This is a genomic window from Sphingomonas sp. Leaf9, from assembly GCF_001421355.1.
Taxonomy (GTDB): Bacteria; Pseudomonadota; Alphaproteobacteria; order Sphingomonadales; family Sphingomonadaceae; genus Sphingomonas.
In genome coordinates this window covers 1-109,880 of sequence record NZ_LMKC01000005.1, presented here as the reverse complement: position 1 = coordinate 109,880, position 109,880 = coordinate 1, and the positions used below count along the sequence as shown (strand labels likewise).

Annotated in this window: 114 protein-coding genes and 3 tRNA genes (1 of these 117 running past the window's edge); 59 read left to right on the top strand and 58 right to left on the bottom strand. The window is 67.5% G+C overall.

From position 1 onward, the window contains the following. Positions 1–419 carry the 3' portion of a DUF3800 domain-containing protein gene (locus tag ASE58_RS14245; protein ID WP_055822706.1) on the top strand. Its footprint begins 325 nt before the window's first position, so 419 of the gene's 744 nt are visible here — the last part of the coding sequence; its start codon lies beyond the left edge, outside the window; the stop codon is at positions 417–419. 11 nt (positions 420–430) lie between these two features. On the opposite strand, the gene ASE58_RS14240 is transcribed toward ASE58_RS14245, so the two are convergent. Further along, on the bottom strand, positions 431–1,084 hold the full coding sequence (locus tag ASE58_RS14240; RefSeq protein WP_055822703.1) for a hypothetical protein: 654 nt from the start codon (positions 1,082–1,084) through the stop codon (positions 431–433). 4 nt (positions 1,085–1,088) lie between these two features. Beyond that, positions 1,089–2,360 (bottom strand): phosphoribosylamine--glycine ligase, encoded by a 1,272-nt coding sequence (gene purD / locus ASE58_RS14235; RefSeq protein ID WP_055822701.1) that lies wholly within the window; start codon positions 2,358–2,360, stop codon positions 1,089–1,091. On the opposite strand from purD, the gene xseA reads away from it, so the two are divergent. From xseA to ASE58_RS14210, 5 genes are read left to right on the top strand one after another with little or no spacing between them, the layout of a single operon-like run. Continuing rightward, positions 2,359–3,732: an exodeoxyribonuclease VII large subunit gene (gene xseA / locus ASE58_RS14230; protein WP_055822698.1), complete on the top strand. Its 1,374-nt coding sequence runs from the start codon at positions 2,359–2,361 to the stop codon at positions 3,730–3,732. The genes purD and xseA overlap by 2 nt on opposite strands. Before the next feature lie 13 nt (positions 3,733–3,745). Further along, positions 3,746–3,943 (top strand): DUF2093 domain-containing protein, encoded by a 198-nt coding sequence (locus ASE58_RS14225; RefSeq protein WP_055822695.1) that lies wholly within the window; start codon positions 3,746–3,748, stop codon positions 3,941–3,943. Next, positions 3,940–4,731 carry a M23 family metallopeptidase gene (locus ASE58_RS14220; RefSeq protein ID WP_082468074.1) on the top strand — a complete coding sequence of 264 codons (792 nt, stop codon included), beginning with the start codon at positions 3,940–3,942 and terminating at the stop codon, positions 4,729–4,731. The genes ASE58_RS14225 and ASE58_RS14220 overlap by 4 nt, the downstream gene beginning before the upstream one ends. Before the next feature lie 56 nt (positions 4,732–4,787). Then, positions 4,788–5,312, top strand: a complete 525-nt coding sequence (locus tag ASE58_RS14215; RefSeq protein WP_082468072.1) for a superoxide dismutase family protein — start codon at positions 4,788–4,790, stop codon at positions 5,310–5,312. Between the two features lie 35 nt (positions 5,313–5,347). Continuing rightward, the gene (locus ASE58_RS14210) at positions 5,348–6,424 is read left to right on the top strand and encodes a lactonase family protein (RefSeq protein ID WP_055822689.1); all 1,077 of its coding nucleotides are present in this window, start codon (positions 5,348–5,350) and stop codon (positions 6,422–6,424) included. Here ASE58_RS14210 and ASE58_RS14205 read toward each other — a convergent pair whose 3' ends face one another. Next, positions 6,425–7,021: a 5'-methylthioadenosine/S-adenosylhomocysteine nucleosidase gene (locus ASE58_RS14205; RefSeq protein WP_055822684.1), complete on the bottom strand. Its 597-nt coding sequence runs from the start codon at positions 7,019–7,021 to the stop codon at positions 6,425–6,427. Then, on the bottom strand, positions 6,936–7,244 hold the full coding sequence (locus ASE58_RS17980) for a hypothetical protein (protein ID WP_156347751.1): 309 nt from the start codon (positions 7,242–7,244) through the stop codon (positions 6,936–6,938). Before ASE58_RS17980 ends, ASE58_RS14205 begins: the two co-directional genes overlap by 86 nt. A 413-nt stretch (positions 7,245–7,657) precedes the next feature. Between ASE58_RS17980 and acnA the strand changes: the two genes are divergently transcribed. Beyond that, positions 7,658–10,333 (top strand): aconitate hydratase AcnA, encoded by a 2,676-nt coding sequence (gene acnA / locus ASE58_RS14200; RefSeq protein ID WP_055822681.1) that lies wholly within the window; start codon positions 7,658–7,660, stop codon positions 10,331–10,333. 344 nt (positions 10,334–10,677) lie between these two features. On the opposite strand, the gene ASE58_RS14195 is transcribed toward acnA, so the two are convergent. From ASE58_RS14195 to ASE58_RS14175, 5 genes are all read right to left on the bottom strand, one after another. Beyond that, entirely contained in the window at positions 10,678–11,757 is a 1,080-nt protein-coding gene (locus tag ASE58_RS14195) for an acyltransferase family protein (protein ID WP_268795082.1), read from the bottom strand. A gap of 192 nt (positions 11,758–11,949) precedes the next feature. After that, positions 11,950–12,696 carry an HAD-IIB family hydrolase gene (locus ASE58_RS14190; RefSeq protein WP_055761987.1) on the bottom strand — a complete coding sequence of 249 codons (747 nt, stop codon included), beginning with the start codon at positions 12,694–12,696 and terminating at the stop codon, positions 11,950–11,952. 47 nt (positions 12,697–12,743) lie between these two features. Beyond that, complete coding sequence (locus ASE58_RS14185) at positions 12,744–13,784, bottom strand: mannose-1-phosphate guanylyltransferase/mannose-6-phosphate isomerase (RefSeq protein ID WP_082468068.1); 1,041 nt, start codon at positions 13,782–13,784, stop codon at positions 12,744–12,746. A gap of 130 nt (positions 13,785–13,914) precedes the next feature. Next, complete coding sequence (locus tag ASE58_RS14180) at positions 13,915–14,292, bottom strand: hypothetical protein (protein WP_055822672.1); 378 nt, start codon at positions 14,290–14,292, stop codon at positions 13,915–13,917. Further along, positions 14,285–14,983 carry an EI24 domain-containing protein gene (locus ASE58_RS14175; RefSeq protein ID WP_055822669.1) on the bottom strand — a complete coding sequence of 233 codons (699 nt, stop codon included), beginning with the start codon at positions 14,981–14,983 and terminating at the stop codon, positions 14,285–14,287. Before ASE58_RS14175 ends, ASE58_RS14180 begins: the two co-directional genes overlap by 8 nt. Before the next feature lie 137 nt (positions 14,984–15,120). Between ASE58_RS14175 and ASE58_RS14170 the strand changes: the two genes are divergently transcribed. Next, positions 15,121–16,119, top strand: a complete 999-nt coding sequence (locus tag ASE58_RS14170) for an adenosine kinase (protein ID WP_055761974.1) — start codon at positions 15,121–15,123, stop codon at positions 16,117–16,119. Between the two features lie 80 nt (positions 16,120–16,199). Here the strand turns inward: ASE58_RS14170 and ASE58_RS14165 are convergent, their stop codons facing one another. The 9 genes from ASE58_RS14165 to hisB all read right to left on the bottom strand — a co-directional run bounded on the left by ASE58_RS14165 (position 16,200) and on the right by hisB (position 21,827). Continuing rightward, complete coding sequence (locus ASE58_RS14165; protein ID WP_055761971.1) at positions 16,200–17,726, bottom strand: amino acid permease; 1,527 nt, start codon at positions 17,724–17,726, stop codon at positions 16,200–16,202. A gap of 107 nt (positions 17,727–17,833) precedes the next feature. Then, positions 17,834–18,211: a histidine triad nucleotide-binding protein gene (locus ASE58_RS14160; protein ID WP_055822666.1), complete on the bottom strand. Its 378-nt coding sequence runs from the start codon at positions 18,209–18,211 to the stop codon at positions 17,834–17,836. 4 nt (positions 18,212–18,215) lie between these two features. After that, positions 18,216–18,533 carry a phosphoribosyl-ATP diphosphatase gene (locus tag ASE58_RS14155; RefSeq protein ID WP_055822663.1) on the bottom strand — a complete coding sequence of 106 codons (318 nt, stop codon included), beginning with the start codon at positions 18,531–18,533 and terminating at the stop codon, positions 18,216–18,218. A gap of 1 nt (position 18,534) precedes the next feature. Continuing rightward, complete coding sequence (locus tag ASE58_RS17975; RefSeq protein WP_156347750.1) at positions 18,535–18,690, bottom strand: hypothetical protein; 156 nt, start codon at positions 18,688–18,690, stop codon at positions 18,535–18,537. A 172-nt stretch (positions 18,691–18,862) separates the two neighbouring features. Continuing rightward, on the bottom strand, positions 18,863–19,624 hold the full coding sequence (gene hisF, locus ASE58_RS14150) for an imidazole glycerol phosphate synthase subunit HisF (protein WP_055761961.1): 762 nt from the start codon (positions 19,622–19,624) through the stop codon (positions 18,863–18,865). Beyond that, positions 19,621–20,349 (bottom strand): 1-(5-phosphoribosyl)-5-[(5-phosphoribosylamino)methylideneamino]imidazole-4-carboxamide isomerase, encoded by a 729-nt coding sequence (gene hisA, locus ASE58_RS14145; protein WP_055822660.1) that lies wholly within the window; start codon positions 20,347–20,349, stop codon positions 19,621–19,623. The genes hisF and hisA overlap by 4 nt, the downstream gene beginning before the upstream one ends. After that, complete coding sequence (gene hisH / locus ASE58_RS14140; protein ID WP_055822656.1) at positions 20,337–20,936, bottom strand: imidazole glycerol phosphate synthase subunit HisH; 600 nt, start codon at positions 20,934–20,936, stop codon at positions 20,337–20,339. Before hisH ends, hisA begins: the two co-directional genes overlap by 13 nt. Then, complete coding sequence (locus ASE58_RS14135) at positions 20,933–21,238, bottom strand: YciI family protein (protein ID WP_055822652.1); 306 nt, start codon at positions 21,236–21,238, stop codon at positions 20,933–20,935. Before ASE58_RS14135 ends, hisH begins: the two co-directional genes overlap by 4 nt. Before the next feature lies 1 nt (position 21,239). After that, positions 21,240–21,827: an imidazoleglycerol-phosphate dehydratase HisB gene (gene hisB / locus ASE58_RS14130; RefSeq protein ID WP_055823518.1), complete on the bottom strand. Its 588-nt coding sequence runs from the start codon at positions 21,825–21,827 to the stop codon at positions 21,240–21,242. A gap of 81 nt (positions 21,828–21,908) precedes the next feature. Here hisB and ASE58_RS14125 point away from each other — a divergent pair, with 81 nt between their 5' ends. The 6 genes from ASE58_RS14125 (at position 21,909) to gmk (ending at position 25,703) form a co-directional block, all read left to right on the top strand. Beyond that, a complete protein-coding gene (locus ASE58_RS14125; RefSeq protein WP_055761952.1) occupies positions 21,909–22,391 on the top strand; it encodes an SspB family protein in 483 nt (160 codons plus the stop codon). Beyond that, positions 22,388–22,804, top strand: coding sequence for a GNAT family N-acetyltransferase (locus tag ASE58_RS14120; RefSeq protein ID WP_055761949.1), 417 nt, complete (start codon positions 22,388–22,390; stop codon positions 22,802–22,804). The genes ASE58_RS14125 and ASE58_RS14120 overlap by 4 nt, the downstream gene beginning before the upstream one ends. Before the next feature lie 23 nt (positions 22,805–22,827). Beyond that, positions 22,828–24,213 carry a class II fumarate hydratase gene (gene fumC / locus ASE58_RS14115; protein WP_055761946.1) on the top strand — a complete coding sequence of 462 codons (1,386 nt, stop codon included), beginning with the start codon at positions 22,828–22,830 and terminating at the stop codon, positions 24,211–24,213. A 246-nt stretch (positions 24,214–24,459) separates the two neighbouring features. Beyond that, positions 24,460–24,678: a hypothetical protein gene (locus ASE58_RS14110; protein WP_055761943.1), complete on the top strand. Its 219-nt coding sequence runs from the start codon at positions 24,460–24,462 to the stop codon at positions 24,676–24,678. Beyond that, a complete protein-coding gene (locus ASE58_RS14105; RefSeq protein ID WP_055761940.1) occupies positions 24,675–24,881 on the top strand; it encodes a hypothetical protein in 207 nt (68 codons plus the stop codon). Before ASE58_RS14110 ends, ASE58_RS14105 begins: the two co-directional genes overlap by 4 nt. A 159-nt stretch (positions 24,882–25,040) precedes the next feature. Next, a complete protein-coding gene (gene gmk / locus ASE58_RS14100) occupies positions 25,041–25,703 on the top strand; it encodes a guanylate kinase (RefSeq protein WP_055761937.1) in 663 nt (220 codons plus the stop codon). Between the two features lie 78 nt (positions 25,704–25,781). Here gmk and ASE58_RS14095 read toward each other — a convergent pair whose 3' ends face one another. The 4 genes from ASE58_RS14095 to ASE58_RS14080 form a co-directional block, all read right to left on the bottom strand. After that, entirely contained in the window at positions 25,782–26,993 is a 1,212-nt protein-coding gene (locus ASE58_RS14095; protein WP_055822646.1) for an SDR family oxidoreductase, read from the bottom strand. A gap of 65 nt (positions 26,994–27,058) precedes the next feature. Next, on the bottom strand, positions 27,059–27,289 hold the full coding sequence (locus ASE58_RS14090) for a DUF1289 domain-containing protein (protein WP_200909372.1): 231 nt from the start codon (positions 27,287–27,289) through the stop codon (positions 27,059–27,061). Beyond that, a complete protein-coding gene (locus tag ASE58_RS14085; protein ID WP_055822641.1) occupies positions 27,270–28,748 on the bottom strand; it encodes a DEAD/DEAH box helicase in 1,479 nt (492 codons plus the stop codon). The genes ASE58_RS14090 and ASE58_RS14085 overlap by 20 nt, the downstream gene beginning before the upstream one ends. Positions 28,749–28,889: 141 nt before the next feature. Further along, positions 28,890–29,339 (bottom strand): hypothetical protein, encoded by a 450-nt coding sequence (locus ASE58_RS14080; RefSeq protein ID WP_156347749.1) that lies wholly within the window; start codon positions 29,337–29,339, stop codon positions 28,890–28,892. A gap of 106 nt (positions 29,340–29,445) precedes the next feature. On the opposite strand from ASE58_RS14080, the gene ASE58_RS14075 reads away from it, so the two are divergent. From ASE58_RS14075 to ASE58_RS14065, 3 genes are all read left to right on the top strand, one after another. Then, complete coding sequence (locus tag ASE58_RS14075) at positions 29,446–30,888, top strand: FAD-binding oxidoreductase (RefSeq protein WP_055822635.1); 1,443 nt, start codon at positions 29,446–29,448, stop codon at positions 30,886–30,888. 84 nt (positions 30,889–30,972) lie between these two features. Then, positions 30,973–31,758, top strand: coding sequence for a SapC family protein (locus ASE58_RS14070; RefSeq protein WP_055761920.1), 786 nt, complete (start codon positions 30,973–30,975; stop codon positions 31,756–31,758). Next, a complete protein-coding gene (locus tag ASE58_RS14065) occupies positions 31,758–32,291 on the top strand; it encodes a cytochrome b (protein WP_055822632.1) in 534 nt (177 codons plus the stop codon). Before ASE58_RS14070 ends, ASE58_RS14065 begins: the two co-directional genes overlap by 1 nt. Before the next feature lie 187 nt (positions 32,292–32,478). Here ASE58_RS14065 and ASE58_RS14060 read toward each other — a convergent pair whose 3' ends face one another. Further along, entirely contained in the window at positions 32,479–33,345 is an 867-nt protein-coding gene (locus tag ASE58_RS14060) for an N-formylglutamate amidohydrolase (RefSeq protein WP_055822629.1), read from the bottom strand. Between the two features lie 100 nt (positions 33,346–33,445). Here ASE58_RS14060 and cpdR point away from each other — a divergent pair, with 100 nt between their 5' ends. The 3 genes from cpdR to ASE58_RS14045 all read left to right on the top strand — a co-directional run bounded on the left by cpdR (position 33,446) and on the right by ASE58_RS14045 (position 35,682). After that, positions 33,446–33,823, top strand: coding sequence for a cell cycle two-component system response regulator CpdR (gene cpdR, locus ASE58_RS14055; protein ID WP_055761907.1), 378 nt, complete (start codon positions 33,446–33,448; stop codon positions 33,821–33,823). A 74-nt stretch (positions 33,824–33,897) separates the two neighbouring features. After that, positions 33,898–33,972: transfer RNA gene (locus ASE58_RS14050), tRNA-Val, on the top strand. A 120-nt stretch (positions 33,973–34,092) separates the two neighbouring features. Then, positions 34,093–35,682, top strand: coding sequence for an amidase (locus tag ASE58_RS14045; RefSeq protein ID WP_055822626.1), 1,590 nt, complete (start codon positions 34,093–34,095; stop codon positions 35,680–35,682). A 49-nt stretch (positions 35,683–35,731) separates the two neighbouring features. Here ASE58_RS14045 and ASE58_RS14040 read toward each other — a convergent pair whose 3' ends face one another. Both ASE58_RS14040 and ASE58_RS14035 read right to left on the bottom strand, forming a co-directional pair. After that, complete coding sequence (locus ASE58_RS14040) at positions 35,732–37,075, bottom strand: glycoside hydrolase 5 family protein (protein ID WP_055822624.1); 1,344 nt, start codon at positions 37,073–37,075, stop codon at positions 35,732–35,734. 205 nt (positions 37,076–37,280) lie between these two features. Then, complete coding sequence (locus ASE58_RS14035) at positions 37,281–40,562, bottom strand: TonB-dependent receptor (protein ID WP_055822621.1); 3,282 nt, start codon at positions 40,560–40,562, stop codon at positions 37,281–37,283. A gap of 204 nt (positions 40,563–40,766) precedes the next feature. On the opposite strand from ASE58_RS14035, the gene ASE58_RS14030 reads away from it, so the two are divergent. The 3 genes from ASE58_RS14030 to ASE58_RS14020 are packed head-to-tail and all read left to right on the top strand — an operon-like array spanning position 40,767 to position 45,012. Then, entirely contained in the window at positions 40,767–42,260 is a 1,494-nt protein-coding gene (locus tag ASE58_RS14030) for a tryptophan halogenase family protein (RefSeq protein ID WP_055822616.1), read from the top strand. Next, positions 42,257–43,522, top strand: coding sequence for a tryptophan 7-halogenase (locus ASE58_RS14025; protein ID WP_055822613.1), 1,266 nt, complete (start codon positions 42,257–42,259; stop codon positions 43,520–43,522). Before ASE58_RS14030 ends, ASE58_RS14025 begins: the two co-directional genes overlap by 4 nt. After that, the gene (locus tag ASE58_RS14020) at positions 43,519–45,012 is read left to right on the top strand and encodes a tryptophan halogenase family protein (protein ID WP_055822609.1); all 1,494 of its coding nucleotides are present in this window, start codon (positions 43,519–43,521) and stop codon (positions 45,010–45,012) included. Before ASE58_RS14025 ends, ASE58_RS14020 begins: the two co-directional genes overlap by 4 nt. A gap of 11 nt (positions 45,013–45,023) precedes the next feature. On the opposite strand, the gene ASE58_RS14015 is transcribed toward ASE58_RS14020, so the two are convergent. Then, entirely contained in the window at positions 45,024–46,043 is a 1,020-nt protein-coding gene (locus ASE58_RS14015; protein ID WP_082468145.1) for a cupin-like domain-containing protein, read from the bottom strand. 113 nt (positions 46,044–46,156) lie between these two features. On the opposite strand from ASE58_RS14015, the gene ASE58_RS14010 reads away from it, so the two are divergent. Then, complete coding sequence (locus ASE58_RS14010) at positions 46,157–47,287, top strand: SGNH/GDSL hydrolase family protein (RefSeq protein WP_082468062.1); 1,131 nt, start codon at positions 46,157–46,159, stop codon at positions 47,285–47,287. A gap of 54 nt (positions 47,288–47,341) precedes the next feature. Here ASE58_RS14010 and ASE58_RS14005 read toward each other — a convergent pair whose 3' ends face one another. Together ASE58_RS14005 and ASE58_RS14000 are read right to left on the bottom strand one after the other, a co-directional pair. After that, the gene (locus tag ASE58_RS14005; RefSeq protein WP_082468060.1) at positions 47,342–48,574 is read right to left on the bottom strand and encodes a glycoside hydrolase family 27 protein; all 1,233 of its coding nucleotides are present in this window, start codon (positions 48,572–48,574) and stop codon (positions 47,342–47,344) included. Positions 48,575–48,668: 94 nt separating this feature from the next. Next, positions 48,669–48,947 (bottom strand): DUF2798 domain-containing protein, encoded by a 279-nt coding sequence (locus tag ASE58_RS14000; RefSeq protein WP_055822606.1) that lies wholly within the window; start codon positions 48,945–48,947, stop codon positions 48,669–48,671. A gap of 141 nt (positions 48,948–49,088) precedes the next feature. Here ASE58_RS14000 and ASE58_RS13995 point away from each other — a divergent pair, with 141 nt between their 5' ends. The 9 genes from ASE58_RS13995 to ASE58_RS13955 all read left to right on the top strand — a co-directional run bounded on the left by ASE58_RS13995 (position 49,089) and on the right by ASE58_RS13955 (position 57,735). Continuing rightward, positions 49,089–50,618, top strand: a complete 1,530-nt coding sequence (locus ASE58_RS13995; RefSeq protein WP_055822602.1) for a CoA-acylating methylmalonate-semialdehyde dehydrogenase — start codon at positions 49,089–49,091, stop codon at positions 50,616–50,618. 153 nt (positions 50,619–50,771) lie between these two features. Next, positions 50,772–51,704, top strand: a complete 933-nt coding sequence (locus ASE58_RS13990) for a polysaccharide deacetylase family protein (protein WP_055822599.1) — start codon at positions 50,772–50,774, stop codon at positions 51,702–51,704. Between the two features lie 67 nt (positions 51,705–51,771). Further along, complete coding sequence (locus tag ASE58_RS13985) at positions 51,772–52,911, top strand: acyl-CoA dehydrogenase family protein (protein WP_055822595.1); 1,140 nt, start codon at positions 51,772–51,774, stop codon at positions 52,909–52,911. Between the two features lie 139 nt (positions 52,912–53,050). Then, the gene (locus tag ASE58_RS13980; RefSeq protein ID WP_055822592.1) at positions 53,051–54,085 is read left to right on the top strand and encodes an enoyl-CoA hydratase/isomerase family protein; all 1,035 of its coding nucleotides are present in this window, start codon (positions 53,051–53,053) and stop codon (positions 54,083–54,085) included. A 15-nt stretch (positions 54,086–54,100) separates the two neighbouring features. After that, complete coding sequence (locus ASE58_RS13975; RefSeq protein ID WP_055822589.1) at positions 54,101–54,877, top strand: enoyl-CoA hydratase; 777 nt, start codon at positions 54,101–54,103, stop codon at positions 54,875–54,877. An 11-nt stretch (positions 54,878–54,888) separates the two neighbouring features. Beyond that, a complete protein-coding gene (mmsB, locus tag ASE58_RS13970; RefSeq protein ID WP_055822586.1) occupies positions 54,889–55,776 on the top strand; it encodes a 3-hydroxyisobutyrate dehydrogenase in 888 nt (295 codons plus the stop codon). A gap of 37 nt (positions 55,777–55,813) precedes the next feature. Further along, positions 55,814–55,899 (top strand) — tRNA-Leu (locus ASE58_RS13965). 16 nt (positions 55,900–55,915) lie between these two features. Then, positions 55,916–57,304 carry an ABC transporter substrate-binding protein gene (locus ASE58_RS13960; protein WP_235513630.1) on the top strand — a complete coding sequence of 463 codons (1,389 nt, stop codon included), beginning with the start codon at positions 55,916–55,918 and terminating at the stop codon, positions 57,302–57,304. A gap of 5 nt (positions 57,305–57,309) precedes the next feature. Next, a complete protein-coding gene (locus ASE58_RS13955) occupies positions 57,310–57,735 on the top strand; it encodes a DUF4112 domain-containing protein (protein ID WP_082468058.1) in 426 nt (141 codons plus the stop codon). On the opposite strand, the gene ASE58_RS13950 is transcribed toward ASE58_RS13955, so the two are convergent. The 3 genes from ASE58_RS13950 to nadC are packed head-to-tail and all read right to left on the bottom strand — an operon-like array spanning position 57,736 to position 59,753. Continuing rightward, positions 57,736–58,455: a ribonuclease T2 family protein gene (locus tag ASE58_RS13950; protein ID WP_055822583.1), complete on the bottom strand. Its 720-nt coding sequence runs from the start codon at positions 58,453–58,455 to the stop codon at positions 57,736–57,738. It abuts the gene before it with no gap. Next, the gene (locus tag ASE58_RS13945) at positions 58,452–58,883 is read right to left on the bottom strand and encodes a hypothetical protein (protein ID WP_055822580.1); all 432 of its coding nucleotides are present in this window, start codon (positions 58,881–58,883) and stop codon (positions 58,452–58,454) included. Before ASE58_RS13945 ends, ASE58_RS13950 begins: the two co-directional genes overlap by 4 nt. Positions 58,884–58,910: 27 nt before the next feature. Then, a complete protein-coding gene (gene nadC / locus ASE58_RS13940) occupies positions 58,911–59,753 on the bottom strand; it encodes a carboxylating nicotinate-nucleotide diphosphorylase (protein ID WP_055822577.1) in 843 nt (280 codons plus the stop codon). A gap of 141 nt (positions 59,754–59,894) precedes the next feature. On the opposite strand from nadC, the gene ASE58_RS13935 reads away from it, so the two are divergent. Next, a complete protein-coding gene (locus ASE58_RS13935) occupies positions 59,895–60,221 on the top strand; it encodes a hypothetical protein (RefSeq protein ID WP_055822576.1) in 327 nt (108 codons plus the stop codon). A 9-nt stretch (positions 60,222–60,230) separates the two neighbouring features. On the opposite strand, the gene cmk is transcribed toward ASE58_RS13935, so the two are convergent. Both cmk and aroA read right to left on the bottom strand, forming a co-directional pair. Further along, positions 60,231–60,854 (bottom strand): (d)CMP kinase, encoded by a 624-nt coding sequence (cmk, locus tag ASE58_RS13930; RefSeq protein ID WP_055822573.1) that lies wholly within the window; start codon positions 60,852–60,854, stop codon positions 60,231–60,233. After that, complete coding sequence (gene aroA, locus ASE58_RS13925; RefSeq protein WP_055822568.1) at positions 60,851–62,182, bottom strand: 3-phosphoshikimate 1-carboxyvinyltransferase; 1,332 nt, start codon at positions 62,180–62,182, stop codon at positions 60,851–60,853. The genes cmk and aroA overlap by 4 nt, the downstream gene beginning before the upstream one ends. A gap of 101 nt (positions 62,183–62,283) precedes the next feature. Here aroA and ASE58_RS13920 point away from each other — a divergent pair, with 101 nt between their 5' ends. From ASE58_RS13920 to ASE58_RS18215, 4 genes are all read left to right on the top strand, one after another. Next, entirely contained in the window at positions 62,284–62,601 is a 318-nt protein-coding gene (locus ASE58_RS13920; RefSeq protein WP_055822565.1) for a TIGR02300 family protein, read from the top strand. Positions 62,602–62,721: 120 nt separating this feature from the next. Then, a tRNA-Ala gene (locus ASE58_RS13915) sits at positions 62,722–62,797 on the top strand. 146 nt (positions 62,798–62,943) lie between these two features. After that, positions 62,944–63,684: a Crp/Fnr family transcriptional regulator gene (locus ASE58_RS13910; protein ID WP_055822561.1), complete on the top strand. Its 741-nt coding sequence runs from the start codon at positions 62,944–62,946 to the stop codon at positions 63,682–63,684. A gap of 93 nt (positions 63,685–63,777) precedes the next feature. Beyond that, positions 63,778–63,933, top strand: coding sequence for a hypothetical protein (locus tag ASE58_RS18215; protein WP_200909371.1), 156 nt, complete (start codon positions 63,778–63,780; stop codon positions 63,931–63,933). Positions 63,934–63,937: 4 nt separating this feature from the next. Here the strand turns inward: ASE58_RS18215 and ASE58_RS13905 are convergent, their stop codons facing one another. Beyond that, the gene (locus tag ASE58_RS13905) at positions 63,938–65,242 is read right to left on the bottom strand and encodes an MFS transporter (protein ID WP_055822558.1); all 1,305 of its coding nucleotides are present in this window, start codon (positions 65,240–65,242) and stop codon (positions 63,938–63,940) included. 125 nt (positions 65,243–65,367) lie between these two features. On the opposite strand from ASE58_RS13905, the gene pgsA reads away from it, so the two are divergent. The 3 genes from pgsA to ASE58_RS13890 are packed head-to-tail and all read left to right on the top strand — an operon-like array spanning position 65,368 to position 66,625. Further along, a complete protein-coding gene (gene pgsA / locus ASE58_RS13900) occupies positions 65,368–65,934 on the top strand; it encodes a CDP-diacylglycerol--glycerol-3-phosphate 3-phosphatidyltransferase (protein ID WP_055761838.1) in 567 nt (188 codons plus the stop codon). Continuing rightward, complete coding sequence (moaD, locus tag ASE58_RS13895) at positions 65,934–66,191, top strand: molybdopterin converting factor subunit 1 (protein ID WP_055822556.1); 258 nt, start codon at positions 65,934–65,936, stop codon at positions 66,189–66,191. The genes pgsA and moaD overlap by 1 nt, the downstream gene beginning before the upstream one ends. Beyond that, positions 66,188–66,625 carry a molybdenum cofactor biosynthesis protein MoaE gene (locus ASE58_RS13890; protein ID WP_055822549.1) on the top strand — a complete coding sequence of 146 codons (438 nt, stop codon included), beginning with the start codon at positions 66,188–66,190 and terminating at the stop codon, positions 66,623–66,625. The genes moaD and ASE58_RS13890 overlap by 4 nt, the downstream gene beginning before the upstream one ends. Positions 66,626–66,962: 337 nt before the next feature. On the opposite strand, the gene ASE58_RS13885 is transcribed toward ASE58_RS13890, so the two are convergent. Together ASE58_RS13885 and ASE58_RS13880 are read right to left on the bottom strand one after the other, a co-directional pair. Further along, complete coding sequence (locus ASE58_RS13885; RefSeq protein ID WP_055822547.1) at positions 66,963–67,634, bottom strand: fasciclin domain-containing protein; 672 nt, start codon at positions 67,632–67,634, stop codon at positions 66,963–66,965. A 106-nt stretch (positions 67,635–67,740) separates the two neighbouring features. Then, positions 67,741–68,640, bottom strand: a complete 900-nt coding sequence (locus tag ASE58_RS13880; RefSeq protein ID WP_055761827.1) for a hydrogen peroxide-inducible genes activator — start codon at positions 68,638–68,640, stop codon at positions 67,741–67,743. 129 nt (positions 68,641–68,769) lie between these two features. Between ASE58_RS13880 and ASE58_RS13875 the strand changes: the two genes are divergently transcribed. Continuing rightward, complete coding sequence (locus tag ASE58_RS13875; protein WP_055761824.1) at positions 68,770–69,312, top strand: peroxiredoxin; 543 nt, start codon at positions 68,770–68,772, stop codon at positions 69,310–69,312. Positions 69,313–69,424: 112 nt separating this feature from the next. Further along, a complete protein-coding gene (locus tag ASE58_RS13870) occupies positions 69,425–69,946 on the top strand; it encodes a carboxymuconolactone decarboxylase family protein (protein ID WP_055822545.1) in 522 nt (173 codons plus the stop codon). 31 nt (positions 69,947–69,977) lie between these two features. Here the strand turns inward: ASE58_RS13870 and ASE58_RS13865 are convergent, their stop codons facing one another. Continuing rightward, a complete protein-coding gene (locus ASE58_RS13865; RefSeq protein WP_055761818.1) occupies positions 69,978–70,739 on the bottom strand; it encodes a sulfite exporter TauE/SafE family protein in 762 nt (253 codons plus the stop codon). A 149-nt stretch (positions 70,740–70,888) separates the two neighbouring features. Between ASE58_RS13865 and epsC the strand changes: the two genes are divergently transcribed. Next, positions 70,889–71,572: a serine O-acetyltransferase EpsC gene (gene epsC, locus ASE58_RS13860; protein WP_055822542.1), complete on the top strand. Its 684-nt coding sequence runs from the start codon at positions 70,889–70,891 to the stop codon at positions 71,570–71,572. Continuing rightward, positions 71,572–71,913, top strand: coding sequence for a DUF2794 domain-containing protein (locus tag ASE58_RS13855; protein WP_055761813.1), 342 nt, complete (start codon positions 71,572–71,574; stop codon positions 71,911–71,913). Before epsC ends, ASE58_RS13855 begins: the two co-directional genes overlap by 1 nt. A 55-nt stretch (positions 71,914–71,968) precedes the next feature. Here the strand turns inward: ASE58_RS13855 and ASE58_RS13850 are convergent, their stop codons facing one another. From ASE58_RS13850 to ASE58_RS13805, 10 genes are all read right to left on the bottom strand, one after another. Next, the gene (locus ASE58_RS13850; protein ID WP_055761809.1) at positions 71,969–72,994 is read right to left on the bottom strand and encodes a hypothetical protein; all 1,026 of its coding nucleotides are present in this window, start codon (positions 72,992–72,994) and stop codon (positions 71,969–71,971) included. A 68-nt stretch (positions 72,995–73,062) separates the two neighbouring features. Further along, positions 73,063–73,482 carry a VOC family protein gene (locus ASE58_RS13845; protein WP_082457117.1) on the bottom strand — a complete coding sequence of 140 codons (420 nt, stop codon included), beginning with the start codon at positions 73,480–73,482 and terminating at the stop codon, positions 73,063–73,065. A 114-nt stretch (positions 73,483–73,596) separates the two neighbouring features. Next, positions 73,597–74,013 (bottom strand): hypothetical protein, encoded by a 417-nt coding sequence (locus ASE58_RS13840; protein WP_055822539.1) that lies wholly within the window; start codon positions 74,011–74,013, stop codon positions 73,597–73,599. 78 nt (positions 74,014–74,091) lie between these two features. Next, positions 74,092–74,784 carry a phosphate regulon transcriptional regulator PhoB gene (gene phoB / locus ASE58_RS13835; protein WP_055761798.1) on the bottom strand — a complete coding sequence of 231 codons (693 nt, stop codon included), beginning with the start codon at positions 74,782–74,784 and terminating at the stop codon, positions 74,092–74,094. Between the two features lie 2 nt (positions 74,785–74,786). Then, positions 74,787–75,488 carry a phosphate signaling complex protein PhoU gene (phoU, locus tag ASE58_RS13830; RefSeq protein WP_055761795.1) on the bottom strand — a complete coding sequence of 234 codons (702 nt, stop codon included), beginning with the start codon at positions 75,486–75,488 and terminating at the stop codon, positions 74,787–74,789. Positions 75,489–75,498: 10 nt separating this feature from the next. Continuing rightward, on the bottom strand, positions 75,499–76,281 hold the full coding sequence (gene pstB, locus ASE58_RS13825; protein ID WP_055761792.1) for a phosphate ABC transporter ATP-binding protein PstB: 783 nt from the start codon (positions 76,279–76,281) through the stop codon (positions 75,499–75,501). After that, on the bottom strand, positions 76,281–77,579 hold the full coding sequence (gene pstA, locus ASE58_RS13820; RefSeq protein WP_055822535.1) for a phosphate ABC transporter permease PstA: 1,299 nt from the start codon (positions 77,577–77,579) through the stop codon (positions 76,281–76,283). The genes pstB and pstA overlap by 1 nt, the downstream gene beginning before the upstream one ends. Beyond that, complete coding sequence (gene pstC / locus ASE58_RS13815) at positions 77,572–78,954, bottom strand: phosphate ABC transporter permease subunit PstC (RefSeq protein ID WP_055822532.1); 1,383 nt, start codon at positions 78,952–78,954, stop codon at positions 77,572–77,574. The genes pstA and pstC overlap by 8 nt, the downstream gene beginning before the upstream one ends. Next, positions 78,954–79,985, bottom strand: a complete 1,032-nt coding sequence (locus tag ASE58_RS13810) for a substrate-binding domain-containing protein (protein ID WP_055761784.1) — start codon at positions 79,983–79,985, stop codon at positions 78,954–78,956. The genes pstC and ASE58_RS13810 overlap by 1 nt, the downstream gene beginning before the upstream one ends. A 67-nt stretch (positions 79,986–80,052) precedes the next feature. After that, a complete protein-coding gene (locus ASE58_RS13805) occupies positions 80,053–81,255 on the bottom strand; it encodes an ATP-binding protein (RefSeq protein WP_055822528.1) in 1,203 nt (400 codons plus the stop codon). A gap of 256 nt (positions 81,256–81,511) precedes the next feature. On the opposite strand from ASE58_RS13805, the gene ASE58_RS13800 reads away from it, so the two are divergent. The 5 genes from ASE58_RS13800 to ASE58_RS17585 all read left to right on the top strand — a co-directional run bounded on the left by ASE58_RS13800 (position 81,512) and on the right by ASE58_RS17585 (position 84,540). Continuing rightward, positions 81,512–81,907: a hypothetical protein gene (locus ASE58_RS13800; RefSeq protein ID WP_055822525.1), complete on the top strand. Its 396-nt coding sequence runs from the start codon at positions 81,512–81,514 to the stop codon at positions 81,905–81,907. 7 nt (positions 81,908–81,914) lie between these two features. Beyond that, positions 81,915–82,199 carry an HPr-rel-A system PqqD family peptide chaperone gene (locus tag ASE58_RS13795; RefSeq protein WP_055822522.1) on the top strand — a complete coding sequence of 95 codons (285 nt, stop codon included), beginning with the start codon at positions 81,915–81,917 and terminating at the stop codon, positions 82,197–82,199. Next, positions 82,196–83,059, top strand: a complete 864-nt coding sequence (locus ASE58_RS13790; RefSeq protein WP_055822519.1) for an HprK-related kinase A — start codon at positions 82,196–82,198, stop codon at positions 83,057–83,059. Before ASE58_RS13795 ends, ASE58_RS13790 begins: the two co-directional genes overlap by 4 nt. Continuing rightward, positions 83,056–84,060 carry a nucleotidyltransferase domain-containing protein gene (locus tag ASE58_RS13785; protein ID WP_055822516.1) on the top strand — a complete coding sequence of 335 codons (1,005 nt, stop codon included), beginning with the start codon at positions 83,056–83,058 and terminating at the stop codon, positions 84,058–84,060. The genes ASE58_RS13790 and ASE58_RS13785 overlap by 4 nt, the downstream gene beginning before the upstream one ends. A 111-nt stretch (positions 84,061–84,171) precedes the next feature. Further along, a complete protein-coding gene (locus tag ASE58_RS17585; protein WP_082468054.1) occupies positions 84,172–84,540 on the top strand; it encodes an ankyrin repeat domain-containing protein in 369 nt (122 codons plus the stop codon). A 67-nt stretch (positions 84,541–84,607) separates the two neighbouring features. Here ASE58_RS17585 and wecC read toward each other — a convergent pair whose 3' ends face one another. The 4 genes from wecC to ASE58_RS13765 form a co-directional block, all read right to left on the bottom strand. Then, entirely contained in the window at positions 84,608–85,861 is a 1,254-nt protein-coding gene (wecC, locus tag ASE58_RS13780) for a UDP-N-acetyl-D-mannosamine dehydrogenase (protein ID WP_055822513.1), read from the bottom strand. Continuing rightward, on the bottom strand, positions 85,854–86,978 hold the full coding sequence (wecB, locus tag ASE58_RS13775) for a non-hydrolyzing UDP-N-acetylglucosamine 2-epimerase (protein WP_055761763.1): 1,125 nt from the start codon (positions 86,976–86,978) through the stop codon (positions 85,854–85,856). Before wecB ends, wecC begins: the two co-directional genes overlap by 8 nt. Positions 86,979–87,196: 218 nt before the next feature. Continuing rightward, positions 87,197–87,982, bottom strand: a complete 786-nt coding sequence (locus tag ASE58_RS13770; protein ID WP_055822510.1) for an SDR family NAD(P)-dependent oxidoreductase — start codon at positions 87,980–87,982, stop codon at positions 87,197–87,199. 99 nt (positions 87,983–88,081) lie between these two features. After that, positions 88,082–88,750 carry an HAD-IA family hydrolase gene (locus ASE58_RS13765; protein WP_055823499.1) on the bottom strand — a complete coding sequence of 223 codons (669 nt, stop codon included), beginning with the start codon at positions 88,748–88,750 and terminating at the stop codon, positions 88,082–88,084. A gap of 62 nt (positions 88,751–88,812) precedes the next feature. Between ASE58_RS13765 and glmU the strand changes: the two genes are divergently transcribed. Further along, positions 88,813–90,171: a bifunctional UDP-N-acetylglucosamine diphosphorylase/glucosamine-1-phosphate N-acetyltransferase GlmU gene (glmU, locus tag ASE58_RS13760; RefSeq protein ID WP_055822507.1), complete on the top strand. Its 1,359-nt coding sequence runs from the start codon at positions 88,813–88,815 to the stop codon at positions 90,169–90,171. A 31-nt stretch (positions 90,172–90,202) separates the two neighbouring features. Next, positions 90,203–92,026, top strand: coding sequence for a glutamine--fructose-6-phosphate transaminase (isomerizing) (gene glmS, locus ASE58_RS13755; RefSeq protein ID WP_055822501.1), 1,824 nt, complete (start codon positions 90,203–90,205; stop codon positions 92,024–92,026). Between the two features lie 189 nt (positions 92,027–92,215). Here glmS and ASE58_RS13750 read toward each other — a convergent pair whose 3' ends face one another. Both ASE58_RS13750 and ASE58_RS13745 read right to left on the bottom strand, forming a co-directional pair. Next, the gene (locus ASE58_RS13750) at positions 92,216–93,028 is read right to left on the bottom strand and encodes an endonuclease/exonuclease/phosphatase family protein (protein ID WP_055823496.1); all 813 of its coding nucleotides are present in this window, start codon (positions 93,026–93,028) and stop codon (positions 92,216–92,218) included. After that, on the bottom strand, positions 93,025–93,780 hold the full coding sequence (locus tag ASE58_RS13745) for a DeoR/GlpR family DNA-binding transcription regulator (protein ID WP_055761749.1): 756 nt from the start codon (positions 93,778–93,780) through the stop codon (positions 93,025–93,027). Before ASE58_RS13745 ends, ASE58_RS13750 begins: the two co-directional genes overlap by 4 nt. Positions 93,781–93,995: 215 nt before the next feature. Between ASE58_RS13745 and ASE58_RS13740 the strand changes: the two genes are divergently transcribed. From ASE58_RS13740 to ASE58_RS13730, 3 genes are all read left to right on the top strand, one after another. Further along, on the top strand, positions 93,996–96,770 hold the full coding sequence (locus ASE58_RS13740) for a TonB-dependent receptor (RefSeq protein WP_055822498.1): 2,775 nt from the start codon (positions 93,996–93,998) through the stop codon (positions 96,768–96,770). Between the two features lie 215 nt (positions 96,771–96,985). Beyond that, positions 96,986–98,146 carry a histidine-type phosphatase gene (locus tag ASE58_RS13735; protein WP_055822495.1) on the top strand — a complete coding sequence of 387 codons (1,161 nt, stop codon included), beginning with the start codon at positions 96,986–96,988 and terminating at the stop codon, positions 98,144–98,146. 13 nt (positions 98,147–98,159) lie between these two features. Beyond that, on the top strand, positions 98,160–98,684 hold the full coding sequence (locus ASE58_RS13730) for a gamma carbonic anhydrase family protein (RefSeq protein WP_055822492.1): 525 nt from the start codon (positions 98,160–98,162) through the stop codon (positions 98,682–98,684). Between the two features lie 277 nt (positions 98,685–98,961). Here ASE58_RS13730 and ASE58_RS13725 read toward each other — a convergent pair whose 3' ends face one another. Next, positions 98,962–100,455: a UxaA family hydrolase gene (locus tag ASE58_RS13725; protein ID WP_055822490.1), complete on the bottom strand. Its 1,494-nt coding sequence runs from the start codon at positions 100,453–100,455 to the stop codon at positions 98,962–98,964. Between the two features lie 65 nt (positions 100,456–100,520). Here ASE58_RS13725 and uxaC point away from each other — a divergent pair, with 65 nt between their 5' ends. Beyond that, a complete protein-coding gene (uxaC, locus tag ASE58_RS13720) occupies positions 100,521–101,930 on the top strand; it encodes a glucuronate isomerase (RefSeq protein WP_055822487.1) in 1,410 nt (469 codons plus the stop codon). Continuing rightward, positions 101,927–103,342 carry a mannitol dehydrogenase family protein gene (locus ASE58_RS13715; RefSeq protein WP_055822484.1) on the top strand — a complete coding sequence of 472 codons (1,416 nt, stop codon included), beginning with the start codon at positions 101,927–101,929 and terminating at the stop codon, positions 103,340–103,342. Before uxaC ends, ASE58_RS13715 begins: the two co-directional genes overlap by 4 nt. A gap of 33 nt (positions 103,343–103,375) precedes the next feature. Here the strand turns inward: ASE58_RS13715 and ASE58_RS18455 are convergent, their stop codons facing one another. Beyond that, complete coding sequence (locus ASE58_RS18455; protein ID WP_055822481.1) at positions 103,376–103,900, bottom strand: methylated-DNA--[protein]-cysteine S-methyltransferase; 525 nt, start codon at positions 103,898–103,900, stop codon at positions 103,376–103,378. Positions 103,901–104,011: 111 nt separating this feature from the next. Here ASE58_RS18455 and ASE58_RS13705 point away from each other — a divergent pair, with 111 nt between their 5' ends. Next, positions 104,012–104,782: a bifunctional transcriptional activator/DNA repair enzyme AdaA gene (locus tag ASE58_RS13705; RefSeq protein ID WP_082468050.1), complete on the top strand. Its 771-nt coding sequence runs from the start codon at positions 104,012–104,014 to the stop codon at positions 104,780–104,782. Positions 104,783–104,932: 150 nt separating this feature from the next. Here the strand turns inward: ASE58_RS13705 and ASE58_RS13700 are convergent, their stop codons facing one another. Genes ASE58_RS13700 through ASE58_RS13690 form a run of 3 tightly spaced genes read right to left on the bottom strand, consistent with a single transcriptional unit; the run spans position 104,933 to position 109,364 of the window. Beyond that, positions 104,933–106,918 carry a M3 family metallopeptidase gene (locus tag ASE58_RS13700; protein WP_235513628.1) on the bottom strand — a complete coding sequence of 662 codons (1,986 nt, stop codon included), beginning with the start codon at positions 106,916–106,918 and terminating at the stop codon, positions 104,933–104,935. A gap of 11 nt (positions 106,919–106,929) precedes the next feature. Beyond that, on the bottom strand, positions 106,930–108,282 hold the full coding sequence (locus ASE58_RS13695; protein ID WP_055822475.1) for an L-serine ammonia-lyase: 1,353 nt from the start codon (positions 108,280–108,282) through the stop codon (positions 106,930–106,932). After that, the gene (locus ASE58_RS13690; RefSeq protein WP_235513627.1) at positions 108,279–109,364 is read right to left on the bottom strand and encodes a PLP-dependent cysteine synthase family protein; all 1,086 of its coding nucleotides are present in this window, start codon (positions 109,362–109,364) and stop codon (positions 108,279–108,281) included. The genes ASE58_RS13695 and ASE58_RS13690 overlap by 4 nt, the downstream gene beginning before the upstream one ends. A gap of 325 nt (positions 109,365–109,689) precedes the next feature. Here ASE58_RS13690 and ASE58_RS18355 point away from each other — a divergent pair. After that, the coding region (locus ASE58_RS18355; RefSeq protein WP_235515924.1) for a hypothetical protein at positions 109,690–109,880 on the top strand (191 nt) is incomplete at its 3' end.

The window sequence follows — 109,880 nt, the reverse complement described above, 5'->3', positions numbered from 1 at the left end:
ATTACGGCCGTGAGAAATATAAATCGCCAGAAGAGTCAAACTCTGGAGGGCTTTACAATACGGTGATGGGGCACTCGATCCGGGCAATCGATCGGTACTGCGGTCTCAGTAATTCCCCGTTTTTGATGATCCTGGATCAGCATTCCAGCCGGATCAAATTGCTTGAAGCTGCCAGCAAAACAATGTTCGGCTCGGAGCCGGCGCGCTACTTGCTGGAGCCTCCTTTCGAGGTCGAAAGCCACCTGTATCAGACGGTTCAAGCAGCGGATTGGATCGCTACGCTCGTCGGTCGCATCGAGGCACGTCGAGCGAAACCCGACGAATATGAAGCGTGGGAATGGGCGGAAAGGCTCTTCGGGAATAAAATTGATGCCCTTGCCACACATTCCCGTATGTGGCGGCCGAGCCGAGCGATCTAAGTAACACCTCCCTACAGCTTCCCGAACGTCGCCTCGAACCCCGCCACATCGCCCGCCGCCAGGAATCGCGCCTGTTCGACCCAGCGGTCCTTGGCCATACGTGGCGCGAACATGGCCAGTTGCGCGGCGACCGCTTCGGCCCGTGCCGCATCCAGCGTCGCCAGCGTTGCGATATCCGGCACGCCCTGTTCGACCAGCATCGCCGCGACCTTCGGCCCCAGCCCCTTCAGGCGGGTGAGATCGGTCGCGCCCGCCGCCGGGGCAGCGGGGGCAGGGGGCGTCGTTACCGCGACCGGAACCGGCGCCACGATCGGCTCCGCCACCGGTTCGACCGGCGCGGCAGGGGCGGGGGCGGGACTCGCGACCGGCTCGACCCGTGCAGGCGGCGGTGCCGCCACCCGTTCGACGGGGGCGGGCGTGGGCGCTGCCGGCGCCACCGGACGGGGGCTTTCGACCGCCGCCGGTTCCTCGACCGGGGTGTCACCCCGCTCCAGATGCCCGGCATCCTCCAGCTCCCGCACCCCCTGCCGCCGGGCGCGAGCGAGCTTCATGCCATAGGCGATGCCGATGATCGTCACCACCGCCAGCACGGCGATGATGACGAGATTCACCGTCGTCAGCGCGCCCAGGAAACCGGGCGATTGCAGGGGGGAGGTGCTGTCCATCGTCTCAATCCTTCATCGCCGCTTCGCGCGCGACTTCGCGCCAGCCGATGTCGCGGCGGCAGAAGCCCGGAAAGTCGAGCGCATCGACCGCCCGGTACGCCGTGCCTTGCGCAGCGGTCACATCGGCCCCGCGCCCGGTCACGGCCAGCACCCGGCCACCGGCGGTCACAACGCCTGCACCCGCCGATCGGGTTCCCGCATGAAACACGGTCGCGCCGGTCGCCTCCGCCGCGTCGATCCCGCCGATCGGACGCCCGGTCTCCGGCGTGCCCGGATAGCCCGGTGCCGCCATTACCACCGTCAGCGCGGTATCGTCGCTGAACACCGGTGGCTCGACCGTGCTCAGCGTCCCTTGCGCCACCGCCAGCAGCATCGGCAGCAGGTCGCTGTCCAGCCGTGCCATCAGCACCTGACATTCGGGATCGCCGAACCGGGCGTTGTATTCGATCAGCTTCGGCCCGCGATCGGTCAGCATCAGCCCGGCATAGAGCACCCCCGAATAGGGCGTGCCGCGTGCCGCCATCGCCGCCACGGTCGGTGCGACGATCGTGTCGATCGCCAGTTTTTCGAGCGCCGGGGTCAGGACGGGCGCGGGGGAATAGGCCCCCATGCCGCCGGTGTTCGGCCCGGTATCGCCATCGCCGACCCGCTTGTGGTCCTGCGCCGATCCGAACGGCAGCAGCGTGACGCCATCGGTCAGCACGAACAGGCTGGCCTCCTCGCCCGCCAGGAATTCCTCGATCACCGCCTCACCACCGGGCTGTTCGAAGATCGCGGCCAGCGCGCCTTCGGCCTCGGCGCGGTCCATCGCGACCGTCACGCCCTTGCCCGCCGCCAGCCCGTCGGCCTTGATGACCACCGGCAGCGAGAAGGGGGCAAGCGCGGCAATGGCGCTGTCGAGGTCGGTCACGCGGACATAGCCGGCGGTCGGGATATCCGCCTCGCGGCACAGATCCTTGGTATAGCCCTTCGACCCCTCCAGCTGCGCCGCCGCAGCCGACGGGCCGAACGTCGCGATTCCCGCGGCGCGCAGGTCATCGGCCAATCCTGCGACCAGCGGGGCTTCCGGCCCGACCACCACCAGCTTGACCGCGTGTTCGGCGCAGAAGCGCACCACTGCGGCGTGATCGGTCACCTCCAGCGGCACCAGCGTCGCGTGATGGGCGATGCCGGGGTTGCCGGGCGCGGCATAAAGCGTATCGAGGAGCGGCGAGCGCGCCAGCTTCCACGCCAGCGCATGTTCGCGCCCACCCGATCCGATCAACAGGACATTCATGGACGATCGTTTCCCCGATTTTACCTCGAGCCGGCTCGTAGCCGAGCCGCGCGCGAACGACAACGCCGCGCCCGAAAGCGTGAGCGAACTCGCCGGCCGGCTGAAGCGCATGGTCGAGGGGGAGTTCGGCCGCGTCCGCCTGCGCGGCGAGATTTCGGGCTACAAGCGCGCCTCGTCGGGCCATGTCTATCTGGCGCTGAAGGACGATGCCGCGCTGATCGACGGCGTCATGTGGCGCGGATCGGCCGGGCGGCTGGCCTTCACCCCGCAGGACGGCGTCGAGGTGATCGCGACCGGCAAGCTCACCACCTATCCCGGCCGCTCGCGCTACCAGATCGTGATCGACCATCTGGAGCTGGCCGGCGAAGGTGCGCTGATGGCGTTGTTGGAGAAGCTGAAAGCAAGGCTGGCTGGCGAGGGACTGTTCGACGCGGCGAAAAAACGCCCGCTCCCGTTCCTGCCGCGCACCATCGGCATCGTCACTTCGCCGACCGGCGCGGTCATCCGCGACATCCTCCACCGCCTCGCCGATCGCTGCCCGAGCCATGTGCTGGTCTGGCCGGTCAAGGTGCAGGGCGAAGGCGCAGCGGCCGAGATCGCGGCGGCGGTGCGGGGGTTCGGCGCGTTGCCGCAGGACGGGCCGGTGCGTCGCCCCGACCTGCTGATCGTCGCGCGCGGCGGCGGGTCGATCGAGGATTTGTGGTGCTTCAACGAGGAAGTCGTGGTCCGCGCGGTCGCCGCCTCGCCGATCCCGGTCATCTCCGCGGTGGGCCACGAAACCGACACGACGCTCTGCGACCACGCTGCCGATCTCCGCGCGCCGACGCCGACCGCCGCCGCCGAACTGGCCGTGCCGGTGCGCGCCGACCTTGCCCACAGCATCGCCACGCTGGCGCTGCGGACGGAGCGGTGCGCGCGGCGCTATCACGATCGCGGGCGCGAGCAGCTGGCCGCACTGGTCCGCGTCATGCCCCGCCGCGACGCGCTGCTGGGGCCGCAGCGTCAGCGGCTGGACGATGCCGCCGGCCGCCTGTCGCTGGCGCTCGAACGCCGCGTCGCCACTGCCCGGCGCAATCTCGACCGCCACGGCCATGCGCTGCGCCCCGCGATGCTGACCCAGCGGCTGGCGCAGGCCCGCGCCCGCTTCGACGGCACCGCCCGCATGCTGGAACAGGTCAACCCCGACAACCTGCTGCAAAAGGGGTATGTCCGCGTCGTCGCCAAGACCAACGGCAAGACGGTGGCGACCGCCGCCGATGCCCGTGCCGCCGGCGCGCTCCAGCTCCACTTCCGCGACGGCGTGCTGGACGCGAAGGTTGAGCGTGCCGGGGGCCGCGCCTATGTCGAGCCCACGCAACCCACCCTGCTCTGATCCGGACACCCCCATGCTGAAGCCTGAAAGCCGCCCCGCCAAGCTCCATTACCTCACCAACAACTTCCGGGTGCTGGCCGATGGCGACTTCGTGACCTGCGCGGTCACCGGCGCCCGTATCCCGCTCGAAGAACTGCGCTACTGGAATGCGGAGCGGCAGGAGGCCTATGTCGATGCCGAAGCGTCGACCAAGGCGCTGGCACCGGAGTGATCGTTGCCGCCGCCCTGATCGTGGCGGCCCCCGCCGCGATCCTGCTCGACGGCACGCCGGGGCAGGGCGCGGTGCTGACCGGCAGCGTGGCCCCCGGCGCGACGCTGCAACTGGACGGGCAACCGGTCGCGGTCGCTGCCGACGGCCGTTTCCTGATCGCGTTCGACCGCGACGCCGGGCCTGCCGCGACGCTGATCGCGACGCTCCCCGATGGGCAGCGCATCGTTCGTCCACTCAGCGTCGCGGCCCGCAGCTGGCGGATCGAGCGGTTGCCGACCTTGCCGCGCGAGTCGCAACCCTCTGCCGAATTTCAGCGCCGCCGAGCCCCCGAACTGGCGCAGATCAACGCCGCGCGCGACCGGGCGACCGACGCGCAAGGGTGGCGGCAACGCTTCGCCTGGCCGGTGAAGGGCCGTATCTCCGGCCTGTTCGGGTCGCAGCGCATCTATGCCGGCGAACCCGGTGCCTATCATTCCGGCGTCGATGTCGCCCGCCCGACCGGCACGCCGGTCGCCGCGCCCGCCGATGGCGTCGTCATCCTCGCCGCATCCGCGCCGTTCACGCTGGAGGGCAACCTGCTGATGATCGACCATGGCATGGGGCTGAACAGCGCGTTCCTGCACCTGTCGCGGATCGACGTGAAGCCGGGTGACCACGTACGGCAGGGGCAGGTCGTCGGCGCGATCGGTGCGACCGGCCGCGCGACGGGGCCGCACCTGCACTGGGGCATGAAATGGCATGACGCGCGGATCGATCCGCTGCTGCTCGCCGGGCCGATGACGCCCTGACGGAACCGCCCGTGACCCCAAAACATTCCGCATCTGAATCAAAGGGGATTTCGACCATGCTGCGTGCCGCCTTGCTCACCGCCATCGCCGCCACCGCCCTTGCCGGCTGCACCACCACCACCGCGACGGGGCCGAGCGCGGGTCGCACCGCCACTGCCGCGCTGCGTACCGCCGCCGGGGCCGATGTCGGCACCGTGACCGCGACCGAAATGGCGGGCGGTATCCAGATGAGGATCGACGCGCGCGGCATGCCCGCCGGGATGCACGGCGCGCACGTCCATGCCGTCGGCCGCTGCGACGCGCCCGACTTCACCACCGCCGGCGGCCACTGGAACCCGACCGGCAAGCAGCACGGCACCAGCAATCCCGCCGGCCCGCACGCTGGCGACGCGCCCAACCTGACCATCGGTGCCGATGGGTCGGGATCGGTCACGATCATGCTGCCCGCCGGCACGATGGACGGGCTGCTCGACGCCGATGGATCGGCGTTCGTGATCCATGCCGGTGCCGACGACTATAAGACCGATCCGTCGGGCAATTCGGGCGGTCGCATCGCCTGCGGCGTGTTCGCCGCCGCCTGATTGCATGGCCGGCCCGGGCGGCGCATAGCGGGGCCATGACCTCGCGACGCTCCGTTCTGGCCGGCATGGCCGCCACCGCCACCCTGTCCGCCCTGCCCGTCCGGGCGCAGGGGTGGCGGCAGGCGCTGATCGCCGGCACCTATGCCGCAAAGGGTGGGGCGGGCGTGTATCGCCTGCCCGCATCGGGCCGCAGCTGGAGCGTCGGCGCGGCCGACCCCGCGCTCAAGGACGCCTCGTTCGGGGTGTCGCGCGGCGACATGCGCTATTTCGTCCGGGAATTCGCGCGGGGGCGGATGGTCGCCACCGACCGCGACGGCAAGATCCTCGCCGACCTGCCGAGCGGCGGCGACGATCCCTGCCACATCGCTATCGCCCCCAACGGCGCGCTGCTGGCGGTCGCCAATTATTCCTCGGGTACCGTCGCGCTCTATCCGCTCGCCGCGGGCATGCCGCAGCCGCCGATCATCCGCCAGCACAAGGGCACCGGCCCGCGCACCGATCGACAGGCCGGGCCGCACGCCCACTGGGTCGGCTTCACCCCCGACAACCGCTTCCTCCACGCGGTCGATCTGGGCGCCGATGCCGTCTTCGCCTATGCGCTGTCGACCGGGGAGATTGGCGATCCGGCGATCGCATGGCGCGCACCTGCCGGATCGGGGCCACGCCATCTCGCCTATCACCCAACGCTGCCGATCGGCTATGTCGTCACCGAATTCGCCAACACGCTGACCACGCTCGACGCGCAGGCCGATGGTACGTTGACGACGCGCGCCACCAACTCGCTGCTCCCGCCCGACTGGCAGGGCACGTCCTATGGCGCGCATATCGCGATCGATAGCGCCGGCCGTCGCCTCTATGCCTCCAACCGCGGCCACAACAGCATCGCGGTGTTCGACCTGGCCGAAGACGGCAGCGCGACGCTGGCCCAGCATATCCCGTGCGGCGGCGACTGGCCGCGCTTCTTCTTGCTGCTGGAGGATAGCGGGCAGCTGCTGGTCGCCAACGAACGCAGCGGCAACGTGGCGATCTTCGACCTTACCTATGACGGCCGCCTGCGCGCGACCCCCGCGCGCATCGCGGTGCCGGGCGTGGTGTTCCTCGACCGGGCGTAATTACCCCAGCCGGTCGACCACCCCCGCCAGCTTCTCGTCCAGCACGCCCAGCATCGCGGTCCACCCGCCGATCGCCTCCAGCTCGCCCGGCCCGTCCGAAATGCCGCGCAGCCCCATCACCGGCACGCCGAACCGCGCGCAGGCCCGCACCACGGCATAGGTTTCCATGTCGACCATATCGGCATCGATATCGGCATAGTCGTCGCCCCCGACGATATCCGCGCCCGTCGACAACCGCGCCACCGGCCAGTCGAGCGGGGTGTTGAGCGGCAGCACCGCCCCAAAGTCGGCGAACGGCACCACACCCTTCGCAAAGCCGATCCGCGACGCATCCATGTCGCGCCACGACACGCTGGCGACCTGCCACACCGACCCCAGCGGCAGCGTACGCGACCCCGCCGACCCGATCGACACGATCAGGTCGGGCAGGGCATCCATCCCGGCCAGCGCCTGCGCCGTCCCCACCGCCGCCTCGACCGGGCCTACCCCGGTAATCACCGGTACGAACCGTTCAGCCAGGCAGGGTCCATATTCGTGGCCCGTCGCCATGATGAACAGCACTCGCCGCCCCCCGATCCGCGTCGCCTGCATCGCCATTCCCCTGTTGCAATGGCGCCGTGGTGGCGACAGGGGCGGGCGCGGGCAAGGCCTTGCGCGCCTCTTCCTCTGCCAATCGCCGCCTGAACGCCTTCAGATTGGCCATCAGCAGCGCATCGGTTTCCACCTCCGTCGCCCGATCCCACCCCTTGCTCGCCGGGAACCGCTCGGCTTCCGTTTCCGGCGCTGCCGTCACATCGCGCGTCAGCAACAGCCGCAGCACCCCGTCTCACCCAGCGCCCGCAGAAACGCCCGCCGCCGCTACGGCGTCCACCCGTCATGCCGCACCCGATACGTCGTCATCATCCGCCCTCCTGTGCTGAAAGGGGAGCGGTACGCAAACATGGACCTTGTAGGAAAATGGGCAGTCATTCGGAACCGCCCGCTTGTCCGTGCCAGGCGCACACCCTCATACTCCGACAAATTCCCTCGATATCGCTATTGCAAATCGAAATCATTTATGATGGACTAAAAGTCGGGTTTACTGCGCCCATCAGGCGGATTCACCCACTTCCCCCCGCCGGACACGGTTGCTAAGGGCCACGGGTACAGCTCGATAACCTACCCGCGGCGGCCATTCCGTCGACGGCCCTCGGCCCGTCGAATCCCGCCCGCGACCAACTGGGAAGGATCCGCATGACCGCCATTGGCCAGGACACGCTCGGCACCCGCGACACGCTCGATGTCGGCGGCAAGACCTATTCTTATTATTCGCTGGCCAAGGCGTCGGCCAAGCTCGGCGACGTATCGCGGCTGCCCTTCTCGATGAAGGTGCTGCTGGAGAACATGCTGCGCTTCGAGGACGGCACGACCGTCACGCCCGAGGACGCGCAGGCGATCGTCGACTGGCAGAAGGACGCCCGGTCGGATCGCGAAATCCAGTATCGCCCGGCGCGCGTGCTGATGCAGGACTTCACCGGCGTTCCCTGCGTGGTCGATCTGGCTGCGATGCGCGACGCGATCACCACGCTCGGCGGTGACGCGGGCAAGATCAATCCGCAGGTTCCCGTCCACCTCGTGATCGATCACTCGGTCATGGTCGACGAATTCGGCACGCCCAAGGCCGCCGAACAGAATGTCGAGCTGGAATATCAGCGCAACATCGAACGCTATGAGTTCCTGAAGTGGGGATCGAAGGCGCTCGACAATTTCTCGGTCGTGCCCCCGGGCACCGGCATCTGCCACCAGGTGAACCTGGAATATGTGGCGCAGGCGGTCTGGTCGTCGGAATCGACCGACGGTTCGGGCACCATCGCCTATCCCGACACGCTGGTCGGCACCGACAGCCACACGACGATGGTCAACGGCCTCGGCGTGCTCGGCTGGGGCGTGGGCGGTATCGAGGCAGAGGCCGCGATGCTCGGCCAGCCGGTGTCGATGCTGATTCCGGAAGTCGTCGGCTTCAAGCTGACCGGCAAGCTCGGCGAAGGCATCACCGCCACCGACCTCGTGCTGACCGTCACGCAGATGCTGCGCGCCAAGGGCGTGGTCGGCCGCTTCGTCGAGTTCTATGGTCCGGGCCTGTCGTCGATGACGCTCGCCGACCGTGCGACGATCGCCAACATGGCACCGGAATATGGCGCGACCTGCGGCTTCTTCCCGGTCGATGACAAGACGATCGACTATATGCGCCTGACCGCGCGGCCTGAGGAAGTCATCGCGCTGACCGAAGCCTATGCGAAGGCCAACGGCTTCTGGCGTGACGAAAACGCCGTCGACCCGATCTTCACCGACACGCTCGAACTCGACATGTCGACCGTCGTGCCGTCGCTTGCGGGTCCGAAGCGTCCGCAGGACCGGGTCGAGCTGCCGAACGTCGACGACGTGTTCAACGCCGATCTGGAAAAGGTCTACAAGAAGGCCGCCGCCGTTCGCACCCCGGTCGAGGGTGCGGCCCACGACATCGGCGACGGCGACGTCGTGATTGCCGCGATCACCAGCTGCACCAACACGTCGAACCCGTCGGTGCTGGTCGCCGCCGGCCTCGTCGCGCGCAAGGCGAACAAGCTGGGCCTCAAGCCCAAGCCGTGGGTCAAGACCTCGCTGGCCCCCGGTAGCCAGGTCGTCACCGACTATCTCGACAAGGCGGGCCTGACCGCCGACCTGAACGCGGTCGGCTTCAACCTCGTCGGCTATGGCTGCACCACCTGCATCGGCAATTCGGGTCCGCTCGCGGCCCCGATCTCGGCGGCGATCAATGGCAACGATATCGTCGCCGCGTCGGTCCTGTCGGGCAACCGCAACTTCGAAGGCCGCGTGTCGGCCGATGTTCGCGCCAACTTCCTCGCCTCGCCGCCGCTCGTCGTGGCGTACGCGCTGAAGGGCACCGTGACCGAGGACATGGTGTCGACCCCGATCGGGCAGGGTTCGGACGGGCAGGACGTGTTCCTGAAGGACATCTGGCCGTCGAACGAAGAGGTCGCCGACCTGATGGCCGCCAACATCGACGACGGCATGTTCCGTTCGCGCTATGGCAACGTCTATGCCGGCGACAAGCACTGGGCCGGCATCTCGGTCGAGGGGTCGGACACCTACAACTGGCCGACGTCGAGCACCTACATCGCCAACCCGCCCTATTTCGACGGGCTGGGTATGACGCCGAACCCGATCGCCGACATCGTCGAGGCGAAGCCGCTGGCGATCCTCGGCGACTCGATCACCACCGACCACATCTCGCCGGCCGGTTCGATCAAGGCCGACAGCCCGGCGGGCAAGTGGCTGATGGAGCGGCAGGTCGCACGCAGCGACTTCAACTCCTACGGCGCGCGTCGCGGCAACGACAATGTGATGGTCCGCGGCACGTTCGCAAATATCCGCATCAAGAACGAAATGGTCCCCGGCGTCGAAGGCGGCATGAGCCGCTATGAAGGCGAAGTCATGCCGATCTACGACGCGGCGATGCGCCACAAGGCCGACGGCACCCCGCTGGTCGTGATCGCGGGCAAGGAATATGGCACCGGCTCGTCGCGCGACTGGGCGGCGAAGGGCACCAACCTGCTGGGCGTCCGCGCGGTCATCACCGAAAGCTTCGAGCGTATCCACCGTTCGAACCTGGTCGGCATGGGCGTGCTGCCGCTCCAGTTCGCCGAAGGCGTGACGCGCCAGACGCTGGGCCTGACTGGTGACGAAACCTTCACGATCACCGGCGTCGCCAATCTGCGCCCGCGTCAGGACGTCGAAGTCGTCATGACCCGCGCCGACGGCACGACCGAAACCTTCGTGACCAAGTGCCGGATCGATACCGTCAACGAGCTGGAATATTTCCTGAACGGCGGCATCCTCCAGTACGTGCTGCGCAAGCTGGCCGCGTAAGCGATTCAGCCTGACGGCGACAAAAGGCCGCGTCTCCTGATCGGAGGCGCGGCCTTTTTCGTCTGGCGAGCCGGCGGTCGATCGATCCCCCGGCGGACCAGCCGTGATCCCGGCGAAGGCTGGGATTTCCCGGTTATAGGCAGGGCAGGACATTCCGGTAGGCGCTTTCGCCCCCTCGGCCCTGTCCTACAGCAGCGCGATCCGCGTATAGCCGCAGCAGCTCTTTCTCACCGTCGACCCGTCGGGCATCGATCTCCCGAACCGCAAGCGGCACGAACTGCGCACGAGTGTGAACTTAGTGAACTTTGGCCGCGCCTTGCGCCCCGCACCGACGGGAGGCGGGGCTACGCCATCGCGAGCGGTGCTGCCGGAACCGCCGGGCGGCTGCGGTGGAACACCCGCTCGACATAGGTCCACAGCAGCGTGGCGATCACCGTCGAAATCCCCAGGATGAACGCGAAATACGACAGCCGCTCGACCGCAAAGTTCAGCACGCCGATCCCCAGATTGGCTTCGAACCAATAGGGTTTGAGCTGGTCGGCGAGGATGCCGTGGCACAGATACAGGCTGTACGAGATCGCGCCGTAGAATTTGAGGATGCGATGGTCGAGGAACCGCACCACCGCCGAGGACTGGTGCGTGACGATATGGCCGAGGATGACGCACACCGCGATCAGCTGCACGATCGGCTGCGCGAACAGCGTGACCGGATTGCCGCTCAGCCACTGTGCAGGCATCGGTGCCAGCACGGCGCAGATGGCAACGGAAACCAGGAAGGCCGGAAAGCCGAGCAGTCCCTTGAACGACCGCCCCTCACGCCACGACAGCGCCAGCCATCCGCCCGCCGACGCCATCGAAAAGCCGACTAGCGGCAACCGGTCGACGCTGAACGCCGAAATCAGCCCCGGCATCTGTCCCAGCGCCAGCGCCAGGACCAGCAACACGACCGCCGCCGCGCCCAGCAGCGGGCGATGCCGTGCCGACGGGGTCAGCAACAGCAGCGCCGCCGACAGGACATAGAATTGCTGCTCGACCGCCAGCGTCCAGGTATAGCCGAACGCGCCCCAGTCCCCGGTCCACAGGATCAGGTAATTCTGGACATAGGCGATATAGGCCGGGGTGTGCTCCAACGGCATCTGGCCGGTCAGCACCAGCCACGGCAGCGCGAAGGCCAGCACGACATAATAGACCGGGCAGATGCGCGCGAACCGGCGCGTCCAGAAATTGCCGAGCGCGGTCCCGGCGGCGATCTCCCGCCGCTCGATTGCCCGGCGCGTATCGAACAGGATCGACAGGATCAGGAAGCCGCTGAGCGCGAAGAACAGGTTGACGGCATAGCCACCGATCTGGGTCCGGCCAGCGACCGTGTGACAGAACACGACCGCGATCGACGCGATCGCGCGGAGCCCGTCGAAACCTGCAATACGCTTGCTCAGCGGACGTCCTTCCCGAAATGCCAGACCGCCGACCTAGGCCGACTCATCACGGCTTGGCAATCGGGCATTTCGCCGCATCCGTACCGATCCGGGCGCGCCGCGGCGCGTCGACCCCTGAATCTGGTATGATAGTTGCGGCGTGGAGATCCCGCCGCCGTACAGGGCGACGGGATCGACGGGTCACTTCTGGCAGGCGACGATCGCCTCGATCACGGCCAGCGTTTCCTGCGGATCGCGGATCTTCACCGTGTCCATGCCGGCGGCCTTCGGCGCATAATCATTGCCGCCGGGGAAGATCGCGTCGCCGATGAACAGCATGTCGTCGGTGGCGATCCCGCTGATGTCGGCCAGCTTGGCAAGGCCGGTCGCCTTGTCGACGCCTTCCTTGGTGATGTCGATCGAGGTCGCACCACCCATGTTGATCGACAGGCCGGGCAGCCGCTGTTTCAGGTCGGCCTGGATGATCTTGCGCTTCTCGAACTTGGGGTCCCAATGTTCCTTGGCGTCGATCGGCGCCTGCTGGCCCAGCGCCGAGAAAGTAATCTGGCTGCCGCGATCCTCGATCCGTTCGCCCCAGGTCTGTTCGGGGACGAAGCCGGTCGCCTCCAGCGCGGCATCGAACGCTTCGAGGATCTTGGCCTTGGTCGCATCGTCGAACAGGTCGGCATAGACCGTGTTCCAGCGGCCATCGCCCCAGGTGTAGAGCTTCGTGCCACTGGTCGGCATCATCCACAGCCGCGACAGGTCGGCGCGCGCGGGCAGGCGGGTGGCGACCTGCTTCTCGAACTGCGGCCAGTCGCCGCCCGAAATGATCGCGACATGCGCAACACCGAGCAGGTCGGCGAGCGCTTCGCCCATCGCCTCGGTCAATTGCTGCTTGCTCTCGGCCAGCGTGCCGTCGAGGTCGAAGGCTACCAGTTGCTTCATGGGATACTCCGGCAGGATCGGCGGGCGCACGGCCCGCCGGACAAGGATTATTTCAGGGCTTCGACCAGCTTCTTGACGTCCTGGCTGCGCCCGCGCGGCAGGATCAGCAGGTCGTTGCCGCTAGCCACGACGATCAGGTCCGACACGCCGACCATGCGAATCCGCACGCCATCGGTGCGCACCAGACAGTCGCGCGTGTCGATCGCCAGCACTTCGCCGCGATGCGCGTTGCCGGTCTCGTCCCGCTCGCTGATCGCATGCAGCGCATCCCAGCTGCCCAGGTCGTTCCAGCCCATCGCGACCGGCACGACGACCACGCGGTCGGCCTTTTCCATGATGGCATAGTCGATCGACTGCGACGGGGCGGCGGCAAAGGCCGCTGCATCGGGGGCGATGCGGTTACCGGTGCGGTCGGCCTGATCCATCGCACTCTGGCACGCGGCGAGCATGTCGGGTTCGTGCTGGCCCAGTTCGGCGAGATAGCGATCGGCGCGAAACAGGAAGATGCCGCCGTTCCAGACGTGATCGCCGGCCGCCAGCATCGCCTGTGCCGCGTCGAGCGGCGGCTTTTCGACGAAGCGGGCGACGCGGTGCACGCCATCGGCAATCTCTTCGCCGGCCTGGATCCAGCCATAGCCGGTTTCCGGTGCATCGGGCGAAATCCCGAAGGTCGCCAGCCAACCGTCCTGCACCTTGGGCAGTGCGCGCTGTACCGCAGCGTGGAACGCCGCGACGTCGGCGATCACATGGTCCGATGGCATCACCAGCAGCACCGCATCGGGCGTCTCCGCCGCCAGTGCCGCCAGCGCGATCGCGGGCGCGGTATTACGTCCTGCCGGTTCGAGGATCAGCGCGCGCGGCGCAGCGCCGACCGCGCCCAACTGGCGGTCGATCATGTCGGCATGGCGGGCGTTGGCGACCACGATCGGGGCGGCGAAGCCATCCCCGACAGCGCGGGTCGCCGTCAGCTGCAGCATGGTCGCTTCCGCCGTCAGCGCCAGCATCTGCTTGGGCGTTTCCGGGGTCGACATCGGCCATAGGCGTGTGCCCGATCCGCCGGAAAGAATGACGGGTACGATCATGGGCATGGTCAAGCAGATTCCTGTCTGTCGCACTGGAAAAGACGCCTGTCGACCGGCGTTGGGGCAGGATGCCCCGTGATTTGGGTATTCGGCGCGTAGATAGTTTTTCGTATATCATCTATCGCATGTTGAGAGGCTATCGTCCGCCTTCCCGCCGGGTCAGCGCGGCGACGCAACTGGCGCGGTCGATCGGCGCGCCGGTGCGCTGGCGCGCATCGACATGGCGGACGACGGGCACCCCGCCTTGCTGCGGCGCATAAAGATAGGCGTCGAGGACGCAGATGTTCGATCCGAATTGCAGCTTGCGCCCGGCCCCTTCGCTCAGGTCGAGCAGCGGCTGGCCGAACAACTGGGTAAGGGCACTGGCATTCTGCCCCATCACCCGCTCTAGGCCGATCGTGCCATAGCTGGGTGCGGGCGGGGTCGGCAGGGCGTTCTGGCGTACGACGGGACCGGGCGTGGCGCAGGCGGAGACAGCCAGCGCCAATCCCACGCTGATCCCAACGCTACGCATTCCCACCCCCTTTGCCCCGGCGCCGATGAAAGCCATGCGTCGCCATCGCCGCGCCGATCAGCGGCGCAACGAAATTCACAAACGGTATCAACAGCAATCCGGTTCCCACCAGCCCGAGAAGAAACCGCCGGCCGCCGCTTGCCCGTCGTTCGGCGGGCATCGCGGCGGGAGGCAGGTGGCGTGCCGCAACCATGTCCGACAGGTCCCGGCCGAGCAGCCAGCCATTGACGACGAAGAACACCGCCGCCGTCCCGATCCCGGTGGCGAGCAGCAGCAGGTAGAGCGGCACGAAGAACAGGTTCACCGCCACCGCCCGCAGCACCGACTTGCCGCTCATGCCAAGCGACCGGCCGAGCGGCACCGGACGGGCGGTCGCCAGTGCGGCGGGATAATGTTTCGCCTCGACCGCCTCGACCACTTCGTCGGCGAACAGGCCGATGACGGCGATGGCGACGATGCGGAAGAGGAGCCAGGCAAGGCCGATCGCGACGATGACGGTGGCGATGACCGCCAGCGTGCCGGCATCGTCACCCAGCACGAAGACGTCGGTGGTCACCCAGCGTGCGCCCCATGCCAGCCCGGCACCGACCAGCGCCAGCAATACAAGCGTCAGCGCCAGCGACTTGGCCAGCACCCGCAGGAACGCACGGTCGCCCAGCTGGGCGAGCGACAGGAAAAAGCTTTCGATCATGCATCGGACGATGGTGAGCCGGGAAGGGCGCGTCAACGCCCGGCGGGGGCATCCGCTTGCTACCGCGTGCGCCGCTGGCTAACGCGCAGGGCAATGCCCGCGCATCGTCGCCGGGCGCCATGTTTCGGAGACCTTGATTGACCCAGCCCACGCTCGACGTCGTTGCGATCGGCAACGCCATCGTCGATATTCTCGCCCAGTCGGACGACGCCTTCCTCGCCGCGGAGGGCATGACCAAGGGGTCGATGCAGCTCGTCTTCTCGCCCGCCGATGCCGATGCTCTCTATGCCAAGATGGGTCCGGGCCGCGAAGTGTCGGGCGGGTCGGCCGCCAATACCGTCGCTGGCATCGCGGCGCTGGGCGGCAAGACCGGCTTCATCGGCCAGGTCGCCGATGACCAGCTGGGCGCGGTGTTCGCGCACGACATCCGCGCCGCCGGCGTCCGCTTCGACACCGCCGTCCGCGCCGGCGAGCCGACCACCGCCCGCTGCCTGATCTTCGTGACCCCCGACGGGCAGCGGACGATGAACACCTTCCTCGGTGCATCGCAGTTCCTGCCCGAAGCGGCGCTGGATGCCGACCTGATCGCCAGCGGCGCGATCCTGTATCTCGAAGGCTATCTGTGGGACCCGGAAGAACCGCGCGCCGCGATGCGTGCCGGCATCCGCATCGCGCGCGACGCGGGGCGCAAGGTCGCCTTCACCCTGTCCGACACCTTCTGCATCTCGCGCCATGGCGACGATTTCCGTAAGCTGATCGCCGAGGGACAGGTCGACATCCTGTTCGCGAACGAGAACGAACTGGTCGCGCTGGCGCAGGTCGAGGATTTCGACGCGGCGGTGGAGCGGATCGCGGGCCAGGTCCCGGTGCTGGTCGTCACGCGCGGCGAACAGGGCGCGATCGCGGTGACCGGGGGGCAGCGGACCAGCGTGCCCGCGCAGCCGATCGAGCGGGTGGTCGACACGACCGGTGCGGGCGACCTGTTTGCCGCCGGGTTCCTGCACGGACAGGCGCAGGGCTATGATATCGAACGCTCGCTGAAGCTGGGGGCGCTGTGCGCCGCCGAGATCATCTCGCACTATGGCGCGCGGCCGGAAGTCGACCTGACCCGGCTGATGCAGGAAAAGATCGGCTGAGCCCGCCGATCCTGTCCTGAAACGAAAAGGGGGGAGGCCGAACCGATCGGCCTCCCCCCTTTTTTTGACCTTGGCGGGGATCAGTGACCGCCGTCCAGATCCGCCACCTCGACGATCCCGCGACCCAGATGGCTGCGGCGATAGCCATAGAGGAAATAGATCACGAGGCCGACCGCGCCCCACACCGGCAGCACCAGCTTGGCATCGGGCGGCAGCGCCACGAACAGGCCGATGCAGCCGATCATCGTCGCCGGCGCCACCAGCCAGACGGCGGGCGTGCGGAACGGACGATGGCGATGCGGATCGCGCTTGCGCAGCACCAGCACCCCGACCGCCACCATGAAGAATGCGAACAGCGTGCCGGCATTGGCGATATCGGCCAGCTTGCCGACCGGCAGGAATGCGGCGGCAAAGGTCACGCCGATGCCGGTGATCGCGGTGATGACGTGCGGCGTCTTCCACTTCGGGTGGATCGACGACAGCTTTTCCGGCAGCAGGCCGTCGCGCGACATGGTGAAGAAGATGCGCGTCTGGCCGAACAGCATGACCAGGATGACCGAGGGGAGGGCGAGGAACGCCGCCAGGCCGATCAGGTTGCCGATGTTCAGATAGCCGATCTCGCGCAGGACGTGCGCCAGCGCTTCCTTCGAACAGGCTAGCGGTTCGGTGCCCATGCCGGCCAGTTCGGTGCAGCGTGCGCCCAGCGCCTGCGACCCCGGTGCCAGCCATTCGCCCAGCGCACTGGTCACCGGCTGCGACCCGAGCGGCGAACCGATCGCGCCGGCGGCCACTAGCATGTAGAAGACGGTGCAGATGGCAAGGCTGCCGATCAGCCCCAGCGGCACGTTGCGCTGCGGGTTCTTCGTCTCCTCCGCCGCGGTCGATACCGCGTCGAACCCGACATAGGCGAAGAAGATCGACGCCGCGGCACCGACGACGCCCTGTCCTTCGTTGCCGAACCAGCCATTGGGGGCGAAGGGTTCGAAATTGTCCATCCGCATGACCGGCAGCGCGAGGATGATGAACGCGGTCAGCGCCGTCACCTTGATCGCGACCAGCACCGCGTTCACCTTCGCGCTCTCGCTGGTGCCGAGCATCAGCAGGCCGGTGATGAGCAGCGCGATGATGACGGCAGGCAGGTTGACGATGCCACCGGGCACATAGGGGCCGGAGATGATCGCGGTCGGCAGGGTGATACCGAACCATCCCTGCAACTGCCCGACGAAATAGCCGGACCAGCCGACCGACACCGCCGATGCAGCGACCGCATATTCGAGGACCAGCGCCCAGCCGACCATCCAGGCGAGCAGTTCGCCCAGCACGGCATAGGTATAGGTATAGGCCGATCCCGACACCGGGACCATCGACGCGAATTCGGAATAGCACAACGCCGCGACCGCGCAGACCAGCGCGGCGATGACGAACGCCACCATCATGCCAGGCCCGGCCTTTTGCGCGGCTTCGGAGGTGAGGACGAAGATGCCGGTGCCGATGATGGCCCCGACGCCCAGCATCGTCAGCTGGAACGCACCCAGGGTGCGCGTAAGCGATTTCTTCTCTGCGGTCGCAAGGATCGCATCGAGTGGCTTGATACGGCCAAAAATCATGCAGGCCCCCCAAACGCGGCGCCTTCTTGCGGGGCCGCGAAGTTACAAAGGCGTAAACCTACCCGCAAATCCGCCCCGCGCAATTCCTTTCGTGCAATAAAGCTGTCCTATCGCGCCAGCATCGGCCCCAGCGGCGCCCCGCCGAACAGGTGGACGTGGAGGTGCGGCACCTCCTGCCCGCCATGCCCGCCGATATTGGCGAGCAGGCGATAGCCCGGTTCGACCAGCCCGTGGTCGCGCGCGACATGGCCGACCGCCCGCACGAAGCCGGCGATCTCCGCGTCGGGAGCGTTCGCGGCAAAATCGTCCCACGACACATAGCGGCCCTTGGGGATCACCAGCACATGGACGGGTGCCTGCGGGGCGATATCGTGGAAGGCGAGGGCGAAGTCGTCCTCGTAGATCCGCTTGGCCGGGATCTCGCCACGCAGGATGCGGGCAAAGATGTTGTCGTCGTCATAGGGCTTCGTGGCGTCGATCGGCATGGGATCACTCCTGGGGGCGGGAGGCTTTTTCGGCGATGCCCGACTGGCCCTCGCGGCGGGTCAGTTCGGCGCGGACATCGTCGAGCGCGATGCCCTGGGCTTGCAGCAGCAGCGTCAGGTGGAACATCAAATCGGCGGCCTCGCCGATCAGCCCGGCGCGGTCGTCGGCCATCGCCGCGATCACGCACTCGACCGCTTCCTCGCCGACCTTCTGCGCGATCTTGGCCGTGCCGCGCGCGTGCAGCTTTGCGACATAGGATTGTGTGGGATCGCCGCCGATCCGGCTGGCGATCACCGATTCAAGCCGGTCGAAGGCGTCCATGTCAGTCCCTGTTCTTGCGTTGCCGATTGCGGATCGCCCGTCGCGCCAGCACCACCATGAACGCGAACGCCACGAAGGTCGCGACGTCCGAAAAGGCAAAGCCTTCGCGGGGTGGAGCGATGCCGGAATGGGCGGCGGCAAGGGCGGTCGTGGCCATGGAGCGGCTGTAGGGGGTTTTCGTTCGCGAGAAAATCCTCCCCGGCACGGAGAGGGGGACCGTCGCGAAGCGATGGTGGAGGGGGGTGTCCGCATACGGGACCGTTGCGTTGCGCCGCGATCCCCCTCCACCATGCTACGCATGGTCCCCCTCCCCGCGAGCGGGGAGGATTTTAGTGGCTGCGGACCGGCACCCCCGCCGCGGCCAGCGCCGCGTGCGCGTCCGCAACCGACGCCTCGCCGAAATGAAAGATCGACGCCGCCAGCACCGCGCTGGCATGGCCCTGCGTCACCCCTGCGACGAGGTGGTCGAGCGTGCCGACGCCGCCCGACGCGACCACCGGCACCGACACCGCATCGGCGATGGTGCGGATCAGGTCGAGGTCATAGCCATCGCGCGTGCCGTCACGGTCCATCGACGTCACCAGCAACTCGCCCGCGCCCAGCTTTGCCAGCTTCAGCGCATGGTCGACCGCATCGATCCCGGTCGCCCGTCTGCCGCCATGGGTGAACACCTCCCAATGGCCATCGACCCGGCGCGCATCGACCGAAGCGGTAACGCACTGGCTGCCGAAGCGGTCGGCGATGTCGGCGACCAGTTCGGGACGCGCCACGGCGGCGGAGTTCACCGCCACCTTGTCGGCACCGGCCAGCAACAGCGCGCGGGCATCGTCGGGCGACCGCACCCCGCCACCGACGGTCAGCGGCATGAAGCACACTTCGGCGGTGCGACGCACCACGTCGATGATCGTGTCGCGCCCTTCATGGCTGGCGCCGATGTCGAGAAAGGTCAGCTCGTCGGCCCCGGCGGCGTCATAGGCGCGCGCCTGTTCGACCGGATCGCCCGCATCGCGCAGATCGACGAAGTTCACGCCCTTCACCACCCGCCCGGCATGGACGTCGAGACAGGGGATGACCCGCGCCCGCACCGTCATGCGGTCGCGACCCGGATCGCTTCGGCCAGGTCGAGGCGACCGTCATACAGCGCGCGGCCGGTGATGACACCTTCGATCCCGGCCTTGCCCCTCAGCGCGTGAATGTCCTCGATGCCGGCAACCCCGCCGCTGGCGATGACCGGGATCGATACGGTGCGGGCAAGCGCGGCGGTCGCCTCGACATTGCAGCCTTTCAGCATCCCGTCGCGCCCGACATCGGTGAACAGGAGCGCGGCGACGCCGGCATCCTCGAACCGGCGGGCGAGGTCGGTGACCGAGACGGTCGACACGTCCGCCCAGCCGCGCGTCGCGACCATGCCGTCCCACGCATCGACCGCGACGACGATCCGCCCCGGACAGGCGGCGGCGGCTTCGCGCACAAAATCGGGGTCTTCCAGCGCGGCGGTACCGATCACCACCCGCGCAACGCCCAGGTCGAGCCAGCGGTCGACATTCGCGCGGTTGCGGATGCCGCCGCCCAGCTGCACCCGACCCGGAAACGCTTTCAGGATACCGGCGACCGCGTCGCCGTTCACCGATTGCCCGGCGAACGCCCCGTCGAGGTCGACGACGTGCAGATGATCCGCACCGGCATCGGCGAACAGCGTCGCCTGGTGCGCGGGATCGTCGCCATAGACGGTGGCGCGGTCCATATCGCCCTCGGCCAGACGGACGACCTGTCCGCCCTTCAGGTCGATGGCAGGAAAGACGATCAAGGACGCCATGCGAGGAACCTTTCCAGCAGCGCCAATCCGTAGCGCTGGCTCTTTTCGGGGTGGAACTGCACGCCCAGCAGGTTGTCGCGGCCGATCGCCGCGGTCACCGGGCCGCCATGGTCGGTCGTGGCAAGGACATGGCTGCCCTCGAACGCATAGCTGTGCAGGAAATAGGCTTCACCGGTCACCAGCAACGGGTGCGGCGCGGCCGGCACGACATCGTTCCAGCCCATATGCGGCACGGTGATGCCGGGCGATGCGGGTAGGCGGCGGACGGTGCCCTCGATCCAGCCAAGGCCGGCGTGGCTGCCAAACTCCTCACCGGTGGTGGCAAGCAACTGCATGCCCACGCACACACCAAGGAACGGTACGCCGCCGTCGAGCACGCGCGCTCGCATTGCCTCGACCATGCCGGGGATCGCGGTCAGCCCGTTCATGCACGCGGCAAAGGCACCGACGCCGGGCAGGACGATCCGGTCGGCTTGTCTGACCACATCCGGATCGGCAGTGATCGACAGGTCCTGCGCACCGGCGGCCTTCAGCGCATTGGCGACCGACTGGAGATTGCCCGCGCCGTAATCGATCAATGCGATCAAAACAGGTCGCCGATCTGGTCCATCGCCAGCGTCATGGTGAAGGCGACGACCTCGACCGTCGCGACGCCGTTCACGACGAACGGATCGGTCTCGACCAGCGCGCGCACGGCGTCCTCTTCACCCCGAAACAGCAGCACGCCGCCGGTCGGCGGATTGCGCCGTCCGGCGAGCAGCATGGTGCCGGCGTCCATCGCCGCCTTGATCCACGCGACATGCGCGTCGCGGTGGGCGTCGACTTCGTCCAGCGGCTTCACATAGGTCAGCATCGCCAGGCACATCGGCTGCATCAAACGGGCTACCATCTCACAACACTCCCTTGGTCGACGGGATGGCATCGCCCTTGCGCGGGTCGATCTCGGTCGCGGTGCGCAGTGCGCGCGCCAGCCCCTTGAAGATGCTCTCGGCGATATGATGGTTGTTGGTGCCGTAGATCGTCTCGACATGCAGCGTGATGCCGGCGGCCTGGGCGAAGCTGTGGCAGAAATGGCCGAACATCTCGGTATCCATCGTGCCGAGCTGTGCCTGGGTGAACTGCACCTTCCACACCAGCCACGGGCGCCCGGAAATGTCCAAGGCAACACGGGTCAGCGTCTCGTCCATCGGCGACAGCGCGTCGCCATAGCGGCGGATGCCGCGCTTGTCGCCCAGCGCCTTGGCGAACGCCTCGCCGATGGCGATGCCGGTATCCTCGACCGTATGGTGCGCGTCGATATGCAGGTCGCCGACCGTCCGCACGGTCAGGTCGATCAGCGAATGGCGCGACAATTGTTCGAGCATATGGTCGAAGAATCCGACCCCGGTCGACACGTCGTAGATGCCGGTACCGTCGAGGTTGACCGTGACGTCGATCAACGTCTCGCTGGTCTTGCGGGCGATGGTGGCGGTGCGCATGGCCGTCTCATAGCGCTTGGCGACGCCCATGCAACGCAACGAATCTTGACGCCCCGTCAAACGCCGCTACCCAAGGGCGCCATGAGCCAGACCGTCGCCGACAGCCTGATCCCGTATGACGAGATCGTCCAGGAAGCCCTGCGCGCCGTAGTCGGTCGCGTCCTGGGGCAGGTCTCCGCCACCGGCGCGCTGCCCGGCGAGCATCACTTCTATATCACGTTCAAGACGCAGGCACCGGGGGTCGATATCCCCAAGCGGCTGATCGAACGCTTCCCCGATGAAATGACGATCGTCATCCAGCATCGCTTCTGGGACCTGACCGTCGATGCCGAGCGCTTCTCGGTGGGGCTTAGCTTTGGCGGCATCCCGTCGACGCTGGTCATCCCCTATGCCGCGATCACCGGCTTCCACGATCCGGCGGTCAATTTCGAACTGCGGTTCCAGGCGAACGACGAGCCGGGCGACGAACCCGAACCGCATGATCCGCCCGAAAACGACGCCCCGATCGCGGTGAGCGAGGACGGGTCGAACGTCGTCGCCGTGGACTTCAAGCGCAAGAAGTGACGATCGAGGTCGTCGCGTCCCCAAGCGAGGTAGAGCGCGAGGCGATTCTGCGCATCCTGTCCGCGCATAACGACGCCTCGGTCGGGCCGACCGAGCGGCGGCAGGTCGCGATCGTCTTGCGCGACGCGGCGGGCACGATCACCGGCGGGCTGTACGGCAAGATCGGCTATCGCTGGCTGTTCGTCGAATTCCTGGCGATCGCGCCCGAGCATAAGGGGCAGGGGATCGGCCGCGACCTGATGCAGCAGGCCGAGACCCTTGCGCGCGACGCGGGGTGCATCGGCATGTGGCTCGACACCTTCAGCTTTCAGGCGCGCGGCTTCTACGAAAAGCTGGGCTTTGCGCAGTTCGGAACGATCGACGATTTTCCACCGGGGCATGCGCGCTTCTTCCTGTCGAAACGGATCGACTGACGCGGCCACGGGTTTTGGTCGGCATGACCGATACCCGTACCGAAACCGACTCGATCGGCGCTGTCGAGGTTCCCGCCGCCGCCTATTGGGGGGCGCAGACCGAACGATCGATCGAGAATTTCCCCTTTCCGCCGTCCGAACGCATGCCGATCGGCATCGTCCACGCGCTCGCCATCGTGAAGCAGGCGGCGGCGCGGGTGAACCGGGCGCATGGTCTCGATGCCAACATCGCCGATGCGATCAAGGCGGCAGCGGGCGAGGTGATCGCGGGAAAGCTCGACGACCAGTTCCCGCTGGTCATCTGGCAGACCGGCAGCGGTACCCAGTCGAACATGAACGTCAACGAAGTGATCGCCGGCCGCGCCAATGAAGCGCTGACCAGTGTCCGTGGCGGCAAGGTGCCGGTCCACCCCAACGACCATGTGAATATGGGCCAGTCGTCGAACGACAGCTTCCCGACCGCGCTGCACGTCGCGGCGGTCGTGGCGCTGAACCGCGACCTGCTCCCGGCGCTCGACCGGCTGGCCGGATCGCTGGAGGCGAAGGCGCAGGACTGGGCCGATATCGTCAAGATCGGCCGCACCCATTTGCAGGACGCGACGCCGCTGACGCTGGGCCAGGAATTTTCGGGCTATGGTGCGCAACTGCGCGATGCGAAGCGCCGGTTGCAGGCGGCTGAGGGCGATCTGTTGCGCCTGGCGCAAGGCGGAACGGCGGTTGGCACCGGTCTGAACGCCGCACCCGGTTTTGCCGAGGGCGTCGCGGCGGAGATCGCATCGATCACCGGCCATGCCTTCGTCACCGCGCCCAACAAGTTCGAGGCGCTGGCGTCGAACGATCCGCTGGTGCAGTTGTCAGGCACGCTCAACACGCTGGCTGTCGCGCTGACCAAGATCGCCAACGATATCCGCCTGCTGGGATCGGGACCGCGTTCGGGGCTGGGCGAACTCGACCTGCCGGCCAACGAACCGGGCAGTTCGATCATGCCGGGCAAGGTTAATCCGACCCAGTGCGAGATGCTGACGATGGTCGCGGCACAGGTGATGGGCAACCACCTGTCGGTAACGGTCGGCGGCATGCAGGGGCATCTGGAACTCAATGTCTTCAAGCCGCTGATCGGTGCGGCGGTGCTGCGCTCGATCGATCTGCTCGGCATCGGCATGGTCAGTTTCGCCACACGCTGCGTCGACGGGATCGAGCCGAACCGCGCACGCATCGGCGAATTGGTCGAACGCAGCCTGATGCTGGTCACCGCGCTGGCGCCCGAGATCGGTTATGACAACGCCGCGAAGATCGCCAAGCACGCGCACGCCGAAGGGTTGACGCTGCGAGAGGCCGGGCTGGCGCTCGGTCTGGTCGACGAGGGGACGTTCGACCGTCTCGTCCGCCCGGAAACGATGGTCGGATAGCGCCGATCGCCGACCGCTTTCCTACATGGTGGGTGGATGCCATGCTGCCTGCTGGGGGTGTTGTCCTTCGAGCAGTCTGACGTGGTTTGACGATCGTGATGCGTGAGGCCGCGAAAACGTGGCGAGTGTGAACTTTGTGAACTTTGGCGTCGGCGATGGCGCGAATGCCTGCGAACGGTAGTGTCGCGACAGGGAACATCCCGGCCGTTCCTGCGCTGTATCTGTATAACTCCAGCGAGGGAAACCATGGGTGCGACGACGATAGGGGCACTGGTCGGTGCCGCGATCGACAAGATGAGTGGCGATGACGATTCGAGCGTCGATGGCGCAATCAAGGGCGCCATCATCGCCAACGTCCTGAAAGTCACGATCCCGATGGCGATAACCTATGCCGTCGGCTGGGCCGTCTTGCGCGGTGCGGCCGAGCTGAAGGAACAACTCTTCGAAACGGAGGATGCAGCATGATCGGACGGATTATCGGCGCGCTTGTCGGGCGTCAGATGGATCGCCGCGATGGACGTGGTGGTGTGAAGGGTGCTGCGATGGGCTGGGCCGCTGGCGCGGTGATGCGCCGGATGGGGCCGCTGGGCATGATTCTCGGCGGCAGCTATGCGGCCAAGAAGGCATATGACCGGCGCAAGCTGGACAAGATGCGACGCGGCTACTGACGAATGCCCGGTTCGCCGCAATGGCGAACCGGTGCCGGACGGGGCCGCCCGTAACCGGCCGGATAGACCTCCACATCCCGTGGATCACGATCAAGGGGCGATGGCTTTGTGCCGTCGCCCCTTGACGCCGCGCGCCTGCCCGCGCGAATAGGCCGGTCCATGAGCCATCTGCCAGACCCCGACCTCCACGGCTTCAAGCGCCGCGGCGTGTTGTTCGTCCTGTCCTCGCCCTCCGGTGCGGGCAAATCGACCATCGCGCGCAAGCTGCTCGCGGCCGAGGACGACCTGTCGATGTCGGTATCGGCGACGACTCGCGGCCCCCGGCCCGGTGAGACCGACGGCAAGGAATATCACTTCGTCGACCTCGAGGAATTCCGCCGCATGGTCGCCGACCATGAATTCCTCGAATGGGCGCATGTATTCGACAACCGCTACGGCACGCCGCGCGCGGCGGTCGAGGCGATGCTGAGCGCGGGCAAGGACGTGCTGTTCGACATCGACTGGCAGGGTGCGCAGCAGCTGTTCCAGATCGCGGGCGGCGACGTGGTGCGGGTGTTCATCCTGCCGCCGTCAATGGCCGAACTGCGGCAGCGGCTGGTGTCGCGCAACACCGACAGCGCCGAGGTGATCGAAGGTCGCATGGCACGGGCCGCGGCCGAGGTCAGCCACTGGGACGGCTATGACTATGTGCTGGTCAACGACGACGTCGAGGCGTGCTTCCGCAAGGTGCAGACGATCCTCGCCGCCGAACGCCTGCGCCGGTCGCGCCAGACCGGGGTCATCGGGTTCATCCGCAAGCTGATGCGCGGGCCGGGGGAATAAGCGCTGTCCGACTGTCCGATGTAGGGACGCCACCCCGGATCAGCTCCGGGGTGACGATGCGGACAGCGGGGCGCACCTTCAGGGGTGTGCGACCTTGATGTCGGCCGCATTCGGCGCGACTGCTGCGCCCGCGGGCTTCTCCGAGAATACCGGCTCGCCCGGAACCGTCCCCGCATCGACGATCCGTGCGGCATGGGGCGCGCCGGCGTCGGTGCCGTCAGCCTGATCGCCACGCGGCGGGGGCAGCAGCTTGGGGCCCTCCACCGGACGACGCGGCGTCGATCCGCGCAGCGACAGCAGCAGGCCGGCGGCAACGCCGATCCCGCCCAGCACCGCCGCGGTCGTCCACGGCCGCATCTGCGCCTCGAGCGCGAGGCTCTGTTTGCGGACATACTGGTCCTGGTTCGACCGGGTACGACCATCGGCGCGGGGGCGGAACAGATTGTCCTGCGTGCCCGGCGCTGCCGGCGTGTCGGTCGACTGTGCGTCTTCCTTGAAGAATTTCTCCATGAAGCGGTCGGCGCTGCGCGGCAGCAGGTTGCTGATCCTGGTCATCGCCATGCCGGTGCCGCCTACGCTCAGGTCGCGTTTCGGGTGCGCGGCGGCAAAGCAGATCGCCTTGGCCACCAGTTCGGGGTCATATACGACCGGGGGCACGCGCGCGGGCTGGTCCATCCGGTTGCGGGCATGTTCGGGATAGGGGGTGTCGATCGCCGCCGGCTTGACCAGCGTCACCGACACCGGCTCGCCATCGGCTTCCAGTTCCATGCGGAAGGCGTCGGTGAAACCCTGCACGGCGTGCTTCATGGCGCTGTACGCACCCTGCACCGGAACCGCGCGATCGGACAGGATCGACCCGATATTGACGATCGCGCCGCCACCCCGCGCGGCCAGTTCGCGCGCGGCATAGAGTGATGCGGCGACCATCGCGAAATAGCCGACATCGAACAGGCGGCGCTGTTCCTCGACACTGGTGTCCGCCAGCCGGGCATAAAGCGCGACGGCGGCGTCGTTGACCCAGGTATCGAACCCGCCGAACACCTCGCGCGCCTTTGCCCCGATCCGCTCGGGCGCATCGGCGGCGGTTACGTCGATGGCGAAATGGTCGGCCTTGCCGCCGCGCAGCCGGATGCCCTCGACCGCTTCACGCAGCGCGTCTTCGTTACGCGCCACCAGCAGGACCTTCGCACCCTCGCGCGCGGCGCGGCGGGCGGTGGCCAGGCCGATGCCGGACGAGGCACCGGTGATGACGAGGGTCTGTTCGGATAGCGGCTTGAGCGTAACGGCCATGACGATACTCCGGGGGCTGAAAGGTCGCGCGCTCAACGCACGATCCCACCCCAGGGTCCGCCCGGCTATTGCTCGAGAACGGCCATCCGTTCGGGCAGCGTGGCCATCACCACGCGGCGGGCATCGGCGTCGATCGCGGTCCAGCGGGCGATTTCATCCCGCGTCCGCCCACAGCCGAGGCACCAGCCGGTCGCGGTATCGATCGAGCAGACCAGTACGCACGGGCTTTCGATCGCCTGCACGGCGACCGTTTCGAACGGGTCGTCGGCCACCGGATCAGCCGGGGATGCGGACATTCAGGAAGGCGGGAACAGGGCCGTTCCACGCACCGTCCTCGACCGCATCCTGCTGGACATAGCGGGCGGGGCGTTCGTCGCGACGCTGGTCGTAGCGGTCGTCGGAACGCTCCTCGCGGTCACGGCGGGGGCGGCGCTCTTCGCGCGCAGGCCGTTCTTCGCGGGCGGGCTGTTGCTCGCGCTCGGCGCGGGCCGGGCGTTCCTCACGCTCGGTACGAGCGGGGCGTTCGCTGCGCTCGCGCGCTGGCGCTGCGTCCACCTCGGCGGCGGGACGACGGCGGCCACGACGCGGGGCCTCCTCGACCGGTGCCGCTTCCGGCTCGGCCACGTCGTCGGCCGGGGCATTGCCCAAGTCGAGCACCGGAATCTTCTGGCCGGTCAGTTTTTCGATATTGGCGATATTCTCGGCATCGTCGGGCGTCACCAGCGTATAGGCGATGCCGGTCGCACCACCGCGTCCGGTGCGGCCGATGCGATGGACATAATCGTCCGGATGCCACGGCGCGTCGAAGTTGAAGACGTGGCTGACGCCCTTCACGTCCAATCCGCGTGCGGCGACGTCGGACGCGACGAGGATCGTGACGTCACCGGACTTGAAGCGTTCCAGTTCGGCGATCCGCGACGACTGGTCCATGTCGCCATGGATTTCGGCCGAGCGGAAGCGGGCGCGCTGCAGCACCTTGTTCAGCTCGCGCACCGTCGTCTTGCGGTTGCAGAAGATGATCGCGTTGCGGACTTCCTCGGTCGCCAGCAGCTGGCGCAGTACGTCGCGCTTCTTGGCGGCAGTCACCGGCACGACATGCTGGGCGATGTTGAGGTTGGTCGATGCCGGGCGCGACACCTCGATCGTCTTGGGATTGTCGAGGAACTTATCGGCCAGCTTCTTGATCGGCGGCGGCATGGTGGCCGAGAACAGCAGCGTCTGGCGCTGCTTGGGCAGCTTGGTGCAGATTTCCTCGATGTCGGGGATGAACCCCATGTCGAGCATGCGGTCGGCTTCGTCGATGACCAGCATCGAACAGCCGGTCAACAGGATCTTGCCGCGGGTGAACAGGTCCATCAGCCGGCCCGGCGTCGCGATCAGGACGTCGACACCCTTTTCGAGTGCCGCCAGCTGGTCGCCCATCGACACGCCACCGATCAGCAACGCCATCGAGAGCTTGTGGTTGGCGCCGTATTTCTCGAAATTCTCGGCAACCTGCGCCGCCAGTTCGCGCGTGGGTTCGAGGATCAGCGAGCGCGGCATCCGCGCGCGGCTGCGCCCCTGCGCCAAAATGTCGATCATCGGCAGCACGAAGGATGCGGTCTTGCCCGTGCCGGTCTGCGCGATGGCGACCAGATCGCGCATCATCAGCACCGACGGAATCGCCGCCGCCTGGATCGGGGTAGGTTCGGTATAGCCCGAATCGTTGACGGAACGCAGCAGTTCGTCGGACAGGCCGAGATCGGCAAAGGTCATTGCGGTTCCATGGCTGGGGAACGCAACTGGTCCGCGCTCCTGATATATCCCACGGCCCCTCGCGAAAAACGCCGGAAAAGTCAAGTTTTCGGATGGGTGGGGGAGCGGGCCGGCACCGCATCCGCGCGAGCGGATCGAAATCTAGCGCGCCGGCACGAGCGCCCGGAATGCGGCGATGCGGCACTGGCCGCCGGAACGCGAGCGGATGACGTCGCGCGACGCGCACATCCGGCCGTCGCCGCTGGGCCGGATATACAGGCCCGACACGAAATCGAGCGACGGGCAATCGTCGGCCAGACGCGCACGGACGCGGCCACCGCTGCTGAGCAGCAGGTCGACGCTATCGGTGCGATTGATCGTCACCGCCGCCAGATTTTGCAGCGGCACGCAGCGGTCGGTACGCTTTTCGACCCACTGGATCGGCGGCAGCGCGCGCGGGGCACTATAGGCGACCGGGGCGAACGGCGCGCGCGGCACACGCAGGATCACCCGTTGCACCCGCACTTCGGTACGTATGGTGGTTACCGCCGGGGGGGTGTCGACGGGACGACGCTGTGCCGCGCCAGGCAGGGCGAGCAGAAGCAACATCATGGTCGCTGCGGAAAGCGGCAGGGCGGTCACGCTGGGATCATCCTACGACGGAATTTAACCTCAGATGAACTGGCGGCAAGGGGGAGCGGGATGCTAACCCGTTTAGATGACGACCGCAGCCATCGCCGCCATGGTCGCCGACGCCCGCAGCGCGTTTGGCGACCGGATCGTGACCACCGATGCCGACCGGATCGCGCCGTGGCTGACCGACTGGCGCGGGCGCTATCACGGGGCCAGCGCCGCGCTGTTCGAACCGGCGGATACCGGCCAGGTCGCGGCGCTGGTGGCGTTGGCCGGGCGGCACGGCGTCGCGCTGGTGCCGCAGGGGGGCAATACGTCGATGGTCGGCGGTGCGACCCCGCCGGCCGATGGATCGGCAGTGCTGCTGTCGCTGCGCCGGTTAAACCGCATCCGCCAGGTGGGCGAGGGGCAGGCCGTGGCTGAGGCGGGCGTGATCCTGCAGCATCTTCACGAAGCGGCGGCCGCCGCGGGGCAGCGTTTCCCGCTGACGTTGGGCGCGCGGGGGAGCGCCACGATCGGCGGGCTGGTGTCGACCAATGCGGGTGGTACGCAGGTGCTGCGCTGGGGGAATATGCGGCGGCTGGTGTTGGGGATCGAGGCAGTGCTGCCCGATGGCGGCGTGCATGACGGGCTGGCCGCGTTACCCAAGGACAATCGCGGCTATGACCTGACGCAGTTGCTGGTCGGGGCGGAAGGGACGCTGGGCATCGTCACCGCCGTCACGCTGAAGCTGGTGCCCGCGATTGCCGAGCGGGCGGTGGCGTGGGTCGGAATCGCCGATCCGCAGGCGGGGCTGGACCTGCTGCGCGCCATGCAGGCGGCGACCGACCGGATCGAGAGTTTCGAGATCATTCCCGCCGACACGCTGGCGCTGGCGGTGGCGCATCTGCCCGGTGCGCGCGCACCGCTGTCGGGCGAGCATCCATGGCAGTTGCTGGTCGAGGCGGTGGCCGCACCCGGCGAATCGCCGCCGGGGCCGCTGCTGGAGCAATTGCTGGCGGACGGTATCGAGGCGGGACTGGTGGCGGACGCAGTGCTGGCAAGCAGCGAGGCGCAGGCCGAGGCATTCTGGACGCTGCGCGATTCGCTGTCGGCGGCGGAAAAATCGACCGGGCCGGCGGTGCAGCACGATATCTCGGTCCCGGTCGACACGATGCCGCGCTTCATGGTGGAGGCGGCGCGGGCGGCCGAGGCACAGTTCCCCGGCACTCACGCCACCGCCTTCGGCCATCTGGGCGATGGCAATGTCCATTTCCACGTCCGCGCGCCTGCCGGCGTCGATCCGGCGCGCTGGTATGCCGAGGATGCGCCGGTCGTCACTCGCTTCGTCCATGATGCGGTAAGTGCGGCGGGCGGATCGATCTCGGCGGAACATGGCATCGGTCAGATGAAGCTCGGCGAACTGGAGCGGCTCGGGCCACCCGCGCGACTGGCGGCGTTGCGCGCGATCAAGGCCGGGCTGGACCTGCGCGGCCTGTTCAATCCCGGCAAGCTCGTATCGCTTGCGCCGCGCACCGCCAATCCATAGACGTTGCTCCCGAGGCTCGCCCGGGGGGGCGGCCGTCCGGCATGGTATGACCGGGCCGACTATAGAGTATCTGGAGACCCTGAAATGGCCAGCGCGCCGCAGAATCAATCGCTTCCGCTGTTCTACAACCAGCTCGAACCGCTTTCGAGCCAGACCCATGGTAACTGGAAGGTCCGCGCGAGCGAGACCGCGCCGTTCCTGGTCGGGCAGCACGCGATTCCCGTGACGGTCGAGGAATTCCCGCTGGTGCAGCGCCGGATGCCGATCGTGTTCTCGGTCGGTGACGATCCCGTGCCGCTGGCGCTGATGGGCCTGAACGAAGGCGTCAACACCTTCATGGACGATGAAGGCCGGCTGATCGATCCGGAAACCTATATCCCGGCCTATATCCGCCGCTATCCCTATCTCCTCGCGCGCCTGCGTCCCGAATCGGAGGACCTGTCGCTATGCTTCGACCCGACGTCGGACGTCGTCGGCCCGTTCGAGGATGGCGAGCCGCTGTTCGACGGTGACCAGCCGAGCGAAGTGACCAAGCAGATCCTCGCCTTCAACGAACAGTTCGAGCAGGCCGGGCAGCGCACCGGCATGTTCATGAAGGAGATCAAGGACCTGGGCCTGCTGATGGATGGCGAAGTCGCAATCCAGCAGGAAGGCAACGACCAGCCCTTCATCTATCGCGGGTTCCAGATGGTGTCCGAGGAGAAGCTGAACGATCTGCGCGGCGACCAGCTGCGCAAGATGCAGCAGTCGGGCATGCTCCCGCTGATCTTCGCGCACCTCTTCTCGCTGTCGCTGATGCGAGACGTGTTCGCGCGTCAGATGCGCCAGGGCAAGGTGCAGCCGCAGCCCGTCGCCGTTCCGACCTTCTGATGGTGACCGCCCAGCCGATCCACGCCCAGCGCTATTCGCGCGGCGCGATCCTGTTCCACTGGATCATCGCCGTGCTGGTGCTGATCAATCTGTGGATCGGCATCGTCGGGGGCTCGATGTCGGCGCACAAGGCGATCGGCATCACCGTCCTGGCCCTGACGATCGGCCGGATCGGCTGGCGGCTGGGCCACGCCCCGCCGCCACTCCCGCCGCAACTGGCGTCCTGGGAGCGGACGGCGGCCAAGGCGTCGCATTTCCTGTTCTATGTGCTGCTGCTCCTCGTGCCGCTTACCGGCTGGGCGATGGTGTCGGGGGCGAAGCGCTATCCGCTCGACTGGTTCGGGCTGTTTCCGCTCCCCTATCTGCCGATTTCGTCGTCGGCGGCGCATCTGGGGCATGAACTGCACGAAGTGGTCGGATTCGGGATGGCCGGGCTGGTCGCGCTGCACATTGCCGCCGCGCTGCGGCATTATTTCCTGCTGCGCGACGGGGTGTTGTCGCGGATGCTGCCGGGGGGGCGCGGGGTACGCTGACGCGCCGTTGCGATAAAGTCACGGTCAACTGCAAAATGGGTCTTGAACCCGTCCGACCCGCTCCCTAGATTGCTGTTACACGGTTCGATGTCCCCCCTTTCGTTGGACCGTGCGGCGCGTTTCACGCGCCTCCTCCCTGAACCTTGGCCACTCCGTGCAACCGCACGGGGTGGCTTTTTTCTTGGGGCTATTCCGCTGCGATGCGGTGCGACGTGGCCAGCGCGGCATCGGCCAGCGCGTCGATCGCCACGCGAACCCAACGTGCGGTAGTCGCGACGCCCGCGCCCGGCCGATCGAGCAGTTCGTCGAGATACAGGCTGCGATCGATTTCCAGCTGGAGCGCATGGATGCCGGCACGGGGGCGGGCATGGGCGGCCAGGATATGCCCGCCGGCATAGGGATGGTTGATCGCCACGCGCAGCCCGGCGTCGCGCACGATGCCGGCGGCAAGATCGGTGAACAGCGCAGCGCAGCTATGGCCGTGGCGATTGCCCAGCACGACCTGCGCCGGGGTGACGCCCGGCAGCGGCGGCATCGAATGCAGGTCGAGGAGCAGCGCAATGCCGAACCGCGCGCGGGCGGCGGCCAGCGCAGCGCCCAGCGCCGCGTGATAGGGCGCATGGTCCTGCGCGATCCGTGTCGTGACTTCGGCGTCGCTCAGCTTGCGCCGCCACATATTGTCGGCACCGCCCGCGCGGCGGGGGATCAGCCCGATGCCGCTGCGCACCTTGTCCGATGCCTGTGTGGCAAAGCTGCGCGGATCAATGCCGGCATCCACCTGCGGATCGCGGTCGCGATCGGGCGATCGGTTGAGGTCGATCCAGCCGCGCGGGCGGCGGGCGACGAACATCGTCTCCTCGCCCCGGACCAGCCCGGCGACCGTATCGATATGGCGATCCTCCAGCGTGCTCAACCGGGCGACCGGTATGGTCAGCAACGCCTGCATCGCTTGCGGATAGTCGCGCCCGGCATGGGGCACCGACACGACCACCGGCGACGCCGGTTCGTCCGATCCGTACCGGTCGAACAGGGGCGGGGCGTTGGGGGCTTCCATCGGTCGCAAAGGATCACGCTCCGTCGCGCTTGTCGAGCGTCCGGCTGGAAAATGTTAACCACCATCGCCTAGGGTCGGGGCTGGCATCGAAGGGAGTCGGATGTTCAGAATCTTGCTGGCCGAGGACGATCAGGTGATGCGCGAATATCTGACGCGCGCACTGGAACGTGCCGGCTATTTCGTCAGCGCGGTGGACCGGGGCACGGCGGCGATCCCGCTGCTGCAGACCGAATCGTTCGACCTGCTGCTGACCGATATCGTGATGCCGGAAATGGACGGCATCGAACTGGCGCAGCGGGCCGGGGAAATGGTGCCCGACCTGCGCGTGATGTTCATTACCGGCTTTGCTGCGGTCACGCTGAAGGCCGGGCGGCAGGTGCCGCACGCCCGCATCCTGTCGAAGCCGTTCCACCTGCGCGAGCTGGTGGCGGAGGTCGATCGCCTGTTCGAGGGAGAAAGAATCCCGACCAGCAATTAAGGGCTTGTCAGGCGGAATCGGCGCGGCTAACAGCGCGTCTCCGGTTTCGCTCCCTTCTCCGGAAGGACAGCGCCGGGCGCGTAGCTCAGTGGTAGAGCACTGTGTTGACATCGCAGGGGTCGCAAGTTCAATCCTTGCCGCGCCCACCATTTCGAAAACCCCGTCAGTCCATTGGATTGGCGGGGTTTTTGCTGTCCGGGGTCCGTTTCGGCCATTGCGCGCGGCCGTGGCTGCGATAGCTTTCCGTCCGTGGATCGAAGGGGGCGGATATGCGCGGATATGGACTGACGGGCGTCGTGGCGCTGGCGATCATGGCGGCACCCGCGGCGGCACAGACGACGGCCGCGCCGGTCGAGGAAGTGTCGGTCGACCAGCTCCAGCAACTGATGCAGTCGGGCGCGACCAGCAGCGTAGCGATCACGCAGGCGTATCTCGCCCGGATCGCCGCGATCGACCGGCAGGGGCCGACCCTGCGCAGCGTGATCGCAACCAACCCCGATGCCCTTGCGCAGGCCAAGGCGCTGGACGACGAACGTCGCGCCGGGCGGGTACGCGGGCCGCTGCACGGCGTGCCGGTGCTCATCAAGGACAATATCGAAACCGCCGATGCGATGGCGACCACTGCCGGCAGCCTGGCGCTCAAGGATAACGTCACCCGCCGCGATGCGCCGGTCGTCGCCTATCTGCGCCGTGCCGGGGCGGTGATCCTCGGCAAGACCAATTTGTCCGAATGGGCCAATATCCGCTCGACCCGATCGATGAGCGGTTGGAGTGCGGTCGGTGGCTTGGTGCGCAACCCTTATGCGCTCGATCGCACCGCCTGCGGATCGTCGTCGGGATCGGGCGCGGCGATCGCCGCCAGCCTGGCGGCGGTAGCGGTCGGGACCGAAACCGATGGGTCGGTTGTCTGTCCGTCGTCGATCAACGGGCTGGTCGGGTTCAAGCCGACACTGGGGCTGGTCAGCCGCAGCCGGGTCGTGCCGATCAGCCACAGCCAGGACACGCCGGGACCGATGGGGCGATCGGTGCGCGACGTCGCGTTGCTGCTGTCGGCGATGGCCAGTCCCGATCCGACCGATGCGGCCACCGCGCGGACGGTCGTGCGCGATTATGCCGCCGGGCTGTCGGCAGGCGCGCTCAAGAGCAAGCGGGTCGGCGTCATTCGTCCGGCTGGGCTGCCCACGGCATTGGCCGAGCGGTTCGATGCGGCGCTGAAGGTCCTGCGCGCGGCCGGGGCGACGCTGGTCGAGGTGACGCCGCCCAAGCTCGACGGGCTGGGCGAGGCGGAACTGCTGGTGCTGAAGACCGAACTGAAGGCCGACCTCGACGCCTATCTGGCGACCACGCCGTCTGCGGTTAGGGCACGGACGCTGGCGCAGGTCGTCGCGTTCAACCGCGCGAACGTCGCTGCCGAGATGCCGTTTTTCGGACAGGAATTGTTCGAGGCGGCGATGGAGAGCAAGGGGCTGGCCGATCCCGCCTATCGCACCGCACGCGCAACCTCGCTGCGGCTGGCGGGGCGCGAGGGGATCGATGCGATGCTGAAGACCGCGCGGGCCGATCTGCTGGTCGAACCGACCTATGCCGCCGCGTGGCTCAGCGATCCGGTCTATGGCGACCAATATGGCGGGCCGTCGGCGTCCGAACTACCTGCCGTCGCCGGCTATCCGCATCTGACCGTGCCGATGGGGCTGATGCAGGGGTTGCCGGTCGGGCTGTCGTTCATCGGCACGGCGGGCGCCGATGCGGCGATCCTGTCGGCGGGCTATGCCTATGAACAGCGATCAAAGGCACGGGTCGCGCCGCGTTACCTCCCGCAGGCGGCGGTGGCACCGGGGCTGGAGGGGGCTGGGCGCTGACCCGCGCCTGCCGTCATTCCCGCCTGCGCGGGAATGACGAAGGTCGCTTCTAGCGCGGCAACCGGGCGATCGCCGCCGCCTGGTCCGCGACCAGCCGGATGGTCGTGTCGCCGGTAAAGATGCCGTACCAGCCCTGCGGTTCATGGGGCGGATCGCCCATATACTGCCGGTCGCCCTCGGCGAAGCGATAGTCGGGATGCTGTGCCCGCGCCTCGCCATTCCATGCCCAGAAATTGGTGCCGACGATCGGCCCGTCCTCGGCCATGCTTTTCAGCGCAGCGGCATAGATGCGGCCGTAGAAGCGATCCTTGTAGGTGGTCGCCACCGCGGGATCGTTGCTGCCACCGTCGCGCGGATAGCCGAACTCCTCGATCACCATCGGCTTGTTCAGTTGCTTCGCCAGCGCGACATGGTCGGCGATATATTTGTCGGTCAGCGCTTCGCCACGGGCGGCGGTGTTGGCGAGGTCGGTCTGTTTTACCCAGTCCCAGTTGTTCGGCCAGATGTGTACGGTCAGATAGTCGATTTCGGGGATGGCATGTTCGGCCAGCACGATGTCGGCGCGCTCCAGCCCGCCCTTCAATCCTTCGCTGCCGGTCGAGACCAGGTGGTTGGGATCGATCGACTTGATGAGCTGTGCGCTGGAGCGGACCCAGGCGTAGAATTGCGGCAGGTTGGCGTGCGCGAGGTCGCCCGAGGGGCGCGGTTCGTTCGACAGCTGCCATGCCATGATCGCGGGATCGTCGGCATAACGCTGGCCAGTCACGCTGTTGGTGCGGCCGACCACGGTGCGGATCCAGTCGCGATACAGCTCCATCGCGCGGGCATTGCCGTAGAATTGCGCATTGTAGTTCGCGAATTCCGGCCACGGATGCGCCGGATCGTTCATGTTCAGATACTGGCCGCCATTGACGTAGGACAGGTACGTCATCATGCCGCCCGACCATTCCCAGAAATTGGTCAGGTACAGCACCGCGCGCATGTTGCGCTTGGCCATTTCGGCGAGCGCATAGTCGAGCCCGGCGAGCAGCGTCTGGTTGTAGTCCTTGCTCGGCCCCCGAAAGCCCGGCTTAATCGAATTCTTGAGCGGCCCTTCCTCGGCCGAGGCCAGCACGCGCAGATTGGTCACGCCCATCGCCGCCAGCGCGTCCAGTTCACGCCCCAGCCGCGCGCGGTCACCATAAGGGGCATCGGCACCGAGATAGGCCGCGTACCAGATGTTGGCACCGGCAAAGCGATAGGGTTCGGTGCCAACCATCAGCCGCGCGCCGTCGCGCCGGACGAAGGCGCGGTTCGTGGCGGCCGGCGCGGTCGCGACCGCGCCGGCCGCCATGGTGCACCCGGCCAGCAGGGCGGACGTGCCGAGGAATGTGCGTCGAGCGATGTTGGTCATCAGGTCCCCTTCGTGCGCGTCGATCCGATGCCGCCGCGTCCTTGTCTTGATCGATACCGACAGATTGGGCGGGGAGTGTCATCGCTGTCAACGGCAATATTGATATTTGTTTTCTCAATTACCCAGCGGCGGCTCGGTGCAGAAAAAAGGGGCCGCAACCGGATGGTTGCGACCCCCTGAACAGGTGTCCTTCGAAGCCGAAGGATCAGAGCGTCAGGCGGACGCTCAGCTGGAACTGACGATCGCTCTTGAAGTACGAACGCGGCGCTTCGAGGCCGTCGCCGTTCAGCACGAACGAGGTCTTGGTCGTCGCGTCGAGCAGGTTCTGGACCTGCACGCCGATCTTGAACTGCTTGTTGACCGTATAGAACAGCGAGGCGTCCGCCTGGCCCGTCGCGTCCGAATAGACCGGCAGGAACGGGAAGCAGCAGTCGCGGTTGGTCAGCAGATACTTCGAACGCCAGCTATACGCGATGCGCGCATAGACCCCGGCCAGGTCGTAGAAGGCCGAGACGTTGAAGTTGTACTTCGACAGCTGCGCCAGCGGCAGGCCGTCATACAGACCCGCAACGTCGAGCGGCGGACGGTTGCCGTCTTCCGGACGGTTGTCCGGCCGTGCGTTGGGCAGCTGACCCGGCGAGATGTACGTGAACGTCGCCTGCGTCCCCAACCCACGCAGCGCGCCCGGCAGGAAATCATAGGTCTGCTGGTACGATAATTCCGCACCCTTGATGTTCGCCTTACCCGGCACGTTGACCGGGCCGTTGATCGTGGCGGCGAAGGTCTGGCCGTTGTTCGTGAAGCTGCGGCTATACCCGAAATTGTCGAGGATGATGTTCGACAACTGCTTGTAGAACACCGCTGCGGTCAGCGAACCGACCTTGGCGAAATACCATTCGGCGGTCAGGTCGACCTGCTTCGCATCGATCGGACGCAAGAACGGGTTCCGGGCATTGGCCGAGAAGCCGTAGATGCCGGTCGTGTTCGACGACGACGGCGACAGGCCGACGAAGTTGCGCAGATCGGTGAAGCCCGGACGCGAAATCGCCTTCGATGCCGCGACGCGGAACAGCAGCTGGTCGGTCGCCTGATACTTGATGTTCAGGCTGGGCAGCCACTTGTCGAACTTCTGGGAAGCGACGTCGTTGATCGACCCGTTGTTCGAGAAGGCAACGATCGCCTGCTGCTGTGCGGCCGACAGCGTACAGATCGGGCGAACGGTGCCGGTGGTGTTCGGGCTGGCGCAGAACGCCGCGACGGTCGGGAAACCGCCGAGCGTGTTGGCAATGTTCGGGAACGCGGTCGCACCGAAGGACTGGTCCTCGGTATGGACGAAGCGCAGGCCGATATTGCCCGACAGGCTGGACGAGCCGCCGCCGATGTCGTCGACACCGAAGTCGAGGCGCGCATAGCCCGAATAGGTCTTTTCGGTGATGCGATAGACTTCGTTCGGCCGGAAATAACCGTCGACGAGCGGCGCGGCGGCCGTGCCGCGATCCTCGAGCGGGGTATAGCCGCCGCCGCCCTGCTTGGTGGCAGTGCGCAGCAGCGCGGTCAGCGCGTCATGGTCGGTCAGGATGTTGTCACGGATGCCCCACGCCGTCGGCGGCTGCACCGCTTGACCGCGATAGAAGTCGGCGAAGTTCACCGGCGACATGCTGTCGCGATACTTGTCCACCGACGCCAGCCCGCCCGAGGTCCAGGTGTCAGACACCGCGCCCCAGTTGTTGTAGTCGTTGGCCTTCACCGTCTGGTCGCGGGTGGCATAGCGGCCACCGACGCGGATCTTGCGCAGGAACGAATCGTCCGACACGTCATACTGCGCATCGGCGCGGAACGCCCATTCGTCGCCATCGCTGTGCGTGCGATTGTTCATTGCGTCGCGGATATAGGTGTTGGTCTGGCTGCCGAAATAGTTCGCGACCGACTGGCCGTTCCCCGGGATCAGGTTGATCTGCGGCACGTCACCGCGACCGTCGATCGACACGCCGTTGAAGTTCGCCAGTTCGACGACGTCGTCCGAATCGCGCGCCTTCGAATAGACGTACTGCCCGTCGAAGTTCAGGTGCAGACGATCGGTCGGGTCCCACTTCACGTTCAGCGACTGGTCCTGGGTATAACCCTTCGTCTGGAAGTAGCGGTTGCCCAGCGTGGTGTACTGACCGCCGCCCTGACGGATCAGCGAGCCGCTCGTGAACAGGCCGTCGTCGTTATAGGTCGGCGTGGTGCCGGCCTGCGGGAAGATGGCGTTCGCATCGGCGTAATAGACGTTGGGTTCGACGGTGCGGTCGAGCCAGGTCTGCGACGATTCGGCGCGCAGGAACTGCGCGGTGACCAACAGGTTGCGCGATGCGTTCTCATACTGCGCGGCGCCCGAATAGCCGACGCGCTTGCGGTCGAAATTCTGCATGCGCATGCCCGCGCCCAGCGGCACATAGACGACATCGCGGCCCGACGGGACCGGATAGCGGTCGAACAGCGTCGACTGGTATGGGGTGCCGCCATTCAGGACGCGGCCTTCGCCATTGTCCTGTACGCCGTTGCCGTTCTTGTCGTCGTTGTAACGCGGCAGGAACGCCGAATAGAACACCGAGTCCGACCGGCTGCGCTGGCGGTTGTAGCTGCCGCTGGCCATGATGCCGAAGCGTCCGCCGCTGTTCAGGTCCCACTGCTTCGAAAACAGGCCAACCACGGCCGGCTCGCTGCGACCGTTATAGTCGCCATAGTTCACGCTGCCCGACAGATAGACCAGCGTGTCCTTGGTATCGAACGGCTTGCGGGTGTTGATGTTGACCGAACCCGAAATGCCGCCTTCGATCATGTCGGCGGTCAGGTTCTTGTACACCTCGACCGAGCCGACGAGTTCGGTCGGCACGTCGTTGAAGCCGATTTCACGACCGCCACCGACGCCGAAGCTGTCGCGGCCGTTGAATTCGCCACGGACATAGGCGAGGCCGCGGATCGTGACGCCCGAGCCTTCGACCGAGAAGTGTGCGGTGTCGGTCGCAGCGGCGAAGCGGGTGATCGCGACGCCGGCGACGCGCTGCAGCGCTTCGTTGACCGAACGGTCGGGAAGGGCGCCGATGTCTTCGGCGGTGATCGCGTCGACAACGGTGTCAGCATTGCGCTTAATCGACTGTGCGTTCGCCAGCGATTGACGCAGACCGGTGACAACGATGTCATCTCCGTCCGTCGTATTGGCGGCCGGGGTCTGAACGTCCGATGCCGTCACGTTGGACTGGTCGACGGTGCCCTGGTTCTGGATCGACATGCTGCCCGAAACGGGGCGCTTGCCAGCACCGCTGCCGGCCGGAATGCCGTCGGTCTGCGGCGCGACTTCGGTCTGCGGCTTCGACGTGTCGTCGCGCGATGCGGGCGCCGCCGTCGTCTGTGCCATGGCGCCGGTGGCTGCCAGCTGCACCGCTACCGTCAGCGCCAGCATCGATGCCGTTGCACCCAGCCGCTTGCGCGCGTTCAAACCGTCCATAGCCGTCTGCTTATGGCGTACCACCATCACGCTTCCTCCCCATGGTCCCTGCAGGACCCGATCAACAACCTCGCTAATGCGGGTTATCGTCCCGGTAGGTCTGCGACTTCAGCAACACAACAGAAATATGATAAATGACTTTCCTAATATACGATCTTGCGATCACTGTTGCTGTATGGTGACATATCGGGTGACGGGGAGCGGATGACCGAAGAAGGACAGGGCGTCAGGGTCGTCGTCGTGGGCGGCGGCACGGCGGGATGGATGACGGCGGCGGGGCTGGTCGGGCTGTTGCCGGCCGCGTGCACCGTGACGCTGGTCGAATCCGAATCGATCGGCATCGTCGGCGTGGGCGAGGCGACGTTGCCGCACCTGCGCCTCTACCTCGAACGCCTTGGCATCGACGAAGCGGCGTTCATGGCCGCGACCGAGGCGACCTATAAGCTCGGCATCGAATTTTGCGACTTCGGCGCGCTCGGCGACCGCTACATCCATCCCTTTGGCACCTATGGCCGGCCGCTGGGCGGGGTGGCGTTCCACCATTACTGGCTCCGGCGGGCGGCGGCAGGCGCCATGCCGCCGATCGGCGCGTTTTCGGCGGGCGTGACGGCGGCCGAGCAGCGCCGGTTCGAACGGCCGGGCAGCGACCCGAACGATCCGACGACCTCGTTCGGCTATGCCTATCAGTTCGACGCGACCCGCTTCGCACCATTTATGCGCGACTGGTCGGAGGCGCGCGGCGCGACGCGGATCGAGGGGCGGATCGTCGCGGTGGAGCGCGAGGGCGACACGGTGCGCGCTGTCACGCTGGACGATGGGCAGCGGATCGAGGGCGACCTGTTCATCGACTGCTCGGGGTTCCGCTCGCTGTTGCTGGGCGATGCACTGGGGGAACCGTGGGAGGACTGGTCGCACTGGTTGCCGTGCGACCGGGCGGTGGCGGTGCCGTGCGCCAGTCCGGCCGGGGTGATCGAACCCTATACCCGTGCGACCGCCATGCCCGGCGGCTGGCGCTGGCGCATTCCGCTCCGCCACCGGGTCGGCAACGGCTATGTCTATGCCAGCGGCCATGTGTCCGACGACGAAGCGGCCGCGGCGTTGCTCGCCGGGCTGGACGGTGAAGCGCTGGCCGATCCGCGGTTCCTGCGCTTTCGTGCAGGACGGCGGCGGCGCAGCTGGGCGGGGAATGTCGTCGCAGTCGGGCTGGCCTCGGGGTTTCTCGAACCGCTCGAATCCACCAGTATCTATCTGGTGCAGGCGGCGATCACCGCGTTGATCGAACATTTCCCCGATGGGCGGGTGGCCGAGGTCGATCGCGACGGGTTCAATGCGGCGATCGATGCCGAATATGACCGTATCCGCGACTTCTTGATCCTGCATTACCACGCGACGACGCGCGACGATTCGCCGTTCTGGAACCATGTGCGGACCATGACGATCCCGACGACGCTGGCTGACAAGCTGGCGCTGTGGCGCGGCAGTGCGCAGGTGTCGAAATACAGCCATGGCCTGTTCCTCGAACCCAGCTGGGTCGCGGTGTATCTGGGGCAGGGGGTGCTGCCCGAGGGGTGGGACCCGCGCGCCGACCGGCCCGATGCCGCCGGGCTGGACCGTGCGCTGGGGTCGCTGGCGACCGCGATTGCCGATCGGGTGGCGGCGATGCCGACGCACGATGCCGCGCTGGAGCGTCGGGCATGAACGCACGAACGGGGTTGCGATCGGTCGCGGTTGTCGGTGGCGGGCCGGTCGCGCTGGTAAGCGCGGTGGCGCTGAAACAGGCGTTGCCGGATGCCGAGGTGACACTGACCCCGGCACCGGTTCCCGACGATGCCTTGGCCGACCGGTTTCCGCTGGCGTTGCCCGCGGTCCATGCCGTGCTTGCACGGATCGGGATGCCGCCCGAACTGCTGCTGGCGCGCGGGGTGGCGCGGGCGCGCCATGCCAGCGCCTTTGCCGACTGGAGCCGCGACGGCGCGGAATGGATGGTCGGCGACGATGCCGCCGCGACGCTCGCCGAAGGGCGGGTCGCGGCACTCTGGCTGCGGGCGCGGGCGGCACGGGAGCGGGTGCCGCCGTTCCATGCGCTGGTCCCGGCCTGTGTCGCGGCGGCTGCGGGCATCGCCGACGCCCAAGTCGAGCCGGCGCTGCACCTCGACCCCGCGCGGATGGTGCAGGCGCTGCGCTCGATCGGCGGGCAGGCGGGCGTGCGCTTCGCCGAAGCACTCACCGATGCTGACCTGGTGATCGACGCGAGCGGCCCCGCCCGCCTGCTGACGGCGAACCGCGCGTTCGAGGATTGGCGCGATGCCGTGCCGGGCGTGCGCGTCGCGTTCGCTGCGGCGGATGCCGACCCCGGCAGCTGCGACCGTTACCGCGCGACCGCGCGAGGGTGGCAGGCGACTTGGCCCGGCGTGCGGGTGGAGGCGGGCGGCGACGGCATCGCCATCGCCCCCGGCCGCCTGTCCGAACCCTTTGCCGGACGGGTCGTCGCGCTGGGCGATGCGGCGGTGCAGCCGGGGCCGCTTGGCCGCATGGGCTTCACCCTCGCGCTGGGGCAGCTGGCGCTGTTGCTGGAATTATTGCCCGCGCGCGATCCCGAACCGTTGTTGCAGGCCGAATATAACCGCCGCGCCGGGTTGCAGGCCGACCGGATGTGCGACTTCCTGGGGCTGCACTATCATGGTGGCGGGCGGACGCAGGGGCCGTTCTGGCACCAGCGCCGCGACGCCAACCGTCCGACCTCGCTCGACCGGCTGCTGGCGCAGTTCGCGCGCCGGGGGCAGGTCGTGCCGGCGGACGAGGAACTGGTCCAGCGCGATGCGTGGACCGCCGTACTGCTGGGACAGGGGATGCGGCCCGCGCGGCCCGATCCCATCGCCTTGTCGGTTTCCCCGGCGGAGGCTGCCCGCCTTATCAACGACCTTGCCGCCCGCCTTGCCGCACTGGATTATATCGCATGACCGACCGTCGTATCGCCCATGTCGTCATCATCGGCGGGGGCACTGCCGGATGGATGACCGCCGCTGCCGCCGGACGGTTCCTCGACGATGGGCAGCGCCGCATCACGCTGGTCGAATCCGATGCCATCGGCACGGTCGGCGTGGGCGAGGCGACGATCCCGTCGATCCTGAACTTCAACAACCTGCTCGGCATCGACGAGGGCGAGTTCCTGCGCGAGACGAAGGGCAGCTTCAAACTCGGCATCGAGTTCGCCGGCTGGCACCGCCCCGACAGCGGCTATTTCCATCCTTTCGGCAGCTTCGGCCGCGATATCGAGGGGATTAACTTCCACCAGCTCTGGCTGAAACTGCGCGGGGAAGCGGGGATCGGCCCGATTGCCGACTATTCGCCCAGCACTGTCGCGGCGCGCGCCGCCGCGTTCAGCCCGCCGGTCGGCGATCCGCGATCGCCGCTGTCGGGCATGGCTTATGCCTATCATATCGACGCGACGCTCTATGCCGCGTTCCTGCGCCGCCGGGCCGAGGCAGAGGGCGTGAAGCGGGTCGAGGGGCGGATCGTCGCGGTCGAACGTGCCGACAACGGCCATGTCGCCGCAGTCGTGCTGGACGACGGCCGCCGGGTCGAGGGCGAGCTGTTCATCGACTGCTCGGGCTTTCGCTCGCTGTTGCTCGGCGACGCGATGGGGGTGGGGTATGAGGACTGGTCGCACTGGCTGCCGTGCGACCGCGCCATCGCGGTGCCGACCGAACGCACCGAACCGGTCCTGCCCTATACCCGCGCCACCGCGCATCAGGCGGGGTGGCAATGGCGCATCCCGCTGCAGCACCGCACCGGCAACGGCGTGGTCTATTGCAGCCGGTTCCTCGACGACGATGCGGCGGAGGCGTTGCTCCTCTCCCGCCTCGATTCCGCGCCGACCGCTGCCCCCCGCCGCCTGTCATTCACCGCCGGGCAGCGGCACCGGATGTGGGAGGGGAACGTCGTCGCAATCGGCCTGTCGGGCGGGTTCCTCGAACCGCTCGAATCCACCAGTATCCATCTGATCCAGCAAGGGATATCGAAGCTGTTTGCGCTGTTCCCCGACCGCGATTTCTCAGGGGTGGAGCGCACCGAATATAACCGGCAGATGGCGGACAATTACCGGTCGATCCGCGACTTCATCATCCTGCACTATCACGCAACGGCGCGCGACGATTCGCCGTTCTGGCACCATGTCCGCACGATGGACGTGCCCAACAGCCTGACGCGCAAGCTCGACCTGTTCCGGCGCAAGGGGCGGATCTTCCGCTATGACGACGAACTGTTCGCCACGCCAAGCTGGGTCGCGGTGCTGCTGGGGCAGGGGGTCGATCCGGTCGGTCACGATCCGGTCGCCGACGCGCTGGACGGGGAGCGGCTGGCAGGGGCGCTGCGCCAGATGCGCAGCGCGACGCAGTCGGCGGTCGCCGGGTTGCCATCGCACGGTGCGGTGCTGGCGCGGTTGGGGTGACGACGGGGGCCTCAACCCCCCAGCATCTGCCGCAGATACCCGCGAATCCGCGCATCCCGTTCCGGCCCCGGCGCGCCCAGCACCCCGCGTGCCGCCACCGGCAGGTGATCGGCCACCGCCGGGGCGTCGTCGCCGAACACATAATGGTCGAACCAGACGCGCAGCGCCGCGCGCTCCGCCGCCGGCCGGTCGCGCACCGCCAGGATCGCATGCACCAGCGCGAGGAACGGCGCATCGGGCGTGCCGCGCGTCCACCAATAATTGACCAGCACGTTCAGCGCGCCGGTCGCGCGGATTTCATGCCACCACAGCGTCGGGATCAGGATCGCATCGCCCGGACCCAGGTCGGCAACGATCGCATGGGCCTGCGCCTCGGCGAACCGGGGGAAGCGGGCGGGATCGGGCCGTTCGATATCGACCATCGTCGCCGGCTGTCCCGCCATGGTGACGTCCAGCGGGCCGATATACAGGTTGGCGATCTGTTCGGGCGGGAACAGCACGACCCGCCGCTGCCCGGCGACGACCACCGCCACGTTGCTCGCCATGTCGAAATGCGCCGACACCCGGCTGCCATTGCCGATCCACAGCCGCGCGGTCGCATCGCCGGTCGGCAGCGGCAGCACGTTGCTGTCGGTCCAGCCCGGAAAATGATCCTTGACCGCGCTGGCCCCGGCGTAGAAGGCGGGCGGATGAGCCTCGTTCGCGGCCTTTTGCAGCCCGTCGAGCAGGACGGGCAGGGGTATGTTACCGCGTTCGAAATTGAACCCGCGCATGTCGTCGCGGTAGAAGAATCGCCCGTCGATCTCCGGCGCTCCGGCGAACAGGCCGAGCGGACGTCCGCCGTCGAAGCGCCGCAGATAGGCCGCCATCGCCGCCGGTCCCTGCTGCCCTGCAGCCACCGCCGGCCAATCGGCGACGAGGCCGCGCAACACCACCGGGCGCGCGGCGTCGAGCAGCGCGTCGAACGCGGCGGCATCCTCCGGGATCGTCGCTTCGGGCACACGGGGCGCGGTATCGATCCAGTCGCTCATCATCCCATTCCGTCGTTTGTCGTTTCCGCTGGACCGGGCGTGCGTGCCAGCTATGGCCGGCAAAAGACACCGTTTTCGTGGGCGCCGCCCGTGTACGGCCAGAGGAGAATCCGATGCATCCGTCTCTGTTGCGCGCGGGCCTGCCGCTGATGTTGCTGCTGGGCACGGCCGCTGCCCCGGTGCAGGCGCCCGCCGACCTGGCTCTGCGTCCGCTGCCCGCCGATACCGCGCCCGGCCGCGCGCTGCCGCTGACGATCGGCGGACGGGTGGTTGCGGGGGAGGGCGACCTGTCGCGCTACCGCCGGCAATGGCCCGGCACCTATTTCGAGGGCGGTTTCCAGGGGCGCGCGGTCGACCTGGCGGTCGGGCCGGGCGAGGTGTCGCTGCGCATCCGCATCGACGATGCCGCACCGATCGCGCTGGTCCGCCCAGCACCCGGTCGTTACCGGTTGAATGCCGCCACGCCCGGTCGCCACCGCATCCGCGTCGACGTGGTGAGCGAATCGCAGGCCGGGGCAACCGCGTTCGGCGGACTATATGCGCCCGCCGGATCGACCCCGCTCGCCGCCCCCGCCGTCCGTCGCCGCACGATCGAGTTCATTGGTGATTCGCACACCGTCGGCTATGGCAATACCTCTGCCAGTCGCGACTGCAGCGATGGGCAGGTATGGGACACGACCGACACGTCGCAGGGGATCGCCGGGCAGCTGTCGCGTCGCTACGGCGCGGCCTACCGGGTCAACGCCATTTCGGGGCGCGGAATCGTGCGCAACTATGGCGGGTTTGCTGCGCCGACCGTACCCGATGCCTACCCCTATGCACTGTTCGACGGAAAGACGCCCGCCAACGATGCCGGGTGGCGGCCGCAGGTGATCGTCATCGCGCTCGGCACCAACGACTTTTCCACGCCGCTGAAGCCCGAGGAACGCTGGAAGAACCGCGACGCGCTCCATGCCGATTACGAGGCGCGCTATGTCCGCTTCGTGCAGGACCTGCGCCGCCGCAGCCCGCAGGCGTTCTTCGTCCTGTGGGCGACCGACCTCGCCGATGGCGAGATCGCGCGGGAGGTGGCGAAGGTCGGCGACCTGCTGCGTGCCAAGGGAGAAACGCGCTTCGCGGTGGTGCCGGTCAACGGCCTCAGCTTTGGCGGGTGCCATTTCCACCCGAACGTCGCCGATGACGGCAAGGTCGCCGATGCGATCGGCAAGGCGATCGACGGGCGCAAGGGCGTTTGGGGTAGATAATCGAGCCTTTCGTCACTCCCGCCTTACACGGGAGTGACGATTTCAACAGCGATCCTACGGCTCCAGCCGCACCATCGCCACGCCATGCGGCGCGACCTCGGCGCTGTAGCTGCGCGACAGCCGCCCCAGATCCTTGTGCGCCCACAGGTCGCGCGCCTTCAATTTCGTCGCGGCAGGCAGGCCCAGCGTCGCCCAGTCGGCGGTGATCCGCGCGGGGGCCTCGCCCCGGTTCCACAACAGCAGCGTGCGCCCGCCATCGGCCATCTGCTTGACCCACACCTCGCTGGTACCGTCGCGCACGACGCGATGGCCCTGCTGGCCGAGCTTGTCCTGGTCGACCGCGATCACCTCGCGGTTGAGCAGGATGTCGCGCGTCGCCTGGTTCATGGTGGCGACGTCGTTGCCCGCGATCAGCGGCGCGGCCATCATCGCCCAGAGCGAGAAATGCGCGCGATATTCGGTATCGGTCAGGCCGCCATTGCCGACCTCCAGCATGTCGGGATCGTTCCAGTGGCCCGGACCCGCATAGGGCCACAGCGGCTCGTTCATGTCGACGATCGAGGCGACGCCGTAGCTGTAATTATGCTTGCCGGTCCACTTGTCGGTGATGTCGCCGGTGGTGCGCCACATATTGCCGATCTTCTGGCCCCACAGCCATGGCCGGTTATTGCCCCATTCGCACATCGAGAACAGGATCGGCCGCCCGCTGGCCTTCAGCGCGTCGGCCATGGTGGCATAGGCTTCCTCGGCGTTACGTACCCCGGTCGAGCACCAGTCGTATTTCAGGTAATCGACGCCCCAGCGGGCATACTGGATCGCGTCCTGATATTCATGGCCCTGGCTGCCGGGGCGCCCCCCGCAGGTCTTGGTGCCCGCATCCGAATAGATGCCGAACTTCAGCCCCTTGCTATGGATATAGTCGCCCAGCGCCTTCAGGCCGCTGGGGAAACGCGTCCGGTCCTCGGTGATGAAGCCGTTCGCGTCGCGCGTGCCGTGCCAGCAGTCGTCGATCACGACATATGCATAGCCCGCCTGGCGCATACCGTTCGACGCGATGGCATCGGCGGTGGCGCGGATGACCTTTTCGTTCACGTTGCAGGCGAACTTGTTCCAGCTGTTCCACCCCATCGGCGGCGTCTGCGCCAGGCCGTTGGCGACGCGCTTGGGGTCTTTCGACGGGGCCAGCGTGTTGGGATCGGTGTCCAGCACCTCCTGCGCCGCGACCGGCTGTATCGCGCAGAACCCTGCGCAAAGCGTGGCGACGATGGTCGAAAAACGTGCCGGCATGTGGCTCTCCCCTGACCGTGACGGCGCCGCCCGGCTTTATGCAATCAAATTATCTTATTAATATGACGGCGTTGTCAACCGTGCGAGCCGGCGATCATTCGGGCGGGTCGATACCGAACAGCCGGTCGACCAGCTTTTGCACCAGCGGCACGACCAGCAGCGAGGCGGGAAGCGCGGTCAGGAAACCGATCGGTGCGCCCTGGACGAACGCGCTCCAGAAGCCGGCCGGCCCGACCCGCACCAGCGCGCTGACCGCACCGATCAGGGAGGAAAAGATCAGCGCGTTGATGACCGAGGAGGTCAGGCGATAGCGAAAGCGCGACCGGACCTTCACGGCCTGCTGCGCGCGGGTGGGGGGAGAGGCGTCGTCCATCGCGCGTCCAAGCGGACGATCCGAGCCAAGGTTCCGACGATTGCCCGCTGACAGCGCCGCGCGGCTATGCCAAAAGCAATAAAATTACACGCGGAAATGAGTCGGCAAGAGACCGCTCAACCGCGACCGACAGGAGAGTGTATGCGGGTCATCGATCATGTGATCGCGGGCGATTTCAATGCCACAGGCGGCGCGACCGGCGCCGTATTCGATCCCAATCGCGGCGAGGTGCAGGCGCATGTCCGCCTCGGCACCGCCGCCGATCTCGACCATGCCGTCGCCGCTGCACAGGCCGCGCAGCCGGCATGGGCCGCGACCAATCCGCAGAAGCGCGCCCGCGTGCTGTTCGCGTTCAAGCAGCTGGTCGAAGCGAACATGCAGGAACTGGCCGAGCTGCTGTCGAGCGAGCACGGCAAGGTGGTCGCCGATGCGAAGGGCGATATTCAGCGTGGCCTCGACGTCATCGAATTCGCCTGCGGCGTGCCGCATCTGCTGAAAGGCGACTATACGCAGGGCGCGGGGCCGGGGATCGACGTCTATTCGATGCGCCAGCCGATCGGCATCGGCGCGGGGATCACCCCATTCAACTTCCCGGCAATGATCCCGATGTGGATGTTCGGCGTCGCCATCGCGTGTGGCAACGCCTTCATCCTGAAGCCCAGCGAACGCGACCCGTCGGTGCCGGTGCGGCTGGCCGAACTGATGCTGGAGGCGGGTGCGCCCGAGGGCATCCTGCAGGTCGTGCATGGCGACAAGACGGTGGTCGACGCGATCCTCGATCATCCGGCGATCGGCGCGGTCAGCTTCGTCGGGTCGAGCGATATCGCGCACTATGTCTATCGGCGCGGCGTCGCGGCGGGCAAGCGCGTGCAGGCGATGGGCGGGGCCAAGAACCACGGCATCGTGATGCCCGATGCCGATCTCGATCAGGTCGTCGCCGATCTCGCCGGTGCCGCGTTCGGTTCGGCGGGCGAGCGGTGCATGGCGCTGCCGGTCGTCGTGCCGGTCGGGGAAAAGACCGCTGTCGCGCTTCGCGAAAAGCTGATCCCCGCCATTGCCGCGCTGCGCGTCGGGGTGTCGACCGATGCCGACGCACATTACGGCCCGGTGGTGAACGCCCAGCACAAGGCGCGCGTCGAGGGCTGGATCGCCAAGGGCGTCGAGGAAGGCGCCGAACTGGTAGTCGACGGGCGCGGGTTCTCGTTGCAGGGCCACGAGCGCGGCTTCTTCATCGGCCCGACGCTGTTCGATCATGTCACGCCGCAGATGGAATCGTACCGCGAGGAAATCTTCGGGCCCGTCCTCCAGATCGTCCGCGCCAACGACTTCGAAAGCGCCGTGCGCCTGCCGAGCGAGCACCAATACGGCAACGGCGTCGCCATCTTCACCCGCAACGGCCACGCCGCGCGCGAATTCGCCGCGCGGGTGAATGTCGGCATGGTCGGCATCAACGTGCCGATCCCGGTCCCGGTCGCCTATCACAGCTTCGGCGGATGGAAGCGGAGCGCATTCGGCGACGTAAACCAGCATGGCGAAGAGGGCGTCCGCTTCTGGACCAAGGTTAAGACGATCACCCAGCGCTGGCCCGATGGATCGGCAATGGGTGGTCAGGCCGAGGATGGTGCCGCGGCGCGGATGCAGGATTCGTTCGTCATTCCGACGATGGGGTGAGGGCTGGGGTTTTCAGGCAACCATGGTTCTGACCTTCGTCCCGACGCCGACCGTGCCCACGCCTGCGCGGGGGTACGGGGAGCGTGTGGCCAACGTTCATGATGCTGCTCTAGCATGGTCGGTAGCCACCCTCCGTGCGAAGGAACTGCCAAGATGATGCGACGCCTGATCGCAGCAATACTCCTGTCGCTGGCGGCGATAACCCCCGCCGCGGCGCAAAAGCGCATCGCGCTGACATTCGACGATGCGCCGCGCGCCCGCGGGCCGTTCCTGACGCCCGACGAACGCACCGCGCGGCTGATCGTGGGGCTGCGCAAGGCGAAGGTGCGGCAGGCCGCCTTCTTCGTCGTGCCCGGCAATCTGGCCGCGCCCGACGGGGTCGGCGGCGAGCGGCGGATCGCGGCCTATGTCAAGGCAGGGCATGTCATCGCCAATCACAGCTTCAGCCATCCGGCGCTCAAGTCGATGACGGCGGAGGCTTATCTGGCCGATATCGACCGGGCGAGCGGGTGGCTGATGGGGCGCAAGGGGCTGCGGCCGTGGTTCCGCTTTCCGTTCCTCGACGAAGGCGGCACCGACAAGGCGAAGCGCGACGCGGTGCGCGCCGGGCTGGCCGCGCGGAAATTGTCGAACGGCTATGTCACGGTCGATGGGTCGGACTGGAATATCGAAGGGCTGACGCTCGAGGCGCGAAAGGCGGGCAAGCCGGTCGACATGGACGCGCTGCGCGACCTGTATGTCGAAACCCATGTCGAATCTGCCGAATTCAGCGATCGGCTGGCGAAGCAGGCGCTGGGGCGGCAGCCGGTGCAGGTGATGCTGCTCCACGAAACCGACCTCGCCGCCTATTGGATCGCCGATCTGGTCGCCGCGTTGCGCAAGAAGGGGTGGGAGATCGTCACCGCCGACGTCGCCTATCGCGATCCGATCGCCAGGGCGCAGCCCGATACGCCATCGGCACAGGGCAACCGGCTGGAAGCAATGGCGTGGGAAAAGGGCGTCCCGGCCCCGCGCTGGTACGAGCGCAACACGCTGTCGATCGCGACCCCGCTGTATCGGCGGCGGGTGCTGTACGAGGCGCAGTGACGGCGCCAGTCACAAGGGATGGTGCGCCGGCAACGACCGCCGCCACGACGATAATGGAGAGTAAAGCGTGACCCAGTTTGATCTGACCGACGACCAGCGCGAGATCCAGGAGCTTGCCCGCCGGTTCACGGCGGATGCGATCACCCCCCATGCGGCGGAGTGGGACGAGAAGCACATTTTCCCCCGCGACACGATCAAGGCGGCGGCGGAGCTGGGCTTTGCTGCGATCTATGTGTCCGAGGAGTCGGGCGGGATCGGCCTCGGCCGGATGGAATCGGCGCTCATCATGGAGGCGATGGCCTATGGCTGTCCGTCGACATCCGCGTTCATTTCGATCCACAACATGGCGGCATGGATGCTCGACGCGTTCGGATCGGCGGAGTTGAAGGCGCGCTTCCTCCCCGACCTCGTGACGATGGACAAGCTCGCCAGCTATTGCCTGACCGAACCGTCGTCGGGGTCGGACGCAGCGGCGCTGAAGACCCGGGCGGTGCGCGACGGCGACAATTATATCGTCACCGGGACCAAGCAGTTCATTTCCGGCGCGGGCGATAACGACGTCTATCTGGTCATGTGCCGCACCGGCGGGGAAGGGCCGAAGGGCATTTCGTGCCTCCTAATCGAGCGCGACATGCCCGGCGTGTCGTTCGGCGCGAACGAACGCAAGCTCGGCTGGCATTCGCAGCCGACCCGTGCAGTGATCCTCGACCAGGTGCGCGTGCCCGCCGCCAATCTGGTCGGTGCCGAGGGGCAGGGCTTTTCGATCGCGATGCAGGGGCTGGACGGCGGTCGCCTGAACATCGGTGCCTGCTCGCTGGGCGGGGCGCAGCGCTGTCTCGACGAAGCGATCACCTATACCAAGGCGCGGCAGCAGTTCGGCAAGCCCATCGCCGATTTCCAGAACACCCAGTTCACGCTGGCCGACATGGCGACCGAACTGGAGGCCGCCCGCGCGCTGCTCTACACCGCCGCTGCCAAGGTGACGGCGAATGCGCCTGACAAGACGCGCTTCGCCGCGATGGCGAAACGTTTCGCCACCGACACGGGATCGAAGGTGGTCGATCAGGCGCTGCAGCTGCATGGCGGCTATGGCTATCTGATGGACTATCCGATCGAACGCTTCTGGCGCGACCTTCGCGTCCATTCGATTCTGGAGGGCACGAACCAGGTGATGCGGATGATCGTCGGACGGGAGCTGGTACGATGAAGATCCTCCCCGGCACGGGGAGGGGGACCATGCGCAGCATGGTGGAGGGGGGTGTCCTGCTCCACCACGGTTGCGCGTGCGGCGCTCCCCCTCCACCAGCTTCGCTGGTCCCCCTCCCCGCGAGCGGGGAGGAACTGGCATGATCGAGACGTTCGTCGAAAATCACGTCGGCCGCATCCGGCTGAACCGGCCCAAGGCCCTCCATGCTCTCAATCACGAGATGTGCGACGCCATGCTCGCCGCGTTGGAGGCATGGCGCGAGGACCCGGCGGTCCATGCGATCCTGATCGACCATGCCGAGGGTCGCGGTTTTTGCGCCGGCGGCGACATCCGCATGATCGCCGAGAGCAGCGCCACCGATGGCGCCGCCGCCCGCGCGTTCTTTGCGACCGAATATCGGCTGAACCACCGGTTGTTCACCTATGCCAAGCCGACCATCGCTGCCATGGACGGGGTGACGATGGGCGGCGGGGTCGGCATTTCGCAGCCGTGCCGCTTCCGCATCGCGACCGAGAACAGTCGCTTCGCCATGCCGGAAACCGCGATCGGGCTGTTCCCCGATGTCGGCGGCGGCTGGTATCTGTCGCGCCTGCCCGGTCGCATCGGCCAATATCTGGCGCTGACCGGTGCGAGACTGGACGGCAGCGAGATGCTGGCGCTGGGCCTAGCCACGCACCTGCTGCCAGCGGACACGCTGGAGGGGGTCAAGCAGGCCATCGCCACCGATCCGCAAGGCGCTGAGGCGATCCTGTCCGACCACGCGATGCCGGCGGGCGATGCACCGATCCTGGCGCAGCGTGAGGCGATCGACCGACTGTTCGCCAGCGACGATTTCGAGGAAGTCCTTGCCGCACTGAAGGCGGACCGATCGGACTGGGCGCAGGCACAGCTGGCGACGCTCCGCGGGCGATCGCCGCTGTCGTGCAAGGTGTCGCTCAAGCTGCTGCTGGACGGCGCGACCATGCCGACCTTCGAGGACGAGATGCGGCAGGAATATGCCGTCGTCACCCGCATCGTGCAGCGCCCCGACATCGTCGAGGGCGTGCGCGCGGTGATCGTCGACAAGGATCACGCGCCCAAATGGGACCCCGCCACCCCGGCGGCGGTAAGCGACCATATGATCGACCGCATCTTCGCGCCCCTTTCCCCCGCCGACGAATGGCAGCCGTACTGAGTTCGAGGAACCCCGATGTCTGATTATGAAACCATCCTCGTCGAGCGCCGTGATGCGGTGACGCTGGTCACGCTGAACCGGCCACAGGCGCTGAATGCGCTGAACGGGCAGATCCTGTCCGAACTGCTGGATGCAATGCGCGCGTTTGACACCGATCCGAGCCAAGGCTGCGCGGTCATCACCGGGTCGGCCAAGGCGTTCGCCGCCGGGGCGGATATCAAGGAGATGCAGGAAATGGATTTTGCCGCGATGTATGGCGGCGACCACTTCAGTGGCTGGGACGCGTTCACCCGCACCCGCAAGCCGATCATCGCCGCCGTGGCTGGCTTCGCGCTGGGCGGCGGGTGCGAGCTGGCGATGATGTGCGACTTCATCCTGGCGGCCGATACCGCGAAGTTCGGCCAGCCCGAGATCAAGCTGGCGGTGACGCCGGGCATGGGCGGCTCGCAACGGCTGGCGCGCGCGGTGGGCAAGGCCAAGGCGATGGAAATGTGCCTGACCGGGCGGATGATCGGCGCGGAAGAGGCGGAACGCTGCGGCCTCGTCGCGCGCATCGTGCCCGCCGACGATCTGGTCGAGGACGCGGTGAAGACCGCCGCTACCATCGCCGCCATGGCCCCGCTGGCGGTCAAGGCGAACAAGGAAATGGTCAACGCCGCGTTCGACACGACGCTCTCGCAAGGGGTCCAGTTCGAACGCCGCCTGTTCCACGGCCTGTTCGGCACGGCGGACCAGAAGGAAGGCATGACCGCCTTTGTCGAAAAGCGTCCGGGTAACTGGACCGGGCGGTAGGAGAGCGCATCATGGCACGCATCGGGTTTATCGGCCTCGGCAATATGGGCGGGGGCATGGCGGCCAATCTGGCGAAGGCGGGGCATGACGTCCGCGCGTTCGACCTGTCGGCCGACGCGCTGGCACGGGCGAAGGCGGCGGGGTGTCTGGCCGTAGCCGATGCGGTCGAGGCCGCAAGCGGTGCACAGGCGGTGGTGACGATGCTCCCCGCCGGGGCGCACGTCGCGCAGATTTATGGCGACGCGCTGTTCGATGCAGTCGATACCGGCGCGGTGCTCATCGACTGTTCGACGATCGACGTCGACACCGCGAGGGCGGTCGCCGAGGCGGCACGCGCCAAGGGGCTGCACGCGGTCGACGCGCCGGTATCGGGCGGGATCGCGGCGGCGAATGCCGGGGCGCTGACCTTCATGGTCGGCGGCAGCGACGCGGCCTTTGCCAAGGCCGAACCGTTCCTGTCCGACATGGGCAAGGCGGTGATCCACGCGGGCGCAAGCGGCGCGGGGCAGGCGGCCAAGATGTGCAACAACATGCTGCTCGGCGCATCGATGATCGCGACGTGCGAAGCGTTCGCGCTGGCCGAGAAATTGGGCCTGAACCCACAGACCTTCTACGACATTTCCTCGGTCAGTTCGGGCCAGTGCTGGTCGATGACCAGCTATTGCCCGGTTGCCGGCGTGGGTCCGGAAACGCCCGCCGATCGCGGCTATCAGGGCGGGTTCGCCGCCGCGCTGATGCTGAAGGACCTGCGCCTCGCCATGCAGGCGGCAGCAGGCGCGGGGGCCGACACGCCGATGGGCGCGCGCGCCGCCGAACTCTATGCCCGCTTCGTCGAGGACGGCCACGCCGCGACCGATTTCTCCGGCATCATCCAGACCTTGCGGCAAGGGGCGGCTTGACGGGCGCGCGGCGATCCGCTTGGAACGCCCCTTGCCTGCGGACGTGGCGAAATCGGTAGACGCAGCGGACTTAAAATCCGCTTCCCATCGGGAGTGCGGGTTCAAGTCCCGCCGTCCGTACCAGCATGGAGGTGGCATCGTGCGCATCCTGTTCCTCGCTCCCCTGCTGCTGGCGGTCGGGGCCTGTGACGGCGGGGGCGACAAGCGGCCGGTGATGGTCGACGCGATCGAGGACGGCGCGCGGGGCGATGCCGAACGCGTCCTGCTGCGCAGCGCGCTGGCGCAGGGGCTGGTGCGGTTCGATGCCGCGGGACAGGTCGAGCCGGGCCTCGCCGAACGCTGGAACATGGTCGATGACGGGCGCAGCTATATCTTTCGGCTGGGCGATGCGACGTGGAGCGATGGGCGGCCCGTCACCGCCGAACAGGTCGTGGTCGCGCTGCGCCGTGCGGTGCGGGTGGAGGCGGGCCACCGGCTGACGCCGTTCCTGCGATCGATTGACGAGATCGTGGCGATGACGCCGCAGGTGATCGAGGTGCGGCTGAGACGCCCCAATACCGAATTGCTGACGCTGCTGGCCCAGCCCGAGCTGGCGGTGATCCGGGGTGCGCAGGGGACCGGGCCGCTGCGCCGGTTGCGGGGGCAGGGTGTCCGCCTGCGCGCGCCGGCCGATCCCGATGGACCGCCGCCGGTCGCCGCCGACGAAGTGCGGCTGCGGGGCGCCCGCGCGGCACTGGCGGTGGCGCGCTATGCCGAGAAGCGCAGCGACCTGGTGCTGGGCGGCGACTTTGCCGACTGGCCGCTGGTCGCCACCGCCAGCCCGCGCCCGGCCGATGTGCGGGTCGATCCGGCGCGCGGGTTGTTCGGCTTTGCCTTTGTCGGGCGCGACAGGTTCCTGTCGACGGCGCTCGGGCGGGCGGCGGTGGCGATGGCGGTGCAGGGCGCGAACCTGCCCGGTGCGATCGATTCGGGCTGGGGGCAGGCGGACACGATCCTGCCCGAACGGCTCGATTCGGCGGCCGACCCGGCGCTGCCGGCATGGCGCAACCTGACCGAGGAGCAGCGCTGGGCGACGGCACGGGCGCAGGTCGCGGCCTTTGGCCGGCCGGTGCGGTTGCGGGTCGCGCTGCCGGACGGGCCGGGCGCGACGTTGCTGTGGGGGCGGATCGCCGCTGCGCTGTCGCGGATCGGTATCGCGGGCGAGCGGGTGGCGATGACCGCGCCGGCCGAGCTGCGGCTGGTCGACCGGGTGGCCCCCTATGACAGCGCCCGCTGGTATCTGGCGACCGCGTGCCGCACCTGTTCGATGGAGGCGATGACGCTGATTGCCGCCGCGCGCGATGCCGACAACCTGCCCGAACGCGCACAGCGGCTGGCGACGGCGGACGCGGCAATGGCGGCGGACGTCGCGTTCGTGCCCGTGGCGCGGCCGTGGCGCTGGTCGCTGGTCGCGCCCCGGCTGCGCGCGTTCCAGACCAACGCCCGCGCGGTGCATCCGTTGAACCATCTGCGCGCCGACCCCAGATAAGGGACATGGCAAAGCCGAACCGCATCTCGCCCGACATGTTCGAACAGATCGCCGGGCATCTCGACAAGAACCCCGACGCCGTACGTCGCCGCGTGGTGGCGATCGAGCGGCTGATGGAACGGTCGATGACCATTCCCGGCACGAAGCAGCCGGTCGGCCTCGACTTCCTGCTGAACTTCATTCCCGTCGTGGGCAGCTTCATCGGCGCGGCGATGGGCAGCTACATGCTGTGGGAGGCCCGCAACCTTGGCATGTCGAAGTGGCAGATGGCGCGGATGGCGGGCAATGTCGGCACCGACTGGGCGTTGGGGCTGATCCCGATCGTCGGCGCGGTGCCGGACTTCTTCTTTCGCTCCAACACCCGCAACCTGCGGATCATCCGCAAGCATCTCGACCGCCACCACCCCGCGACGGTGACGGTCGAGGGGTAATCAGCCCGCCTGACGCCCGCCGCGCCAGATCTTGACGCGGGTATTGGCGGTCACGCCGCCCTGATGCGCCGGGCAGGTCGTAAAGCGGCGGCGCTTGTCGAGGCAGAGCCACAGTTCGTCCAGCCAGCCGCGCTGGTTCGTGGTCACCCGCATCGACTGCGCGGTCATGCCGGGATTCAGCCGCGCGATGGCGCTGGCGATCTGTCCGGCGGTCAGATTGGGGCGGCGCGACAGGGCCATCATGTCGGGGAAACGCAGCCGCTGGAACAGCGCGCGCGATTCGTCGAAATAGGCCGCCGGGGGCACGCCCATACAGGTGCCGTGCTTGGCATATTCATGCTGGAGCAGCTGGGCCGAGGGCGTGACGCACAGGTTCTTCGCGATCACCGCATCGGGCAGGATCGGGGCGGCGGCGCAATATTGCGGCCAGTCCTTGCCCTCGCCATCGGGCCACAGGCCGTGCAGCGTGAAGGCGAAGCGGTTGGCGCCGCCGCATTGAAAGGCGTTGCGCGCATCGTCGCGGCGCGTGCGGCAATATTCCGGGCTCCAGGTGATGGCGAGCGTGTAGCTACCGATCGGGAGGACCCGGCGCGGCTGCTGCGGGGTCGGCAGGTCAGGGCGCGGGCGCTCGACCTGGGTCGGCGCGGAGCATTGCAGCGTCTGTGCCTGTGCCGCGACGGGCGCGAGCAGGACGGCGAGGGTGAGGGCGATGCGCTTCATATGTCTTCGTCCACTTGTGCCGGGGCGAACCATGCGGCGGCGTCGGGGCGGAAGAGGAAGATGACCGCCGCCGTCTGCAACGCGACCGCAACCAACCGCAAGATGCCGCCCGCGTCGAGGATCACCGCACCGCTGGAAAAGCCGACCGCGAGGCTGCCGATCGCGAACACGGTAAAGGCCACCAAAATCCACTTGGCGACGGTGCTGCCGCGCTGCGCGATGAAGAACCACAGCAGCAGTGCGATCAGCACGCCCACCGCGATCATGCCCCCGGCCGCCACCGTGGCGGTCGACCCCAGCGCCGCCGTGTCGGGGTTTTCGGCCAGCCGCGCCATGGTCAGCGGCCATTCGATGACGTTGCCGATCAGCCCGACGGCGATCGAGGCGAGGTAGAGCCGGTCGAACCGGATGATCGAAGACGGACGCATAGAGGCTTCCCTGATGACCCTGGCTGGTTATGCGGCGTCGAGGGTGAAATCCAGCCCGATATCGGCCGCCGGGGCCGACTGGGTCAGGCGTCCGACGCTGACATAGGTGACGCCGGTTTCGGCGATGGCGCGGATCGTGTCGAGCCGGACCCCGCCCGACGCCTCTGCGGGCACTCGCCCGGCGATGATCGTGACGGCTTCGGTGAGCGTCGGCGGGGCCATGTTGTCGAGCAGCAGGTGGGTCGCCCCGGCAGCCAGCGCCGGTTCGATCTGGTCGAGCGAATCGACCTCGACGATGATCCGCTCGATCCCCGCCGCCTTGGCCCGCGCGGTGGCTTCGCCGACCGATCCGGCGACCGCGACGTGATTGTCCTTGATCATCGCCGCATCCCACAGCCCCATGCGGTGGTTGGTCGCGCCGCCCATGCGGGTCGCGTACTTCTCCAGCAGGCGCAGGCCGGGAATGGTCTTGCGCGTGTCGAGCAGCGTCGTGGCCGTGCCGGCGATCGCGGCGACGTAGGTCGCGGCGAGGGTGGCGATGCCCGAGAGGTGCTGGACGGTGTTCAGCGCCGATCGCTCGGCGGTCAGCAGCGCGCGGGCATTGCCGCGCAGCCGCATCAGCGCGGTGCCCGCCGGTACGGCGTCGCCATCGGCCACCAGCGCTTCTATCTCGGCGGCGGGGTCGAGATGGCAAAAGAAGGCGGCGGCGATGTCGAGACCGGCAACGGTGATCGCGTCACGGCTGTCCATGATGCCGGTGAATACCGCATCGGCGGGGATCACGGCGGCGGCGGTGATGTCGCCGGCATCCCCCATATCCTCGGCAAGCGTCGCGGCGATGAAGGCGGGGAGGTCGAAACCGGGGATCATGGGGCAGCAGTCCGATCGCAGAAGGAGCGGCGACCTATATAGCTGCCCGCGCCGATTCGTAAAAAACCAACGTCGCTGGTCAGTGTCGGTTCAGACCGACCCCCGTATACGATCAGGCTGACCTGCAAGAGGGGTAACGGCATGAAGTTCGCGATGATCGTTCCGGCATTGGCCATTCTGGCACCGCTGTCGCCGGCGGCGGCGCAGGTGTCGGGACGGTCGCCCGAGGTCCGCTCCTTCATCGTGACCTGCGATTGCGATACCGCGGTAAAGCGCGGGCGGATCATCGCGGCGGTCCGGCGGCAGGGCGGAACGCTGCTCTACGAGTACAAGATGTTGGGTGGGCTGGCGGTCACTGCGCCAAAGCGCGGGCGCGTGGCGACGTTCGAGCGGCGGCTGCGGCGCATTCCCGGCGTCATCGCGGTGCGGCCCGACGGCGTTTCGCAGACCACCACCCAGACGAGCTGACGTCCGGCGTCAGCCGCGCCGCTGCCCCTCGACGATGGCAATGGCGCGTTCGACGGCGGCTTCGATCGACAGGAAGCTGGTATCAAGCGGGGCGGCGTCGGCGGCCATGGTCAGCGGGGCGGTCGAGCGGCTCGAATCGCGGTCGTCGCGGGCGCGAATGTCGGCAAGGACCCGGTCATAGGTGACGCTCGACCCGGCCTTGGCCAGTTCGTTGTGACGACGGCGGGCGCGGATCGCGGGCGTGGCCTTCACGAACAGCTTGGCATCGGCATCGGGCGCGATGACCGTGCCGATATCGCGCCCGTCGAGCACCGCGCCGCCCGGCTGCTGCGCGAATTTGCGTTGGCGGCGGAGCAGCGCCGAGCGCACCAGCGGATGCGCCGATACGATCGAGGCGGTCTGTCCGGCTTCGTCGGTGCGCAGCCAAGGATCGTCGAGCAGCGAATCGCTGAAGTCGGACGCCGCGACGCAATCCGCCTCGCGCGTGGGGTCCATCCCGTCGCGCAGCACGCGGGTAGCGACCGCGCGGTACAGCAGCCCGGTGTCGAGATGCGGCAGGCCGTAATGCTTCGCCAGCGCCCGCGCGATGGTGCCCTTGCCCGATGCCGCCGGGCCGTCGACCGCGATGATCACAACGACGCGCCAAGGCCACGCAGCAGCGTGGTGAAGGTCGGGAAGCTGGTGGCGACCGGGGCCATGTCGTCGATGGTGACCGCCTCGCGCGAGACCAGCCCGGCAACGACGAAGCTCATCGCGATGCGGTGGTCGAGCTTCGCCTCGACCGTGCCGCCACCGGGCAGCAGGTCGCCGCCGGTGCCGTCGATGATCAGGCCGTCCTCGGTTTCTTCCACCGTTGCGCCGATCGCGCGCAGCCCTTCCGCCATCGTGGTGATGCGGTCGCTCTCCTTGACCCGCAGTTCCTCCAGCCCCCGCGTGACGGTGCGGCCCTTCGCCAGCGCGGCGGCGACGAACAGGATCGGGAATTCGTCGATCATCGACGGCGCGACCGCCGGATCGACCTCGATCCCCGTCAGCGCGGAGGCGCGGACGACGAGATCGGCGACCGGCTCGCCACCGACGTCACGCGGGTTCTCGAAGGTGATGTCGCCACCCATCGCACGCAGCACGTCGAACAGCGCGGCGCGGGTCGGGTTCAGGCCGACATTGGTGATCGTCACATGGCTGCCCGGCACCAGCAGCGCAGCGACGACCGGGAAGGCGGCGGAGGACGGATCGCCCGGCACGGTGATCGTCTGCGGCTGTAGCTCCGCCTCGCCGTGCAGCTCGATCACGCGGCCGGCCGGGGTGTCCTCGACGGTCAGCTTCGCGCCGAAGCCTTGCAGCATCCGTTCGCTATGGTCGCGGGTCGGGACCGGTTCGACGACGCGGGTGATGCCCGGCGTGTTGAGCCCGGCGAGCAGGATCGCCGACTTCACCTGCGCCGAGGCGACCGGCAGGGTATAGTCGATCGGCACGGCAGGCACGATGCCGCGCAGCATCAGCGGCAGGCGGCCGCCGGGGCTGGCAGTGATCTCGGCACCCATTTGCGACAGCGGTTCGATCACGCGGCCCATCGGGCGCTTGCTGAGCGAGGCGTCACCGGTGAAGGTCGCGGTGATCGCGTGGGAGGAGACGAGGCCCATCAGCAACCGGGTCGAGGTGCCCGAATTGCCCATGTCCAATGCGGTGGCGGGTTGCAGCAGCCCGCCGACGCCGACGCCATCGATCGTCCACACGCCATCGTCGCCGCGCGTGATCGTCGCGCCCATCGCCCGCATCGCGGCGGCGGTGGCGAGCACATCCTCCCCTTCGAGCAGGCCGGTCACGCGGCTGGTGCCGACGGCAAGCGCGGAGAGCATCAGCGAGCGGTGGCTGATCGACTTGTCGCCGGGAACGGGCGCGGTGCCGGTCAGCGGGCCGCTGGCGGCGACGGAAAGCGGGGTGGGGGTGGCGTCGTGCATATGACCGGCGGCTTTGACAGCGCGTGCCCGCTATGGCAAGGCGCGGCCCCATCCGGGGTTTCCGCCCCGTTTTCCACAGCACCGAAAGGTTTGGGCTACACATGGTGAAGCCGGAATGGGGTACGAAGCGTACCTGCCCGAAATGCGCGACGCGCTTCTACGACCTTGGCAAGGACGATCCTGTCACCTGCATCAATTGCGGCGTGCACTGGAATCCTGAGCCGATCCTGAAGTCCAAGCAGCCCCTGCCGTTCGAGCAGGTCAAGGTCAGCGACAAGGTCGAGAAGGATACCGATCTCGACGCCGATCTGGACATCGAGGGCGACGACGAGCCGTCGGCCGACGATGATGTCGATCTGGGCGGCGACGACGACCTGGGCGTCGATACGTCCGACGAGGACAACGAAGCCGAGCGTTGATTTTTTTTGGGGCGGCGGGCGCAAAAGGCGCTTGCCAAACCAGCGCCCTCCGCATAGAGGGCGCTCCTCCCCAACGGGGACGCGAGGCCGCCGACCAGCGGCGGCTTCGACAAAATGGACGGGGCCGTAGCTCAGCTGGGAGAGCGCTGCAATGGCATTGCAGAGGTCAGGGGTTCGATCCCCCTCGGCTCCACCATTTTCCAAAGAACCCCGCAGCGATGCGGGGTTTTTTGTTGTCCATCGCCCAGGCGCCGATGATCGCGCGGCAAGGGCGACGGGAATTTCATCCGATTAAACCAGTATATCGTGCGGTGCCGCGATAGCCGCTAGCTGAACGCCCCTATGACAGGGGGCCGTGACCTGCGCTTTCGTTCTCGTTTGCTCGCCTTTGCCGAACTGACCGATGCCGATCGGCGTGCGCTCGACGTGTTGCTCGATCAGCGCCAGCGCATCGTCGCGCCCAGGCGTGATGTGGTGGCGGAGGGTGAGGTGCCGCGCTTCGTCCATTTCGTGCTCGACGGGTGGGGGTGTCGCTATCGCCAGTTGTCCGACGGGCGGCGGCAGCTGTTGTCGCTGCTGCTGCCGGGCGACCTGTTCGATCCCTGTCCACAGGCGGTGGCGCGGACCGACCATGCCGTCGGCACGATCACGACGATGACGGTGGCAGAGGTGGCGCCCGAAGCGCTGGCGCTGCTGAGCCGCGAGCGGCCGGTTATCGTCCGCGCGCTGTGGTGGAACAACCATGTCGCGATGGGCACGCAGCGCGAATGGATCGCCAGCCTGGGCCTGCGCACTGCCCGCGAACGAATCGCGCTGTTGTTCTGCGAAGTCTATTTCCGGTTGCAGACGACCGGGCGGTGCGCAGGGGCGACCTGCGAATTTCCGCTGACCCAAGCCGATCTGGCGGAGGCGACCGGGCTGACCCCGGTGCATGTGAACCGTATGGTGCAGGAATTGCGGCGCGACGGGCTGATCGAATGGGGCGGGCGGCGGCTGACCATCCTCGATCTCGATCGGCTGTGCGCGGTGGCATCGTTCACCCCGGCCTATCTGCACCTCGACCGGGCGGTGGTCGTCGGCTGACCTTCCCCGGCCTTACCCGACCCGTCCCGTAATCGGACAGCTGCCCGGATTTGCGGCAGGGGACAAAAGGGTAAAGAAAACGTTAACCCGGCCATGATGAAGCCGAACGCCGAACCCCGCCGTCACCCCTTCCGTGCCACGCTGCCGCGCATCGCCAGCGTGCCGGTGCGCAGCGACGACAGCGACCTGAAGCTGTTCACGGTCAGCTTCACCGCCTTCTTCATCTGCTTCTACACCTTCTTCCTGTAAGGCGTCAGGCCGGGCAGCCCTTGTCGCAGGCGCGGTGAAGGCGCCAGGCGAGCCATGCCGACACCAGGCACATGCCCGCGACCAGCAGCAGCATGTCGGTCGGCCCCAGACCCGCCTTGGTCAGCAGGATCACCCCGATCGCGCCGATCGTCATCGACGCGCAGTTGACGACGTTGTTGGCCGCCACCGTCCGCGCGGTCTGATCCTTGGTCACGGTCGTCGTCAGGAACGCATAGAGCGGCACGACGAACATGCCGCCGAAGATCGCGATCAGCGCCAGCGTGCCGAGCAGCAACAATGATTGCGGATGGGTCACGAAATCGAGCGCGCCGTAGAGCGTGCCATCGGGTGCTGGCACCCACGCTTTCGCCTCGAACGCGAAGGCCAGCACGCACACCGCCATCGCAACGACCGAGGCGGGCGAATAGCGCGCCGAAATCTTGCCCTTCAGCAGCGCATTGATGATGACCGATCCGATCGCCACCCCGATCGAAAAGATCGCGATGGTGAGCGAGGCGACCTGCTGGTCGGCGGTTAGGACATTCTTCACCAGCACGGGAAAGATCACGATCAACACCGATCCGATCGTCCAGAAGAAGCTGATCGCGACGATCGCCAGGAACAGGCGGCGGATATGCATTGTCGCCGCGATCAGGTGCCAGGACGAGGTGAACGGGTTGAAGTTGATTACCAGTTCGGGGCCGCTGCGCGGGGCCGGCGGCACCTGTCGCCCGGTGAACCAGCCGATGATCGCCACCACGACGACCAGCGCGGCGGCATATTCGACGCTGATCCATCCGGCGACGATGGTCCCGGTCAGGACCGAGAGATAGGTCGCCGCCTCGATCAGCCCGGTACCGCCCAGCACCTGATGATCCTCCAGATGCTGCGGCAGGATCGCGTATTTGATCGGCCCGAAAAAGGTCGAATGGACGCCGAGCATCACGACTGCGCTCAGCATCATCACGACGCCGGTCGTGACATAGCCGGTGCGCGCGACCAGCATGCCCGCCGCGCCATAGATCATGATGCCGATCTCGGCGGTCTTCACGATGCGGATGATCCGCGCCTTGTCATGCGTGTCGGCCAGCTGTCCCGACAAGGCAGACAGCAACACGAACGGCAGGATCGCAAGGCCGGTGGCCAATGCATTGAAATTCTGTTCGCTCGCCGGGTCCTTGAACAGTTGATATGTCGCGAACAGCACCATCGCGTGCTTGAACAGATTATCGTTGAACGCGCCCAGAAACTGGGTGACGAACAGCGGCAGGAAACGGCGCTGCTTCAGCAACCCCAGCGCATTATTCATTCCGGGTACGACCTGATCTACGTGCCTGTCGGCTTGGTTGGTCCGGGTGTAGCCAGCACGTCCGCCTGCTTCAACGCCGTTTTGCCGCTTTCGCGAGACCGGCCGGGGATGCTAAGCGCGCACTTGTGCTGACGCTTCCCAACATCCTCACCCTGTCGCGGATCTTCGCGGTGCCGCTGCTGGTCGCGTTCCTGTGGTGGCCGATGTGGGAGGCGGGCTATGCGATCGCCTTCGCGCTCTACTGCCTGATGGGCATCACCGACTATTTCGACGGCTATCTGGCGCGCGCGCAGGGTACCGTGTCGAAGCTCGGCGTGTTCCTCGATCCCATTGCCGACAAGATCATGGTGGCGGCGGTCATCCTGATGCTGGTCGGGACGCGGCACGATGTCGCGATCATCACCGGTATCCACCTGATTGCTGCGCTCGTCATCCTGCTGCGCGAGATCGCGGTGTCGGGCCTGCGCGAGTTTCTGGCCGGCATTCAGGTGTCGTTGCCGGTGTCGCAGCTGGCCAAGTGGAAGACCACGCTGCAGCTGGTCGCGTTCGGTGCGCTGATCCTGGCGGGTGCGGTGCCGAGCCAGGCGTTCGTCCACGTCACCGGGCTGGTGTGCTTGTGGGGTGCCGCCGCGCTGACTGCGATCACCGGCTGGGACTATCTGCGCCTCGGCCTGCGCCACATGGATACGTAATGACGGTCGAGCTGCTGTATTTCGCGTGGGTGCGCGAACGTGTGGGGATGGCGGGCGAGCGGGTCGATCCGCCGGCCGAGGTCGTGACGGTCGCCGATCTGGTCGACTGGCTGGCGGGGCAGGGCGACGGCCATGCGACCGCATTCGCCGACCGGCAGCGGCTGCGCGCGGCGGTCGACCAGGCGTTCGTGCCGCTCAACACGCCGATCGCCGGCGCGCGCGAGATCGCGCTCTTTCCCCCGGTGACCGGCGGGTGATCCGGGTCGTCGTACAGGAAGCGCCGATCGACCTGGCGGTGGAGCTTGCCGCGGTGGAGGCCGCCGATGCCGGGGCGGTAGCAACCTTTACCGGACTGGTGCGCGGCGACGACGGCGTGACCGAACTGGCGCTGGAACATTATCCTGGCGCGACCGAGCGCGCGCTGGAGGCATTGTGCGAACAGGCGTTGGCGCGCTGGGCGCTGGCGCGGGCGACCATCGTGCACCGCGTCGGGCCGATGGTGCCCGGCGACCGGGTGGTGTTCGTCGCTGCGACCGCGCGGCACCGGGCGGCGGCGCTGGAGGCGTGCGCGTTCCTGATCGATCGGTTGAAGACCGGGGCACCGTTCTGGAAGCGCGAGCGGCGGGGTAGCGACGCGCGCTGGGTCGAGGCGCGGGAGAGCGATGATCTGGCGGCGGCGCGATGGGGATGAGCGGGGGTTGAGATGCGGCCGGGGCGGTCCTTCGATACGCCATTTCGGCTTCGCTCAATGGCTACTCAGGACGAACGGAGTTGGATTTATCCGCTCCTGCCTCTCACTCTCCCTTCCTCCATCCACCCCGTTCGGTTCGAGTAGCGATCGAGCCTGTCGAGAGCGCGTATCGAGAACGGGGTTCCGCAGGGGTGACCTATACGTGTTCCGCCCTTGGCAGGCCGTTCTCGACAAGCTCGAAGCTGCTCGAACCGAACGGAGTGGGTGGAGCGGTGGACAACAAAAAAGCCGGGCGGGATTGCTCCCGCCCGGCTCCTTCAAACTTTTAAAACCCGGATCAGCCAAGCTTTGGGGCCAGCACGCCGTTTACGACATGGACGATGCCGTTCGACTGTTCGACGTCATACTGCGTGACATAGCTCTTGCCGCCGCCGACATCGGTCAGCACCAGCGCGCCGTTCTCGAGCGTCGCCTTGAGCGGCTGACCCTCCACGGTGGTCAGGGTGGCGGTACCGCCGCCGGCTTCAACCTGCGACTTCAGCGCCGCTGCGTCCAGCTTGCCGGCCACGACGTGATAGGTCAGCACCTTCGCAAGCGATGCCTTCTGCTCGGGCTTCAGCAGCGAGTCGAGCGTGCCGGGGGCGAGGCGGCCGAACGCTTCGTTGGTCGGCGCGAACACGGTGAACGGACCCGGACCCGACAGGGTGGCTGTCAGGTCGGCGGCCTGCACCGCCTTCACCAGCGTGGTGAGGTTGCTGGCCTTCGACGCGTTGGCGACGATGGTCTGGGTCGGCAGCATCGGCGCGCCGCCGACCATCACCGGTGCCTTGGCCGTGGCGTTGGCATCGGCCTGTACGCCGGCGTTCACGCCGCCGACGGGGGTCTGCACGGTGGCGGTGGTGCGGGTCTTTGCCCCGGTCTGCGCAGTCGGGGCGGTCGTCGTCTGGGCATGGGCGGCTGCGGTCAGCGACAGAGTGAGCGCGGCTGCCGAAATGGTTGCGCGAATCATCGGTTTTCTCCGGTGGTTGCGGTCAAAACACATTCGATACCGGAGGCGGCATCGACCGGGGAAATACGGTTTGGCGAGGCGAACGGTTCCGCCACTGCCCGAAGGATCAGGTCCGGTTCGCAGCAAGTACCTCTGCCAACAATCGAAAATCCCGTTCGCGCGGAGATGCTTTTCGCCACACCAATGCGATGCGGCGCGACGCGTTCTTCGCCTCGATCGGCCGCGCGCTGACGGCGGTATTGTCAAGGATGCCGGCGTCGATCGCCATTTGCGGCAACATGGTGGTGCCAAGACCATTGTCGACCATCTGAACGATGGTGTGCAGCGACGTGCCCATCATCATCGCCTGTCCCCGCGCCTCCGGCTGTTCGCAGGCACGCAGGGCATGGTCCTTCAGGCAATGCCCGTCCTCCAGCAACAGCAGGCGTTCGGCATCGATGTCGTCGGCGACCAGCGGCGTCGTGTCGGCGGCATCGTTGCCCGGCACCGCGAGGAACAGCCGGTCGTCGAACAGCGGCGCAGTCTCCACGTCACCGCAGGCATAGGGCAGCGCCAGCAGCACGCAATCGGTGCGGCCATGGTGCAGCCCCTCGCACGCCGCCGCGCTCGGCTCCTCGCGCAGATAGAGTTTCAGGTCGGGATAGTCGCGGCGCAGGCGCGGCAGCAGTTGCGGCAACAGGAACGGGGCGATGGTCGGGATGACGCTCATCCGCATCTCGCCCGACAGCGGCCGCCCGGCGGCGCGCGCCATGTCGGTCAACTCCTCCGCCTCGCGCAGCACGGTGCGTGCCTTGGCCACGATGCTTTCGCCCAGGGGGGTAAAGCGGACCACGCGGCGGGTCCGTTCGACCAGCACGACGCCGATCAGCGTCTCCAGCTCGCGTATCCCCGCCGACAACGTGGATTGCGTGACGAACGATGCCTCCGCCGCGCGGCCGAAATGGCCGGCGTCGCGGAGCGCCACCAGATATTGCAGCTGCTTGAGCGTGGGCAGATACACCGACATGGCGCCCTACTTATTGGCTCGGTCGATCAATCCCAAGGGCAAATTCGATTGGATCGGTCGGACACGTACCCTATATCGCGGTGCAGCAATTCACGGTGCGCACTGCACCATAACGAAAAGGGCATTTCCATGCTGACCGTTGGCGACAAGCTCCCCGAATTCACCGTTCCCGTGCAGCAGGGCACCAACGCGCTGCCGGCCGGCGAGACGCTCAGCCACGACGCGTTCCCCGGCAAGTGGAAGGTGCTGTTCTACTGGCCGAAGGACTTCACCTTCGTCTGCCCGACCGAGATCGTCGGCTATAGCGAGCTGAAGGAAGACTTCGCCGATCGCGACGCCGTGCTGATCGGCGCGTCGACCGACACCGCCCACGTCCACCTGGCATGGCGCAAGTCGGACCCGGACCTGGCCGCGGCCGATTTCCCGTGGATCGCCGACAATGGCGCGGTGCTGGCCAATGCGCTCGGCATCCTCGACAAGAACGAGCATGTCGCGTTCCGCGCGACCTTCATCATCGATCCGGACAATGTGATCCAGGCGGTGCAGGTCAACGGCCTGAACGTCGGCCGCAACCCGGCAGAAACGCTGCGTGTGCTCGACGCGCTGCAGACCGACGAGCTGTGCCCGTGCAACTGGAACAAGGGCGACGACGTCCTCCAGGTCGCAGCGTAATCCATTCGGGCGGGGCATGCGTCCCGCCCGCCACTTTCCGGCACCCCAGCGCGGACCACGGCCTTGTGCCCGGTCGGCTGGGGTGTCGTGTATCTGACGGAGATCAATCCCCATGTCGCTCAAGGAATTTGCGGGCCAGCTGCCCGATTTCGCCAAGGATATCCGCCTGAACGTCGGTTCGCTGCTGAACGAGACGGTGCTGGACCCGCAGAAGAAGTTCGGCACGATGCTCGCCTGCGCGCACGCCACCGGCCACAAGCCGCTGGTCGAGGCGGCCGAGGCGGAAGTCGCCGACAAGCTGTCGCCCGAAGCGGCCAATGCGGCGCGCGCAGCGGCGGCTGTGATGGCGATGAACAACGTCTATTACCGCTTCGTCCACCTCGCGAAGAACAAGGAATATGGCAACCTGCCGGCCAAGCTGCGGATGAACGTCATCGCCGCGCCGGGGATCGACAAGGTCGATTTCGAACTGTTCAGTCTGGCGGTGTCGGCAATGAACGGCTGCGGCATGTGCATCGACGCGCATGAGGACGTGCTGAAGAAGCACGGCGTGAAGGCCGAGGTGATCCAGGGTGCGGTGCGGATCGGCGCGGTGCTGGCGGCGGTCGCTACCGTCCACGCGGCGGTGGCATGAAGCGAAGGGGCGGGGAAACCCCCGCCCCCCGTTACGACAGCGCCCGATACACGCTGTAAAGGCTGGTGACGGTCAGCACGATGCCGACCAGGATCAACAGCGTGCGCGCCGGGATGTGCTTGGCGAACATCGCCCCGAACGGCGCAGCGGCAATCCCGCCGATCAGCAGGCCGGCAACGGCAGTCGTGAATGCCTCCAGCCCCAGGTGGACGAGGAACGTCGCGGAGATGCTGACGGTCAGGAAGAATTCGACCGTGTTGACCGTGCCGATCGTCGTGCGCGGCGTCGCGCCCTGCACCAGCAGGTTGGAGGTCACGACCGGCCCCCAGCCACCGCCGCCCGCTGCGTCGAGGAACCCGCCGACCAGTCCCAGCGGGGCGATGACCTTCGGCTCCTTGGGTTCGGGCGGCTTCCGCAGGCCGCGCCACAGCAGGTACAGGCCGATGCCCGCCAGATAGGTCATGACGAACGGCCGCGTGACCGACGCATCGAGCGACGACAGCAGATACGCGCCGGTCACACCGCCGACGATGCCGGGCAGCACCAGCCGCCAGAACAGTTTCCAGTTCACATTCTTGTGCAGCGCGTGGCTGATCCCCGACACCCCGGTCGTGAAGCATTCGACGACATGCACGCTTGCCGATGCGGTCGCGGGCGGCACGCCCAGCACGCTCACCAGCAGGGTCGACGAAATCACCCCGAACGCCATGCCCAGCGCACCATCGACGATCTGGGCGGCAAATCCGGCGGCAACAAACTCGGCCAGACGCGCCCAGTCGATATTCTCGAACATCCCAATCCCTTTGCTATGGCGCAGCGGGGGTCAGTGATGACGGCAAACGACAATGCCTACAAGATACATAGGGTTTGTTGCGCCTACAGTACGACTTGGCGTGCGCGGGCGGGCCGCCTACATCGGGTGCACTACCAAGGGGACTGCACATGGTTGCGCGGCTGTTGCGCTATCTGGATTCGATCAAGGCGCGCGATCCCGCGCCGCGGTCGCGCGCCGAAATCCTGACCTATCCCGGCGTATGGGCGGTCGCGTTCCACAAGCTGTCGCACCGGCTGTTCCACGCGCGATGGTATTTCGCCGCACGCGCGATCAACCACTTCTCGCGCTTCCTGACCGCGATCGACATCCATCCGGGCGCGACGATCGGCCGGCATTTCTTCATCGACCACGGCTTCGTCGTGATCGGCGAGACGGCCGAGATCGGCGACGGCGTGACGATCTACCAGAACGTCACGCTCGGCGGGACCAGCCCTGACAATGGTATCGCGGGCAAGCGGCACCCGACGATCAGCGACGGCGCGATCATCGGGTCGGGTGCGCAGGTGCTGGGGCCGATCACCATCGGCGTGCGCGCCCGCGTCGGCGCGAATGCGGTGGTGACGAAGGACGTGCCCGAGGGAACGACCGTCGTCGGCATCCCCGCACGTCCGACGGTGGTCGAGGGGGGGCAGGCGCCCGATCCGCGCTTCGTCCCCTATGGCACCCCCTGCCGCGACAATTTCGACCCGCAGACCCAGCGGATCGAACTGCTGCGCTGCGAGGTGGAAACGCTCAAGCGGCAGCTCGACGCGCTGCTGGCCGAGCAGCAGGATCATCGCGACCGCGCCTGATGGGGATCGTCACGCCCTTTCCCGCCGCGCGCCAGCCGGGGCAGGTCGGCTTCGAGCGCGCCGAGCTGACCCGCATCCTCGACCTGTACGGCCGGATGGTCGCCGCCGGGCACTGGCGCGACTATGCGATCGACCTGGGCCGCGACGCCGCGGTGTTCAGCGCGTTCCGCCGCGCGGCCGAACGGCCCGAATTCCGCATCGAGAAGCGGCCGTCCCTGCGCAACAAGCAGGGCATGTGGGCGCTGGTCGGCGAGGCCGGGGCAGTGGTGAAGCGCGGGCACGAGCTGGGCCCGGTGCTGGCCCCGGTCGAACGCCGGCTGATGAAGCTGGTCGAGGAATAAAAAAAGCGGCTCCGGTTGCCCGGAGCCGCCAAGGTTCGCTTCGTAAGGAATGGTTTCACGCCATCGCCACCGGCGGCAGGCGTTGGCCGATGCCGCCGAGCACCCCAACCACCCGGCGGCGCATCGGTTGCCAGAAAACCGACAAGGTGAGCAGCGCCGATCCGATGACGAAGGCGGTGAATGCCGCCGACAGTTCGACCGCGCCCGCCTGTTCAAACAGCGCGTAGAGCGCGTAGAGGACGTAGGCGAGGCTGGAGACGAGCAGCGCGCGGCGATCGACCGCCAGCGCCACGATGCCGAACGCGACGTAGAGCGCGATCACCACCGCCGCCATCGGTGCGGTCACGCTCGGGCCGAACACGCCCAGCAGCTGGAACAGCGAATGCGCGATCAGCGGCGCGGCGACGAGGTGCAGCCAGAAGGCGACGTCGCTGCGGCGCGTCCGGCGATCACGGTCGGACAGGTCCCAGCGCATGGCGGCGGCGAACACGCCGATCCCGCCCAGCAACGTCACCGGATACACATTGTCCTTGAGCGCCGGAAAGGCGGCGACCAGCAGCGCGGCGGCGGTTCCGACCAGTGCCGCTGCCCCCGCTGCGACCGTGATCGGCACCATGAACCGCCGCCAATGCGCCCATGCCGCGCCCGCCGACACGATGCCGATCCCGGCAAAGATCAGCGCGGTCGTGCGGTCGGGGACATTCAGCGGATCGAGTTCGGCCACGAGGCCGACCAGCATGGCGGCTACCCCGCCGACAAAGGCGAGCAGCAGCAGGATGCTGGGCAGCGCCATCCGGCGGCGTGCGGTGAAATATTCGGCGAGGAACCACGATGCGCCGGCCACGCCCAGCCCGCCCAGCGGGCTCCAGACCGCACCGCCGATCCACGCGAGCGACACCAGCAGCAACGCCAGCGCGACCGAGACGAAGATATCGTTGAACCCGGTCAGCAGGCGGAAATGTTCCTCGTCCACCACCGGGGTCGCGCGTTGCCGCGCGATATGCGCACGCAGTGCATCGGCGGCGTCGCGCGACATCACGCCCGCCTCCACCGCGCCGTTCAGATCGCTTTCGCTGTACATGTCATGACCTCCCTGTATTGGTGAAGTATGACACTTGTGTATTGTCTTTGCAATACACGTGCTGCGTCTCAATAGACGGGCCAGATGCCGGGCGTCGCCATCTCGATGACATGGCCGTCGGGATCGGCGACGTAGAGGCTGCGCCCGCCACTTGGCCAGCGGACTTCGCCGGTGATCGCGATGCCGCGCGCGGTCAGATGGTCCTGCCACGCCGGATAGTCGGCATCGGCGATGGCGAACGCCATATGCAGTCGGCCGGTGCCGTCGTGGCCGGGGATCGTGCCGCCCGGCGTCGCCATGTCGCTGGCAGATGCACCGCGCAGGAACAGTAGCAGGACGCTACGCCGCCCGGCGTCCAGCGCGGCCATGCGGGCGTTGCGCAGGAGGAGCGGCCGGCCGAGATCATCGGCGTAGAAGGCGACCGCGCGGTCGAGATCGTTTACGTAAAGCGCCGTTTCCAGCACGCCGTCGATCGGGGGAGGGGGCACGGGTCGATCCTCACGCTGTCGGCCGCAGCATAACGATCGCGGGGCGGGCGGCCCATAAAAAAGGCGCCCCGCCACAGGGGCGGAGCGCCGTTGCTGGCCGTCAGGCCGGTGGTCTTAGCGACCGCCCGGATTGCGGCAGCTGTCCTTCACGGTGCGCGAGCACACCGGATAGCTGTCCTTCGCCGGCGGCGGCGGGGTCACCTGCGGCGGGGCGAACTGCACCTGGCCACCTGCCATCGGGGCACCGGCCATCGGCGCGCCTGCCATCGGGGCGGGCGGGGCCGGGGGGGCCATCGGTGCCGGGGCGGCGGTCGTCGACATTGGATCGGCCGGCGGGGTCGTCGGCGCGGCGGCCGGATCAGCCGAGGCGTCGGGGGCCGGCGGCGGGGTCATGTTGTCGGCCGGCGGGGTCGGCGCGGTCGTCGTGCCCGGCTGCATGGTCGCATCGGGCGCCGGCGTCGTCGGCGGCGTGGTCTGTGCAACTGCGGCGCTGCCCATCAGCAGGGCGGCCATGAAAGCGACAGTCTTCATCGGAAAACTCCTTTTCGACTTGTATCGTTGAGGCTGCGAACCAAACGACCCAAGTCGAAAAGGTTTCCGACGAAGTTTTCAGCCCGTCGCGTCCAGAGCGTATCCTGCCGAACGCACGGTGCGGATAATATCGGGCCGGTCGCCGACATTGATCGCCTTGCGCAACCGCCGGATATGTACGTCGACGGTGCGCGATTCGATGTCCGAATCATGCCCCCACACCGCATCGAGCAGCCGTTCGCGCGAAAAGACCCAGCCGGGATGTTCGAGGAAGTGTTTGAGAAGACGGAATTCCGTCGGGCCAAGCGGCACGACTTCGCCCCCGCGCCGGACGCGGTGGCCGACCGTGTCCATTTCGATATCGGCATAGCTCAGCGCCTCCCCCGCCAGCGCCGGGCGCACGCGGCGCAGCACGGCGTTGACGCGGGCGACCAGTTCGCGCGGGGAAAACGGCTTGGTGACATAATCGTCAGCGCCGGTTTCCAGCCCGCGGACCCGATCCTCTTCCTCACCGCGCGCGGTCAGCATGATGATCGGTACGTTCTGCGTCTCGGCCTGGCGGCGCAGCTGGCGGCAGACCTCGATCCCCGACAGCCCCTCGACCATCCAGTCGAGCAAAACGATATCCGGCGTCGCTTCGCGTGCCAGGAGCAATGCCTCCTCGCCCTCATGCGTGCGGACGACCTCGAAATCCTCGCGCTGGAAATGAAAGGCGATCAGTTCGGCCAGCGCCGCATCGTCTTCCAGCAGCAACATCCGTGCCTTGCTCATGATTATCCTGCGAAATCGGGGGTTTCACGTTCCGCCATCGTCTGGCCCGTCGCGGCGAAATAGACCATTTCCGCGACATTGGTCGCATGGTCGCCGATGCGTTCCAGATTCTTGGCGACGAACAGCAGGTGCGCGACCTGGCTGATCGTCTTGGGATTTTCGACCATGTAGGTCACCAGCACGCGGAAGATGCTGTTGTAGTAATCGTCCAGCGCACTGTCGCGCTTGCAGATTTCGACCGCCGCCTGCGCGTCGCGCGCCGAAAAGGCGTTGAGCACGTCATGCACCATGTCCGACGCCAGCTGCGCCATGGCGGGCAGGATGCTCAGCGGCTCGATGCGCGGGTCGTGGGTTTCGCCGTGGATCGATGCGACCCGCTTGGCGATATTCTTCGCATAGTCGCCGATGCGTTCGATCACCGCGGCGATCTTCAGCGCGGCGACCACTTCGCGCAGGTCGTCGGCCATCGGCGCACGCAGCGCGATGACGCGGACGGTCAGTTTCTCGACCTCCGCCTCGATCGCGTCGATCGCCTTGTCCTGCGCGCGGACCTGCTTGGCCAGCGCCGGATCGTTGCGGGTCAGCGCCAGCATCGCGTCGCTGATCGCCTGTTCGGCAAGGCCGCCCATCTGCGAAATCAGCGCACGCAGATGGCCGATGTCGCGATCGAACGCCTTGACCGTGTGTTCGTGGCCCGTCGCCATGTCGCTCCCCTCAGCCATACCGCCCCGTAATATAGTCTTTTGTGCGCTCCTGGCGGGGGTTGGTAAAGATGTCCGAGGTACGGCCATATTCGACCAGCGTGCCAAGGTGGAAGAAGGCGGTGCGCTGCGACACGCGCGCCGCCTGCTGCATGTTGTGGGTGACGATGGCGATGGCGTAGCGGCCGCGCAGTTCGTGGATCAGCTCCTCGATCTTGGCGGTCGCGATCGGGTCGAGCGCGCTGCACGGTTCGTCCATCAGGATCACTTCGGGATCGACCGCGATGGCGCGGGCGATGCACAGCCGCTGCTGCTGCCCGCCCGACAGCGCGGTGCCGCTGTCCGACAGGCGGTCCTTCACCTCGTTCCACAGGCCCGCACGGGTCAGCGATCGCTCGACGATCCCGTCCATGTCGCCCTTCGACGCGGCAAGGCCATGGATGCGCGGGCCATAGGCGACGTTTTCGTAGATCGACTTGGGGAAGGGGTTCGGCTTCTGAAACACCATGCCGACCCGCGCGCGCAGCTGTACCACATCCATCGCAGGCGAGTAGATATCCTCGCCATCGAGGCGGATGTCCCCGGTGACGCGCGCCGACGCCACGGTGTCGTTCATCCGGTTCATCGTGCGCAGGAAGGTCGACTTGCCGCAGCCCGACGGACCGATGAAGGCCGTCACATGCTCCATCGCGATGTCGATCGACACGTCCTTGATCGCCTGTTTCTGGCCATAGAACACGTCGACGCCGCGCGCCGACAATTTCGGGGTCGCGTTGGTGAGTTGGGTGTCGGTCATTACCAGCGGGTCTCGAAGCGATTGCGGAGATAGATGGCGAGCGCGTTCATCGCGAGGAGGAACGCCAGCAGCACGAGGATCGCCGCGCTGGTCTTTTCGATGAAGCCGCGGCTGACCTGATCGGACCAGAGAAAGATCTGGACCGGCAGCACGGTAGCGGGGTCGGCAAAGCCCTGCGGCGGCTGGCTGATAAAGGCGCGCATGCCGATCATCAGCAGCGGCGCGGTCTCGCCCAGCGCACGGGCCATGCCGATGATCGTGCCGGTCAGGATACCGGGCAGCGCAAGCGGCAGGACATGGTGGAACACCACCTGCACCTTCGACGCGCCGATGCCCAAGGCTGCATCGCGGATCGACGGCGGCACCGCCTTGATCGCGTTGCGCCCGGCGATGACGATGACCGGCATGATCATAAGGGCCAGCGTCAGGCCACCGACGATCGGCGCCGAGCGCGGCAGGTTGAGCGTGCCGAGGAACACCGCAAGGCCCAGCAACCCGAAGATGATCGACGGCACGGCGGCGAGGTTGTTGATCGACACCTCGATCAGGTCGGTCCAGCGGTTCCGGGGGGCATATTCCTCCAGGTACAGCGCCGACAGCGTACCCACCGGGAACGCGATCAGCAGCGTGACGAGCATCGTCATCAGCGAGCCCTTCAGCGCGCCCCAGATGCCAACCGCCGTCGGATCGGTCGAGTCGGCCGATTTGAAGAAGTCGGTGTTGAACCCGGTCGAAATCGCACCGGTCCGACCCAGCTTCGCGACCATGGCTTCGTCGGCGGGTTCGCCGTCCGCCTTGGCCGCTTCCTCGATGCCCGGCGCGGCGGGGACGGGGATCGACACCTTGCGCGACAGGATCGACGGGTCGACCTTGATCGCGTCGCGCACCGTCAGCCACGCGCTGTCGGAAATGACGCGGTTATCCTCGCCGAAGGTGGCGGCGGCGGCCCCGTTGACGGTATTCTCCAGGCCCGCGCCGGCCAGCGCGAGGTCGGCGCCGCGCGTCTTCAACTGCGCGCGATCGACCTCCAGCCCGGCGGCGGGGAAGTCGATCGGCAGCGTGACCAGCGTCCGCTGGAACCCGCCGATCCCGCTCATCAACATCGTGATCAGCAGGAAGGCGAGGAACCCGGCCGACAGCGACACGGCGGCAAGGCCGAAGAAACGGAAGCGGCGTTCGGCGGCATAGCGGCGGCGGATGCGTTTCTGCATCGTCGCCGTCTTCCAGTCGGTCGGCACGCGCTCGGGCACGTCCCGCTGCACGGCGGGCGATCCGGCGACGTTCGCAGGACTATTCATACGCTTCCCGATACCGTTTGACGACGCGCAGCGCGACGACGTTGAGAAGGAAGGTGATCGCGAACAGCGTGAGGCCGAGCGCGAAGGCGGCCAGCGTCTTCGGGCTGTCGAACTCCGCCTCGCCGGTCAGCAGGTCGACGATCTGCTTGGTGACGGTCGTCGCGCTTTCGAACGGGTTGAGCGTGATCGACGCCGCGCCGGATGCCGCCATGACGACGATCATCGTCTCGCCGATCGCGCGCGACACCGCCAGCAGGACGCCCGCGACCACGCCGGGCAGGGCGGCCGGGAGCAGCACCTTCGCGATCGTCTCGCTGGTGGTGGCACCCATCGCCAGGCTGCCGTCGCGCATCGATTGCGGCACGGCGGCGATCGAATCGTCGGCCATCGACGAGACGAAGGGGATAATCATCACCCCCATCACGAGGCCGGCGGCGAGCGCGCTTTCCGAACTGGCGAACGGCATGCCGAGCATGACCGCGAGGTCGCGGATCGCGGGGCCGACGGTCAGCGCGGCGAAATATCCATAGACTACGGTCGGCACGCCGGCGAGGATCTCGAGGATCGGCTTCATCCACTTGCGCACCGCCGGCCTGGCATATTGCGTCAGGTAGATCGCGCTCATCAGTCCGAACGGGATGGCGACGATCATCGCGATCACCGCACCGATGAAGAACGTGCCCCAGAACAGCGGCACCGCGCCCAGCGTCGCGCCGGGATCGTTCGAGCGGATGACCTGCGGGCTCCAGTTGGTGCCGAGCAGGAAATCGGTAACCGGCACGATACGGAAGAAGCGCCAGCTTTCGATCACCAGCGACAGGAAGATGCCGAGCGTGGTCAGGATCGCGATCAGCGACGCGACCAGCAGCGCCAGCATCACCGCGCGTTCGACCTGGTTGCGCGCGCGATAATCGGGGCGGATGCGGGTAAAGGCGAACGCGCCACCGGCAAAGGCGAGCAGGATGGCGAGCGCGGTGCCGATCCAGTCGTAGCGGCTCTGCGCGGCGGCATAGGCCGGGGCCAGCGCCTCCGCCTGCTGGTTGAACGCGCCGTACGCATTGCCGAGCGCCAGCGAGCGCGCTTCGGCAAGGATCGCGGAGCGTTCGAAACCGGGGCCGGGCAGGCCGGCGGCGGCGGGCGCCTGCAACACCGCGTCGCGCACCAGCGCGGGCGACACCGCGCTCCAGATGCTGAGGAACAGCAGGGCAGGCGCGGCGATCCAGATCGCCATGTGCCAGCCATGCTGGCTGGGCAGCGAATTGGGCCGGTCGGCGGCGGTTACGGGCTTGGCGAAGCGGGCGGCGCGTGCGCGCGCGACCATCCAGCCGATGCCGCCGAACCCCAGCATCAGTAGGATCAGGGTAAAGCCGTGCATCAGTGCAACCCCGCCGGGTTCATCGGGGTCTGATCCTTGATCTCGGCAGCCGATTCGGCGCGGACGGCGGCAGGGGCGGCGATCATGCCGCGCCGGGTCAGCGGCCCGTTCGGGTCCCACGACTTCGCATAGGCGGTCAGGAAGTCGATCATGCCGGGCACGGGCTTGATGTGCGCTTTCTTGACATAGATGAACAGCGGCCGGGCACCCGGATAGCTGCCATCGGCGATGCTGTCATAGGTCGGCACGATCCCGTCGATCGGCACGCCGTGCAGCCGCGACTTGTTTTCCTCGAGATAGGAATAGCCGAAGATGCCGATGGCGTTGGGGTTGGTCGACAGGTTCTGCACGATCAGATTGTCGTTTTCGCCCTTGTCGACATAGGCCGCGTCCTCGCGGATGCGGGTGCAGATGTCCTCGTACCGGTCCTTGTCGCTGTCCTTCAGCGCCTTGACCCCCGGCACCGCCGCTTCGCACGCCGGCACCATGATGAGTTCGACCAGCGCGTCGCGGGTGCCGCTGGTGGCGGGGGGGCCGAAGAACTGGATGGGGATCGCGGGCAGTGCCGGGTTGATCTCGTTCCACATCCGCGCCGTATTGGGCTTGCCCAGCGGATTGGCCGACAGCGCCATATACACGTCGCGCCGGGACAGCTTCAGCTTCGGCCCGTTGTTCGATTCGGCCAGCGCCACGCCGTCGACGCCGACCTGCACCTCCATGATATCCTTCACGCCGTGCGACAGGCAGGTCGCATATTCCGACTTCTTCAACCGGCGCGATGCGTCGAGGATGTCGGGATGCTGCGGGCCGACCCCGGCGCAGAACAGCGCGGCCCCCGCGCCGGTGCCGGTCGATTCGACCAGCGGCGCGCGCAGGTCGGGGTTCGCGTTCACCAGCATTTCGGCAACGGCGGTGGTGAAGGGATAGACGGTCGACGACCCGACCACGCGGATATGGTCGCGCGACGTCTGCGGCTCGCAGGCGCTGAGCGCGAGGCCGAGGGCCAGGACGGACGCGATCCGGCGGGTCATGCGGTTCCAGTTTCCAGATGCGTGTACGGTCATTCGCGACGCTCCGCCGTGCCATGTTACCATGGCGTTACGGCTTTATGACACCGTGGAGGGGAAGCAGGACGGAAACCGTCGTGCCATCCCCCACCACGCTGCCGATATCGAGCCGGCCGCGATGGCGCTCGACGATGTGCTTGACGATGGCAAGGCCAAGGCCCGTGCCGCCCAGCGCCCGGCTGCGCCCTGAATCGACACGATAAAAGCGTTCGGTCAGGCGCGGGAGATGTTCGATCGCGACCCCCTCGCCATGGTCGCGCACCACCAAAGCGGCCATGGTGTCGCGCGGGTCGAGGCCGATTTCGACCGGCGTTCCGGCGCGGCCATATTTCATCGCATTGCCCATCACATTGTGCAGCAGCTGCGACAATTGCGCCCGGTCGCCGATCACGGTCACGCCGGGCGCGATGCGCAGCACGATATCGGCCCCGCGCGTCGGGTTGGTCGCGGCCAGTTCGTCGCGCACCGCCGGCACCATCGCCGACAGGTCGATCGCCTGGTCGGGCGGGCGATATTTCTCGGCCTCGATCCGGCTCAGGGAAATCAGGTCGTCGATCAGCCGCTGCATCCGCCGCGCTTCGTCGTTCATGACCTTCAGGAAGCGTTCGCGCACCGCCGGGTCCTCACCCGCCTCGTCGCGCAGCGTTTCGATGAAGCCCAGCAGCGAGGCGAGCGGGGTGCGCAGTTCGTGGCTGGCATTGGCGACGAAATCGACGCGCATCTTTTCGGTCGCGCGGTTGCCGGTGCGGTCGACCAGATGGACGAGCCGGCGATCGCCGGCCAACGGCCGGACCCGCATCTCCCAGCTCTGGTCGCGCGCGCCAAGGCCGACCAGCCCGACCGGTTCGCGATCGTCGCGCGTGCCGAACAGCCGTTCGGCGGCGGCGGGATGGCGGATGGCAAGGCGGACGTCGCCACCGACGATATGCTGGCCGAGCAGCGCGAGCGCGGCGGGGTTCGCCGCCTCGACATGGCCGGCGGCGATGACGAGGATCGGTTCGTCGACCGCATCGATAGCGGCCTGCGTCGCGGCGAACACCTGCTGGCGCTGGGTATCGGGCGATTCGCTGGGCCCCCGTTCGGGCGGGTGCAGCCCGGCGACCAGCACGGCGGCGACTGCCCCCACCAACACCACCGCGCTGGCGTTGATCCCGGCACCCAGCAACAGCGCCAGCAGGGCGACGCCGATCGCGATGACGAGGGCGAGGGGCAGGCGGGGGCCGAATTCGTCCATCGCCCCCGATTAGGGGGCGGACCCCTAAACGGCAATGGCCGTGATCGTTGTGGGAACGTCGCTGGCAAGCGACGCGGCCAGCGACGTTCCCACGATGACTGCGAAGCGGCGGGCCGAAGCTGGCCGTTGCCGTTTATCGGCCTGCAACCTGCGCGGAAGTGGTGCCCAAGGCCAGCGCCGGCGGCATTGCCCCGCGATTGGACGCGTTAACCCTCTTTGCGATTGCGAAAACCGGTGCATTGGGGAAGATGGCGGGATGACCGACACGCCCACCCCTTCGCCCGATGGCAAGCTCGCGCGGCGCACGCTGCTGATCGGTGCCGCCGGCGCATCGGCGGTGGTGTCGATCCGCCCGGCGCTGGCCCAGACCCAGGCGTCGATCATGACCTGCGAAATCCCGATCCCCGACCGCGCCCGCGCCGGACAACTGATCGCCGCCGACGGACAGGTCGTCGCCCCCGGCACGCCCGGTGCGTTTCCCGGGGCCAACCGCCCGTTTACCGGCGAACAGGTCAAGCTCGCGATGAAGGGGCAGAATCTGCCCGGTGCCGATGGCGATACGACCCGCGCGTACCTGAAATATGTCCAGCGGTTGCAGAACGGGACCAGCGGCTTCACCTGTTTCGCCTCGCTCCAGATGCCGCGCGGCTGAACCGGCCGTGCCGGCACGCTATCGCGCGCCGCCGGCGGTTGCTTTGCGCATCGTGCCGCTCGACCGATTGAGCGTGCTTTACCACCGCGCATCGGGGCAGACCCATGTCGTGGCGCCGCCGGTGCCCGAAATCCTCGACCTGCTGGCCGACCGGGCGATGACCGCGGAAGACTTGCTGGCGGCGCTGGCCGAACGGTTCGACCTGCCCGATGGCGACGCGGCGGCGTTGATCGCGCGGCTGGACGAGCTGGTCGAAACCGGGCTGGTCGAGCGCCTGGACGAACCGGCATGAGGTACGCGACGACGCTGCGCATCGGGCCGGTGGGATTCCGCATCGGCAGCAACTGGCGCGGCCCCATCGACCAGTTGCGCGATCTCTATCGCGACTATCCGCAGCCGGCGGACGGCATCGTCGACTTCAACGTCCGCCTGTTCGCCGCGCGGCCGTGGCGGCGGTTCGTGCGGCCATCGGTGATGATCGGCGGCGACTTCACCATTCCCGACGCCGCCCCGTTGCCGCTGGCACAGGGGCTGTTGGCAGCGGAGATGGGAATGAACCTGCAGATGGCGCTCGCGCAGCGGCGGTATCTGCTCCTCCACGCCTCCGCCGTCGAGCGCGACGGGCGCGCGCTGCTGATGACCGGCGAATCGGGCGCGGGCAAATCGACGCTGGCGGCGCTGCTGATGACGCGCGGCTGGCGGTTGATGGGCGACGAATTCGCGCTGCTCGACCCGGCGACGGGCCACATCCATGCCTTTCCCCGGCTCGTCAGCCTGAAGAACGAGGCGATCGGCGTGATGGAGCGCGCCGCGCCCACCGGGCGGTTCGGGCCGCTGCTGGCCGCCACGCCCAAGGGCGATATCCGCCACCTCGTCCCCGATGCCGCCGCGATCGCCGCGATGGACCGGCCGGCCGCCCCGGCGCTGCTGCTGTTCCCGACCTTTGGGCAGGCGGAGGCGGTGCGATCCGTCGAGCCGGCCGAAACCTTTGTGCGGCTGACCCAGGCGTCGACCAATTATGTCGCGATGGGCGAACGCGGGTTCGATGCGCTGACCGGGCTGGTCGGGCGGATACTGGTGCGGGCGATCGACTATCCCGATACCGACACCGCGCTGGCGCTGGTGGAGCGGTTGTGGGGTGACCTCGCATGACGGATGCCAGGACGGCCGGCGCGCTGGCCGATCCCGAGTTGTGGGACGGTATGGATTCCGCCGACAGCTGGAACGCGCTGATCGCGGCTGCGCGGGCGGAACAGTTGATCGGCAGCGTTGCCACCCGGCTCGACGGGATCGACATGCCGCCCGCCGTCGCACGCCTCCTGTCCGACGCCCGCGCGTCCGCCGAACAGGGGCGGGTGGCGGCATTGTGGGAGGCGGAAGCCGCGCGTCGTGCGCTCGCCCCGCTGGGTGTCCCGATCGTGCTGTTGAAGGGCACCGCCTTCGTCGCCGCCGGGCTCGATGCCGGGCGGGGGCGTGCGATCGGCGACCTCGACATCCTCGTGCCACGCGAGGCGCTGGACGCGGTGGAGGCGGCGTTGCTCGCGGCGGGGTGGGAATGGGTGAAGCCCGACCCCTATGACGACGCCTATTACCGCCGCTGGATGCACGAGCTGCCGCCGCTGATCCACCGGACGCGCGACCGGATGATCGACGTCCACCACACGATCCTGCCCCCGACCGCACGGCCGACGCCCAATGCGGCGCTGCTGATCGCGGACGCGGTGCCGCTGGGCAACGGGCTGTCGGTGCTGTGCCCGGAAGACATGGTGGTCCACGCCGCCGCCCACCTGTTCGCCGATGGCGATCTGCAGGGTGGCTTGCGCAACCTTTGGGACATCGACCGGCTGGTACGCGAGTTTTCGGATCGCGACGCAGGGTTCGCGGCGTCGTTGACGGAGCGGGCGGCACGGCACGAACTGTCGGCGGCGGTCGCGCGGGCGCTCCGGCTGGCGCGGCGGATTTACGGGACGCCGGGCGGCGGCGATCCGGTGGCGTCGGACGCCCTGTTCGCCCGGCGGCTATTGGCGCGCGACGGCTGGGGGCGGTTGCGGCACAAGGGCACCGAGTTGGGTTTCTATGTCCGCTCGCACTGGCTCCGGATGCCGCCCGCGATGCTGGCACGGCACCTGTGGACGAAGTTTCGGAAGAAATAGGTCTTCGGTGGTTGCGGCTGCTTTCGCCTAAAGTTCGCCATTAGCGCCGCCGTATGGCTTGTCCTAAAGTCGCCCCTCGCTCATGTTGTATGACCATCAGGAGCAGGAAAAATGTCATCGACACAGATTTCGCCTGATCAAGTCGCAACCCTGCAGAGTCGCTTCGCCGATCTGATCAACTATGAGGGTGACGATCCCTTAGCGCCTATCGATCCGCTAACGTACAAGGATTCCGGAGGTGATGGGGTGCTTCATATAGCGGCGTATCGTGGGGATATTGAAGCTGTAGCCTTACTCCTCGACGCCGGCATAGATCCAAACATCAAGGGCGAAATGGGATATACTGCTTTGCACTATACCGGTTGGCAGAAGCACTGGAAAATATCAAAGATATTAATTGCGCGTGGGGCATCTTTGGATGCCGAAAAACGACTTCGGAACGATGCCCGAGTTGTCGGGTTCTTGATGATCGCTTCCTGAAAGCCACCCTTTCGCAAACCTTCAAATCCGGCCGGTTCGCCATCAGCCTACGACGGAGTGACGATACCTACCGCCACATCCCCCGCGTATCGTACACCTGCTTGCCTTCGAGTGCCTCGACCGGCACGCCCTTGAACACGCTATGGTCGACCAGCACGACGAGGATGTCGTTCACCAACCCCTCCTCCAGCGACACCAGCCGCCCGCCGTCGAGCGACCGGGGCAGGGCGGTTACGAACGGTTCGACCAGATCGATGCGGTCGCCGTAGCGCGCGATCAGCGCCTGTGCGACCTTCACCGCCGGGCTTTCGCGCAGGTCGTCAATGTCCGCCTTGAACGCGAGGCCCAGCAAAGAGGCGCGGGCGTCCGGCGACGCCTCCAGCATCGCGACGGTGCGGCCGACGACGTGATCGACCTTGCCGTCGTTCACTTCGCGCGCGGTGCGGATCAGCGGGGTCTGTTCGGGCGCAGCATCGACGATGAACCACGGATCGACCGCGATGCAGTGCCCGCCGACGCCCGGACCCGGCTTCAGGATGTTGACGCGCGGATGGCGGTTGGCCAGCTCGATCACGTCCCACACGTTCAGCTCCATCTTGTCGCACACGATCGACAGTTCGTTGGCGAAAGCGATGGCGACGTCGCGGCTGGTATTTTCGACCAGCTTGACCATTTCCGCCGTCCGCGCGGTGGTGACGGTGCAGGCCCCCTCGACGAAACGGCGATAGAAGCCGCACGCGGCTTCCGCGCACGCCGGGGTGATCCCGCCGATCGAGCGTTCGTTGGAGACGAGTTCGAGGATGATCCGGCCGGGCAGCACACGCTCCGGGCAATAGGCGACGGCAATGTCGGGCGCATCCGACATGCCGGGCATCGCGAGGTCGGGGCGTAGTTCGGCTAGCAGGTCGCGAATCTGTTCGGTAGTCCCGACCGGGCTGGTCGATTCGAGGATCACCGTATTGCCCTTTTCCAGCACCGGCGCGATCGCGCGGGTGGCGTTCAGGACATAGCTGAGGTCCGGCACATGGCCCGGCCCGAACGGCGTCGGCACCGCGATGACGAAGATATCGGACGGCGCCGGCGCGGTCGCGGTGCTCAGCCGGCCGAGCAGCACCACGTCGCGCACCAGCGTGTCGAGATCGGCCTCCTCGATATGGATATCGCCGCGCGCCACCGTATCCACGACATGCTGGCTGACGTCGATGCCGATGACCCGCGCGCCCGACCGGGCGACGACGGCGGCGGTCGGCAGGCCGATATAGCCCAGCCCCACGACGCAGACATCATAGGTGTCGGCGGCGGTGATCCGCTGTTCAAGCATAGAGGGTCTCCACGATGCGGGCGGAGGCATGGCCGTCTCCGAAAGGGTTATGCGCCCGTGCCATCGCGGCATAGGCATGGGGGTCGTCGAGCAGCGTACCGACTTCGGCGACGATGCGGTCCTCGTCCGATCCGATCAGCTTGGCGGTGCCGGCCATCACGCCCTCGGGACGCTCGGTCGTCTCGCGCATCACCAGTACCGGCTTGCCGAGGCCGGGTGCTTCCTCCTGCACCCCGCCCGAATCGGTCAGGACGAGGTGGCACAGGTCGAGCAGGCGGACGAAATGCGGATAATCCTGCGGGCCGATCATCGCCACGCGCGGATTGTCACCGAGGATCGCGTCCATGACGGAGCGCACCTGCGGGTTGGGATGGACCGGAAAGATCACGCCGACATCCTCGCGCGCAGCGATGCGGGCGATGGCGCGGGCGATATTCTCCATGCCGCCGCCGAAATTCTCGCGGCGATGGGTCGTGACCAGCACCACGCGCTTGCCCGCAAACCGATCGGCCAGTTCGTTCAGTCCTTCCGTTCGCTGCGGTTCGGCGGCAAGGCGTTCGCGCGCCATGTGTAGCGCGTCGATGACGGTGTTGCCGGTCACCAGCACGCGGCTCGCCGGCACATTCTCGGCCAGCAGCGCGTCAGCGGCGGTCTGCGTCGGGGCGAAGTGCAGATCGGCGATGCTGCCGACGATCTTGCGGTTCACCTCTTCGGGCCAGGGGTGATAAATGTCGTGGCTGCGCAGGCCCGCCTCGACATGGGCGACGGGCACCTTGCGGTAATAGGCGGCAAGCGCGGCCACCATCGCGGTGGCGGTGTCGCCCTGCACGATCACCCGGTCGGGCTGCTCCGCGTCGAACACCGGACCCAGCGCATCCAGCAGCCGCGCGGTCAGGCCGTCGAGCGACTGGCCGGCGGTCATAATGTTCAGGTCGATATCGGGGGCGATCCCGGCGAACTCCATCACCTGGTCCAGCATCTCGCGATGCTGTGCGGTCACGACGACGCGGGTGTCGAAACCGGGATGGGCGCGCAGGGCGTGGATCAGCGGGAACAGCTTGATCGCCTCGGGCCGCGTGCCGAAGACGACCAACACTCGCTGCACCCGCTGACCCATCACACGCCCCCGCGACCTGAACTGGTCGCTATCATGGCCGATGTAGCCGCGGGAGCTTAATAATTGGTGGGCGAATCGTTCCTCCCCGGCACGGGGAGGGGGACCGTCCGCGCAGCGGATGGTGGAGGGGGTTGGCCGCGCAACGCAACGGTGCCGTATGCCGACACCCCCCTCCACCATGCTGCGCATGGTCCCCCTCCCCGTGCCGGGGAGGAGCTTCAGGCGTGATACCGATCCGCTACCTTGTCCCGCGACGCATTCGGCGCGATCTTCGCCTCGGCCGCCTCCAGCGCTTCCCAGTCGGCGATATCGGGCAGCGACGGGATGCACACCGCCTCGCCCAGTTCCAGCGCGCGCAGCGAGGCGACGACCAGATCGTCCGGCTCCATCACGCGCTCGGGCGGGAAATCGTCGATGCTCTTGCCCGCGACATGGTGGAAATCGGTCGCGGTGACGCCGGGGATCAGCAGCTGGACGCGGATATCGCCGCCCTTCGCCTCGGCTTGCATCGTACGGGTATAATAGGTGACATAGGCCTTGGACGCGCCATAGCCGGCATAGCCCGGCATCTTGGTGAACAATGTGCCCGACCCGACATTGATGATCGTGCCGGTGCCGGTGCGCTTCATGCCGGCCATCGCCGCATCGGCCAGCCGGCTGAACGCGACGACGTTCAGCAGCAGCATGTCAGTCATGTCGTCGCGGTCGCCTTCGCCGACCTTGCCCATCGCGGCGAAGCCGGCATTGTTGACGAACAGCGCGATCGGATCGCCGGCCTCCAGCCGTTCCTCCACGACGTCGAGGTCATCGGGGTCGGCGAGGTCGGCGGCGATCACCTCGATATCGATGCCGTGGTCGACCGACAGCTGTTCGGCGAGGTCGCGCAGCCGGTCTTCGCGCCGGGCGACGATGACGAGATCGTGGCCGGTGCGCGCCAGGTGATGCGCGAAGCTGAGACCGATACCGGACGATGCGCCGGTGATGAGGGCGACGGGGCGGGTCATGGCAGTTCTCCTATGGTCGCGGTCGGAGCGTTCGGGGGCGGGGTCGGTTCCGCACTCCCTTCCGTCACTCCGGGTCAAGCTTGGGGTGACGGGAGGTGCCTACAGCCTAGCCAGCGTCGGGATCAGTTCGTCGAAATGGTCGATCACCGCGTCGGCGCCGAGGTCCGCGACCGGCTGCATCAGAAACCCGAACGAACAGGCGATGTTCGGAATGCCGGCATTCTTCGCGGCATCGATATCGAAATGCGAATCGCCGACGAACGCCGCGCGTCCGCCGCCACACTCCGCGATCATCGCATCGATCGGCGCACGATTGGGCTTCGACTTGCCCGGCCCCAGCGTGTCGCCGCCGATGATGCAGGCAAAGCGGCGGGTGAGGTCGAGTTCGTCCAGCAACCGCCGCGCCAGCCCCTCCAGCTTGTTGGTGACGATCGCGACCGTGACCCCCATCGCGTCGAGCTGGTCGAGCGCCGCCATCGCCCCGGGGAAGGGCCGCGAATGCACTGCGATATGCGCTTCGTAATAATCGAGGAGCAGGCGGTGGAGCCGGGTCAGTTCCGCCTCGTCGCACCCGCCGGTCGCCTCCATCCCCTGGCGCAGCATATGCTTCGCCCCGCCGCCGATCATCGGAATGACCCGTTGGCGGGTCAGCAGCGGGCGGCCCGCATCGCCCAGCGCATGGTTCACCGCGTCGGTCAGGTCGCCGCTGGTATCGACGAACGTCCCGTCGAGGTCGAAGCCGACGATATCGAATGAAATCTTTGTCATCATCGCCGCATTGGCGCGCGTGATATGGAATTGGCAAGGGTCGTGTGCCACAGACTGCCCGCATGAGCGCACAACCGATCGCCGCCGTGATCCTTGCCGCCGGGCAGGGCACCCGCATGAAGTCGACGAAGCACAAGGTGCTGCACCCGCTCGCCGGCCAGCCGATGCTGTTTCACCTGCTCGACAGCCTGTCCGCCGCGAACGTCACCCGCCGGGTGGTGATCGTCGGCGCGGTCGGCGAACAGGTGGAACAGGCGGTCGCCGGGCGCGGCGTGGAGATTGCATGGCAGCGCGAGCAATTGGGCACCGCCCACGCGGCGCTGCAGGCGAAGGAAACGCTGGCCGACCATGACGGCATCGTGCTGGTCTGTTTCGGCGATACGCCGCTGTTGTCGGCGGATACCGTCGCCCGCCTGACCGCGCGGCTGGACGAAGCCGACGCTCCGGCGGTCGCGGTGCTGGGCTTCCGCCCCGCCGATGCAGCCGCCTATGGCCGGATCATCGCCGACGACGCCGGCAACATCGCCAAGATGGTCGAATATAAGGACGCCAGCGCCGACGAACGCGCGGTGAACCTGTGCAACAGCGGCGTGACCGCGGTGCGCTCGGCCGACCTGTGGGCGCTGCTGGAGCGGGTCGGCAACGACAATGCCGCCGGCGAATATTACCTGCCTGATATCGTCATGCTCGCCATCGCCGACGGGCGCGGCGCGGTGGTGATCGAGACGGCGGCCGACGAAGTGGCCGGCATCAACAGCCGCGCCGAACTGGCAGCGGTGGAAAGCGCGTGGCAGGGCAAACGCCGCGCGCGCGCCATGGCCGATGGCGTGACGCTGGTCGCGCCCGACACCGTGTTCTTCGCGCACGACACGCAGCTCGGCCGCGATGTGACGATCGAACCGAACGTCGTGTTCGGCCCCGGCGTGACCATCGCCGACAATGTGACGATCCACGCCTTCAGCCATCTGGAGGGCGCGACCGTTGCGGCAAAGGCGGACGTCGGCCCCTATGCCCGCCTGCGCCCCGGCGCGGTGCTGGGCGAGGGGAGTCGCGTCGGCAATTTCGTCGAGGTGAAGAACACGACGCTGGGTGTTGGCGCCAAGGCCAATCACCTGACCTATCTCGGCGACGCGACGGTCGGGGCGAACGTCAACATCGGCGCGGGCACGATCACCTGCAACTATGACGGCTTCTTCAAATACCGTACCGAGATCGGCGAGGGCGCGTTCATCGGGTCGAACAGCGCGCTGGTCGCGCCGGTGAAGATCGGCGACGGCGCGCTGGTCGCCGCCGGATCGGTCGTGACCCGCGATGTCGAGGGCGACGCGCTGGCGCTGGTCCGTGCCGAACGCGCCGACCATCCCGGCTGGGCCAAGCGCTTCCGCCACAAGCAGGCTGCCGCCAAGGCCGCCAGGAAATAACCCAAGCGGGCATCCCGCCGGAGAGAAGACTATGTGTGGAATTGTTGGCATCATCGGCACCGAAAGCGTCGCCGACCGCTTGTTGGACGGCCTGAAGCGCCTCGAATATCGCGGCTATGACTCGGCGGGCATCGCCACCGTGGAGGGCGGCGCGATCGAGCGGCGTCGTGCGTCGGGCAAGCTCAAGAACCTCGCCGCCGAACTGGGCGAGCATCCGCTGCCGGGCAATATCGGCATCGCGCACACCCGCTGGGCGACGCATGGCGGGCCGACCACCGACAATGCCCACCCGCATGCCACGAACGAAGTCGCGGTCGTCCACAACGGCATCATCGAGAATTTCAAGCCGCTGCGCGAGGAACTGACCGCGCGCGGCCGGGTCTTCACCAGCGAAACCGATACCGAGGTCGTCGCCCATCTGGTCAGCGAACAGGTCGAGGCGGGCCGCACCCCGGCCGAGGCGGTGAAGGCGATCCTGCCGCGCCTGCACGGCGCGTTCGCGCTGGCGATCCTGTTCCGCCAGCATGACGACCTGCTGATCGGCGCACGGCTCGGCTCGCCGCTGGTCGTCGGCTATGGCGAGGGCGAAGTCTATCTCGGCTCCGACGCGCTGGCGCTCGCCCCGCTGACGCAGCGTATCGCCTATCTGGAGGAGGGCGACTGGGTCGTCTGCCGCCGCGACGGCACCGAGATTTTCGACCGCGACAACAACCCCGTCGATCGCCCGGTCACGCTGTCCGGCGTCACCGGCGCGCTGATCGACAAGGGCAATCACCGCCACTTCATGCAGAAGGAAATCTACGAGCAGCCGATCGTCGTCGCCCAGACGCTGCGTGGCTATCTCCAGCGGTTCGACGGACGCGTAACGCTGCCCATTCCAGACTTCGACCTGTCGGGCATCAAGCGTGTCACGATCGTCGCGTGCGGCACCAGCTTCTATGCCGGCATGGTCGCCAAATACTGGTTCGAACAATTCGCCCGCGTGCCCGTCGACTTGGATGTTGCATCCGAGTTCCGCTACCGCGCGCCGGTGATGGAAGAGGGCGGCCTGGCGCTGTTCATCAGCCAGTCGGGCGAGACCGCCGACACGCTGGCGGCGCTCCGCCACGCCAAGAGCGAAGGCCAGACCATCGCGGTAGTCGTCAACGTGCCGACCAGCACGATGGCGCGCGAGGCCGACCTGCTGCTGCCGACCCATGCCGGGCCGGAAATCGGCGTGGCCTCGACCAAGGCGTTCACCTGCCAGCTCGCCGTGCTCGCTGCGCTGGCCGCCAATCTCGCCAAGGCGAAGGGCAAGCTGTCCGAGGCGGAGGAGCGCAGCATCGTTCGTCACCTGGCGGAAGCCCCCGCGTCGATCAACGCCGCGCTGGCGTATGACGAGGCGATCGAGGGGATGGCCGGCGTCATCGCGGCGGCGCGCGACGTGCTGTATCTGGGCCGCGGCACCGACTATCCGCTGGCGCTGGAAGGTGCGCTGAAGCTCAAGGAAATCAGCTACATCCATGCCGAGGGCTATGCCGCCGGCGAGATGAAGCACGGGCCGATCGCCCTGATCGACGACCAGGTGCCAGTGATCGTCATCGCGCCGTCGGGGCCGTTGTTCGACAAGACCGTCAGCAACATGCAGGAAGTGCAGGCGCGCGGCGGCAAGGTCGTGCTGATCTCCGACTATGACGGCATCCAGGCGGCAGGCGACGGCGCGGTCGCGACGATCACCATGCCGAAGGTCCATCCGCTGATCGCGCCGATCGTATATGCGGTGCCGGTGCAGTTGCTGGCGTACCATGTCGCCGTTGCCAAGGGCACCGACGTCGATCAGCCGCGCAACCTCGCGAAGAGCGTGACGGTGGAGTGATCCAAAGCTCCTCCCCGCTGCGCGGGGAGGGGGACCGTCCGCACAGCGGACGGTGGAGGGGGTTCGCCGCGCAACGCAACCGTGCCGTAAGCGGGCGCCCCCCCTCCACCAGCTTCGCTGGTCCCCCTCCCCGTGCCGGGGAGGAGTTTTGATTCAATCGTTTCCCATCAACGCGGCGCGGATCAGACGCTACCGCAAATCCACCACCACCGGGAAATGATCGGACGGGTAGCGCGGGCCGCGATGGTCGGTAGCCACCCGCGCCGCAACCGGCCGGAATCCGCGCACGAACACGTAATCGATCCGCCGGTCGGGCGTGCCGGTAAAGTCGTGGAAGGTCAGCACCGGCCCCGACCGCTGCGGTGCCCGCGCCCACGCATCGGCCAGCGTGGCGGCAAAGGCGCGATAGGCTTCACTGTCGGGCTGGGCATTCAGGTCGCCGGTCACCACCGCCGGCAACCGCCCGGCAATGCGCCGCATTCGCGCCAGCAGCACGCCCGCCGCCTTCGTCCGTGCGATCGCGTCGCTGTCGCGATGCGGGAAATGGGTGTCGAACAGCACGAACCGCCGGCCATCCTTGCGCGCGAACTCGCCCCAATTGACCATGCGCGGCAGGTCGGTGCCCCAGCTGGCGCTGCCCACCCGGTCGGGCGTGTCCGACAACCAGAAATCGCCATGCCGCACCAGCCGCAACCGGTCGGTGCGATACAGGATGCCCATATGTTCGTCGGCATGGGCCCCGCGCCGGTCGCGCCCGAACCAGCGCCAGTGCGGCAGCGCGCGGACGATCGCATCCCCCTGCCGCCGGTACAGCTCCTGCGTGCCCACCACATCCGGATCGGCGGCGCGGATCGTATCGATCAGGATGGGCGCGCGCGCCTCCCACCGGTTGGGACCGTCGTCGGGATTGGGGTAGCGGACGTTGAAGCTCATGACGCGCAGGTCGCGCGCCTGTACCGGCATCGCGACGAACGCGAGGGCGGTAAGCAACCAGCGGATCATGCCGCGATCCATTCGACGCCGGGGGTGACCGCGGCATAGGCCGGGTCGATCGCGCGGTCGGTGACGATGCGGTCGATATCGGCGAAGGCCGCCACCGCGACGATGCTCGCCCGGTCGAATTTCGATGAATCGACCGCCATCGTCACCCGGCGCGACTGGGCGATCATCTGGCGGCACAGCTCGCCCTCGCCGACATGATAATCGGTGAAGCCCGCCGCGACATCGACCGATTCGGTCGACACGATCGCCATGCCCGGCCGGAATTGCGCGAGATAGGCCCGCGCCGTCGCATCGAAGAACGCCCGGTACCGGTCGTCCAGCTCGCCGCCGGCCAGATACAGCCGGTTGCCATAGCGCCCACCCAGCTCCGCCGCGACGCCCAGCGCGTTGGTAACGACGGTCAGGTCGCGTTTGCCTTTGATCGCCTGCGCGACATGGAACGCGGTCGAACTGGCATCGAGATACAGCGAATCGCCGTCCGCAACGGTCTGCGCCACGGCGGCGGCGATGCGTTGCTTGGGCCCGGCGTTGCGGTGCAGCCGCTCCTCGAACGGTCCTTCCTCGACCGATTTGGCGAGGCGGGCACCGCCGTGAATCCGCTCGATCAGCCCGTCTGCCTCCAGCAGCCGCAGCTCGCGCCGCACCGTTTCGTCGGACACCGCCAGCGTATCGGCCAGCGTGTGAATGCCCAGCGGTTCGCCCTGGACGAGCAGGTCGAGGATTTCCTGGCGGCGGTCGCGGCGTTTCATCATCGCGCTACAGCATATCGTCCGTGACCGGGGACACAAGCGATCACCGCACAACTCAACAGTAATTCATCATAGCGGTTCGCTTCTTCCAGAAATCATCAGAAAATGAACATCGAAGTGCGCCATTGTCATAAATTATACACAAGCTGTGGCTAGCGGCGCGATCCAACGGGGAACAACCCCGCAACCAATCCAACATACCCTTGGGGGGAATATCCATGTCGTCGATCCCGACGCTGCCGGCACGCCGGCGGCGCGCCCATGCGCTTGTCCTGTCCAGCGGCATCGCCGCGCTGACGCTCGGCGCGCTGCTGCCTGCCGCCGCCCTTGCCCAGGACGCGTCCGTCGCGCCCGTCGCCGAGGAACCGCAGCAGACCGCCAGTGAATCGCTGACCGACGATATCGTCGTCAACGGCCGTCGCCAGCGCACCGCGCTGAACGAGGAACAGCAGGCGATCGCCACGATCGACATCGTGACCACCGGCGACGTCGCGATCCATTCGCAGACCAGCATCGCCGACCTGGCCAAGATGCTGCCGGGCGTGTCGGTCAGCCGCGACCAGGGCCGCAACCAGAGCGCGACCGGCGAAGCGCAGTTCGTGACGATCCGCGGGTTCGACACCAGCTACAACGCCTACACCCTCGACGGCCTGCGCCTGCCGCAGACGTCGGGCAACAACCGCGCGATCTCGCTGAACCTGTTCTCGCCGTTCGCGATCGGTGGCATCGTGACCGACAAGACGCCGGGCGCGGCCAAGGATGCCGACAGCATTGCCGGCATCGTCGACCTGCGCACGCCGACCGCGTTCGACTTCAACCAGAGCTTCACCCGCGCCCGCGTGCTGGGGCAGGTCGCCGGCCTGGCACTCGACCGCGAACAGGAAGCGTTCGGCGGGGCGATCGGCCTCGACGCCGCGCGCCGTTTCGGCAGCGATCACCAGTTCGGTGTCTATGTCGCGGCGTATCTGGAAGAGCGCGGCAACGCCGCCGAATCCACCGCCGTGCAGAACGACTACAAGCCGACCCGTGCCAACAGCGGCAATTCGCGCGCCAACCCGAACGCGCTGACCGCCGATGGCGTGCAATGGAACTTCTATAACAACAAGATCAAGCGCTATGGCGCGACCGGTGCGTTCGATTTCCGCAGCGAACCCATCGATCTCTACGCCCGCGTCAACTATGCGACGTATCTCAACACCAACACCATGAACCAGACCGGGCTGCGCAACGAACTGACGCGCGGCCAGACCAACCCCAATGGCGGGTCGTACAATGCGGCGGGCGTCTACACCCCGCTCGGCATCAACCCGGCCAGCTATTTCCGCACCGAGGATATCGAGCAGGAACTGTTCTCGGCACAGGTCGGCGCGAAGGCGCATTGGGAAGGCTTCACCGCCGCGCTGGAAGGCGCCTATGCCGATGGTCGCTTCGACCAGCCGACCCGGATCGAGGCGGCGTTCCGTGGCATCGCCTATAACGGCACCGCGACCAACACCGGTGCCGCGACCGAAGGCGTGAACGTCGACCTGTCGAACCCGAAGTCGCCGCGCCCGATCCTGTCGAACGGCGCCATCGCCTATGTTGCGTCGCTCGACCGGCCGACCCAGCTCTACGTCCAGCGCGGCTATGACTATCTGAGCGAGACCAAGAAGACGCTGAAGGGCAGCATCGGCTGGGACAGCCAGAGCTTCGTGAAGGTCGAGGTCGGTGGGCTGTACGAGGATTCCGACCGTTCGGGCCGCACCCTTGCTCCCGACAATACCCGCTATCGCTTCCTCACCCCGCTGCAGAACGGCACGGTGCAGGGGCCGTCGATCAACCAGTATCTCGGCTATGTCCTGAAGGACTTCCTCGATTACTATCCCGCCCGCCCGATCAAGGTGCTGTCGCGTGCGCAGCTCGACGCGCAGGTCCGCGACTATGTGCCGCTGATCCCGGTGTCGCAGACGACGTTGAACCAGGGCCTGTCGAGCGGCAATGAAACCCGCAAGGCGCTGTACGGCACCGCGACGCTGACGCTCGGCACGCTCGAGATCATGCCCGGCATCCGTTACGAGGATAACGGCTTTCGCGCGCGCTATTTCATCACCGACCGCGATGGCCCGCGTTTCGTGAACGCCGGACGCGACTACGATCATGTTGATCCCAGCCTGCTGGCGGCATGGAAGCCCAACGCGAGCCTGACCGTGCGCGGTGCGGTGCGCTCCAGCTATGCGCGGCCCGCCTTCGACCTGCTCGCCGGGCCGACCCGCATCAGCGAACCGGCCAGCGACGGCACCGTGACCATCACCCAGCCGAACCCGGACCTGAAGCCGGTGCAGGCATGGAGCTATGACGCGGGCGTCGATTACCAGATGGGCGTCGGCCGCTATGTCCAGCTTGCCGCCTATTACAAGGATCTGAGCAACTTCATCGTCAGCACCGCATCGCGCAGCGGCAGCGAGACGGTCGGCAAGACCACCTTCATCCGCCCGATCAACGGCGGCGGCGGCACGGCGAAGGGCGTCGAGGCATCGGGCCGCTTCACCGTCGGCGACATGGTCGACAGCAGCTTCCTCGGCAATTTCGGCGTGGGCGGCAACGTCACCTACCAGAAGACCGAGGCGACCTACATCATCCCGGTGAACGGCGTGCGCACCACCCGCAGCAGCACGCTGCCCCAGGCGCCGGACCTGATCTACAATGCCGAGGTCTTCTATGCCGGCGGCGGGTTCCGCACGAACCTGTGGTACAACTATACCGGCAAGTTCCTGGCGGCGGTGCAGGACAGCCAGCCCGACATCTATGTCCAGCCGGTCGGCGAGCTGAACTTCGGTGCCGCGTATGAGGTGACCGACAACCTCGAAATCGGCGTGTCGGCGCGCAACCTGCTCGACCAGCACACCTATTGGGCGACGGTGGGGAAGGGCGAGACGTATATCTCGAACGACCGCAACGGCGGCTATCTGAAGACCGGTCGGGTGTTCCAGTTCAGCCTGACCATGAAGATGTAAGCGGGCGGGGCGGCGGCGTCAGCGCCGCCGTCCGTTTTTGCAGGTGCCTCTCTGCCTGCAAACCTCACCGTCACCCCGGGCTTGACCCGGGGTCCCGCTTCTTCTCCGGTGCTCGCGCAAAAGCGGGACCCCGGATCAGGTGCGGGGTGACGAAGAAGATATCCGTACCCCCGCCTGCGCGGGGGTAAGGACCTATCGAACCACAAGGACCGACCATGCGCCTCCTGCTCCTCGCCGCCACGCTGCTGACCCCGCTGCCCGCCGCCGCGCAGGACCGGGTGGAGCGGGTCGTAATGCTGATGCGCCACGGCGTCCGCGCGCCGATCACGGGCGAAGCGCCGCTTGATACCAGGGTCGCCGGGCAATGGCCGACATGGCCGGTCGCGCCCGAATTCCTCACCCCCCACGGCGCGAAGGCGATCGCGCAGCTCGCCCGCCACGACCGCCGCTGGCTGGGCACCACCGGCTGTCCGAAGCCCGGCACCGTCCGCATCCACACCAATACGCCCGAACGCACCATCGCCACCGGCCGCGCCTATGCCGATGCGCTGGCGCCGGGCTGCAAGCTGTCGGTCGATCATCTGCCGGCGGGGCAGGTCGATCCGCTGTTCGAACCGCTGCGCGCCGGGGCGACCGCGTTCGATGCGACGAAAGCGGTCGCGGCGATCACCGCCTATACCGGCGGGGTGAATGCGCTGACCGCGCGCCATGCTGCCGCGATCCGCGAACTCGACCGGGTGCTCGGCTGCGGCCTGCCCGCCGGTTGCTCGACGCCGGGACCCGCGATGCTGAAGCCCAGCGCCGACGGACGCGGCGTCGACTTCACCGGGCCGATCCGCGCAACGTCGGGCACCGCACAGGTGATCCTGCTGCAATATGCCGAGGGGATGCCGATGCGCGACGTCGGCTTCGGTCGCGCCGATGCGGCGACGATCAAGCGGCTGGGGGCGCTGCACGCCGCGCTGTTCGACGTCTTCACCCGCGCGCCCTACATGGCCGCGCATCAGGCGGGGCCGCTGGGCGATCACATGCTGAAGACGCTCACCGAACCGACCGGCCCGCGCTTCGACGTGCTGGTCGGGCATGACACCAACGTCACCGCGCTGGCGGCGGCGCTGGGCGTCGATCTCGACGCGCCGGGCTTTGCGCTGAACGATGCGGCACCGGGCGGCGCGCTGGTGCTGACCCGCCGTCGCGATGCGCGGGGGGCCTATGTCACGCTGTCCTATCGCGTGCAGCCGCTCGACGCGATCCGCACCGGGGCCGCGACCGTCGTCGACCGGCCGATCGCCATCCCCGGTTGTGCGAAGCGCTGCCCGCTCGACCGGTTCGACAAATTGTTGCGCGCGAAACTCGCCCCCGTCGTCACGGGGTGATAGCCTCGCGCCCATGCCGATCTACGCCCTTGCCGATGCCGTGCCCGACCTTGCTTCCGACAGCTGGGTCGCGCCGTCCGTCGACCTGATCGGTGCGGTGCGGCTGGGGGCGGGGGCCAGCATCTGGTTCGGCGCGGTGGTGCGCGCCGACAATGGCGTCATCGCCATCGGCGCGCGCAGCAATGTGCAGGACGGCGCGGTCCTCCACAGCGATCCCGGCGCGCCGCTGACGCTGGGCGAGGACTGCACCATCGGCCACCGCGCGGTGCTGCACGGCTGCACCATCGGCGACCGCGTGCTGATCGGCATGGGCGCGACCGTGCTGAACCACGCGGTGATCGCCGAGGATTGCGTGGTCGGGGCAGGGGCGCTGGTGACCGAGGGCAAGAGCTTTCCGCCCAGGAGCCTGATCGTCGGCGCGCCGGCGCGGGTGGTCAAGACGCTGACCGACGAGCAGCTGGCCGGGTTGCGGATGTCGGCGGCAGTGTATGTGGAAAAGGCGAAGCACTATCGCGAGGCATTGCGCCCGGTCGCATGATCCGGCCGCTGTCGCCCGATTTGGTTCATGAGGTGCCGGAAGATTTGGCGGACGCCCTCTCCGCCGAACTGGTCGCGGGTAAAAGCGCCCTTGCTGCTGGCCCGGCTGCATGCATCGCGCCGACAAACCGGCCAGCCGCTGGCAACAGGCGGTGCTGATCGAGCGTAAGCGCTGAACCGCTCCACCACGTCACCCCSGACTTGATCCGGGGTCCCGCTTCTTTCTCTGTCATTGGTAAAAAGCGGGACCCCGGATCAAGTCCGGGGTGACGAAGGCACTACAGCGTAACCCCCGACTTCCAGATCCCGATCGCGCGTTCCTCGTTCACCTCGTTCCGCGCAGGTTCCCCCGAAGCGACCGCCAGGATCTTCGCCAGCAGCGCTTCGGCAGCCACCTCCTGTCCCTCATCCAGCGCCACGCTCGCGTCGAAGTCGATCCACCCGCCCTTGCGCTTCGCCAGGTCGCGGTTGGTCGCGATCTTCATCGTCGGTACCGGCGACCCCAGCGGCGTGCCGCGCCCGGTGGAAAACAGCGTCAGCGTCGCGCCCGCCGCCGCCAGCGCGGTCGTCGACACCGCGTCGTTGCCCGGCCCGTCGACCACCGACAGCCCGGGCGCACGCACCGGTTCGCCATAGTCGAGCACGTCGGTCACCGTCGCCATCCCGCCCTTCTGCACCGCGCCCAGCGACTTTTCCTCCAGCGTGGTGATCCCGCCCGCGATGTTGCCGGGGCTGGGGTTTTCCGACACCGGCTCGCCATGATCGAGGAAATAGCGTTTGAAGCGGTTGGTCACCTCGACCAGCCGGTCGAACACGGCTTCGTCGGCACAGCGCGCCATCAGCAATCGCTCGGCCCCGAAAATCTCGGGAATTTCGGTCATCAGCACGCTGCCGCCCGCCGCCGCCACCCGGTCGGTCATCCGCCCGATCAGCGGATTGGCGGTCAGCCCCGACATCGAATCCGACCCGCCGCACTTCACTCCCAGCCGCAGCGCCGATAGCGGCACCGCCTGCCGCTCCGCCTGCGCCGCTTCGGCCAGTGCGTCCACCGCCGCCACGCCCGCGGCAAATTCGTCGGCACTCGCCTGCGCCCGCACCGTCCGCACCCGCGCCAGCACTTGCGGAGGCAGCCGGGCGAGCATCGCATCCAGCTGGTTCGATTCGCACCCCAGCCCCAGCAGAACGACCCCGCCGGCGTTGGGATTGCACGCCAGCGCCGCGAGGATCGCAGCCGTGCGGTTCAGGTCGTCGCCCAGCTGCGAACAGCCGAACGGATGGTTGAACGCATGGATCCCATCGACCCGCCCGGCATGGCGTGGGGACGCCTGCGCCGCGATCCGTTCGCCCAGCCGCCCGACACAGCCGACCGTCGGCAGCACCCAGATTTCGTTGCGCGTGGCCACGCTGCCATCGGCGCGGACATAGCCGGCAAAGCCCGGTTCGGCGCGGGGGGCGGGGGCCGGCGGCAGGGCGGGGGCGTAGCGATAGGCATCCTCGCCCGACAGCGCCGTCCGCACATTATGGACATGGACGTGCACGCCCGGCGCGATGTCCGCCGTGGCGAGGCCGAACGCTGCGCGATAGCGGCGCACCGGTGCACCCGCCGCGATGCCGCGCACCGCGATCTTGTGCCCCTTCGCCACATCCTCCCGCGCCACCACCGCCGCATCGTCGACGCGCACCACGTCCCCCGCCGCGACGGAATCGAGCAACAGCGCGACGTCATCGTCGCGATCGACCCGGACGGCGCGGGCGGGATTCTGGTCGGCCATCATCGATAATTAGACCGTTGCCAGCGCTGGCACAATGTCGCATCGATGCCCCTGAGGAGATTTCGATGACCGCGCTGCTGCTGCATCCCGACCGCCTGTTGCCCGCAGACCCGACGACGCGGGGCATTGCCCGTGACCTGTACGGCACCGTCCGCGACCTGCCGATCATCAGCCCGCATGGCCATACCGACCCGGCATGGTTCGCGACCGACCGGCCATGGGCCAACGCGACCGAGCTGCTGCTGTCGCCCGACCATTATCTGTTCCGGATGCTGTATAGCCAGGGCGTCGCGCTCGACGATCTGGCGGTGCCGCGCCGCGACGGAACGATCGTCGCCGATCCGCGCAAGGCGTGGGGCGTGTTCGCCGCCCACCAGCATCTGTTCCGTGGCACGCCGTCGCGGTTGTGGCTCGATCATGTGTTCGGCGCGGTATTCGGGTTCGACGAAGCGCTGAGCGCGGCCAATGCCGACGAATATTACGACCGGATCGGCGAAGCGCTGGCGACCGACGCCTATCGCCCGCGCGCGCTGTTCGACCGGTTCGGGATCGAGCTGCTGGCGACGACCGAGGGGGCCGACCACCCGCTCGACCATCACCGCGCGATCCGCGCCAGCGGCTGGGGCGGGCGGGTCGTCACCGCCTATCGCCCGGATGCGGTGATCGATTGCGAACACGAAGCCTTCCGCCCGGCGCTCGCGAAGTTTGCCGAGCTGACGGGGGAGGACGTCCACGACTGGACCGGCTATCTGCGCGCGCATGCCAAACGGCGGCAGGACTTCATCGCCGCCGGTGCGACCTCGACCGATCACGGCCACCCGACCGCCCGCACCGCCAATCTGTCGCGCGTCGAGGCAGAGGCGCTGTTCGCGAAGGTCATTGCCGGCACCGCCGACGCGACCGATGCCGAGCTTTTCCGCGCGCAGATGCTGACCGAAATGGCGCGGCTGTCGATCGACGACGGGCTGGTGATGCAGATTCACCCCGGCTCCTTCCGCAACCATAATCGCGGGCTGTTCGATGCCTATGGCCGCGACAAGGGTGCCGATATCCCGACCCGCACCGATTATGTCGCGGCGCTGAAGCCGATGCTCGATGTCGTCGGCATCTCGACCGACCTGACGATCATCCTCTTCACGCTGGATGAATCCACCTATACCCGCGAACTGGCGCCGCTCGCCGGGCACTATCCCTGCCTGAAGCTGGGGCCGGCATGGTGGTTCCACGACAGTCCGGAGGGGATGCGCCGCTTCCGCGAGGCGACGACCGAGACCGCCGGCTTTTACAACACCGTCGGCTTCAACGACGACACCCGCGCCTTCCTGTCGATCCCGGCACGGCATGACGTCGCTCGCCGCGTCGATTGCGCCTTCCTCGCGCGCCTCGTCGCCGAACACCGGCTGGACGAAGCGGAGGCGCACCAGGTCGCGCACGACCTCGCCTATGGGCTGGTCAAGCGGGCGTACAAGCTGTGAGGCTGTCCGACGCTACGCTTGGCGCACTGCCGCCTGAGGTCGCGCGGCCGGACTATGACCGCGCCAGCCTGACGCCGGGCATCGTCCATATCGGCCCCGGTGCGTTCCATCGCGCGCATCAGGCGGCCTATGTCGACGACATCCTGCGCCGCGACCCCCGCTGGGCGATCAGCGCGGTTGCGCTCAATTCTACCGGGGTGGCCGATGCGCTGGCGCCGCAGGACGGCCTCTACACGCTGGCGCTGCTGGGGGCGGAGACACGCCACCGCGTTATCGGATCGATCGTCGAGCTGCTGACCGCTTCGCGCCGCGATGCGATCCTGTCGCGCATCGCCGCGCCGACCACGCGGCTGGTCACGACGACGGTGACCGAGAAGGGCTATCACCTCGACGCGCACGGCGCGCTCGATCTGGAACACCCCGCCATCGTCCGCGAGCTGACCGGGGCCGATCCGTCGACGCTGTCGGGCTGGCTGGTCGCCGGGCTGGCGGCGCGGCGGGCGGCGGGCGGCGGGGCGATCACGCTGCTGGCGTGCGACAATCTGGCGGACAATGGCGCGCGCTTTCGCCGCTCCATCCGCGATCTTGCCGCCGCGCGCGATCCCGATCTGGCGGCCTGGATCGACGATCATGTCCGCTTCCCCTCCACCATGGTCGATTCGATCACGCCGGCGAGCGACGATGCGCTCCGCGCCTCGATCCGTGCCGCCACCGGCCTTGACGATGCGTGGCCGATCCAGCGTGAGGCGTTCAGCCAGTGGGTGATCGAGGACGACTTCGCCGGCGACCGCCCGCCCTTCGACCTTGCCGGCGCGCAGTTCACCCGCGACGTGCGCGGGTTCGAGAATGCGAAGCTGCGCCTGCTTAACGGCGCGCACTCGACGCTTGCCTATCTTGGCATCCTGATGGGGCTGGCGACGGTGCGCGACGCGATGGCCTGTGCCCCGCTCGCCGCCTTTGCCGAACGGTTGATGCGCGAGGATATCGCGCCGTCGATTGCGCCGCCCGCCGAAATGGACCTGTCCGCCTATATCGCCGACGTGCTGGCGCGCTTCGCCAATCCGGCGATCGCGCATCAACTGGCGCAGATCGCGTGGGACGGTTCGCAAAAGCTGCCCTATCGCCTGTGCGACATGATCCGCGACGCGCGCGCCGCCGGTCGGCCGGTCGCGCGACTGGCTGTGCCGATCGCGGCATGGTTCCGGTTTCTCGACCATCGCAAGGCGACGGGCGAGACGCTGGTCGATCCGCGCGCCGACGCCCTGCTGGCGCTTGCCGGGAATGTACGCGCGCTGCTGGCGATGGGCGAGGTGTTCGGCGATCTGGGCACGGACGCCACGTTCGTTGCGGCGGTCGAGCGGGCCTATGCCGCGTTGGCACCGGGCGGGGATTTGGCGGCGGCGCTGGCATAATCCGAACCCCCCCCGCCTGCGCGGGGGCACAGCTTACACCAGCAACCCCGTCGCCACCCCCTCATGCGCCAGCAGCCACTGCTTGCGCGCCAGCCCGCCGGCATAGCCGGTCAGCTGCCCCGACCGCCCGATGATCCGGTGGCACGGCACGACGATGGCGATCGGGTTCGACCCGTTGGCCATCCCCACCGCGCGCATCGCGCTCGGCCGGTCGATCGCGGCGGCGATATCGGCATAGGCGACCGTCCGGCCGGCCGGCACGTCGCGCAGCGCCGCCCACACCGCGCGCTGGAACGCGGTGCCGCCGGTGGCGGTCGGCAGCGTGTCGATCGCCGACAGGTCGCCCGCGAAATAGGCGGTCAGCGCGCGCCACGCGTCGCTCTCTCCGACCGCCGGTTTGATCCGCCACCCCTGCGGACAGTGTAGCCGCAACAGCCGCTCCATCCGGTCGTGATGGTCCTCGAACTCCAACGCGTGCAGCACGCCATCGCCATCGGTCAGGATGGTGATCGCGCCGACGGGGCTGGGCAGGGTTTCGGACAGGAGCAGCTGGGTCATGCCCGCAACCCTGCCGTTCGCCGGGCGATGCTGCCAGCGGAAACCGGACATCGTGTCATGGCCAGTCCGGTTTCCGCTAGTCACTATCGGTCGCACAGCTACACTCGCGCCATGCTCGACCCCGACCACTGCTATGCAGCGATCCAGCGGCGCGACCCGGCGATGGACGGGCTGTTCTTCACCGCCGTGCGCACCACCCGTATCTATTGTCGCCCGGTCTGCCCGGCACGCACGCCCGACCGCGGCAATGTCGCCTTCTACGCCAGCGCGGCGGCGGCACAGGCGGCGGGCTATCGCCCCTGCCTGCGCTGTCGCCCCGAAACCGCGCCCGACAGCCCGGCCTGGGCGGGCACGCTCACCTCGATCCACCGTGCGTTGCGGCTGATCGACGACGGCGCGCTGGCCGAAGGCAGCGTCGCCGACCTCGCCGATCGTCTCGGCATGAGCGACCGCCATTTGCGCCGGCTGTTCGTCGAGCATCTGGGGCTAACCCCGCTCGCGATCGAGGCGACGCGGCGGCTGCACTTCGCCAAGCATCTGGTGCAGGACACCCGCCTGCCGCTCACCGACATCGCCTTCGCCGCCGGCTATGGCAGTGTCCGCCGCTTCAACGAAGCGTTCCAGGCGGCGTTCGGCCGCGCCCCCTCGGCACTGCGGCGGGAGGGTACGCTCGCCGATCCCGCTGCGCCGATCACCGTCACCATCGCCCACCGCCCCGATTTCGTGCCCGCCGGCGCGGTGCAGGTTGCGCTGCCGGAGGGCCGTGCCGACGTGACGCCGGGCAGGGGGCGGACGCTGCGCATCACCCTCACCGACGTCCCGCTCCCCGCCCTCGGCCGCGCCATCGCTGCCGCGAAACGCGCGGTGTTCGCCGGGGGCTGAAAGCGCTTTCCTACCGCGGGCCAAGCGGTCACGATGACGACCGGTCTTTCGCATCGCCGGTCGTCATCAAAGCAGAGGGTCCGCGCCAAACCCCGAACGCCACACTCGCGCGCAAATTGCGCGCGAGTGTGAACTTTGTGAACTTTGGTCTCACACCAGCCCGTGCCGCGCCAGCATCGCCGCCGGATCGGGATCGCGCCCCCGGAACGCGCGGAACAGGTCGATCGCCGGTCGCACCGCGCCTTGGGCGAGTACCGTCTCGCGCAGCCGGTCGCCGGTCGCCCGGTCCACCGTTCCTGCCTCGACGAACGCGGCAAAGCCGTCCGCCGCCAGCAATTCCGCCCAAAGGTAACTGTAATAGCCCGCCGCATAGCCCCCGGCGAAGATATGCGCGAAGGCGTGGGGGAAACGATGCCACGCCGGCGGCCGCACCACCGACACCTCGTCGCGCACCGCCTCGATCACCGCCATCGGATCGTCGCCCTGTGTGCCCAGATGCAGCAGCAGGTCGAACATCGCGAACTCGATCTGCCGGACCAGGAACATGCCCGACCCGAACCGCCGTGCCGCCAGCATCCGGTCGAACAGGTCGCGCGGCAGCGGTTCGCCGGTGTCGACATGGCCCGACATGGCAGACAGTACGGAGGGCTCCCACGCGAAATCCTCCATCAACTGGCTGGGCAGCTCGATCGCGTCCCACTCGAACCCGGTCGTGCCGGCAATGTCGGGCCGGGGGACGCGGGTGAACAGGTGGTGGAGGCAATGCCCCGTCTCGTGCAGCAGCGTGGTCACATCGTCATGGCTCAGCAGCGGCACCTCCCCGCCGGTCGGCGCGAAGTTGCAAACCAGATACGCGACCGGCAGGCTGGCATCGGCCAGATAGGGCCGGGCAGGGGCCATCCACGCGCCGCCTTTCTTGCCCGCCCGCGCGTGCAGGTCGAGGTACAGTCCGGCAAACACCCCGTCGGCATCGGCCACGTCGTAATAGCGCGCATCTGGATGGTAGGTCGCGACGTCGCTCCGCTCGGTCAGCGTCAGCCCGAACAATTGCCCCAGCAGGTCGCGCCATCCGGTCAGCACCCGATCGACCGGGAAATAGGCCTTGATGACCGACTGGTCGATCGCATGGGCATGGCGCTTCAGCCGGTCGCCGACAAAGCCGACGTCCCACGGCTGGAGGTCGTCGATCCCCAGATGCTCGGCGGCAAAGGCGCGCAGCTCGGCGATCTCCGCCTCGGCATGGGGCCGCGCCCGCTGGGCCAGGTCGCGCAGGAACGCCAGCACTTCACCCACGTCGGGCGCCATCTTGGTGCTCAGCGACCGGGCGACGGGATCGGGGAAGCCCAGCAGCCGGGCAGCCTCATGCCGCAGTTCGAGGATGCGGCGGATGCGCGGGCCATTGTCGAATTTCCCCGCGTCCGGCCCCTGGTCCGACGCGCGGGTGCCATAGGCGCGATAGACTTGCGCCCGCAGGTCGCGATCCTCGGCAAAGGTCAGGACGGCGACGACGCTCGGCTGTTGCAGCGTCACGACCCAACCCTCCAGCCCGCGTGCCTGCGCGGCGGCGGCCATCATCGCCCGGTCGGCATCCGACAGCCCGGCCAGCCGCGCTGCGTCGGTCACGTGCAGCGTCCACGCATCGGTCGCGTCCAGCACCGCGCTGGCGAACTCGGTCTGCAGCGCCGAAAGCCCGGTCGCCACGTCCTTGAACCGTTCGCGCGCGGCATCGTCCAGCGCGACCCCGGCCAGCGTCCGGTCGCGGATCGACCGTTCGACCGCCACCCGATCGGCATCGTCCAGCGTGGCAAAGCCCGGCGTGACCTCCAGCGCGCGCAGCGTATCGAACACCGCCCGGTCCTGCTGCGCGGCGATGCCCCGCTCGGTCAGCACCGCCTGTCCCGCCGCATGCGCCGCGCGCAGCTCGGGCGTGTCGGCGACGGCGTGGAGGTGCCACACGCTCGACCAGAAATTGTCGAGTGCGACATCCGCCCGCTCGACCGGCAGCCAGGTGTCGGCAAAGCTCGGGCTCGCCGCCTTGGCAGCCTCGGCCACCGCATCGCGCTCGGCGAGCAGCGCGTCGAGCGTCGGGGCAATCGTCTCTGGGGTGATCGCGGCGAAATCGGGAAGTGCAGACAATCCGGGTTCCTTCAGCATTCGACGACATTGACCGCCAGGCCACCCTGGCTGGTTTCCTTATACTGGCTCTTCATATCCTCGCCCGTCTGGCGCATCGTTTCGATCACCTGGTCGAGGCTGACGATGTGGCGACCGTCACCGTGCAGCGCCAGATAGGCGGCGTTGATCGCCTTGATCGCGCCCATCGTGTTGCGCTCGATACAGGGGATCTGCACCAGCCCGCCGATCGGGTCGCAGGTGAGGCCGAGATTATGCTCCATGCCGATCTCGGCGGCATTCTCGACCTGTGCCGGGCTGGCCCCCAGTGCTGCGGCAAGGCCGGCGGCGGCCATCGAACAGGCGACACCGACCTCGCCCTGACATCCCATCTCGGCCGCCGAGATGGAGGCGTTCTGCTTGTAGAGGAAACCGATCGCGGCGGCGGTCATCAGCAATGCCTGTGCGCCCGCGCGGGTCGATCCATGGACGAAGGTCTCGTAATATTTGAGGACCGCCGGGATCACCCCCGCTGCGCCGTTGGTCGGGGCGGTGACGACGCGCCCGCCCGCCGCATTCTCTTCGTTCACCGCCAGCGCCCACAGGCTGACCCATTCGAACACGACGCTGGGGTCGGCGCGCGGGCCGCGCTCCAGCAGCTTTTCCCGGATCGCCCGCGCGCGCCGCTGGACCTTCAGCCCGCCGGGCAGCTCGCCGGTGCCGGCGCATCCCCGGTCGATCGATGCCAGCATCGCCGCGCGGACTGCGTCGAGAAAGCCGAGCGTCTCCGCCTCCGGCCGCCACGCGCTTTCGTTGGCGGCGACGATTTCGGCGATCGACTGGCGCGTGTCGGCGCACAACGCGAGCAGGTCGTTACCGGTGGCAAAGGCATGGGGGAGCGTCAGGTTGATGCGCGGCGGCGCCTCCCCCTCCGCCCGGATCGCCCCGCCGCCGATGGAATAATAGCGGCGGGTGATGCGGCTGCCATCGGCCAGTACGGCGGTGCATGCCATGGCGTTGGGGTGCCCCGGCAGGAAGCCGGGGTGGAACACGATGTCGCGCTCGGCATCGAAGGCGATCGGGATCGTGCCGGCCAGGTCGAGCAGGTTGCCGTCCCGAATGCCGGAGACGATCCCCGCCACGGCATCGGGATCGACCCCCTCGGGCGTCGCACCCGACAGGCCCAGCAGCACCGCGATATCGGTCGCATGGCCCCGCCCGGTCAACGAGAGCGAACCATAGAGGTCGCAATAGACCCGCTCCGGCACGATCCCGTCCTCGGCCAGCATCGTGGCAAAGGCATAGGCGGCGCGCATCGGCCCGACCGTGTGCGAACTCGACGGCCCGATGCCGATGGTGAACAGGTCGGTGACGCTGAGCGGGCTCATGCGGCGGCTCCCAGAACGGCGGCATAACGCTCCGCTGCGGGGCGCCAGTCGATCCCCCGTGCGGCCAGCCAGGCATCGTCGAAATAGGTGTCGCTATAGCGCAATCCCGAATCGCACAGGATCGTGACAACCGATCCTTCCGCATCGATGGCTGCCATCTCGGCGATCAGCGCGGCGCAGGCGACGAGGTTGGTCCCGGTCGACCCGCCGACCGGCCGGCCGAGCCGCTGGCTGAGCGCGCGCATCGCGCCGATGCTGTCGGCATCGTCCACCGCAATCATCCGGTCGATGACGCTCGGGACGAAGGACGGCTCGACGCGCGGGCGGCCGATGCCCTCGATCCCCGAGCATTCGCCCTCGACCGTGGTGATGGTCGGATCGGCGAAGTGGCGGTGGAACACCGACCCCTGCGGATCGGCCACGCACAGCCGGGTGCTGTGCCGGCCATAGCGGATGAACCGCCCAAGCGTCGCCGACGTGCCACCGGTGCCCGCGCCGCAGACGATCCAGCTGGGTTCGGGATGATCCTCCTTGGCGAGCTGGGCAAAGATCGATTCGGCGATGTTGTTGTTGCCACGCCAGTCGGTCGCCCGCTCGGCATAGGTGAACTGGTCGAGATAGTGGCCGCCATGCGCATCGGCCAACGCCTGCGCCGCCGCATAGACCTCGCGCGGGTCGTCGACGAAATGCACTTCGCCGCAATGGAAGCGGATCGCGGCAATCTTTGCGCTGGCAATATTGCGCGGCACGACCGCAACGAAGCGCAGGCCCAGCAACCGGGCGAAATACGCCTCCGACACCGCGGTCGACCCGCTGGTCGCCTCGACCAGCACCGTATCGCGCCCGATCCAGCCATTGCACAACCCGTAGAGGATCAGCGAGCGCGCAAGGCGATGCTTCAGGCTCCCCGACGGATGCACCGACTCGTCCTTCAGGTAGAGGGTGATCCCCGGCGTCGCGGGCAACTCCACCCGGATCAGGTGCGTATCCGCCGACCGGCAGAAGTCCGCCTCCAGTCGCCGGATCGCCTCGCGGGTCCAGTGGCGGTCGTCGGGACGTGCAGCGGCAGGGGCGGGGGACAAGGCGAAGGTTCCTCTCATACGGGGGTGCGTGCGTCGCGCGCGGGTAATCCTTATGGCGCGCGGGGTCCCGGTGGGGAAGGTGGCGTCCGAAACAGGCACGTCACGGCATATTCCGGCCCCGCCACGCACAAAAACGGCATGGAACCGAAAAAACCGCAAAAACGTCGTTGACGCCTTCCGAACCCGCCCATATAAGCAGCTTCACCGGACGACGAGACGCTCTTCGCTTCTCCCGCCGGTCGCCTCGCTGACCTTCGGGTCGCTCCGCTGAAGCGGATAGCGAGATTGCTCTTTTTCTAGCCGGAACGCGGTGCCGATCGATTGATTGGTGCCTCTGTTCCGGTCCTCCTATCGCCGGCTCGCTGGCGCTTCAACCGAGAGGTTTGAGGCAGGAACGTTCTTTGAAATTGTTGATGAGATGAAGGGACATGTGGGCGGCGGCTTGCGGTCTATGGCATTCAAGGTGTCATGGTATCGTTTTAAAGCTAAGTCGGCTCATATCGGGCGGGAGCAGCC

Excerpts from the sequence above, each read along its gene's own strand:
- ASE58_RS14240 (WP_055822703.1), bottom strand. The coding sequence starts at position 1,084 with ATGGACAGCACCTCCCCCCTGCAATCGCCCGGTTTCCTGGGCGCGCTG.
- xseA (WP_055822698.1), top strand. The coding sequence starts at position 2,359 with ATGGACGATCGTTTCCCCGATTTTACCTCGAGCCGGCTCGTAGCCGAG.
- purD (WP_055822701.1), bottom strand. The coding sequence starts at position 2,360 with ATGAATGTCCTGTTGATCGGATCGGGTGGGCGCGAACATGCGCTGGCG.
- ASE58_RS14225 (WP_055822695.1), top strand. The coding sequence starts at position 3,746 with ATGCTGAAGCCTGAAAGCCGCCCCGCCAAGCTCCATTACCTCACCAAC.
- ASE58_RS14215 (WP_082468072.1), top strand. The coding sequence starts at position 4,788 with ATGCTGCGTGCCGCCTTGCTCACCGCCATCGCCGCCACCGCCCTTGCC.
- ASE58_RS14210 (WP_055822689.1), top strand. The coding sequence starts at position 5,348 with ATGACCTCGCGACGCTCCGTTCTGGCCGGCATGGCCGCCACCGCCACC.
- ASE58_RS14205 (WP_055822684.1), bottom strand. The coding sequence starts at position 7,021 with ATGGCGATGCAGGCGACGCGGATCGGGGGGCGGCGAGTGCTGTTCATC.
- acnA (WP_055822681.1), top strand. The coding sequence starts at position 7,658 with ATGACCGCCATTGGCCAGGACACGCTCGGCACCCGCGACACGCTCGAT.
- ASE58_RS14190 (WP_055761987.1), bottom strand. The coding sequence starts at position 12,696 with ATGAAGCAACTGGTAGCCTTCGACCTCGACGGCACGCTGGCCGAGAGC.
- ASE58_RS14185 (WP_082468068.1), bottom strand. The coding sequence starts at position 13,784 with ATGCCCATGATCGTACCCGTCATTCTTTCCGGCGGATCGGGCACACGC.
- ASE58_RS14180 (WP_055822672.1), bottom strand. The coding sequence starts at position 14,292 with ATGCGTAGCGTTGGGATCAGCGTGGGATTGGCGCTGGCTGTCTCCGCC.
- ASE58_RS14175 (WP_055822669.1), bottom strand. The coding sequence starts at position 14,983 with ATGATCGAAAGCTTTTTCCTGTCGCTCGCCCAGCTGGGCGACCGTGCG.
- ASE58_RS14165 (WP_055761971.1), bottom strand. The coding sequence starts at position 17,726 with ATGATTTTTGGCCGTATCAAGCCACTCGATGCGATCCTTGCGACCGCA.
- ASE58_RS14160 (WP_055822666.1), bottom strand. The coding sequence starts at position 18,211 with ATGCCGATCGACGCCACGAAGCCCTATGACGACGACAACATCTTTGCC.
- ASE58_RS14155 (WP_055822663.1), bottom strand. The coding sequence starts at position 18,533 with ATGGACGCCTTCGACCGGCTTGAATCGGTGATCGCCAGCCGGATCGGC.
- ASE58_RS17975 (WP_156347750.1), bottom strand. The coding sequence starts at position 18,690 with ATGGCCACGACCGCCCTTGCCGCCGCCCATTCCGGCATCGCTCCACCC.
- hisF (WP_055761961.1), bottom strand. The coding sequence starts at position 19,624 with ATGACGGTGCGGGCGCGGGTCATCCCCTGTCTCGACGTCCATGCCGGG.
- hisA (WP_055822660.1), bottom strand. The coding sequence starts at position 20,349 with ATGGCGTCCTTGATCGTCTTTCCTGCCATCGACCTGAAGGGCGGACAG.
- ASE58_RS14135 (WP_055822652.1), bottom strand. The coding sequence starts at position 21,238 with ATGGTAGCCCGTTTGATGCAGCCGATGTGCCTGGCGATGCTGACCTAT.
- hisB (WP_055823518.1), bottom strand. The coding sequence starts at position 21,827 with ATGCGCACCGCCACCATCGCCCGCAAGACCAGCGAGACGTTGATCGAC.
- ASE58_RS14125 (WP_055761952.1), top strand. The coding sequence starts at position 21,909 with ATGAGCCAGACCGTCGCCGACAGCCTGATCCCGTATGACGAGATCGTC.
- fumC (WP_055761946.1), top strand. The coding sequence starts at position 22,828 with ATGACCGATACCCGTACCGAAACCGACTCGATCGGCGCTGTCGAGGTT.
- ASE58_RS14110 (WP_055761943.1), top strand. The coding sequence starts at position 24,460 with ATGGGTGCGACGACGATAGGGGCACTGGTCGGTGCCGCGATCGACAAG.
- ASE58_RS14105 (WP_055761940.1), top strand. The coding sequence starts at position 24,675 with ATGATCGGACGGATTATCGGCGCGCTTGTCGGGCGTCAGATGGATCGC.
- gmk (WP_055761937.1), top strand. The coding sequence starts at position 25,041 with ATGAGCCATCTGCCAGACCCCGACCTCCACGGCTTCAAGCGCCGCGGC.
- ASE58_RS14095 (WP_055822646.1), bottom strand. The coding sequence starts at position 26,993 with ATGGCCGTTACGCTCAAGCCGCTATCCGAACAGACCCTCGTCATCACC.
- ASE58_RS14090 (WP_200909372.1), bottom strand. The coding sequence starts at position 27,289 with ATGTCCGCATCCCCGGCTGATCCGGTGGCCGACGACCCGTTCGAAACG.
- ASE58_RS14085 (WP_055822641.1), bottom strand. The coding sequence starts at position 28,748 with ATGACCTTTGCCGATCTCGGCCTGTCCGACGAACTGCTGCGTTCCGTC.
- ASE58_RS14080 (WP_156347749.1), bottom strand. The coding sequence starts at position 29,339 with ATGATGTTGCTTCTGCTCGCCCTGCCTGGCGCGGCACAGCGTCGTCCC.
- ASE58_RS14075 (WP_055822635.1), top strand. The coding sequence starts at position 29,446 with ATGACGACCGCAGCCATCGCCGCCATGGTCGCCGACGCCCGCAGCGCG.
- ASE58_RS14070 (WP_055761920.1), top strand. The coding sequence starts at position 30,973 with ATGGCCAGCGCGCCGCAGAATCAATCGCTTCCGCTGTTCTACAACCAG.
- ASE58_RS14065 (WP_055822632.1), top strand. The coding sequence starts at position 31,758 with ATGGTGACCGCCCAGCCGATCCACGCCCAGCGCTATTCGCGCGGCGCG.
- ASE58_RS14060 (WP_055822629.1), bottom strand. The coding sequence starts at position 33,345 with ATGGAAGCCCCCAACGCCCCGCCCCTGTTCGACCGGTACGGATCGGAC.
- cpdR (WP_055761907.1), top strand. The coding sequence starts at position 33,446 with ATGTTCAGAATCTTGCTGGCCGAGGACGATCAGGTGATGCGCGAATAT.
- ASE58_RS14045 (WP_055822626.1), top strand. The coding sequence starts at position 34,093 with ATGCGCGGATATGGACTGACGGGCGTCGTGGCGCTGGCGATCATGGCG.
- ASE58_RS14040 (WP_055822624.1), bottom strand. The coding sequence starts at position 37,075 with ATGACCAACATCGCTCGACGCACATTCCTCGGCACGTCCGCCCTGCTG.
- ASE58_RS14035 (WP_055822621.1), bottom strand. The coding sequence starts at position 40,562 with ATGGACGGTTTGAACGCGCGCAAGCGGCTGGGTGCAACGGCATCGATG.
- ASE58_RS14030 (WP_055822616.1), top strand. The coding sequence starts at position 40,767 with ATGACCGAAGAAGGACAGGGCGTCAGGGTCGTCGTCGTGGGCGGCGGC.
- ASE58_RS14025 (WP_055822613.1), top strand. The coding sequence starts at position 42,257 with ATGAACGCACGAACGGGGTTGCGATCGGTCGCGGTTGTCGGTGGCGGG.
- ASE58_RS14020 (WP_055822609.1), top strand. The coding sequence starts at position 43,519 with ATGACCGACCGTCGTATCGCCCATGTCGTCATCATCGGCGGGGGCACT.
- ASE58_RS14015 (WP_082468145.1), bottom strand. The coding sequence starts at position 46,043 with ATGAGCGACTGGATCGATACCGCGCCCCGTGTGCCCGAAGCGACGATC.
- ASE58_RS14010 (WP_082468062.1), top strand. The coding sequence starts at position 46,157 with ATGCATCCGTCTCTGTTGCGCGCGGGCCTGCCGCTGATGTTGCTGCTG.
- ASE58_RS14005 (WP_082468060.1), bottom strand. The coding sequence starts at position 48,574 with ATGCCGGCACGTTTTTCGACCATCGTCGCCACGCTTTGCGCAGGGTTC.
- ASE58_RS14000 (WP_055822606.1), bottom strand. The coding sequence starts at position 48,947 with ATGGACGACGCCTCTCCCCCCACCCGCGCGCAGCAGGCCGTGAAGGTC.
- ASE58_RS13995 (WP_055822602.1), top strand. The coding sequence starts at position 49,089 with ATGCGGGTCATCGATCATGTGATCGCGGGCGATTTCAATGCCACAGGC.
- ASE58_RS13990 (WP_055822599.1), top strand. The coding sequence starts at position 50,772 with ATGATGCGACGCCTGATCGCAGCAATACTCCTGTCGCTGGCGGCGATA.
- ASE58_RS13980 (WP_055822592.1), top strand. The coding sequence starts at position 53,051 with ATGATCGAGACGTTCGTCGAAAATCACGTCGGCCGCATCCGGCTGAAC.
- ASE58_RS13975 (WP_055822589.1), top strand. The coding sequence starts at position 54,101 with ATGTCTGATTATGAAACCATCCTCGTCGAGCGCCGTGATGCGGTGACG.
- mmsB (WP_055822586.1), top strand. The coding sequence starts at position 54,889 with ATGGCACGCATCGGGTTTATCGGCCTCGGCAATATGGGCGGGGGCATG.
- ASE58_RS13955 (WP_082468058.1), top strand. The coding sequence starts at position 57,310 with ATGGCAAAGCCGAACCGCATCTCGCCCGACATGTTCGAACAGATCGCC.
- ASE58_RS13950 (WP_055822583.1), bottom strand. The coding sequence starts at position 58,455 with ATGAAGCGCATCGCCCTCACCCTCGCCGTCCTGCTCGCGCCCGTCGCG.
- ASE58_RS13945 (WP_055822580.1), bottom strand. The coding sequence starts at position 58,883 with ATGCGTCCGTCTTCGATCATCCGGTTCGACCGGCTCTACCTCGCCTCG.
- nadC (WP_055822577.1), bottom strand. The coding sequence starts at position 59,753 with ATGATCCCCGGTTTCGACCTCCCCGCCTTCATCGCCGCGACGCTTGCC.
- ASE58_RS13935 (WP_055822576.1), top strand. The coding sequence starts at position 59,895 with ATGAAGTTCGCGATGATCGTTCCGGCATTGGCCATTCTGGCACCGCTG.
- aroA (WP_055822568.1), bottom strand. The coding sequence starts at position 62,182 with ATGCACGACGCCACCCCCACCCCGCTTTCCGTCGCCGCCAGCGGCCCG.
- ASE58_RS13920 (WP_055822565.1), top strand. The coding sequence starts at position 62,284 with ATGGTGAAGCCGGAATGGGGTACGAAGCGTACCTGCCCGAAATGCGCG.
- ASE58_RS13910 (WP_055822561.1), top strand. The coding sequence starts at position 62,944 with ATGACAGGGGGCCGTGACCTGCGCTTTCGTTCTCGTTTGCTCGCCTTT.
- ASE58_RS18215 (WP_200909371.1), top strand. The coding sequence starts at position 63,778 with ATGATGAAGCCGAACGCCGAACCCCGCCGTCACCCCTTCCGTGCCACG.
- ASE58_RS13905 (WP_055822558.1), bottom strand. The coding sequence starts at position 65,242 with ATGAATAATGCGCTGGGGTTGCTGAAGCAGCGCCGTTTCCTGCCGCTG.
- moaD (WP_055822556.1), top strand. The coding sequence starts at position 65,934 with ATGACGGTCGAGCTGCTGTATTTCGCGTGGGTGCGCGAACGTGTGGGG.
- ASE58_RS13885 (WP_055822547.1), bottom strand. The coding sequence starts at position 67,634 with ATGATTCGCGCAACCATTTCGGCAGCCGCGCTCACTCTGTCGCTGACC.
- ASE58_RS13880 (WP_055761827.1), bottom strand. The coding sequence starts at position 68,640 with ATGTCGGTGTATCTGCCCACGCTCAAGCAGCTGCAATATCTGGTGGCG.
- ASE58_RS13875 (WP_055761824.1), top strand. The coding sequence starts at position 68,770 with ATGCTGACCGTTGGCGACAAGCTCCCCGAATTCACCGTTCCCGTGCAG.
- ASE58_RS13870 (WP_055822545.1), top strand. The coding sequence starts at position 69,425 with ATGTCGCTCAAGGAATTTGCGGGCCAGCTGCCCGATTTCGCCAAGGAT.
- ASE58_RS13865 (WP_055761818.1), bottom strand. The coding sequence starts at position 70,739 with ATGTTCGAGAATATCGACTGGGCGCGTCTGGCCGAGTTTGTTGCCGCC.
- epsC (WP_055822542.1), top strand. The coding sequence starts at position 70,889 with ATGGTTGCGCGGCTGTTGCGCTATCTGGATTCGATCAAGGCGCGCGAT.
- ASE58_RS13855 (WP_055761813.1), top strand. The coding sequence starts at position 71,572 with ATGGGGATCGTCACGCCCTTTCCCGCCGCGCGCCAGCCGGGGCAGGTC.
- ASE58_RS13850 (WP_055761809.1), bottom strand. The coding sequence starts at position 72,994 with ATGTACAGCGAAAGCGATCTGAACGGCGCGGTGGAGGCGGGCGTGATG.
- ASE58_RS13840 (WP_055822539.1), bottom strand. The coding sequence starts at position 74,013 with ATGAAGACTGTCGCTTTCATGGCCGCCCTGCTGATGGGCAGCGCCGCA.
- phoB (WP_055761798.1), bottom strand. The coding sequence starts at position 74,784 with ATGAGCAAGGCACGGATGTTGCTGCTGGAAGACGATGCGGCGCTGGCC.
- phoU (WP_055761795.1), bottom strand. The coding sequence starts at position 75,488 with ATGGCGACGGGCCACGAACACACGGTCAAGGCGTTCGATCGCGACATC.
- pstB (WP_055761792.1), bottom strand. The coding sequence starts at position 76,281 with ATGACCGACACCCAACTCACCAACGCGACCCCGAAATTGTCGGCGCGC.
- pstA (WP_055822535.1), bottom strand. The coding sequence starts at position 77,579 with ATGAATAGTCCTGCGAACGTCGCCGGATCGCCCGCCGTGCAGCGGGAC.
- pstC (WP_055822532.1), bottom strand. The coding sequence starts at position 78,954 with ATGCACGGCTTTACCCTGATCCTACTGATGCTGGGGTTCGGCGGCATC.
- ASE58_RS13810 (WP_055761784.1), bottom strand. The coding sequence starts at position 79,985 with ATGACCCGCCGGATCGCGTCCGTCCTGGCCCTCGGCCTCGCGCTCAGC.
- ASE58_RS13805 (WP_055822528.1), bottom strand. The coding sequence starts at position 81,255 with ATGGACGAATTCGGCCCCCGCCTGCCCCTCGCCCTCGTCATCGCGATC.
- ASE58_RS13800 (WP_055822525.1), top strand. The coding sequence starts at position 81,512 with ATGACCGACACGCCCACCCCTTCGCCCGATGGCAAGCTCGCGCGGCGC.
- ASE58_RS13790 (WP_055822519.1), top strand. The coding sequence starts at position 82,196 with ATGAGGTACGCGACGACGCTGCGCATCGGGCCGGTGGGATTCCGCATC.
- ASE58_RS13785 (WP_055822516.1), top strand. The coding sequence starts at position 83,056 with ATGACGGATGCCAGGACGGCCGGCGCGCTGGCCGATCCCGAGTTGTGG.
- ASE58_RS17585 (WP_082468054.1), top strand. The coding sequence starts at position 84,172 with ATGTCATCGACACAGATTTCGCCTGATCAAGTCGCAACCCTGCAGAGT.
- wecC (WP_055822513.1), bottom strand. The coding sequence starts at position 85,861 with ATGCTTGAACAGCGGATCACCGCCGCCGACACCTATGATGTCTGCGTC.
- wecB (WP_055761763.1), bottom strand. The coding sequence starts at position 86,978 with ATGGGTCAGCGGGTGCAGCGAGTGTTGGTCGTCTTCGGCACGCGGCCC.
- ASE58_RS13770 (WP_055822510.1), bottom strand. The coding sequence starts at position 87,982 with ATGACCCGCCCCGTCGCCCTCATCACCGGCGCATCGTCCGGTATCGGT.
- ASE58_RS13765 (WP_055823499.1), bottom strand. The coding sequence starts at position 88,750 with ATGACAAAGATTTCATTCGATATCGTCGGCTTCGACCTCGACGGGACG.
- glmU (WP_055822507.1), top strand. The coding sequence starts at position 88,813 with ATGAGCGCACAACCGATCGCCGCCGTGATCCTTGCCGCCGGGCAGGGC.
- glmS (WP_055822501.1), top strand. The coding sequence starts at position 90,203 with ATGTGTGGAATTGTTGGCATCATCGGCACCGAAAGCGTCGCCGACCGC.
- ASE58_RS13750 (WP_055823496.1), bottom strand. The coding sequence starts at position 93,028 with ATGATCCGCTGGTTGCTTACCGCCCTCGCGTTCGTCGCGATGCCGGTA.
- ASE58_RS13745 (WP_055761749.1), bottom strand. The coding sequence starts at position 93,780 with ATGATGAAACGCCGCGACCGCCGCCAGGAAATCCTCGACCTGCTCGTC.
- ASE58_RS13740 (WP_055822498.1), top strand. The coding sequence starts at position 93,996 with ATGTCGTCGATCCCGACGCTGCCGGCACGCCGGCGGCGCGCCCATGCG.
- ASE58_RS13735 (WP_055822495.1), top strand. The coding sequence starts at position 96,986 with ATGCGCCTCCTGCTCCTCGCCGCCACGCTGCTGACCCCGCTGCCCGCC.
- ASE58_RS13730 (WP_055822492.1), top strand. The coding sequence starts at position 98,160 with ATGCCGATCTACGCCCTTGCCGATGCCGTGCCCGACCTTGCTTCCGAC.
- ASE58_RS13725 (WP_055822490.1), bottom strand. The coding sequence starts at position 100,455 with ATGGCCGACCAGAATCCCGCCCGCGCCGTCCGGGTCGATCGCGACGAT.
- uxaC (WP_055822487.1), top strand. The coding sequence starts at position 100,521 with ATGACCGCGCTGCTGCTGCATCCCGACCGCCTGTTGCCCGCAGACCCG.
- ASE58_RS18455 (WP_055822481.1), bottom strand. The coding sequence starts at position 103,900 with ATGACCCAGCTGCTCCTGTCCGAAACCCTGCCCAGCCCCGTCGGCGCG.
- ASE58_RS13705 (WP_082468050.1), top strand. The coding sequence starts at position 104,012 with ATGCTCGACCCCGACCACTGCTATGCAGCGATCCAGCGGCGCGACCCG.
- ASE58_RS13695 (WP_055822475.1), bottom strand. The coding sequence starts at position 108,282 with ATGAGCCCGCTCAGCGTCACCGACCTGTTCACCATCGGCATCGGGCCG.